At 38.5% G+C, this 115,343-nt stretch carries 106 protein-coding genes and 3 tRNA genes (1 of these 109 running past the window's edge); 41 read left to right on the forward strand and 68 right to left on the reverse strand.

Translation table 11 applies throughout. The features are described from left to right. The 3 genes from AABB81_RS14150 to AABB81_RS14160 form a co-directional block, all read left to right on the forward strand. Window positions 1–1,115: RagB/SusD family nutrient uptake outer membrane protein (locus tag AABB81_RS14150; protein WP_342161208.1), on the forward strand; the 1,115-nt coding region annotated here is incomplete at its 5' end. Window positions 1,116–1,135: 20 nt separating this feature from the next. Beyond that, window positions 1,136–2,455, forward strand: coding sequence for a SusE domain-containing protein (locus tag AABB81_RS14155; RefSeq protein WP_342161209.1), 1,320 nt, complete (start codon window positions 1,136–1,138; stop codon window positions 2,453–2,455). Window positions 2,456–2,529: 74 nt separating this feature from the next. Continuing rightward, entirely contained in the window at window positions 2,530–5,079 is a 2,550-nt protein-coding gene (locus AABB81_RS14160) for an alpha-amylase family glycosyl hydrolase (protein ID WP_342161210.1), read from the forward strand. 104 nt (window positions 5,080–5,183) lie between these two features. Here the strand turns inward: AABB81_RS14160 and AABB81_RS14165 are convergent, their stop codons facing one another. Next, window positions 5,184–6,086: a pseudouridine synthase gene (locus AABB81_RS14165; protein ID WP_342161211.1), complete on the reverse strand. Its 903-nt coding sequence runs from the start codon at window positions 6,084–6,086 to the stop codon at window positions 5,184–5,186. Window positions 6,087–6,201: 115 nt separating this feature from the next. On the opposite strand from AABB81_RS14165, the gene AABB81_RS14170 reads away from it, so the two are divergent. Then, window positions 6,202–6,879 (forward strand): hypothetical protein, encoded by a 678-nt coding sequence (locus tag AABB81_RS14170; protein ID WP_342161212.1) that lies wholly within the window; start codon window positions 6,202–6,204, stop codon window positions 6,877–6,879. A 1-nt stretch (window position 6,880) separates the two neighbouring features. Here the strand turns inward: AABB81_RS14170 and AABB81_RS14175 are convergent, their stop codons facing one another. From AABB81_RS14175 to AABB81_RS14195, 5 genes are all read right to left on the reverse strand, one after another. Beyond that, window positions 6,881–7,825: a geranylgeranylglycerol-phosphate geranylgeranyltransferase gene (locus AABB81_RS14175; RefSeq protein WP_342161213.1), complete on the reverse strand. Its 945-nt coding sequence runs from the start codon at window positions 7,823–7,825 to the stop codon at window positions 6,881–6,883. A gap of 12 nt (window positions 7,826–7,837) precedes the next feature. Continuing rightward, complete coding sequence (locus tag AABB81_RS14180) at window positions 7,838–8,764, reverse strand: mevalonate kinase family protein (protein WP_342161214.1); 927 nt, start codon at window positions 8,762–8,764, stop codon at window positions 7,838–7,840. Between the two features lie 108 nt (window positions 8,765–8,872). Beyond that, complete coding sequence (locus tag AABB81_RS14185) at window positions 8,873–9,976, reverse strand: diphosphomevalonate decarboxylase (RefSeq protein ID WP_342161215.1); 1,104 nt, start codon at window positions 9,974–9,976, stop codon at window positions 8,873–8,875. 35 nt (window positions 9,977–10,011) lie between these two features. After that, window positions 10,012–10,728: a LytR/AlgR family response regulator transcription factor gene (locus tag AABB81_RS14190; protein WP_342161216.1), complete on the reverse strand. Its 717-nt coding sequence runs from the start codon at window positions 10,726–10,728 to the stop codon at window positions 10,012–10,014. Window position 10,729: 1 nt separating this feature from the next. Then, on the reverse strand, window positions 10,730–11,806 hold the full coding sequence (locus AABB81_RS14195) for a sensor histidine kinase (protein WP_342161217.1): 1,077 nt from the start codon (window positions 11,804–11,806) through the stop codon (window positions 10,730–10,732). A gap of 193 nt (window positions 11,807–11,999) precedes the next feature. Here AABB81_RS14195 and AABB81_RS14200 point away from each other — a divergent pair, with 193 nt between their 5' ends. The 7 genes from AABB81_RS14200 (at window position 12,000) to AABB81_RS14230 (ending at window position 15,679) form a co-directional block, all read left to right on the forward strand. Next, on the forward strand, window positions 12,000–12,350 hold the full coding sequence (locus tag AABB81_RS14200) for a MotA/TolQ/ExbB proton channel family protein (RefSeq protein WP_342161218.1): 351 nt from the start codon (window positions 12,000–12,002) through the stop codon (window positions 12,348–12,350). 82 nt (window positions 12,351–12,432) lie between these two features. Further along, on the forward strand, window positions 12,433–12,669 hold the full coding sequence (locus AABB81_RS14205; RefSeq protein WP_342161219.1) for a hypothetical protein: 237 nt from the start codon (window positions 12,433–12,435) through the stop codon (window positions 12,667–12,669). 63 nt (window positions 12,670–12,732) lie between these two features. Continuing rightward, window positions 12,733–13,065, forward strand: a complete 333-nt coding sequence (locus tag AABB81_RS14210) for an ArsR/SmtB family transcription factor (RefSeq protein WP_342161220.1) — start codon at window positions 12,733–12,735, stop codon at window positions 13,063–13,065. Window position 13,066: 1 nt separating this feature from the next. Continuing rightward, window positions 13,067–13,570 carry a GNAT family N-acetyltransferase gene (locus AABB81_RS14215; RefSeq protein WP_342161221.1) on the forward strand — a complete coding sequence of 168 codons (504 nt, stop codon included), beginning with the start codon at window positions 13,067–13,069 and terminating at the stop codon, window positions 13,568–13,570. Window positions 13,571–13,639: 69 nt separating this feature from the next. Next, a complete protein-coding gene (locus AABB81_RS14220) occupies window positions 13,640–14,122 on the forward strand; it encodes a DUF6428 family protein (protein WP_342161222.1) in 483 nt (160 codons plus the stop codon). 52 nt (window positions 14,123–14,174) lie between these two features. Continuing rightward, on the forward strand, window positions 14,175–15,212 hold the full coding sequence (arsB, locus tag AABB81_RS14225) for an ACR3 family arsenite efflux transporter (protein ID WP_342161223.1): 1,038 nt from the start codon (window positions 14,175–14,177) through the stop codon (window positions 15,210–15,212). Window positions 15,213–15,253: 41 nt separating this feature from the next. Further along, the gene (locus AABB81_RS14230) at window positions 15,254–15,679 is read left to right on the forward strand and encodes an arsenate reductase ArsC (RefSeq protein WP_342161224.1); all 426 of its coding nucleotides are present in this window, start codon (window positions 15,254–15,256) and stop codon (window positions 15,677–15,679) included. 5 nt (window positions 15,680–15,684) lie between these two features. Here AABB81_RS14230 and AABB81_RS14235 read toward each other — a convergent pair whose 3' ends face one another. From AABB81_RS14235 to panC, 6 genes are read right to left on the reverse strand one after another with little or no spacing between them, the layout of a single operon-like run. Further along, entirely contained in the window at window positions 15,685–17,256 is a 1,572-nt protein-coding gene (locus AABB81_RS14235; protein ID WP_342161225.1) for a M20/M25/M40 family metallo-hydrolase, read from the reverse strand. Between the two features lie 49 nt (window positions 17,257–17,305). Then, window positions 17,306–18,526 carry a BaiN/RdsA family NAD(P)/FAD-dependent oxidoreductase gene (locus AABB81_RS14240; RefSeq protein ID WP_342161226.1) on the reverse strand — a complete coding sequence of 407 codons (1,221 nt, stop codon included), beginning with the start codon at window positions 18,524–18,526 and terminating at the stop codon, window positions 17,306–17,308. After that, on the reverse strand, window positions 18,519–19,436 hold the full coding sequence (locus AABB81_RS14245; RefSeq protein WP_342161227.1) for a GYDIA family GHMP kinase: 918 nt from the start codon (window positions 19,434–19,436) through the stop codon (window positions 18,519–18,521). The genes AABB81_RS14240 and AABB81_RS14245 overlap by 8 nt, the downstream gene beginning before the upstream one ends. Before the next feature lie 36 nt (window positions 19,437–19,472). Continuing rightward, on the reverse strand, window positions 19,473–20,444 hold the full coding sequence (locus AABB81_RS14250) for a lysylphosphatidylglycerol synthase transmembrane domain-containing protein (protein WP_342161228.1): 972 nt from the start codon (window positions 20,442–20,444) through the stop codon (window positions 19,473–19,475). 3 nt (window positions 20,445–20,447) lie between these two features. After that, on the reverse strand, window positions 20,448–20,798 hold the full coding sequence (gene panD / locus AABB81_RS14255; protein WP_342161229.1) for an aspartate 1-decarboxylase: 351 nt from the start codon (window positions 20,796–20,798) through the stop codon (window positions 20,448–20,450). Between the two features lie 33 nt (window positions 20,799–20,831). After that, window positions 20,832–21,707: a pantoate--beta-alanine ligase gene (gene panC / locus AABB81_RS14260; RefSeq protein ID WP_342161230.1), complete on the reverse strand. Its 876-nt coding sequence runs from the start codon at window positions 21,705–21,707 to the stop codon at window positions 20,832–20,834. A 69-nt stretch (window positions 21,708–21,776) separates the two neighbouring features. On the opposite strand from panC, the gene AABB81_RS14265 reads away from it, so the two are divergent. From AABB81_RS14265 to glmS, 3 genes are all read left to right on the forward strand, one after another. Next, window positions 21,777–22,586 carry a glycogen/starch synthase gene (locus AABB81_RS14265; RefSeq protein ID WP_342161231.1) on the forward strand — a complete coding sequence of 270 codons (810 nt, stop codon included), beginning with the start codon at window positions 21,777–21,779 and terminating at the stop codon, window positions 22,584–22,586. A gap of 30 nt (window positions 22,587–22,616) precedes the next feature. Next, window positions 22,617–24,233, forward strand: coding sequence for a DUF4270 domain-containing protein (locus AABB81_RS14270; protein ID WP_342161232.1), 1,617 nt, complete (start codon window positions 22,617–22,619; stop codon window positions 24,231–24,233). Between the two features lie 110 nt (window positions 24,234–24,343). Then, on the forward strand, window positions 24,344–26,197 hold the full coding sequence (gene glmS / locus AABB81_RS14275) for a glutamine--fructose-6-phosphate transaminase (isomerizing) (RefSeq protein WP_342161233.1): 1,854 nt from the start codon (window positions 24,344–24,346) through the stop codon (window positions 26,195–26,197). Window positions 26,198–26,261: 64 nt separating this feature from the next. Here glmS and AABB81_RS14280 read toward each other — a convergent pair whose 3' ends face one another. The 6 genes from AABB81_RS14280 to AABB81_RS14305 all read right to left on the reverse strand — a co-directional run bounded on the left by AABB81_RS14280 (window position 26,262) and on the right by AABB81_RS14305 (window position 33,066). Further along, on the reverse strand, window positions 26,262–28,595 hold the full coding sequence (locus tag AABB81_RS14280; protein ID WP_342161234.1) for a TonB-dependent receptor: 2,334 nt from the start codon (window positions 28,593–28,595) through the stop codon (window positions 26,262–26,264). 181 nt (window positions 28,596–28,776) lie between these two features. Next, the gene (locus AABB81_RS14285; protein ID WP_342161235.1) at window positions 28,777–29,832 is read right to left on the reverse strand and encodes a VOC family protein; all 1,056 of its coding nucleotides are present in this window, start codon (window positions 29,830–29,832) and stop codon (window positions 28,777–28,779) included. A gap of 24 nt (window positions 29,833–29,856) precedes the next feature. Further along, a complete protein-coding gene (locus AABB81_RS14290) occupies window positions 29,857–30,651 on the reverse strand; it encodes an SDR family NAD(P)-dependent oxidoreductase (RefSeq protein WP_342161236.1) in 795 nt (264 codons plus the stop codon). Window positions 30,652–30,747: 96 nt separating this feature from the next. Continuing rightward, window positions 30,748–31,314, reverse strand: coding sequence for an aminoacyl-tRNA hydrolase (gene pth / locus AABB81_RS14295; RefSeq protein WP_342161237.1), 567 nt, complete (start codon window positions 31,312–31,314; stop codon window positions 30,748–30,750). Between the two features lie 126 nt (window positions 31,315–31,440). After that, window positions 31,441–32,106: a 50S ribosomal protein L25/general stress protein Ctc gene (locus tag AABB81_RS14300; protein WP_342161238.1), complete on the reverse strand. Its 666-nt coding sequence runs from the start codon at window positions 32,104–32,106 to the stop codon at window positions 31,441–31,443. 18 nt (window positions 32,107–32,124) lie between these two features. Then, on the reverse strand, window positions 32,125–33,066 hold the full coding sequence (locus tag AABB81_RS14305) for a ribose-phosphate pyrophosphokinase (protein WP_342161239.1): 942 nt from the start codon (window positions 33,064–33,066) through the stop codon (window positions 32,125–32,127). Between the two features lie 225 nt (window positions 33,067–33,291). Here AABB81_RS14305 and AABB81_RS14310 point away from each other — a divergent pair. The 3 genes from AABB81_RS14310 (at window position 33,292) to AABB81_RS14320 (ending at window position 35,651) form a co-directional block, all read left to right on the forward strand. Then, window positions 33,292–33,375: transfer RNA gene (locus AABB81_RS14310), tRNA-Leu, on the forward strand. Window positions 33,376–33,390: 15 nt separating this feature from the next. After that, complete coding sequence (locus AABB81_RS14315) at window positions 33,391–33,654, forward strand: hypothetical protein (RefSeq protein ID WP_342161240.1); 264 nt, start codon at window positions 33,391–33,393, stop codon at window positions 33,652–33,654. A 164-nt stretch (window positions 33,655–33,818) separates the two neighbouring features. Beyond that, window positions 33,819–35,651 carry a pyruvate kinase gene (locus AABB81_RS14320; RefSeq protein ID WP_342161241.1) on the forward strand — a complete coding sequence of 611 codons (1,833 nt, stop codon included), beginning with the start codon at window positions 33,819–33,821 and terminating at the stop codon, window positions 35,649–35,651. An 89-nt stretch (window positions 35,652–35,740) separates the two neighbouring features. Here AABB81_RS14320 and rlmF read toward each other — a convergent pair whose 3' ends face one another. The 12 genes from rlmF to AABB81_RS14380 form a co-directional block, all read right to left on the reverse strand. Next, the gene (gene rlmF / locus AABB81_RS14325; protein WP_342161242.1) at window positions 35,741–36,712 is read right to left on the reverse strand and encodes a 23S rRNA (adenine(1618)-N(6))-methyltransferase RlmF; all 972 of its coding nucleotides are present in this window, start codon (window positions 36,710–36,712) and stop codon (window positions 35,741–35,743) included. A gap of 168 nt (window positions 36,713–36,880) precedes the next feature. Beyond that, entirely contained in the window at window positions 36,881–37,405 is a 525-nt protein-coding gene (locus AABB81_RS14330) for a lipocalin family protein (RefSeq protein WP_342161243.1), read from the reverse strand. 77 nt (window positions 37,406–37,482) lie between these two features. Further along, a complete protein-coding gene (locus AABB81_RS14335; protein WP_342161244.1) occupies window positions 37,483–38,502 on the reverse strand; it encodes an SMP-30/gluconolactonase/LRE family protein in 1,020 nt (339 codons plus the stop codon). A gap of 119 nt (window positions 38,503–38,621) precedes the next feature. Next, on the reverse strand, window positions 38,622–39,311 hold the full coding sequence (locus AABB81_RS14340; protein ID WP_342161245.1) for an HAD family hydrolase: 690 nt from the start codon (window positions 39,309–39,311) through the stop codon (window positions 38,622–38,624). Between the two features lie 99 nt (window positions 39,312–39,410). Next, window positions 39,411–40,166 carry a PIG-L deacetylase family protein gene (locus tag AABB81_RS14345; protein WP_342161246.1) on the reverse strand — a complete coding sequence of 252 codons (756 nt, stop codon included), beginning with the start codon at window positions 40,164–40,166 and terminating at the stop codon, window positions 39,411–39,413. Window positions 40,167–40,246: 80 nt separating this feature from the next. After that, window positions 40,247–40,900, reverse strand: a complete 654-nt coding sequence (locus AABB81_RS14350) for an SGNH/GDSL hydrolase family protein (protein WP_342161247.1) — start codon at window positions 40,898–40,900, stop codon at window positions 40,247–40,249. A gap of 275 nt (window positions 40,901–41,175) precedes the next feature. Next, on the reverse strand, window positions 41,176–42,513 hold the full coding sequence (locus AABB81_RS14355; RefSeq protein ID WP_342161248.1) for a Gfo/Idh/MocA family protein: 1,338 nt from the start codon (window positions 42,511–42,513) through the stop codon (window positions 41,176–41,178). Window positions 42,514–42,523: 10 nt separating this feature from the next. Further along, a complete protein-coding gene (locus AABB81_RS14360; RefSeq protein WP_342161249.1) occupies window positions 42,524–43,327 on the reverse strand; it encodes a 3-keto-disaccharide hydrolase in 804 nt (267 codons plus the stop codon). 357 nt (window positions 43,328–43,684) lie between these two features. Beyond that, window positions 43,685–43,882, reverse strand: a complete 198-nt coding sequence (locus AABB81_RS14365; protein WP_342161250.1) for a hypothetical protein — start codon at window positions 43,880–43,882, stop codon at window positions 43,685–43,687. Window positions 43,883–43,940: 58 nt separating this feature from the next. Beyond that, window positions 43,941–44,396, reverse strand: a complete 456-nt coding sequence (locus tag AABB81_RS14370; RefSeq protein ID WP_342161251.1) for a GNAT family N-acetyltransferase — start codon at window positions 44,394–44,396, stop codon at window positions 43,941–43,943. A 31-nt stretch (window positions 44,397–44,427) separates the two neighbouring features. After that, complete coding sequence (locus tag AABB81_RS14375; RefSeq protein WP_342161252.1) at window positions 44,428–45,090, reverse strand: SdpI family protein; 663 nt, start codon at window positions 45,088–45,090, stop codon at window positions 44,428–44,430. A 2-nt stretch (window positions 45,091–45,092) separates the two neighbouring features. Further along, window positions 45,093–45,347: an autorepressor SdpR family transcription factor gene (locus tag AABB81_RS14380; RefSeq protein ID WP_342161583.1), complete on the reverse strand. Its 255-nt coding sequence runs from the start codon at window positions 45,345–45,347 to the stop codon at window positions 45,093–45,095. Window positions 45,348–45,559: 212 nt separating this feature from the next. Here AABB81_RS14380 and AABB81_RS14385 point away from each other — a divergent pair, with 212 nt between their 5' ends. The 6 genes from AABB81_RS14385 (at window position 45,560) to AABB81_RS14410 (ending at window position 52,342) form a co-directional block, all read left to right on the forward strand. Beyond that, entirely contained in the window at window positions 45,560–46,087 is a 528-nt protein-coding gene (locus tag AABB81_RS14385; protein WP_342161253.1) for an inorganic diphosphatase, read from the forward strand. A 130-nt stretch (window positions 46,088–46,217) separates the two neighbouring features. Continuing rightward, window positions 46,218–48,551, forward strand: coding sequence for a sodium-translocating pyrophosphatase (locus AABB81_RS14390; RefSeq protein ID WP_342161254.1), 2,334 nt, complete (start codon window positions 46,218–46,220; stop codon window positions 48,549–48,551). A gap of 147 nt (window positions 48,552–48,698) precedes the next feature. After that, window positions 48,699–49,313: a flavin reductase gene (locus AABB81_RS14395; RefSeq protein ID WP_342161255.1), complete on the forward strand. Its 615-nt coding sequence runs from the start codon at window positions 48,699–48,701 to the stop codon at window positions 49,311–49,313. A gap of 20 nt (window positions 49,314–49,333) precedes the next feature. After that, entirely contained in the window at window positions 49,334–50,503 is a 1,170-nt protein-coding gene (locus AABB81_RS14400) for a M20 family metallopeptidase (protein ID WP_342161256.1), read from the forward strand. A 25-nt stretch (window positions 50,504–50,528) separates the two neighbouring features. Further along, the gene (locus tag AABB81_RS14405; RefSeq protein ID WP_342161257.1) at window positions 50,529–51,578 is read left to right on the forward strand and encodes a hypothetical protein; all 1,050 of its coding nucleotides are present in this window, start codon (window positions 50,529–50,531) and stop codon (window positions 51,576–51,578) included. A 107-nt stretch (window positions 51,579–51,685) separates the two neighbouring features. Continuing rightward, window positions 51,686–52,342 carry a porin family protein gene (locus tag AABB81_RS14410; RefSeq protein WP_342161258.1) on the forward strand — a complete coding sequence of 219 codons (657 nt, stop codon included), beginning with the start codon at window positions 51,686–51,688 and terminating at the stop codon, window positions 52,340–52,342. On the opposite strand, the gene AABB81_RS14415 is transcribed toward AABB81_RS14410, so the two are convergent. From AABB81_RS14415 to polA, 12 genes are all read right to left on the reverse strand, one after another. Next, window positions 52,330–52,938 carry a hypothetical protein gene (locus AABB81_RS14415; protein ID WP_342161259.1) on the reverse strand — a complete coding sequence of 203 codons (609 nt, stop codon included), beginning with the start codon at window positions 52,936–52,938 and terminating at the stop codon, window positions 52,330–52,332. The two genes, AABB81_RS14410 and AABB81_RS14415, sit on opposite strands and share 13 nt — an antisense overlap. A 3-nt stretch (window positions 52,939–52,941) precedes the next feature. Next, window positions 52,942–54,396 carry an RNA polymerase factor sigma-54 gene (gene rpoN / locus AABB81_RS14420; protein WP_342161260.1) on the reverse strand — a complete coding sequence of 485 codons (1,455 nt, stop codon included), beginning with the start codon at window positions 54,394–54,396 and terminating at the stop codon, window positions 52,942–52,944. A gap of 76 nt (window positions 54,397–54,472) precedes the next feature. After that, window positions 54,473–55,906 (reverse strand): asparagine--tRNA ligase, encoded by a 1,434-nt coding sequence (gene asnS, locus AABB81_RS14425; protein ID WP_342161261.1) that lies wholly within the window; start codon window positions 55,904–55,906, stop codon window positions 54,473–54,475. A gap of 55 nt (window positions 55,907–55,961) precedes the next feature. Further along, window positions 55,962–56,822, reverse strand: a complete 861-nt coding sequence (gene rfbA, locus AABB81_RS14430) for a glucose-1-phosphate thymidylyltransferase RfbA (protein WP_342161262.1) — start codon at window positions 56,820–56,822, stop codon at window positions 55,962–55,964. Window positions 56,823–56,828: 6 nt separating this feature from the next. After that, the gene (locus AABB81_RS14435) at window positions 56,829–59,207 is read right to left on the reverse strand and encodes an efflux RND transporter permease subunit (RefSeq protein ID WP_342161263.1); all 2,379 of its coding nucleotides are present in this window, start codon (window positions 59,205–59,207) and stop codon (window positions 56,829–56,831) included. A gap of 106 nt (window positions 59,208–59,313) precedes the next feature. After that, window positions 59,314–59,868, reverse strand: coding sequence for a ribosome recycling factor (gene frr / locus AABB81_RS14440; RefSeq protein WP_342161264.1), 555 nt, complete (start codon window positions 59,866–59,868; stop codon window positions 59,314–59,316). Window positions 59,869–59,880: 12 nt separating this feature from the next. Then, window positions 59,881–60,588 (reverse strand): UMP kinase, encoded by a 708-nt coding sequence (gene pyrH, locus AABB81_RS14445; RefSeq protein WP_342161265.1) that lies wholly within the window; start codon window positions 60,586–60,588, stop codon window positions 59,881–59,883. Window positions 60,589–60,735: 147 nt separating this feature from the next. Then, window positions 60,736–61,554 carry a translation elongation factor Ts gene (tsf, locus tag AABB81_RS14450; protein ID WP_342161266.1) on the reverse strand — a complete coding sequence of 273 codons (819 nt, stop codon included), beginning with the start codon at window positions 61,552–61,554 and terminating at the stop codon, window positions 60,736–60,738. Window positions 61,555–61,599: 45 nt separating this feature from the next. Further along, the gene (gene rpsB, locus AABB81_RS14455; protein ID WP_342161267.1) at window positions 61,600–62,457 is read right to left on the reverse strand and encodes a 30S ribosomal protein S2; all 858 of its coding nucleotides are present in this window, start codon (window positions 62,455–62,457) and stop codon (window positions 61,600–61,602) included. A 156-nt stretch (window positions 62,458–62,613) separates the two neighbouring features. Continuing rightward, a complete protein-coding gene (gene rpsI, locus AABB81_RS14460; RefSeq protein ID WP_342161268.1) occupies window positions 62,614–63,000 on the reverse strand; it encodes a 30S ribosomal protein S9 in 387 nt (128 codons plus the stop codon). Between the two features lies 1 nt (window position 63,001). Further along, window positions 63,002–63,457, reverse strand: a complete 456-nt coding sequence (gene rplM / locus AABB81_RS14465; RefSeq protein ID WP_342161269.1) for a 50S ribosomal protein L13 — start codon at window positions 63,455–63,457, stop codon at window positions 63,002–63,004. A gap of 321 nt (window positions 63,458–63,778) precedes the next feature. Further along, window positions 63,779–66,613, reverse strand: coding sequence for a DNA polymerase I (polA, locus tag AABB81_RS14470; protein WP_342161270.1), 2,835 nt, complete (start codon window positions 66,611–66,613; stop codon window positions 63,779–63,781). 152 nt (window positions 66,614–66,765) lie between these two features. On the opposite strand from polA, the gene AABB81_RS14475 reads away from it, so the two are divergent. Then, on the forward strand, window positions 66,766–67,062 hold the full coding sequence (locus AABB81_RS14475) for a thioredoxin family protein (RefSeq protein ID WP_342161271.1): 297 nt from the start codon (window positions 66,766–66,768) through the stop codon (window positions 67,060–67,062). 630 nt (window positions 67,063–67,692) lie between these two features. On the opposite strand, the gene AABB81_RS14480 is transcribed toward AABB81_RS14475, so the two are convergent. Further along, a complete protein-coding gene (locus tag AABB81_RS14480) occupies window positions 67,693–68,331 on the reverse strand; it encodes a polysaccharide deacetylase family protein (RefSeq protein WP_342161272.1) in 639 nt (212 codons plus the stop codon). Between the two features lie 69 nt (window positions 68,332–68,400). After that, complete coding sequence (locus tag AABB81_RS14485) at window positions 68,401–71,481, reverse strand: protein O-mannosyl-transferase family (protein ID WP_342161273.1); 3,081 nt, start codon at window positions 71,479–71,481, stop codon at window positions 68,401–68,403. A 157-nt stretch (window positions 71,482–71,638) separates the two neighbouring features. Between AABB81_RS14485 and AABB81_RS14490 the strand changes: the two genes are divergently transcribed. After that, window positions 71,639–71,709 (forward strand) — tRNA-Gln (locus tag AABB81_RS14490). A gap of 150 nt (window positions 71,710–71,859) precedes the next feature. Further along, on the forward strand, window positions 71,860–73,008 hold the full coding sequence (locus tag AABB81_RS14495; protein WP_342161274.1) for an acyloxyacyl hydrolase: 1,149 nt from the start codon (window positions 71,860–71,862) through the stop codon (window positions 73,006–73,008). Between the two features lie 15 nt (window positions 73,009–73,023). Here the strand turns inward: AABB81_RS14495 and AABB81_RS14500 are convergent, their stop codons facing one another. After that, window positions 73,024–73,854 (reverse strand): universal stress protein, encoded by an 831-nt coding sequence (locus AABB81_RS14500; protein WP_342161275.1) that lies wholly within the window; start codon window positions 73,852–73,854, stop codon window positions 73,024–73,026. A gap of 156 nt (window positions 73,855–74,010) precedes the next feature. On the opposite strand from AABB81_RS14500, the gene rimP reads away from it, so the two are divergent. The 3 genes from rimP to infB are packed head-to-tail and all read left to right on the forward strand — an operon-like array spanning window position 74,011 to window position 78,550. Then, a complete protein-coding gene (gene rimP / locus AABB81_RS14505) occupies window positions 74,011–74,472 on the forward strand; it encodes a ribosome assembly cofactor RimP (RefSeq protein ID WP_342161276.1) in 462 nt (153 codons plus the stop codon). A gap of 10 nt (window positions 74,473–74,482) precedes the next feature. Further along, on the forward strand, window positions 74,483–75,727 hold the full coding sequence (nusA, locus tag AABB81_RS14510) for a transcription termination factor NusA (protein WP_342161277.1): 1,245 nt from the start codon (window positions 74,483–74,485) through the stop codon (window positions 75,725–75,727). A gap of 48 nt (window positions 75,728–75,775) precedes the next feature. After that, window positions 75,776–78,550 (forward strand): translation initiation factor IF-2, encoded by a 2,775-nt coding sequence (gene infB / locus AABB81_RS14515; RefSeq protein WP_342161278.1) that lies wholly within the window; start codon window positions 75,776–75,778, stop codon window positions 78,548–78,550. Window positions 78,551–78,613: 63 nt separating this feature from the next. Here the strand turns inward: infB and AABB81_RS14520 are convergent, their stop codons facing one another. The 9 genes from AABB81_RS14520 to fbp form a co-directional block, all read right to left on the reverse strand. Continuing rightward, complete coding sequence (locus tag AABB81_RS14520) at window positions 78,614–80,449, reverse strand: M1 family metallopeptidase (RefSeq protein WP_342161279.1); 1,836 nt, start codon at window positions 80,447–80,449, stop codon at window positions 78,614–78,616. A 75-nt stretch (window positions 80,450–80,524) separates the two neighbouring features. Further along, window positions 80,525–82,183 carry a S8 family peptidase gene (locus tag AABB81_RS14525; RefSeq protein ID WP_342161280.1) on the reverse strand — a complete coding sequence of 553 codons (1,659 nt, stop codon included), beginning with the start codon at window positions 82,181–82,183 and terminating at the stop codon, window positions 80,525–80,527. A gap of 21 nt (window positions 82,184–82,204) precedes the next feature. After that, window positions 82,205–83,065, reverse strand: a complete 861-nt coding sequence (locus AABB81_RS14530; protein ID WP_342161281.1) for an MBL fold metallo-hydrolase — start codon at window positions 83,063–83,065, stop codon at window positions 82,205–82,207. A gap of 104 nt (window positions 83,066–83,169) precedes the next feature. Continuing rightward, a tRNA-Cys gene (locus tag AABB81_RS14535) sits at window positions 83,170–83,240 on the reverse strand. Window positions 83,241–83,297: 57 nt separating this feature from the next. After that, on the reverse strand, window positions 83,298–84,911 hold the full coding sequence (locus AABB81_RS14540; RefSeq protein WP_342161282.1) for an ArnT family glycosyltransferase: 1,614 nt from the start codon (window positions 84,909–84,911) through the stop codon (window positions 83,298–83,300). Then, entirely contained in the window at window positions 84,904–85,530 is a 627-nt protein-coding gene (locus tag AABB81_RS14545) for a lipid-A-disaccharide synthase N-terminal domain-containing protein (protein ID WP_342161283.1), read from the reverse strand. Before AABB81_RS14545 ends, AABB81_RS14540 begins: the two co-directional genes overlap by 8 nt. Next, window positions 85,527–86,261: a glycosyltransferase family 2 protein gene (locus AABB81_RS14550; protein WP_342161284.1), complete on the reverse strand. Its 735-nt coding sequence runs from the start codon at window positions 86,259–86,261 to the stop codon at window positions 85,527–85,529. The genes AABB81_RS14545 and AABB81_RS14550 overlap by 4 nt, the downstream gene beginning before the upstream one ends. An 11-nt stretch (window positions 86,262–86,272) precedes the next feature. Next, on the reverse strand, window positions 86,273–86,629 hold the full coding sequence (gene folB, locus AABB81_RS14555) for a dihydroneopterin aldolase (RefSeq protein ID WP_342161285.1): 357 nt from the start codon (window positions 86,627–86,629) through the stop codon (window positions 86,273–86,275). A gap of 248 nt (window positions 86,630–86,877) precedes the next feature. Then, the gene (fbp, locus tag AABB81_RS14560; RefSeq protein ID WP_342161286.1) at window positions 86,878–87,897 is read right to left on the reverse strand and encodes a class 1 fructose-bisphosphatase; all 1,020 of its coding nucleotides are present in this window, start codon (window positions 87,895–87,897) and stop codon (window positions 86,878–86,880) included. 64 nt (window positions 87,898–87,961) lie between these two features. Here fbp and AABB81_RS14565 point away from each other — a divergent pair, with 64 nt between their 5' ends. From AABB81_RS14565 to AABB81_RS14575, 3 genes are read left to right on the forward strand one after another with little or no spacing between them, the layout of a single operon-like run. Continuing rightward, window positions 87,962–88,441, forward strand: a complete 480-nt coding sequence (locus tag AABB81_RS14565; RefSeq protein ID WP_342161287.1) for a GNAT family N-acetyltransferase — start codon at window positions 87,962–87,964, stop codon at window positions 88,439–88,441. 27 nt (window positions 88,442–88,468) lie between these two features. After that, a complete protein-coding gene (locus AABB81_RS14570) occupies window positions 88,469–89,722 on the forward strand; it encodes an aspartate kinase (protein ID WP_342161288.1) in 1,254 nt (417 codons plus the stop codon). 7 nt (window positions 89,723–89,729) lie between these two features. After that, window positions 89,730–91,538 (forward strand): GNAT family N-acyltransferase, encoded by a 1,809-nt coding sequence (locus AABB81_RS14575; RefSeq protein ID WP_342161289.1) that lies wholly within the window; start codon window positions 89,730–89,732, stop codon window positions 91,536–91,538. Here the strand turns inward: AABB81_RS14575 and AABB81_RS14580 are convergent. Further along, complete coding sequence (locus tag AABB81_RS14580; RefSeq protein ID WP_342161290.1) at window positions 91,535–91,819, reverse strand: TM2 domain-containing protein; 285 nt, start codon at window positions 91,817–91,819, stop codon at window positions 91,535–91,537. The genes AABB81_RS14575 and AABB81_RS14580 overlap by 4 nt on opposite strands. Continuing rightward, a complete protein-coding gene (locus AABB81_RS14585) occupies window positions 91,820–92,266 on the reverse strand; it encodes a TM2 domain-containing protein (protein ID WP_342161291.1) in 447 nt (148 codons plus the stop codon). 113 nt (window positions 92,267–92,379) lie between these two features. On the opposite strand from AABB81_RS14585, the gene AABB81_RS14590 reads away from it, so the two are divergent. Beyond that, a complete protein-coding gene (locus tag AABB81_RS14590) occupies window positions 92,380–93,375 on the forward strand; it encodes an NAD(P)H-dependent glycerol-3-phosphate dehydrogenase (RefSeq protein WP_342161292.1) in 996 nt (331 codons plus the stop codon). Between the two features lie 329 nt (window positions 93,376–93,704). Here AABB81_RS14590 and AABB81_RS14595 read toward each other — a convergent pair whose 3' ends face one another. The 9 genes from AABB81_RS14595 to AABB81_RS14635 all read right to left on the reverse strand — a co-directional run bounded on the left by AABB81_RS14595 (window position 93,705) and on the right by AABB81_RS14635 (window position 103,062). Then, the gene (locus tag AABB81_RS14595; protein ID WP_342161293.1) at window positions 93,705–95,357 is read right to left on the reverse strand and encodes a glycerol-3-phosphate dehydrogenase/oxidase; all 1,653 of its coding nucleotides are present in this window, start codon (window positions 95,355–95,357) and stop codon (window positions 93,705–93,707) included. 1 nt (window position 95,358) lies between these two features. Further along, entirely contained in the window at window positions 95,359–95,907 is a 549-nt protein-coding gene (locus tag AABB81_RS14600) for a pyridoxamine 5'-phosphate oxidase family protein (RefSeq protein ID WP_342161294.1), read from the reverse strand. A gap of 5 nt (window positions 95,908–95,912) precedes the next feature. Next, window positions 95,913–96,308 (reverse strand): hypothetical protein, encoded by a 396-nt coding sequence (locus tag AABB81_RS14605; protein WP_342161295.1) that lies wholly within the window; start codon window positions 96,306–96,308, stop codon window positions 95,913–95,915. A gap of 16 nt (window positions 96,309–96,324) precedes the next feature. Beyond that, window positions 96,325–97,812 (reverse strand): glycerol kinase GlpK, encoded by a 1,488-nt coding sequence (gene glpK / locus AABB81_RS14610; RefSeq protein WP_342161296.1) that lies wholly within the window; start codon window positions 97,810–97,812, stop codon window positions 96,325–96,327. After that, complete coding sequence (locus tag AABB81_RS14615; RefSeq protein WP_342161297.1) at window positions 97,805–98,617, reverse strand: MIP/aquaporin family protein; 813 nt, start codon at window positions 98,615–98,617, stop codon at window positions 97,805–97,807. Before AABB81_RS14615 ends, glpK begins: the two co-directional genes overlap by 8 nt. A 240-nt stretch (window positions 98,618–98,857) precedes the next feature. After that, window positions 98,858–99,841 (reverse strand): SDR family NAD(P)-dependent oxidoreductase, encoded by a 984-nt coding sequence (locus tag AABB81_RS14620; RefSeq protein ID WP_342161298.1) that lies wholly within the window; start codon window positions 99,839–99,841, stop codon window positions 98,858–98,860. A 1-nt stretch (window position 99,842) separates the two neighbouring features. Then, entirely contained in the window at window positions 99,843–101,096 is a 1,254-nt protein-coding gene (locus AABB81_RS14625; RefSeq protein WP_342161299.1) for a sulfotransferase family protein, read from the reverse strand. Next, window positions 101,093–102,280, reverse strand: coding sequence for a DUF1214 domain-containing protein (locus AABB81_RS14630; protein WP_342161300.1), 1,188 nt, complete (start codon window positions 102,278–102,280; stop codon window positions 101,093–101,095). Before AABB81_RS14630 ends, AABB81_RS14625 begins: the two co-directional genes overlap by 4 nt. 110 nt (window positions 102,281–102,390) lie before the next feature. Continuing rightward, entirely contained in the window at window positions 102,391–103,062 is a 672-nt protein-coding gene (locus tag AABB81_RS14635; RefSeq protein ID WP_342161301.1) for a hypothetical protein, read from the reverse strand. A gap of 74 nt (window positions 103,063–103,136) precedes the next feature. Between AABB81_RS14635 and AABB81_RS14640 the strand changes: the two genes are divergently transcribed. Continuing rightward, window positions 103,137–104,174 carry an NAD-dependent epimerase/dehydratase family protein gene (locus tag AABB81_RS14640; RefSeq protein WP_342161302.1) on the forward strand — a complete coding sequence of 346 codons (1,038 nt, stop codon included), beginning with the start codon at window positions 103,137–103,139 and terminating at the stop codon, window positions 104,172–104,174. Between the two features lie 186 nt (window positions 104,175–104,360). On the opposite strand, the gene AABB81_RS14645 is transcribed toward AABB81_RS14640, so the two are convergent. From AABB81_RS14645 to fabD, 3 genes are all read right to left on the reverse strand, one after another. Beyond that, window positions 104,361–104,540 carry a hypothetical protein gene (locus tag AABB81_RS14645; RefSeq protein ID WP_342161303.1) on the reverse strand — a complete coding sequence of 60 codons (180 nt, stop codon included), beginning with the start codon at window positions 104,538–104,540 and terminating at the stop codon, window positions 104,361–104,363. Between the two features lie 3 nt (window positions 104,541–104,543). Continuing rightward, window positions 104,544–105,296 (reverse strand): enoyl-CoA hydratase/isomerase family protein, encoded by a 753-nt coding sequence (locus AABB81_RS14650; protein ID WP_342161304.1) that lies wholly within the window; start codon window positions 105,294–105,296, stop codon window positions 104,544–104,546. 428 nt (window positions 105,297–105,724) lie between these two features. Further along, entirely contained in the window at window positions 105,725–106,603 is an 879-nt protein-coding gene (gene fabD, locus AABB81_RS14655) for an ACP S-malonyltransferase (RefSeq protein WP_342161305.1), read from the reverse strand. Between the two features lie 594 nt (window positions 106,604–107,197). Here fabD and AABB81_RS14660 point away from each other — a divergent pair. From AABB81_RS14660 to nadE, 7 genes are all read left to right on the forward strand, one after another. Then, the gene (locus AABB81_RS14660) at window positions 107,198–107,899 is read left to right on the forward strand and encodes a queuosine precursor transporter (protein ID WP_342161306.1); all 702 of its coding nucleotides are present in this window, start codon (window positions 107,198–107,200) and stop codon (window positions 107,897–107,899) included. Between the two features lie 924 nt (window positions 107,900–108,823). Beyond that, window positions 108,824–109,564, forward strand: coding sequence for a response regulator transcription factor (locus tag AABB81_RS14665; protein WP_342161307.1), 741 nt, complete (start codon window positions 108,824–108,826; stop codon window positions 109,562–109,564). Between the two features lie 2 nt (window positions 109,565–109,566). Further along, window positions 109,567–110,307 carry a LuxR C-terminal-related transcriptional regulator gene (locus AABB81_RS14670; protein ID WP_342161308.1) on the forward strand — a complete coding sequence of 247 codons (741 nt, stop codon included), beginning with the start codon at window positions 109,567–109,569 and terminating at the stop codon, window positions 110,305–110,307. Between the two features lie 662 nt (window positions 110,308–110,969). Continuing rightward, window positions 110,970–112,169: an MraY family glycosyltransferase gene (locus tag AABB81_RS14675; RefSeq protein ID WP_342161309.1), complete on the forward strand. Its 1,200-nt coding sequence runs from the start codon at window positions 110,970–110,972 to the stop codon at window positions 112,167–112,169. 251 nt (window positions 112,170–112,420) lie between these two features. Then, window positions 112,421–112,696: an acyl carrier protein gene (locus tag AABB81_RS14680; RefSeq protein ID WP_342161310.1), complete on the forward strand. Its 276-nt coding sequence runs from the start codon at window positions 112,421–112,423 to the stop codon at window positions 112,694–112,696. A gap of 58 nt (window positions 112,697–112,754) precedes the next feature. Further along, window positions 112,755–114,728 carry an asparagine synthase (glutamine-hydrolyzing) gene (gene asnB, locus AABB81_RS14685; RefSeq protein ID WP_342161311.1) on the forward strand — a complete coding sequence of 658 codons (1,974 nt, stop codon included), beginning with the start codon at window positions 112,755–112,757 and terminating at the stop codon, window positions 114,726–114,728. A gap of 14 nt (window positions 114,729–114,742) precedes the next feature. Next, window positions 114,743–115,343: the 5' portion of an NAD(+) synthase gene (gene nadE, locus AABB81_RS14690; protein ID WP_342161312.1), read on the forward strand. The gene runs 380 nt beyond the window's last position; 601 of the gene's 981 nt are visible here — the first part of the coding sequence; it begins with the start codon at window positions 114,743–114,745; its stop codon lies off the right edge, out of view.

A 115,343-nucleotide genomic window follows, 5' to 3' on the forward strand; every position in this document is an offset into this window, starting at 1 on the left:
AGGTGATCGGTGCAGGTTATTTCCTGACTGATAATTACGGAGATCTCTTTCTGGCTGATAATGACATCAATGGTTCTGAGAATGAGATCATCTTCCCGATTCGTTTTGACGGATTAAATACAACCGGATATGGAGGAACAACTTTCCTTGTACATGCTCCCATAGGTGGTAAAATGGTTGCCTCTGATTACGGTGTAAGCAGCGGTTGGGGCGGACTCAGGACCACCAAGAATTTTGTACAGCAGTTTGATGCCGGTGTTGACCTTGATGCTTTGAATACAGGTATTGGATCCACTTCAAAATGGGGCCTTGTAGGGAGTTCCACTACAAATGGATGGGATGGTCCTGATATGGTCATGTATAAATCAAGTGCTGATCAATATGGTATTTATGCCCAACTGGTTGCCGGTGAGTTCAAGTTTCGTTTTGACTGGGAAGAAAGTGGATGGAATGTAAATTTAGGTGATAATAACGGTGATGGCAATCTTCAGGATGGTGGATCAAATATTTCCATTCCTGCTGACGGAGCCTACTATATTGCGTTAAACAAAGCGAGTAACACCTACACCGTGACTCCTGTAGGAGATGGAAGGGCAAATTTCTTTACAGAAGACCAGACGCTCGAAATCGAAGACCCTTTCAATTTCTCTAATGGATATGCGATAGAAAAATTCATAAATCTGGATGTCAATGGAAACCAGGGCTCGGATGGGTCAGGTGAATTTGTTGATGTTGATTTCCCGATGTTCAGATTAGGGGATGCCTACCTCATGTATGCTGAAGCCTTTCTAAGAGGCGGTGGTGGAAGCGCAAGCGAAGCTGCGGGCTATATCAACAAGTTGAGAGAAAGAGCCTATGGCAGTCCGGCAGGAAATATTGATGCTACTGATTTAACCCTGGATTTTATTCTTGATGAGAGGTCCAGAGAACTGCATTGGGAAGGACACAGGAGAACCGACCTGATACGTTTTAACCAGTTTACCGAGAATGGCGTATGGCCATGGAAAGGTGGGGTAATGGAAGGAAAACCTACAGAAAAATTTAGAGATCTTTACCCGATCCCCTCTTCAGATATTATTGCAAACCCTGATTTGGAACAAAACCCGGGTTATTAATTTAAAAACATAGATATATCATGAAAAAATATATAAATAGAATTTTGTTCTTAATGATCTTCACAACTTTGATTTTTGGTTGTGAGGATGATGATGTTGTTGCGATCAATCAAAATTTTACAACGACCGTTGGCCTTGACCAGTCAGATGTTAACCTTGAAGATTCAAAGGCTGACGACAAGGCTCTTGAAGTTACATGGACCCAGCCCGATTTTGGTTATAATGCGGCTGCTGAGTATAACATACTTTTTGACATTAGCGAGGAATTTTCTTCGCCACAGGTCATACCTGGAGGCAAAGACATGGTAGATGGCACTTTTAAGAAGACATTTACACATGAGCAACTGAATAAGATCGTGTTAAATTTAGGCATTGAGCCGGGCACATCTACAGCTGTTTATGTCAAGGTCGACATCTTATTGTCAAAACAGTATGATAAGGCCTCGGCAGCAGAAATGTTTAAGGCAACTGCCTATTCTGGAGTACTAGACCTTGAAACTCCTTGGGGAGTGGTGGGAAGTGCCACTCCGAATGGATGGGACGGACCGGATGTACCCTTCTATCAATCTGGAGAGACTGGTATTTATGTAGCCTATATCACCATGATCGAGGGGGAATGGAAGATCAGAAAAGACAATGACTGGACTGTAAATTACGGTTCTGATGATGGTGTCAACCTAAAACAGGATGGAGCCAATCACAAGACTGTTGAGGGTACTTATAAGATCACTTTTGATGAAGCAAACCTTACCTATACCATTGAAACATATAGCTGGGGCTTGGTTGGTGACGCTACAGAATTCGGATGGGACAAACCTGATGTACCATTAATGTATGATTCTTGTTCAGATACCTGGAGAACTGATGTATACCTCAAAGAAGGCAAAGTTAAAATACGTCAGAATGAGGATTGGGCAGTGAATTATGGATCAGATGCGGCTGACGGAACTTTACAGCAGAACGGAGCCGATATAGCAGTTACACAGGGATATTACCATGTGACTGTCGACTTCAATAATCTTACTTACAGCATTGAAAAGACAAGCGTATATGGTGTTGTTGGTTCAGGATATAATGACTGGGGTGGAGCTGGGCCAGACTTCGCGTTCACACCTGATTTTTGTAATGAAGGCCTATACTATGCCAACGGAGTAACCTTGCTGGATGGCGAGATCAAGTTCAGGGTGAACCAGGACTGGGCCGTCAACTACGGTGATGATGGTTTAGATGGTATTTTAGAATTAGATGGGGCCAATATTCCTAGTACGGCAGGGACGTATGATATTGTACTTGATTTTACAAATCCAAGCGTACCTACCTATACAATTACACCAAAATAGAATTGATTGTAAACATGAAAAAGGGCTGTGTGAATAATACAGCCCTTTTTTTCCTTTAATTAAAACCGGAACATATGCATAAAATTTTACTTTTTATCTTTGTCTTTACTACATCTTTAGTTGCTCAGCAACAAACCGTTACTTTTGATATCGATCCGTCCTCATTTGCTGAAGATGAAATGATCACCATCACTGCCTCTGGTTTTAACCCTGCTGTTTGGGGTGTCACCGATGTGTATTTATGGGCATGGTCCACGGCAAGCGGCGTAGAACAAGATGCTCCTAATAATGGAGAGTGGACAAATTCGGATGAGGCACAAAAAATGACCAATAACGGCAATGGCAGTTATTCTATTTCTTTTGTTCCCAAAGATTTTTATGGAAGAACTGGTCTTGAAAGCATTGGATTTTTGGTAAAGGCCAAAAATGGTGACGGCGATAAAAAATCACAGGATAATGTCGTTACTATTGGAGCAATTGTGATACCTCCTGTAACAGAAGCACCTGTCCCAAACGGGATGCTCGACGGGATTAACCTCAATCCAAACGACAACACCAAAGCGACCCTGGTACTTTATGCACCCTTAAAGACGTTCGTCTATGTACTTGGTGATTTTAACAATTGGGAAAAGAACGATAATTACCTCTTAAAAAAAGACAGTGCCAAAAACAGGTTTTGGATAGAACTCACGGGCTTAACGCCAAAGTTTGACCATATGTATCAGTATTTGGTAGACGGGGCCATACGAGTTGCAGACCCTTATTCAACAACGATTCTTGATGATTTTAATGATCAGTTTATCGATGATGTAACCTATCCCGATTTACCGGATTATCCAAGCGGGAGCACCAGCCATGCCGTTACTTTATTAAGAACAGGAGATGATGATTTTATTTGGCAGACAAATAGCTATGATCTTCCTGAAAAAACGGATCTGGTCATCTATGAACTCTTATTGAGAGATTTTGATGGTTTGCACAGTTTTGATGCATTAAAGGCAAGATTGGATTATCTGGAAGAACTGGGAGTGAATGCCATTGAGTTGATGCCAGTAAGTGAATTTGACGGGAATGAATCCTGGGGTTATAACCCGTCTTTTCATATGGCCTTAGACAAGTATTACGGTACGCCAAAGGCGTTTAAACAACTGATCGATGAATGCCATAAACGAAATATCGCGGTTATCTTAGATGTGGTCTATAACCATGCTACCGGCCAAAACCCGTATTACAGGATGTGGAATGACAGCAATGGCGGATACGGAGGACAGGCCAGTGCAGACAGCCCTTTCTTTAACCGGGTGGCTACACATTCGTACAGCGTATTCAATGATTTTAACCATAGCAAACAAGCGACCAGGGATTATGTAAAAAGGACGACTCAATACTGGATAGATGAGTACAGAATTGATGGATTCAGATGGGATTTGACAAAAGGCTTTACTCAAAACTGCACTCCTTCTGATGAAGGGTGTACGGGTTCGTATCAAGCTGACCGGGTGGCGGTTTTAAAAACTTATGCTGATTACCAATGGGACGTAGACACTGATTTCTATATTATATTTGAGCACCTGGGTACCAATACCGAAGAAACCGAATGGGTCAATTACAGGCTCAATGAAGGAAAAGGAATCATGATGTGGAGTAATCTTTCAGGTGCGTATAATGAAAGCACCATGGGCTATCACGACAGTAGTGGTAAATCTGATTTCTCATGGATTGATTACAAAAACAGGAACTGGACAGTACCTTCCAATGTAGCTTATATGGAAAGTCATGATGAGGAACGTTTGATGTATAAAAACCTGGAATTTGGCAATTCGAATGGAGGGTACAATGTTAAAGATGTTTCCACTGCATTGACAAGGGAGAAAATAGCAGGAGCCTTTTACTTTACCGTTCCCGGACCGAGAATGATCTGGCAATTTGGTGAACTGGGCTATGATTATAGCATCAATTATTGCCCAAATGGATCGATCAACAACAATTGCCGGGTGAGTAATAAACCCATTCGCTGGGATTATCTTGATGATCCTGAAAGAAAGGCCATTTACGATGTCTGGGCCAAACTGATCAAGTTGAGGTTACAAGAACAGATTTTTCAAACAGGGAATTTTACTGTTGACGCCGGTGCAAGCACAGGGTTGAAAAAAATTCAACTTACAGATGATGACGGTAATGCTGTTTTAAAACATATAACTATTATAGGCAATTTTGGGCTTACCCCACAAAGTATCAATCCTGAATTTCAAAAGACAGGAACCTGGTTTGACCTCTTAAATGATAATGTTGAACTGAACGTTTCTAATGTCAACCAGCCAATCTCCCTTCAACCCGGTGAATTCAGGATATATGGCAGCAGTATGGTTGTTTTACCTGTGCAGGAATACGACCCTTTGGGAGGATTAAATATTTATCCCAACCCGGCGACGAATACTTTCAGAATCAATAAAAATGTAAAAAAGGTTGAAATATTCGACCATACGGGGAGATTGATCACAAAGTATTCAGGGGATTTTTACCCTGACAAGGAGTATGACACCTCCTTTTTAAAACCTTCTATCTATTTCTTAAGAATTAGTTCTGAAGTAGGAACCAGCTCCAAAAGACTGATTATTGAGTAATGTATATTCGGTAATGAACAATAAAAAAGACTGCTGTATACAGCAGTCTTTTTTATGTATGATCAATGATTTTACACAGAAGGTCATCAAGGCCTCATGTGTAATCAGATCATTTTTAAATTATTTACTTCCTGCTCGGTTAAGTGGCGCCATACTCCCCTGCCAAGATTTCTTTTGGTAAGCCCTGCAAAAATGACCCTGTCAAGTTTGAGCACGTTATAACCAAAATGTTCGAAGATTCTTCTCACAATTCTATTTCGTCCTGAATGTATCTCTATACCTACTTCAAATTTTGGTTTGTTTTCTATGTAGGAGATTTTGTCGACGAATACCATTTTACCGTCAAGCACAAAGTTCTCGGAGATCTTTTTCAGATCCTCCATTGACAATTTTTTGTCGAGGGTAACATGATAAAGTTTTTTCACATTGTGTTTGGGGTGCGTTAGTTTCTTTGCCATTTCACCATCATTGGTAAAGAGCAGTAAACCAGTAGTTTGTCTGTCGAGCCTTCCAACCGGGTAAATTCTTTCCTTGGTCGACCTGTGGATCAATTCCATCACAGTTTTTCTGCTTTTTTCATCGTCCATGGTGGTAATATAGTTCTTAGGCTTATTGAGCAAAACATATCGTTTTGCCTCCGGGGAGATCAACACATCGTCAAACCGAACTTCATCGCCAGGCTTCACTTTATAACCCATTTCGGTAATGATCTTTCCATTAACAGTGGCACTGCCTGCGCTGATATAAGTATCTGCTTCTCTTCGTGAGCAGATACCCGAATTAGCGATATACTTATTCAGCCTTATCTCCTCAGAATCTGTGGTTTTCTTTAATTTGGATGGCCCCTTTTTAAAAGATTTGATTTTTTCAGGATGTGGCCTGAAGTTTTTGTCTTTTGATTTTCCTTTAAAAGATCCTGAAGTTGATGCATTTGATTCCTTGCCTTTAGCACTGCTGCCGGCTCCTCGCTCCTGTCGTCCTCTCGACGAGTTGTTTTTTGCGGTCATTTGTAAAAATTTTTGCAAAAGTACGAAATCATTTCAATAAGTACTTGATATTCTGTCTTTAGCTTTGCCAAAAAATATTAATTTTATAATGTCTTATATATTTAATTGCATTGGAATGAAAAAATTTCAAATGAAAAACTATAATTGGGGAAAATTGGGATTGGAATTACTGGTTGTGTTTTTAGGGGTCTCGTCAGGTTTTATCTTGAACAACTGGAGAGAAGAAAGTCAGCAGTTGGAGCTCGAACAAAAATACATTTCGGGTTTTATCGCAGATGTTGAAGATACTATTGATGAATTGAGTAAATTAAACAAAAACGATAGTTTATGGATATTGGCTGCCAATAGAAATATTTCAAATTTGAGAGCCAGGACATTGAGCACAGATTCTGCAGATGCTTTGTTGAAAAGGATCATCCAGATCAATAAAATTGAAATAAAGAAAGGTACCTATGAGGATATCATTAATAGTGGAAACCTCAACCTGATTAGAAATTTTGATTTGAAAGGTGAAATAGTAGACTATGGATTAGCTGTACAAGGCGTTACTTTTGTGGATGATTATTTTCATCAGTTTTTTAATGCATATGTGATGACTTTTGTTTTTAAAGAGTTTGATGTCATTAATGGTAAAATCATTGATGAGAAAATCTATAATACCGTTGCATTTTCAAATATATTTGGGGGGTATTATTCTATGGTATTGCAAAGAAACAATGCTTATAAAGACCTTTTGCAGAAAAGTTTAGAATTCAGGAAACATCTGCTAAAGGAGAAAGAAAAATTCAATTAAGCTATACAGTAAGGATGCGCTTAATGATCACTGAAGTGTCTATCAGCATTAAGCTCAAGACTCCGATAAAGATGATCAGCTTGATGGTATTATGAAGAATGAGGTAGTCTTTTTTTGTTTTTGCTTTCCACAAATACACAAGAACGAACAAAAAGACAATCCCTACAAAATAAAAATAATATTTCATCATGCCTATTTCGGGATATTCCCATAAAAAATAGACCGGATTCATAGTCAACAGTATCAGCAGCGTGATTAAAATTTTAGTAAAATGCTCCCCGTAGGTTACAGGGATTGTTCGATAATTTTGAACGATATCACCTTTAATATTCTCTAAATCTTTTAATAATTCCCTGATCATCAATACAAAAAACAGAAAAGCGGCATGGGTAAATATGATGGTTGAGAAATTTTTGTAATAAATAAAAATTGCGAAAAAAGGAAGGATCGATAAGATAGAAGCAGAGAACAATCCGGTAAGCGGGTATTTTTTAAGCTTATGAGAATAGAGCCAAATTAAAAACACATATATCGCAAAAAACAGTGCGGCACGCCATGATACTAAAAAGCCAAATACGACCCCGATAAAATTGAGCAAGAAATAGATTTTTAATTTGATTTGCTGACTAACAATACTGTCGATCTTTGATTTTATGGGTTTATTGATCTTATCTTTTTTACTGTCGTAAAAGTTATTGATGATATATCCTGCTGCAATTACACAAATTGTGGCCAGTACCAGAAAGTAAAGGTCCAGGTTAAAAATAATATCGCGCAGAGGAAGATCAGGGGAAAAGATAAAAATGGCAGCTAAATATTGTGCCAGAACGATAATGGCAATATTGTATCCCCTCACTACAGAAAGTAAGCTTAGGAACTTGAAGAACAGTGAATATTTTTTTCGGGTCTTAGGCTTCTTTTTAAGCCCGTTATTAGAGGCATCCATAAGGCAAGGATGTTAAAACCTGTAAACGAGTTCCAATTTATAGTCTTGAAGCAATTTTTTGGCTTTCTCATAATCTTCGGTAAATCCTAATATATAACCTCCACCTCCTGAGCCGCAAAGTTTTAAATAGTAATCATTACTCTCAATTCCATGTTGCCATAACTGATGAAAAGAATCGGGGATCATAGGCTTGAAATGTTTCAAAACCACTTTGGACAACTTTTTTACGTTCCCAAATAAAGATGTAACGTTCCCGTGTAAAAAGTCATCAATACAATTATCCGTATAACGGGCAAAATCACGATCAATCATTTTTCTGAACCCTTCATTCTTCATCTTGTTCATAAAAATGTTAACCATTGGCTGGGTTTCACCGATCATTTCAGAATCCAAAAGGAATACTGCTCCCTTGCCTTCTTTTTGAGACGGAATCCCGGTGGCTTCAAGGTTATCTTTGGAATTGATGAGAATAGGCAGGCTCAAATAGGAGTTTAAAGGATCTAAACCCGAACTTTTTCCATGGAAAAATGATTCCATTTTTGAAAAGATCGCTTTAAGTTTTAACAACTTATCTCTTGTCAGGTTTTCGAGTACCGTTATCTTGTTATCGGCGTATTTGTCGTAGATGGCTGCAACCACCGCACCTGAACTTCCGACCCCGTAACCTTGCGGGATACTGGAATCAAAATGCATATTATTGTCAATATCAGCTTTAAGATCATCCAGTCTTAAATTGATTGAAGGATCTTTTAAGGCTTTTAAATATTGAAAGAATGCTTTTAATTTTCGGTTTGAATCTATTGCCTTTTCAGAGTTGTCCTCAGATATGATCAAGGCTCCCTGATACGAATTATATGGAATCGCCAAACCCTTTGAGTCTTTTATAATGCCGTATTCTCCAAATAGCAGGATCTTAGCGTAAAAAAGTGGGCCGTTCATTTCGTCCATTTAATAAATTCGGTACAAATATAAGAGAAAAATACTTTAAATCTATGTGCTTGATAATAAACGCATAAATTCTTTAAAACTTGTATACGTTTTAATTATTTAATTCTTTTCTTCATGTGATAGGAGTTGAGCTCCAAATCCTACATGGTCACTGATAAATTGATTGTTTTCGCAAAAGCCGATCAATTCCTTGTTTATAAAACTGCTGACCAGGTCTTTATCTTTTTCTGGGAAAAGAATATGTACGTTAGCTCCGGCATCGAGTGTAAAACAAATATGGGAACCGGAAGTCTTTCTAAAATCCCAGATTCTTTCTATGATTTCCAAAGTATTCGGCTTCATTAGAATGAAATAGGGATCTGAAGTCATCATCATGGCATGAAGCGACAAAGCTTCTTTTTCTACAATTTCAATAAATGTATCGAGATCACCATTTTTTAAAATTGGGATCAGCCTGCTCATTGAATCCTGTGCCTGATTAAATCTGGCCTTTGCAAAAGGATGCCCCAGCATTAGGTTGTGGCCAACTGTAGAGGACACCTGTTTCACCCCCTTGTCAACAAGTAGTATCGTATCTTGGAAAGTGTTAAAAACCTTATGGATGTCTCCTGGAAATCTTATTCCGTATTGATCATTGCTTCCTTGGATACGCGGATGTTTCCCCCAAACTACCAAAGGGCCTTCGATGCTTCTTGCGGCACTCCCGGAGCCGAGCCTTGCCAGAAAAGAAGCTTTTTCTTTGAAATGATTTTCTGTGATCCGGGGATCAATAATTTTCTGGAGGCTCATCAAACAAAGAGCAAGTGCACTAAGTCCACTGGCACTTGAAGCTATTCCGCTGCTGTGAGGGAAAGAATTTTGTGTATGAATTTCGAAACTAAACTGTTCTATAAAAGGAACGTACGAAGCGATTCTAGCAAAGAATTTTTCGATTTTGGGTCTAAAGCCCGGTTTTTCTTCACCTTCAAAAAAGACTTTAAAATCAAATGATCCGGAAGGGCTTGGTTTAGGCGAATAACTCAAGGTTGTGTGGGTATGGCAATTTGACAAGGTAAAACTGATGGAGGCATTTTTAGGAATTTGAGGCTCAGTTTTCCCCCAGTATTTTACCAATGCGATATTGCTGGGACTCTCCCACGACACACTTCCTTTTTGCGTGTATGGCAGATCATTATTATTAAAAACAAAGTGATTTTCTGTCAAAATAAGGGTTGTTTCAGCAAAGATAATTTATTTAATTAAATAGTATCCAATCTTTGTTTGACATCATTCTTATAACTGCGACTTATAGGAATGGCCTTATTTTTTATTTCAATAAATTCCGGGGTAAATGACTGAATTTTATTGATAGAAACAATATAGGATCTGTGCACCCTCATAAAATCCTGTTTCGGCAATTTGGCTTCAATACTCGAAATAGTTTCACGTGTGATGATCACTTTGTTGTTTACATGAATTTTAAGGTAATCAGATAAACTTTCAATATAGTCAAGTTCGTCAAAATTGATTTTGACCATTTTTCTGTCTGCTCTGACAAAAATAAAATCTGATTTTTCATAGCTGATCTCTCTCTCTTCTTCCTGTTGATAAGGGGAATTTTCATTTTTATATTTATTGATCGATTGAATTAACCTTCCAAAAGAGATAGGCTTGAGCAAATAATCAACCGCTTTTAAGTCAAATCCGTCTACGGCATATTCCCGATAGGCTGTGGTAAAGATGATCTTGATCTTTTTATTAATTGATTTGGCAAAAGACAATCCCGAAACTTCAGGCATATTGATGTCAAGAAAAATGAGGTCAATTGATTGTAAATTGATAATGTTAAATGCTTCGACGGCATTCTTACAAGAACCCACAATATCTATTGCTTCTATTCTTTTCAGATGATTTTCTAAAATTTCCCGAGCCATGGGTTCGTCATCGACGATGATACATTTTATAGGGTTATTCATCTCAAATGTTATTTATATTTTTGATAAGGAGATCAACCAAAAACCAATCATTATTGATATTGACCTCAAGTTTGTAACTGTTGGGATAGATAAGATCTAATCTCTTTTTTATGTTTTGAAGACCGATCCCGGATGTTTTATGGCTTTGATTTTCCTGTTTAACAGAATTTTTTATTTCAAAATGAAGCACATGATCTTCAAGTTTTATTTTTATATGGACTTGTAAATACCCGTCTATCAAGTTGCCATGCTTAAAGGCATTTTCAACGAAGGGTATAAGTAGCATTGGAGGGATCATTTTATGTTTAAAGGAACCTTCGGTTTGAAAGGAGACTTTAAGCGTGTCTTGGAACCTGATTCTTTCCAACTCAATGTATTCCTTTAAATGCATGACCTCTTCTTCAAGGCTCACTTTGGGCTTGTTGACCTGATACAGTATATAATCAAGAAGGTTGGAAAGTTTAAGAATAATGTCGGATGTGTTCCTGGAGCGCTTTAGAGCAAAGCCATAAATAGTATTCAGGGTATTGAATAAAAAATGAGGGTGAATTTGTTTTTTAAGGTATTGTAATTCCTGGTCCTTGAGCTGTAACTGGGTTTCAAGTATTTTATTTTCGAGTTCTTTGTTTTTGGATTCCGTTCTAAAATTATGATTCAATAGGTTTACAAAACTCACCACCATGACAATGAGATAGACCAAAATAAGCACAAAGACATAATTCTTGCTCATTGGGGGCATTTTTTCAATATTCAGATTGGATAAGAATACCAGGCTGGCGAATATCGTCATAAGTATAAGCCAGGTGGAAAGAATAACCGTATAGATACTGTACAGTATAAAAAGGGCGTATTTTTTTTCAAGCAGGTACCTGGGAATGAGATAATACACAACAAAGTACGTTGTAATCATGGTCACCGGAATCAGAAAGGTGGAAAACCATGTAACATAATTGGCATCAGTTGAATTATAGCTAAAAAAATAGACATAAAAGAACCAGACGCCAATCCAAAAGAGGAAATGCGAAAGGATAAATCGCGAATTGATTAATTTCCTGAGATCCATTGCTGCAAGTTGCATATTTTATTTTAATTGGACATTTTTAAAAGGTGAATGACTAAATTTGAGATGGATTCAACCAAATTTGATTGATAAAATAAAAATCAGGTATAATGGTCAAATCCGTTGCTATTTGGTTCATTCGTCGCAAAAAACAATAAGCAGGAGTTCATTTTTCTATTTTTGAACCTATTAATCTTAAAACTACATTATTATGTTATTTGATCGTTTGAATGAAGGTGGACCATTTTTTATGTACCCCCTGTTTTTTATTTTAATTTTGTTGATTATTCTAATTGTTAAAGCGTTTTTGCAAAAAGGGTTAGCAGACAAAAATATCAGTCTAATCAGCTCCATTGCCTTATTTGCTATAGTTTGGGGTTTTCTTGGCCAAATCATTGGTTTAATAGGTGCTTTTGACGCAATTGAATCCTATGGGGAGGTATCGGCAGAGATGTTGGCCGGGGGCTTGAAGGTTGCCTCTCTTGCCCCGGTTTTTGGAATGTTCATTTTTCTTGTCGGAAGACTGGGAATTATCATTCTCACCTGGATAAAAAAGGACTGACTTCTAAATAAATTAATAGGATTGAGCAAGAAGATATCCATTTCCTGATGTGAAATGGATATCTTTGCCGTAAAAATCAGAATTGAATAGAAAAATCAAATTAATATGGGACTTCAGAGGGCCGGAAGCACTTGAAATAGCAAGGCATCATGTTGTTCATCTCGAAGAATTTGCAGTAAAAGAGAAGTTATACTTTTATGAAACGGGTACAAGTCCGATTTCAGATATGTATTGTATCGCCTATATTACAGTTAATGAGAGTGATATGATTGTTTACAGAGATGCTCTGGTTCCTCATAGAGGAGAAGTTGCCCAATAAATTAAACAAAAACTTTTTTTTATAAATATTAATCGTATATTTGCGATGAACAATTAACTACATATGAAAAGATCCGCTAAAGATTTTGACTATTCGGGAGAGACCGAACAACTTGCCAAGTTTGCCAAAGCACTTGGGCACCCGGCCAGAATTATTATACTCAAGCATTTGAGCAATCAGAGTTGCTGTTTTACAGGTGACCTCCTGGATGTTTTGCCACTTGCCCAATCTACAGTCTCTCAACACCTGAAGGAATTAAAAGAAGCAGGCCTCATTATTGGCGAAGTAAACCCTCCGAAAGTAAAATATTGTATCAATACAAAGAATTGGGGCATTGCTCAGCAATTATTTTCTACACTTTTCAAAGAGGATTTTTCGAAGATCAATTGTTGCTGACATGAAAACTCAACTTATAGAGATCATACCTATGATATCAGCTCACTGGGCAGAAGTTGCCAATATTTATAAGGAAGGTATAGAGACTGGAATGGCAACCTTTGAGAAGGAGGTGCCTTCGTGGGAATACTGGGATAGCCAGCATATTAAAACATGCCGGCTTGTGGCAACAATGCAGGGCTCTGTTGTTGGCTGGGCAGGCCTTTCACCGGTTTCCTCCCGATGTGTTTATGGTGGGGTAGCGGAGGTAAGCGTATATGTGTCCCCTGATGCCCGTGGAAAAGGCGTTGGAGAGCAATTGATGAAGAGTCTCATATCGGAAAGTGAATTGAGAGGGTACTGGACTTTACAATCCGGAATTTTTCCTGAAAATAAAGCCAGTATAAAATTACATGAAAAATCAGGGTTTAGATGTATTGGATTTAGGGAAAGAATCGGTCAGTTAAACGGGATTTGGAAAAATAATATTTTGATGGAAAGAAGAAGCAAAACAGCAGGTTTGTAAAAACGGACCCTGTTTTTTTGAAACAATTGAATACAAGTTGAACAATTAATTATAAAAAAAAGAAATACGATGAAAGTAAAGGAATTTGTAAAAGTCTTAGAACAGCATCAAGATAAGGAGTTGTTGTTTTCATTTGCTCAGGACAAATTTGCGGGGGCAAATTATCATTTAACCGAGGTGAAAAATGTACAGTTTGATACAACAGACTGCGGAGGAAAGACCAATTTCTGGGAAGAAACACAATTCCAGCTCTGGGAAAGTCCTGATGAGTTGGAAAAAACGGATTTTATGACAACAGACAAGATCAGGGCTATTATTAGCAGGGTAAATGGCATTAAACCTATAAAATGGGAGACTGAATTAAAACTGGAATACGGAAATGATAATTTCCCCACATCTGTCATGCCGATCGATAAGATTAGCCATGATGAAAACCGTGTCTATGTTTATTTGTTTTCTGAGGCGACCAGATGTAAAGCCCATGATCAATGCAGTATAGCTATAGAACCTGAAAAGGAGGAGGCCTGCTGCGCAGGGTCAAATTGTTGTTAAATACGAAGGAAGATCTGAATTAAATAATTTACTTTAGCGCAAATTTAATGGGATGAAAACAAGGTTAAAGCTTTTAGACAGATATCTGACATTATGGATTTTTTTAGCCATGGCCCTTGGGGTTTCACTGGGAGTGATTTTTCCGGATATCTCCACTATGAATGAAAAGTTATCTGTTGGAACTACGAATCTTCCATTAGCCCTTGGTTTGATCCTGATGATGTATCCTCCTTTGGCTAAGGTTGATTATAAATTGATTCCGTCTATTTTTAAGGATACTAAATTAATGAGGCTGTCGCTCTTTTTGAACTGGATCGTTGGCCCGATCCTGATGTTCCTTCTGGCTATTATTTTTCTCAGGGATTATCCGGGGTATATGACAGGCCTGATATTGATCGGATTGGCAAGGTGTATTGCCATGGTGATTGTTTGGAACGATTTGGCAGGAGGCAGCAGAGAGTATGGAGCCACTTTAATTGCATTGAATAGTGTTTTCCAGGTCTTTACCTATAGTTTTTATGCCTGGTTGTTTATTACGGTCTTGCCGCCTTATTTTGGGATACAGGGTTATGATGTAAATATTTCTATTTGGGAAGTTTCAAAAAGCGTCCTGATCTATCTGGGAATTCCCTTTGCTGCTGGATTCCTGTCGAGGCATTATTTAGTAAAGATCAAAGGTATTGACTGGTACAACAGAAAGTTTATTCCATTTATTTCTCCCATAACACTCATCGCGCTTTTAGCAACTATTGTGCTGATGTTCAGTTTAAAGGGTGATATGATCATGGAATTGCCACTGGATGTTCTTAGAATAGCTGTTCCACTTATTTTGTATTTTGCGATCATGTTCTTTATAAGTTTCTTTATAGCGCATAAAAGAGGGGTAGACTATAAACGAAATGCTTCTGTGGCTTTTACAGCTACAGGAAATAATTTTGAGTTAGCCATTGCTGTTGCCATAGCGATATTCGGAATTAATTCGCCTCAGGCATTTACAGGCGTCATAGGGCCTTTGATTGAAGTTCCCGTGTTGATTTTACTGGTAAACGTTTCACTGAAACTTAAAAGTAAGTATTATGCTAAAAGCTAAAATTTCAACTCATCAAAAACAAATGATTTAATAAAATTAACATGAAGAAAAGAATTCTTATTCTATGCACAGGCAACTCCTGTCGTAGTCAAATGGCTGAAGGGTTTTTAAAAGAATTTGACAAAGATCTTGAAGTTTTTTCCGCCGGAACTCATCCTTCTCATGAGGTACACCCTGTGGCAATTCAGGTGATGAAGGAGGTCGGGATAGATCTTAGCAGTCATGTTCCCGAACAGGTTGATCAGTACTTGGGGCAGCCTTTTGATTATGTCATAACGGTTTGCGGAAGTGCGAAAGAAACCTGTCCTGCTTTTATTGGTGAGGTCAAACATCATTTGCACATTGGTTTTGAAGACCCTGCAGATGCTACCGGAACTATTGAAGAGGTTTTAACTGAATTCAGAACCATCAGAGACCAGATCAAAAGAGATTTTTTTGAGTTCTATAAGCAAAAAATCAAATCGTAAGATCCCTATTTCTTTCTGGGTAATTTTTCAGGGCGTTGTGCAATCTGATATACCAATCCCGCCAAAACTGTTGCATTGACCATAAGGTCTTTCTCAGGCACATATTCCAAAACATCCATATTCGTATGATGTGTCACCGATTGATAATTCAAAGGATCCTGTATGATTTGAAAGGCCGGAATATTGTAATGATTAAAGACATCATGATCGGTAAAGTTGGTATTTTGAATGGTTAAATGATCAACACCCAATCTGGCATAAGGCCTAAGAAGATCTTCAAAAACAGGTCTTGCGGCTTCATTTCCCTGAAGATAAATACCCTTCATCATTCCGGCTCCGTTATCCATATTGAGATATACCGAAACCTGCTCCGATTCTTTTTTAAATTTTTCATCCATCAATTTGCCAAAATGTTTTTCGGCATAGGCCAAAGAACCGATATAGCCTTGTTCTTCCCCTCCCCACAAGCCAATTCTGATCGTTCTTTTTGGTTTTACTCCGGAGGCTTTTAATATTCTCATTACTTCCATCATCACTGCGCTTCCGGCGCCATTGTCAGTAGCTCCTGAAGATGCATGCCATGAATCGAAATGTGCGCCAATCATGACAATTTCATTTTTCAATTTGGGATCTGAGCCGGTAATTTCGGCAATAATATTTACATTGTTTTCAGGCTCAAGGTATATTTCAGAATCCAAATGAAACCTTACTTTTGGATTGACACCTTTTTTGATTAACCTTTTTATCCTTCCAAAATCGTCTGCAGAAATGGCAAAGTAGGGGATACCTTGTTTTTGGCCATCTCTATTGTTGTATGTTCCACTGGGATGAAGGATACCCGGATGAAGGTTAGTTGTTCCTAAGGCAGCAAGTGCGCCTTCTTTCTCAATAAATTCAAACAAGGGTCTCTCAGCTGCCAAATATTTATCAAAAAAACTAAGCATCTGGGGCAATGACGCGTTGCCCATCGAGGGGCCTAATGGATTATCAGGGTTCGATACTAAGCTACTTTCAGCTTCCATCAGTTTCGCTTCTGTATGCCTTGTACTAAGCGGATCCAGCAATATATCATTACCAGATTTTGCACCTTTGAGTTTTGGAATATTTGTTCCCAAAATCACCGTTTTTCCCTTTAGTTTTCCTCCCCAGTCATTTTTGATCTGTTCAAGGTCATTCACATTCTCTATAAATACGATCTCAGTCTCCTGAACGCCTTGTGAACCTTTAGTCCAGGCATAAGGATATGCCTCTATTTTGATATATTTAGGACTGATCACTTCAACATTGAAGCTTTTAAGGTCCCATCCAAGGCAATCTTCGCAATAGGGCTCGAGGATGACTTTGTCTAACCCCCAGCCTGTTAATTTTTTTTGAGCCCACTGCGCAGCGCTGTAATACTGACGAGAACCCGTAAGCCTGGGCCCGTATTGGTCAGACAAGTCTTCAACAAGATCAAATACCTGAGAATTTTGAAAGCCTTCGGTATCGATTTTAGCGAGATCATTTTGTTGAGCAATAAGGATGGAGCTAAAAAATATATTTACAAAAATGAAAAATGTGAACTTTAATCGCATCATATGGGTTTTAGAAGGTTCCAAGTTACTAAAAAAAGTCACAATTACTCTTCTAACTTTCAGCGATAGCTTTTGCCGCAATAAAACCTCCGGTCCAGGCATTCTGAAAATTAAATCCACCGGTCAAACCGTCAATATTGAGAACTTCTCCTGCAAAAAACAAGTTTGGGTGCAGTTTGCTCTCAAACTTTTTAAAATTAATTTCTTTGAGGTCGACCCCGCCGGCGGTTACAAATTCTTCCTTAAAAGTAGTTTTCCCATGTGAGGATAGCTTCGTATTAGTTATTTTTTCACTTAGCCGTTCAAGCTGCTCATGGGACACATCTGACCAGTTTTGATTTGGATTGATTTTGGCAGCTGCTACAATTTTCGCCCATAACCTTTTAGGTATGTCTTCAAAAGGAGATCTAAGGAGTATATTCTTTTTTGGGGCACTTTTTTTTAGTTGTTTAAGAAGTTCCAAAATTTCTGGAAAGGAAGCGCTCAGCCAATTAATGTTTACCGAAAAATTATAATTCAGATCAGCGAGTTGGATTGCTGCAAGTGAAGATAATTTTAACACGGCCGGACCACTTATTCCCCAATGGGTTATGAGCAAAGGCCCTGAACTTTCAAAACTTCTGTCTTGAATGCTGACTAAGGCATTTGGTACTGAGATCCCTGGAATATCTTTGAGTATTTCATCATCAATGTTAAAAGTAAAAAGTGAAGGTACAGGTGCAATGATTCGATGGCCCAAAGATTCTATTAGCTCCCAAATTTTTGAGTTTCCTCCTGCTGCAATTAATAATTTATCGGCTCGAAATTGACCATTTTTAGTTTCAACATAATACTGTTCATTTGTTTTTTCAATCTTTTTCACATTTTGGTTGAGTAAAACATGTACCCCGGCTTTCTCGGCACTTGAAAGAAAACAATCGATAATGGTCTGAGAGCTGTTTGTTTCGGGGAACATTCTCAGATCATCTTCTATTTTAAGCGGGATGCCTCTCTGCTCAAACCATTCTATCGTATCTCCTGTCATAAATCTGTGAAACGGCCCCAAAAGCTCTTTGTGGCCCCTTGGATAGAATCCGACAAGTTCTTTAGGATCAAAACAGGCATGTGTAACATTGCACCTGCCTCCTCCCGACACCTTTACTTTTTGAAGAACCTTACTGCTTTTTTCAAGTATCGTTACGTTCAACTCAGGATTTGATTCGGCAATATTAATTGCCGCAAAGTATCCGGCTGCACCGCCTCCAATGATAATCACTTCGGTTTTTTTACTCATGGCTTTTGATCATTGATGTATAGGGAATAACTGTTTCAAAGCCTTTTCGTTTGAAGTATGCTTTTACAGATTCATCTCCGGTGGCGAGAATAAAGTCACCCCCCCAGGCCCCCAGGCTTTTGATTTGCCCGATAAAATCTGAGAAAAGTGTTTTTTGCACGGGTTCAATGCCGAGTATTCCTGAAATGATGGCTTCGTGTTCTTTTAGTAACTCGTTGAAATCATCAAGGTTGGTTGATGTAAGGAGTTTTTTTGATATGCCCGAAATAGCCTGTAGCATTTTAGGTTCCACTTTCTTTTTTCTGTACTTCGCAATACTTTTGCTGCTTATTTGTTTTTTGTTAAGATGCACAAAATAAAGCTGCTCCTTAAACAAAGGATCAAAATCAACCATTTCTATATGAGGCACCTTGTTGTCGAGTTTATACAATATGGCCCCGTTGTGTTGTGCACAGGCAATGTCATAGCCACTGCCTCCAAAACCCTTAAATAACAAATCATAGGCGTTGGTATTGGCCCATTGAGCAATATTGTTGATCATGGTGGAAGAGCTGCCCAGGCCCCAATCTCTGGGAAATTCTAGCTTGGTGGAAACACGGATTCCCTGATCAGATGGTAAGAACCCGGGATTTTTCATTTTGGCCTCAATGAGGATGCGCTGTAGCGTTTTGGCCACCTGCCTGTCTCCTTTACAGGCGATCAGTTTGAATTCAGGCAGCTTAAAGCTGCCCTCAAACCAGATATGATCCAAATGATCGCGACTTTCCCAAAACAGAATTCCTGCTGATTTGTGGGTATTGACCAACATTTCCTGTCCTTGCTTTGTAGGCAGGGCCAATCCGGTTGCTCCGTCAAGGATGAGGTATTCACCGCTCAACAATAATTTTCCGTTGCTATAGAATCTTTGCATGTTATAAGCTCAGCTTATTGAAGTGTTCAATAAGTATTATTCTTCATCTTTATTGTAAATCGGCAAGATTACGAACGAAAGCCCGCCAAAAACAAGTACCATTGCAGTTTGGGCAGTCCACATGATCCATCCGAAAGCAAGTGCCGGATTCTCATCAATACCATAAAGCGTAAGTGCGCTGGCTACAAAAACAGGATAGGTACCCAAACCTCCATTTGTTACAGCCATACTCAATCCCCCCACGACAAATCCAACGATGATCGCTCCAAATGCCAAATGAGTTGTTTCAGGCAAGGCAAAAGTGACCACATAAAACATCAGCACATACATTGTCCAGATAAAAACCGTATGAAAGATAAATGCCCATTTCTTTTTCATCCTAAAAATACTGACCACTCCTTGAATAAGGCCCTGAATAAATGCTTGAATTTTTATAACCAAAGGATTCTCTGATTTTCTGATAAGCCATATGAATAAAATTCCCAGAATTGCCAAAGCACCGAGGATATAAGAGGTATATCCCGAACCAGAATCTTCTTCTTTAAAGAGATAAGATGATAAAAGTTCAGTTTGATAAATAAAGGCCAAAGCCATAATACCCAGAAGCATAATCACATCCGCTACTCTTTCAGAAACTATGGTACCAAAAGCTTTTTCAAAAGGGATGTGCTCATATTTTGTAATGGTCGTTGCCCTGGCTATCTCACCTGCCCTTGGCACAATCAAATTCACAAGGTATGCCACTAAGACAGCCATTACATTATTGGCAAATTTAGGCCGGTAGCCCAGTGGTTCCAACATGAATTGCCATCTGTAAGCACGTGATAAGTGACTCAGAATACCCAGCAAGAGTGAACAGGCCACCCACCAGTAATTAGCAGTCTTAAAAGAGTTTTTGATGGATTCAATATCATTTGGTTTCAACTTTGACAGCGAATACCAAATCAATAACACCCCTAAGGCGATAGGAAGAATGGTAAAAATGATCTTTTTAAGATTGATTTTCAAAAACTATGTCAATGAATTATCTTTTTCATTTGGGAAAACAATAGCCGGTTTGAACAATTTAGCCTCTTCAAATTCCAGCGTGGCATAAGCTATTATAATGATGATATCATCTTTTGCCACTTTTCTGGCAGCAGGTCCGTTCAGCACTATATCGCCACTTTTTCTTTCCCCTCGAATGGCATACGTTATAAATCTTTCTCCATTGTTAATATTAACAATATGAACTTTCTCTCCTTCAATAATATTAGCAGCATCCATAAGATCTTCATCGATTGTAATGCTTCCAATATAGTTCAAATCAGACCCCGTAATCCTTACGCGATGTATTTTTGATTTTACTACTTCAATATTCATTAGTTGCTTTAAATTTTAACGGTGCAAAGTTAATTAATTTAGAGCTATGTTGTCTATTAATCTAATCTGGCCGGCAAAAACGGCGATAAAGGCCCTGTATTTAGATTCGGGTAATATTTCTGAAGCAGGATTAAGCGTCTCACTATCAGCAATTTCAAAATACTCCAATGCTAATTCTTTGTTTTGAACAAACTCATTTTTAACAAAATTTTTAACTTTTTTCAAGTCATTGTTTTCAAAAAGCATTTTGCTTTTTAGCAAAGTTTGGTAAATTTCAGGAGCTGCAAGACGCTGTTCTGCAGTAAGTCTGATGTTTCTGGAACTCATCGCTAAACCATCTTTTTCCCTAAAGATGCCAACGGGAACTATTTCAACAGGAATAGATTCCATTTCGACCATTTTTTTGATGATCATAAGTTGCTGGTAATCTTTTTCACCGAAATAGGCTTTATTTGGCCTGGTGATTAAAAACAGCTTTTTTACGATCGTAGCGACGCCGTCAAAATGGTCGAGTCTGAACTTGCCTTCCATAACCTTATCCAATCCACCAAAATCAAATGAATCTGCGCTTAGATTACCTTGATAAACTTCTTCTGCGCTGGGAACGAAAACAAAATCACAGCCTGTTGCTTCAAGAGCTTCAAGGTCGGCTTGCATCGTACTGGGATAATTGACAAAGTCTTCCTTTTTATCAAATTGGGTAGGATTTACAAATATACTTACGATCACAAGATCGTTTTCTTCTTTTGCTCTTTTGACGATCGAAAGATGACCTTCATGAAGTGCCCCCATCGTGGGTACAAGACCCAGGGTGGATTTTCCAACTTTATGAGATAAAGTTTGCTGAAGAGATTTTATGGTTTTAAAAACCTCCATTTTGCTGTTAAATAATGTTAATTGAACCGTCAAACTTAAGATTTTAAATTGAATTTCATATATATTTTTGTAATTTTGCAGCAATCCAAAAATGAATGATAAATGAAAGATAAGAGAATCCTGTATATTTCGTCTGAATTAACCCCCTATTTACCTGAAACTGAAGTGTCAAAAATGGCGTTCGAAGTCCCGAAGGAAATGCATCACCAAGGTGCTCAAATAAGGATGTTCATGCCGAGATTTGGAGTGATCAATGAAAGAAGGCATCAGTTGCATGAAGTAATCAGGTTGTCGGGGATGAATTTAATTATTAACGATATGGACATGCCTTTGATCATCAAGGTAGCTTCTCTTCCCAAAGAGCGAATGCAGGTTTATTTTATCGATAACGATGAATATTTCAGAAGGAAATCCGTTTTTACTGATGAAGAAGGAAATCTGTTTGCAGACAATGATGAAAGAGCCATATTTTTTGCTAAAGGAGTGGTGGAAACAGTCAAGAAATTGAACTGGGCACCAGACATCATTCATATCCATGGATGGATGGCTTCCCTGCTGCCTCTTTACCTAAAGGAATATTATAAAAATGATCCCTTATTTGCTGAAAGTAAGATTGTAACTTCTGCTTTTGATTATAAAACATTGGGTGTGCTTTGCGGCCAGGAAATGATCAATAAGATTAAATTCGATCAAATTGCTGAAGAGAAGTTGGAATCTTTCGTCAACGGAAATGTAGACAGTTTTGTTAAAATTGCAATGGAAAATTCAGATGCAGTTATCAGGGGGAGTGAAGACTTAAGCGAGGAAATCTCAAAATTTATCGATAAACTTGATGTTCCTGTACTCGACTACCAACCGATAGAAGGCTTTACCGAAGCGTATGCCGACTTTTATCTCAATAAAGTTTTATAAAAAAATTGCCGTAACATTCAAGAACAATTTATGTCGTCTAAATTATTAGCCATTTTTAGAAATTTTGGTATAGGATTCATATTTTTATTTGGAATCGCTTCGTGTGAAAAGGATTTGGAGGATATTGGGGTTGATCTTACCGGTCAACGGCCCTTTGACGTTGGAGACACTATCTTTGAAGTGGTAGCCTACAATCGAAATATTGATTCTTCAAGAGTTGATAATAACAATGCGGCCAAAGTGCCGCTTTACCTTTTAGGAGTTAATTATAACAGTAACTTCGGTAGTTTAAAAAGTGATCTGATATCGCAATTAGCCTTGCCTGCTTCAGGTGCTGACTTTGGGGATAATGCTATTATTGACAGGGTGGTTCTCGATATTCCGTATTATTCTACAAGAGATGGTGATCAGGATGCAATAGACCCGATTACAGGTCTTCCTATAGAAGGCGAGGCAGGTGATACCATTCAAGTACCTAATTTTAAATTGGATTCTATTTATGGTAATTCAGATCTTGCTTATAAAATATCGGTTTTTGAACTGGGTACCTTTCTAAATTCTCTCGATCCGGATGACCCGACCAAATCCAATTCTTATTATTCAGACAAAGAGTATGTGTTGAACGACAAATTGTATGAAGGGGACTTTATGCCTGACAGAAATGACACTGTGTTATATGTGGAAAGAAGGTTTCTTGATGATGATCCCAATACGGTAGATGATATTGACACCATCGTTGGTGAGAATTCTGCTCCCTCGATGAAATTTGATCTGGACCAGCAATTCTTTAAAGAGCGTTTTGTAGACCATAACAATCCATTTGATTTTGAGAACAATGGAAATTTTACCCGTTACTTCAGAGGCTTGTATATTGATGCAGAGGGTTTTGAGGGCTCACTGGCAAATCTTCGGGCTGCCAATGCAGGAATGACTATTTATTACACCAATGAAGAAATAGGCGATGAGCCTGAAGGGGAAGACCTCAATTATAACGGTGTAACCGGTGAATCTGATGTGTTAATTAAAACAAAACAATCCCAAAGGTACGGATTTGCCGGAGTGGCAACCGGACGCTATGAAAGGTCTTATGCCGGATCAAAATCGGAAGAAGCTTTAATGAACCCTGACAAGGTAAATGGGGAATCCAAACTATATGTACAGGGAGCCGCAGGTTCAGAAGTCATTATTGACGTTTTTGATCAGGAGACCGTAGATTTTTTAAGGCAACAAAATTTACTGATCAATGAGGCAAATCTAATCGTTTATGTTGATGGTGAACAGGATGAGGTTCCCAATCAGCTCTTTCTTTATAAATCAGATTTTAACTCTTTGATAAGTGATTATTATAACATAAGGTTTGGCCCGGGAATTTTTGGTGGGCTTCTTGAATATGATGATGAGGGGAAACCTGAATTGTATAAGTTCAGAATCACCAACTATATTACAGATTTGGTCAGATCGAACGAATTGGAGTCAATTTCAAAGTTTGCCATTAAGAATTTTGTAAGCACTGACCAGTACGAAGCTACTTCTGTTGATACCATTGTGCAAGATTGGAACTGGATTCCAAAAGGCGTTGTGTTATACGGAAACAAACCACTGGATAATGATAAAAGGATAAAATTGCAACTGTTTTATTCAAAATAATTACCTATTTTCGTTAAAATTAATATCCTGACAATTGAAAGGAATTCTCAACCTTTGCAATACATTGTCGGGTTTTTCGTTTTTTAGTTAAAATTTAATACTCAAATAAAATGTGTGGAATAACTGGTTATATAGGTTATCGCGAAGCTTATCCGATAATTATTAACGGATTGAAAAGATTGGAATACAGAGGCTATGACAGCGCCGGAGTGATGCTGTTTGACGGTGAACAGATCAACCTGTCAAAAACCAAGGGAAAAGTTTCCAGTTTGGAGGAAAAAGTTGCTTTGGAGATATCAGAGAAGGGCTTTATTGGAGTAGGACACACACGATGGGCTACTCACGGTATTCCGAATGATGTAAATTCTCATCCCCATACTTCTCAATCAGGTAACCTGGTGATTGTCCATAACGGAATCATTGAAAATTACGACACGATAAAGCAAGAATTGATAAGCCGGGGTTATCAGTTTCATTCTGACACCGATACTGAAGTGCTGATCAATTTAATAGAAGAAATTAAAACCACAGAAGGGGTTAAGCTTGGAAAAGCTGTTCAAATTGCACTTAATCAGGTGATTGGGGCTTATGCGATAGCAGTCTTTGACAAGTCTAAACCAGACGAAATCGTGGTCGCCAAGTTAGGAAGCCCCATAGCCATAGGAGTAGGGAAAGACTTTCAGGAGTTCTTTATCGCCTCTGATGCTTCTCCGTTTATTGAATATACCAAAAACGCCATATACCTTGAAGATGAAGAAATGGCCATTATCAAAAAAGGAAGAGAAGTTCGGGTAAGAAAGATCAAAGGTGATGCAGTGATTGATGTCAACATCCAGCAGCTAAAAATGAACCTGGAGCAAATTGAGAAAGGTGGTTACGATCATTTTATGCTTAAAGAAATTCATGAGCAACCCCGGGCAATTACCGATACTTTAAGAGGAAGGTTGCTCGTTGATGAGGCGATTATCAAGCTTTCGGGTTTAGAGAATAACATGAAGAGATTCCTTAACGCAGAGCGAATCATTATTGTAGCCTGTGGCACCTCCTGGCATGCCGGCCTTGTGGGTGAATATATTTTTGAAGATTTCGTAAGAATACCTGTTGAGGTCGAATACGCTTCTGAATTCAGGTATAGGAACCCTGTGATTACAGAACGAGATGTAGTTATTGCCATCTCGCAATCGGGGGAAACTGCCGATACATTGGCAGCCATTAAATTGGCAAGATCAAAAGGAGCATTTGTTTTTGGTATTTGTAATGTGGTTGGATCCTCCATTACAAGAGAAAATGACTCCGGTGCTTATACCCATGCCGGTCCTGAAATAGGAGTTGCTTCGACCAAAGCTTTTACCACACAGATCACGGTACTGTTGATGATGGCCCTGAGGTTGGCCAGAGCCAAGGGAACCATGTCAAGCGCAGATTACAGGATGAATTTACAGGAGTTACAATTAATTCCAAGTAAGATGGAACAGCTTTTGAGCATTGATGAAAATATAAAGGAAATAGCCAGAGAATACATGCTGTCAACGAACTGCCTGTATTTAGGGAGAGGATATAATTTTCCGGTAGCTTTAGAAGGGGCATTGAAATTAAAGGAAATTTCCTATATCCACGCTGAAGGCTATCCGGCTGCCGAAATGAAACACGGTCCAATTGCATTAATTGATGATAGAATGCCTGTAATTGTTATTGCAACAAGCAAAGGACATTACGAAAAAGTGGTGAGTAATATTCAGGAAATCAAATCGAGAAAAGGTAAAATCATTGCTATCGTAACCGAAGGAGATACTACAGTTAAAGACATCGCCGACCACACTATAGAGATACCTGAAGTATCAGAGGCATTTACGCCACTGTTAACCACAATTCCGCTGCAATTATTATCTTACCATATCGCGGTAATGAGAAATTGTAACGTGGATCAGCCAAGAAATTTGGCGAAATCAGTTACGGTGGAATAACTTTGCCAGTGGGTATTTGTTTATTGGGATAGAAGACATGTTTGAAGTATGTTTTAATACTAATTTATCTTCTTGATCCCGAATAGGTCATAGCCTCTCCCTTGCCAAATCCATAACTTAGGCCAAGGGTAAAAAACCTGCCTCTTGTATTCCATGTGTACAGATAATATTCAGGCTGGTCTATCACTGATTCTGAAATTCTGCTTTTAAAAACATCCCTGATAGCAAAGTTGATGACCAATTTACCCTTTGCTATTTTTTTTCTTACACCTAAATCAGCAAAAGTCAGCGCGGAAACTTCACTTTGAACCGTTTGAAAACCCGATTGGTGGTTTCCGGTAAGTTCCAGCTCAAAGTCGGCCGGAAGATTGAATTTTCCTGTCAGCCTGGCCGACCATTTGTCGCCATTAAAATCAAAGGATTGATCCTCGAATTCTCCGTTTCGTATAAAGTAGCTGTAATTGAAATCGCCGTTAAAAGTAAGCCATTTCGAAGGCCTGTATTTGAAATTGACTTCCATGCCCGTTGTATTGCTTGTTCCTATGTTTTCAGGGGTCGTGATACTTACATTGTCTTCAAAATAGGTAATCCTCTCCACTACATCAGTCGTGTACAGATGATAGACGCCCGTATTGAACGAGATTTTATTAAAGGCAAAAATACTGGTTATTTCATAAGAATCGGTGTATTCGGGTTCAAGGTTTGGGTTTCCCGTACGTATATTATAGTTGTTTCTGAAGTTAAAAAAAGGATTCAAATCCCAAAGCCTGGGTCTGAAAATGCGCCTGGAATAGCCACCTGCAAGAGAAATAGCCTTATCAAATTTATACGAAATGTGCGCACTGGGGAAATAGTCTGTATAGTTTTGATTGTTTTTTTCATTAGTGTTGGTAAGTTCTGTTTTAAGATCGGTCATTTCAATCCTCAGGCCAGCCTTTATACCCCATGCTTCACCTTCGTAGGAGCCGGTCCCGTAAATACCGAAGACTTTTTGATTGTATTCAAAATTATTGGTCAGATCGGGGTTGGTAATCCACTCACCATCAATGAGATCGCGAACAGTATAGTCATTCCCGACATCATTGATCACATACTGGGAACCGAGCTCCATGTTTACTTTTTCAGAAAAGGGTTTATTATAGTCTAATTTGAAAGTATAATCTGCCTGCTGAAACTGGGTTTCTGTTTGCTGGTCGTTAAAATCATCATCACCAAAAACAGGGGTGATCACAAATTCTGATTCCTGGTCCTTACCAAAAAACCTGCCCTGAGTACTGAATAAAAGGGTATGGTCCTCATTATCCTTGAATTCTCTTTTGTACTGTAATTCGTATTGCCATTTTGGATTTGTCGCTTCGGTGCTTTCTTTTCTCTGCCATTGGGAAACCAGGACACTTGAAGGTTCAAAAGAACTAAAATCAGTTGTTGACGGCTGGTCTTCTATCTCGTAGGCAAAATTACCCGAAAGGGTGATCACATTCAATGGGTTGATATAATAATCTGTCCCGAGGATGATATTGTAGAAATTTTCATTTCGGTAAGCTGTCCCTTCGCTGTTTACAGTTGTATTGTTGATCCTGTCCTGATTGCTGTTTTTTGAATCACGTGGCAGGGAACGATACCCTACACCTAACTGGGCGAACAGGTTAAAATGCTCTGTACGCCGGTTTAAACTGACCCCAACGCTATGGTTATCGGGTATTCCGGTATTTAATGATATCGACCCGTTCAGTCCTTTTTTCTCATCCTTCTTAAGGACGATATTCAGGATTCCGGCAGTGCCTTCGGCATCGTATTTTGCGGATGGATTCGTAATCACCTCAATTTTTTCGATCATTTCGGCCGTGATCGTACCCAGTGTATTACTCGGGTCATCAGCCAATATGGACGGTTTTCCGTCGATGAGTATCTGAACCCCGGATTTACCACGAAGGCTCACCTCACCTTCAATACTTACAGTTACCGATGGAACATTGTTTAAAACTTCCAGGGCCCCCATGCCTGTGGAGCTGATGTCTTTACCTACATTAAAAACACGTTTGTCAAGTCTGAACTCGACATTTGATTTTTCAGCTCTTATCTCCACTTCATCCAAAGCCTCGGTAACTTGAATCAGATATAAGGCTCCAAGATCTAATTGATTTTTTTCAATATTAAACGTAGTCAGCTTTAGGGTCTCAAAGCCAATAAAGCTAATTTCAATATAAAAATTCAAGGCATCTGTTGTTATATTGAACTTACCGCCCTCGTCAGTGGTTGTACCAGTGACACTTTGATTCGTGTCTGTGTCAAAAACAATAACAGTGGCGAACGGAATAGGATTTTTATTGACTTCTTCCATTACGGTTCCTGATATGTTCAAAGGCTGTTTTTGAGCCGTTGCATTATATGATATCATAAATGATATGCATAGAAAAAGTATAGGGGGAAACTTAAAATTCATATGGATTTGGGAAATAATATGCTTAAAGCAAGAATATTGCAAATATAATGAAAATAAGATATAATGTTTAAACGAAAGAAATGGCGCTATGCAAATTCTTGATTAAGTGACAGGAAAGAAATGGGTTCGTATAAAACTATCTAACCCTTTTAAATCTGAACAAGCTTAAGATCCAATTTGGCAAGGGATGATTTCCTCTTTTTCTGAAATCAATATACCATCCCAATTTTTTAATTAACGGGATTTTATGGGTTTCAACAAATTCTATTAAAGTCCCTTCAGGGGCCTGGATATAAGCGAAGTTTCCTGCTGCATCCCCCATGTCAAAAGTGTCCATTGCTCTTGCACTGTCAACTGTAAAAGGGAACCCACAATCTTTGGCTTTTTCTCGCAATTCGTCCATGCCGTTTATGTCATAACACAAATGAATAAATCCAGGGTCACCCCATATTCTGCCTTCATAGATACTTTTAGGGGTTCTGTCTTTAACCTCTACCAATTCGATTTCAGATTTCCCAAAGAGTCTGCTAAATGCCCCATTTTTAATGTCTGTATGACGCAATAATACCCTTCTAAATAAATGATTGCCTCCTGGAATTCCTGAAAAATCATCAAATACTCTAGTCTCATCATAAACCGTTTCGTCAAATCCTAAAATATCTCTATAAACCACCAGGCTTTCTTCTATGTTTTTTACGCCAATAATGGTTCCTAAAACACCTCCATTTACTCCTGATTCTTTTTTGAATACTTCAGCATGCTCTTTGACTTCCCAAAGATTTTTATAAGGGTCTTTTAAAAAGAAATGCTTACGCTGAGATGGGCTGCTGGTAATTTCTGTTACTAAATTCAAGTTAGCATCTTTATATCTCTGATACGCAGCTTCAATATTATCGCTTTTTAAAACGCCAATATTTATACCTAAATCCCCCAAGAGAATTTCCGATGAAATTGGAGTCGGTTCCTTCTCAGTGTGTTGCCAGATTTCGAATCCCCCGCCACCTTCCATGTTCAATGCCAGAATTGCATGTCTTGCTCTTGGCTTTCCATCGGTATGTGGCAACATCAATTCTGCAACAGCTTCTTCGTCAAACATTAAAATATCCATAGAAAAGTGTTCGCGATACCATTTCCACGCTTCATGTACATCCACCACTCCTACCCCTAATTGCTGAATTCCATTAATCTTCATGACAAATCAATTTTTTTAGATCAACTACAATGGTTGAACTTTAGTTGACAAATAGTAATATAATCTCGGGAAAAACCTACGAATGTGAACCATCATTAATTCATTTCCCCCTACTAATATTTCCTTTTTTTCTTTTTCTAATTTTTTTACAATAATACGTGCTGTTTTCTCTACAGACAGGCCCTTATCCTGTCCTTCATCCATTTTATTACGAGCATTCCCATCTTTGTCTAAAGCATTCATCGAAATATTCGTTTTAATTCGACCGGGAATTATCATAGAAACTTTTATATTATTTGAGGCATTTTCGGCCCTTAAGCTTTCAAAAAAACCATGCAATGCATGTTTTGTAGCAGCATAGGAGGATCGATAAGGAAAACCAAATTTTCCAACAATACTGGATGTTACTCCAATTTGCCCCCCTCTATTCGCTATCAGATTTGGCAACACTTTTTTAGTAAGTTCCACTGTGCCGAAAAAATTAGTATCAAATATTTTTCGATCAACGTTTATAGGGGTATCATTTGCATAAGAACGTTGACTAATGCCCCCAAAATGATATAAACCATCAATAGTCTTTTCTATTTCCAAAACTTCGTTTACAGCCTTGGTTATGGAATCTGTATGGCCCAAATCAAATGGCATGACAGAAGCAGTACTCCCGTTATTGGTGCAAATTGCAGCTACTTCTTCCAGGGCTTCCTTTTGTCTTGCCGAAAGAATTAAATGACATTTTTTTAAAGATAATTCAATGGCAACCGCTCTACCTATTCCTGAAGAGGCTCCTGTGATCCATAAAGTTTTCCCTGTAAATTTCATTTAGACTTGTGTTCAGAAAGGAGCGAAGATAATAGATATATTTTGCTTTGAAAGTTTTTTTAAAAAAGTCTGTACTATATGAATATGGAACAATTCTTATTTTCCGTTAAAAGTATTCATGGTATTTGACAAGCCAGCCAAGGCAAAAGAAGTCACGGCTTTAGTGCATTTTTCTATTCTTTCATCAAGTAATTCGAGTTCTTTGGCATCCCAGTTGCCTAAAACGTAATCGATTTGCCTGCCCTTGCCATATTCGCCACCGATGCCAAATCGAAGACGGGCATAATTCTGGGTTTGCAAAACCTCGTTTATATTGGTTAATCCATTATGGCCACCGGCACTGCCCTTGGCTTTTATGCGTATAGTGCCAAAGGGAAGGTTTAAATCGTCTGTGATCACCAGGATGTTTTCCAAAGGGATATTTTCAATTTTTTGCCAATAGCTAACCGCTTTGCCACTTAAATTCATAAAGGTATTGGGTTTGAGTAAGATAAACGTTCTGCCTTTATACTTAAAACGGGCTATATCACCTAGCTTTTTGGTTTCAAAGGTAATCTGTTCCCTTTCTGCCAAAGCGTCGAGAATACTAAAGCCGATGTTATGTCTTGTATGATGGTATTTATCACCAATGTTTCCAAGACCAACAATAAGAAATTTTTTCATGTCAGGTTCAATATTACTTTTTGTCTGGAAAACAGACTTGAGTTTTTTCAAAAAATCCATGTTATAAATATAAAAAAAAGCTTTCCGAATTTCGAAAAGCTTTTTTTATGACCATTTAAGCCGAAATTATTCCGAAGCAGGTGTTCCTTCAGCAGCTGCAGCAGCTTCTCCGCCTTCTGCACCTTCTGCGCCTTCTGTTCCTTCTTCTTCATCTTCCTCATCTTCTCCTTCTGCGGAAACCGCCAAACGAGAAACTCTAACCTGAGCCACAATTGTATTCTCTGGATGAAGAATTGAAAAGTCCCCTAAGGCCACTAATTCAGCGACACTTAATTTATCACCGATATTCAATGTAGAAATATCTGCATTGATAAAATCAGGTAAATTAGAAGGAATTGCTCTTACTCTTAATGTTCTGTATGGATTTCGTAAGTTACCACCTAACATTACACCCGGAGAATTTCCAATAATTCTTACTGGGATATCCATAGTAACTTCCTTGTCTTCTGACAACTCATAAAAATCTACATGCAGAATTTTATCGGTTACAGGATGGAATTGAATGTCTTTTAATATAGCTTTAAACTTGTCTCCATTTTCAAGTTCAATCGATGCGGTATATACATTTGGAGTGTATACCAATTTGCTAAATGACAGTTCGTCTGCTGAAAAGTGCATAGCCTGGTCTCCTCCGTATAAAACGCAAGGAACCTTTCCAGCATTACGTAAGGCTTTGGTAGCTACCTTGCCCACGCTTTCTCTTTTAGATCCTTTGATCGTAATTGATTTCATTTTTCTCTATTAATTAATTTACATTATAAATTGTCCGCTGATGGATGTATTGGTCTGAACCTTCCTCATCACGTCAGCGAATAAGGGCGCGCAAGATACAACTTTTATTTTAGAACTTTGCTTTTTCAGTGGTATAGTATCTGTAACGATAAGTTCCTTTAAATCAGACTTTTCTATCCTTTCATAAGCCGGTCCTGATAAAATTGCGTGCGTTGTTAATGCCCTAACGCTTAAAGCGCCTCTTTCCATCATGACATCTGCTGCTTTTGTTAAGGTTCCGGCAGTGTCTACCATGTCATCAACAAGGATTATATTACGGCCTTCAACATTACCGATCACTTCCATGGTATCAATAACATTGGCTTTTTTTCGCTGCTTATAACAGATGACAACTTCACACTTAAGATATTTAGAATAGGCATAGGCTCTTTTTGAACCACCCATATCGGGAGAAGCAATCGTTATATTATCGAGTTTTAAATCTTCAACGTGAGGTAATAATATGGTTGATGCAAATAAGTGATCTACCGGAACTTCAAAAAAGCCCTGGATCTGATCTGCGTGAAGGTCCATGGTCATGATCCTGGTAGCACCAGCCGCTTGTAATATCTTGGCCACCAGTTTGGCGGCAATTGGCACCCTTGGTTGGTCTTTCCTGTCTTGTCTTGCCCAACCAAAATATGGCATAACAGCAGTAATATGCCTTGCCGATGCCCTTTTGGCGGCATCAATCATCAACAGCATTTCCATTAAATTATCATTGGGAGGATTCGTAGATCCTATCAAAAAGATTCTCCTGCCTCTGATAGATTCTTCAAAACAGACCTGATACTCGCCATCACTAAAAAGGTTTTTTCTGACTTTTCCCAACTCCATTCCATAACACTCGGCAATTTTCTCTGCAAGGACAACACTCTGGGAAGAAGCAAATATTTTTGGTGATAAATTTTCAGATTGCATAAGGTTTTGTTTTTTAGGATTTTGAATGGATTTATTGCGTTTGCAAAATTAATTAAATATTTCCATTGGCAAATACTAATTGTAAAGAATTTAGGCGATCATTTTGAAGATATGTTAAATGCTAATTAGCTTAAAAAAAGATTATATTTTTCAACAAAAAGATTATATTTGCATCCCCAAAAAAGAAGTATTTGTTACTTTTATTTCTGGACTACTCAAAAAGAGGCCTTGGTGGCGGAATTGGTAGACGCGCTGGATTCAAAATCCAGTGATTGCAAGATCGTGTGGGTTCGATTCCCACCCAAGGTACAACAAACCGAAAAAATGGTAAATCGTGAGCGAGCTTCAAAAAGAAAGCTCGCTTTCTTTTTGGAGCGAAGCGAAACGATTATTTTTTTGGTTTTCAAGCGAAGCTTGAAGGGAACATTGGCGGAGCCAATGAATCCCCTCCAAAAAAATGGATATTATATTTTAGTAGAAAGCTCGCTTTCTTTTTGGAGCGAAGCGATCAATTCCTTTTTTTGTTTTTCACAGTTTACCAGCCTTTGGCTGGCGCAGCTTGAAGGGAACATTGACGCCAGTCAATGAATCCCACTAGTAATCATCCAAAACTTTTGTAGTAAACTAAGAAGCTCGCTTTCTTTTTGAAACCAGTCGCCTAAAGGTTCCTTAAACGAGAGAAAAAAATCAAGGAAAACCCAGTAGTTTTAAAAAAAAGCATAGTAAATTTATTAGGAATTAAATTTCAACTCATGCTTTTTCAAAGGGATAAATTACAGGAAATCCTTGTTGCACTGGATTTGATAATTGACAAAATTTACGAATTTGAGCATGAGTATGCTTTTCAACTCAATAAGGTACATCCAAATTATTCCCATAGTGCTAAAAATTTAGTGCATTATCTGGCCATGCGTTCTTTTAACATGAATATTTTTCAGGATAAGCTGGAGGATATTGGATTGCCTATTGCCCTGGAATCTCAAAATAATGTTTTATACGGTATATTGAATTTCAGAGCGGTGATTAACAGTTTAATTCATAATGAAGTTTCTGATGAAGAACATGATTATATAACAAATAAGGAGGTTAAAAAGATTCTTAAAAAAAATCACAAAGCACTTTTTGGAAAGATAAAAAATAAAAGAAAGACGGCTATTATGGTTACCCAACCCGTGGAAGCAGCAAGTGATAAGGAACTTGTCAAATCACTTTTAAAACAGGGTATGGACTGCGCAAGAATAAACTGTGCGCATGATGATGAAACTGTTTGGAAACAAATAATTGATAACATTAGGGCATGCAGAAAGAAATGCAAAATCATGATGGATCTGGGAGGCCCCAAGATTAGAACAGGCAAGATGAAACCCGGCCCTAAAGTCATTCATATTAAGCCAAAAAAAAACGCATTGGGCCAGGTAACCGAACCAGCCAAAATTTGGTTGGCTCCTTACGGCACCAATCCTCCTGCAGATAAAAATGCAGATGTTGTTATTCCGGTAAACAAAAAATGGCTTAGAAAAACGAAAAAGGGTTCCTATATTATTTTCAGAGATTCACGTGATAAAAAGTGCAAAATATTTATCGATGCGAAAGAGGACAGGGGACGTTGGGGATCATGCAGTGATTCAGCTTTTGTAACGACTGGCACCTTACTAAACGTGTTTTTGGAAAAGAAATCAACTTCTGAAATCCATTCTGTTCATGAATTGCTGCCACTGGAAGAAGTGATCTTTTTATTTGAAGGTGATTTGTTGAGGTTGGATAAAAAAGAAATTCCGGGCGAGCCTGCAGTTTATGATGGAGAAGGAAACCTAAAAGAACCGGCCCATATCTCCTGTACCTTACCAGAGATTTTTGACACTGTAAAATCAGAAGAGGAGGTATATTTTAACGATGGTAAAATTGAAGGAATCGTCAAAGAAGTCAATACGGATCATTTAATGATTGAAATTTCCAATGCCAAAAAAAAAGGGGGAAAATTGAAAGCCGATAAGGGCATAAATTTCCCAAATAGTGTTTTAGGCGTAAGCGGATTGACTCAAAAGGATAAAAAGGATTTGAAATTTGTAGTCAGGCATGCAGATGCAGTTAATTTTTCCTTTGTTAATAATAAACAGGATGTTGAGGAATTACTACAGGAGTTAAAAAAATTAAAAGCGAACATAGGGATCATATTAAAAATTGAAACTAAGGAAGGCTATAGAAATTTACCCGGTATTTTGTTAAAGGCAATGGAAAATTATCCAGTTGGTGTTATGATTGCGAGGGGAGATTTGGCCATAGAAGCCGGTTGGAAAAACTTTGCTGTTATTCAGGAAGAAATATTACAGCTTTGTGATGCAGCGCATTTACCTGATATATGGGCAACACAGGTATTAGAGAATCTGGCTAAAAAAGGAATACCAACAAGAGCTGAAATTACTGATGCGGCAATGGCACAGCGAGCAGACTGTGTTATGTTGAATAAAGGGCCTTATATAGAAAAGACAGTTAGAATGCTTGATAAGGTACTTCGAAGGATGGAGCGGATTCAGAGAAAAAAATTAACCATATTACCTAAACTGGAGTTTAACGAAAACCTCTGATAAAAATTTGACAAGCCTAAAAGACCCTTTATGAGTTGGTTATAAACAGAGAAAAAAACATCAATTTCAAGGTGCTTTTATGAAATGGATCATTGGTTTTTCCACCTTGCTTTTACCCAATTTTTTTCTTCCTTCAGGTTCAAGAAGGTCCAGGCCACTATTCTACTGGTTTTATTTCCCTGGCCCATGGGGATTGTTTTGTATTCTTCAACTTCAAACCTGTCAAATGCTTCATACATATATTTGAGATTAGACTGTTTTGACACCAGCGTAGAAAACCAGCAACAGGATTTCCCGTATGTCACACTCTGTTTGATCATATCGAGGATAAACTTTTTTTCGCCACCCTCGGTCCACAGCTCCTTATCTTTTCCACCAAAATTCAAATCAGGTTTGCTGATTTTTTTATTTTTAAGATTGCTTAGTTTTCGAATCGTCCCTGCTTGTGATTCAGCAAGTGAAGCATGAAAAGGGGGATTGCAAACCGATACATCAATGCGTTCATCTTTTTTAAGAATTCCTGCAAAAATTTTGGAGTCATTCTTTTGCAATCGGCATTCAACCTGCCCTTTTAGGTTTGGGTTTGATTCAATTATAGCATTGGCTGAGGCGATGGCTATCGGATCAATATCAGAGCCTATAAAGGACCAGCCATATTCGCTGTTACCTATGATAGGATAGACACAATTTGCGCCAACGCCGATATCCAGGCATTTAATTTGATTACCGGTTGGCATTTTTCCAAAATTACTGCTGCATAAAACATCGGCGATATGATGGATATAATCTGCTCTTCCAGGTATGGGAGGGCAGAGATAATCTTTGGGGATATCCCAATGGGTCAAACCGTAATAATGCATAAGTAAAGCCTTGTTGAGCATCTTCACGGCTTCTGCATTAAAGAAGTCGATGGTTTCATCCCCGTATTTATTTTCAGTAACGAATGGCTGCAATTCAGGGCAGCTGTCGGTCAGCAATTTAAAATCATAGCGCTCCCGGTGTTTATTTCGTTTGTGCAGTCTGGTTTTTTGGGCTGGATGTTTTTTCTTTTTGTCGGGCATGAAAATAAAAAAGTTGGTTTTGAGGTGCCAAGATAAGACAATATACAGGCATAGGCAGGTCTAAAGTCTGGAATCCTCTTTAGGCCCAAAAATAATTCATGGCCAAGAATTAGTACTGCGCTCTGTATAATTAAATGGTCAAATGGGCTTACGATATAGTCTGTGTCTTCAATCCACAGCTATTTGAACAGTCTTTTGAAGCTTACTGATGTCAAATTTCTTTTCTTTAATTCTACCTAAAATTTCTTCATAGGTATTTTTATCCATTTTTGGTGTTCTTGAAAGGATCCATAGATATTTTCTGTTGGGATGACCAACCACTGCATAGCTGTAGTCATCGGCCAGATCTATAATCCAGTATTTGCCTTTAAAAGGCCAGAAAAACTGAACCTTAAGTTTGGCATTACCCGTTCCCGGGTCAATAAATGCCTTTCCTTTAATATATGACTCCTTGCCGTCTATACTATCTTTACGACACCTGTTTTCGACGATGATATAGTCTTTGTCAGATTGGGTATAGGTGGCCGTTGTACAGTGGCAGCCTTTTTGAAACCGCTGGGGAAAAGAGGCGATCTCATACCAGGTGCCTGCATATTTTTCCAGATCAACTGCTGCCACGGTTTCCAAATCTTGCGAGGTACATTGTGTAAATATTGTCATGATCAATACAGATAATATAAGGGGGTTTTTCATTGCATGAAAGTTTGGTTTTGCACACCTTTAAAGGTAATCATTCGTAAGGAGTGATTCAAGAATTAAATGTTTGTTTTTTACCTGAGATGTAGCTTCAAAACATAACTGTCAGCAGTCATAAACAAAACCGATTGATCAGAGTTAAAAGCTACGTTGGAGGTGGCCCGACCTGTTTTGATCGTTCCCAGATGCCTTCCGGAAGGGTTAAAGATCAATACGCCTCCGGGTCCGGTTGCAAATAAATATCCGGCATCATTCACTTTTAAGCCATCAGGTAAACCTTTTTCCGAGGAGGTCAACTCGGTAACATCATAGAATACTTTTTTTGAAAGGATCCCGGATTCCTTGTCAATATCATATGCCATCCAAATGGCACGTTCAGGATCAGAATTAGCTACATATAATATTTTTTCATCAGGCGAAAAAGCGATACCGTTAGGGCGGCTCAATTCTGCATCCAGGATATGAAGGTCTCCCAAAGGGTCATACCTGTAAACCCCTTGAAATTCTAATTCTTTTTCAGGATCTTCCATTCGTTTTGCCAATCCATAAGGCGGATCCGTAAAGTACAGGTTCCCGTTGGAATCGAATACAGCATCATTTGGGCTGTTCAGTTTTTTTCCGTCAAAATTGCTCACCAATGTTATAAATTCCGGCTTTGGATCATCGACAGCAGAGATCATTTTGGCCATTTGCCTGTTACCATGCTGACATAGGACCAGAGACCCTTCAGGATCTAAAAGTAAACCATTGGCGCCGGGTTCTGAACCCTCAAAATGCTCACCTGTAAAACCTGAAGGGTTGAGGTATTCTTTGACTCCGTTTTCTTCGGTCCAGCTATACACTGTATTTCTGGGAATGTCGGAGAAGAGAAGCATTTTCTGCTCATCCAGCCATAAAGGCCCTTCTGTCCAGTCGTGATTCCGGGATAGGATTTCCATTTTATTTTCAGGATTCAGTACCTTTTTCAGTTCCTGGTCTATCTCCTCAATATATCCTTGTTCAAGAACCTCAGTCTGAGTTTTTGTCTCCTTCTTTTTTTCTGTACATGCAAAGAGTAAGATTCCTATGATGGCAAGCATTGCAAAATGTTTCATTCTGATTGTTTTTTTAATATGGTTCTAAGCTAAGATCCTGATATAATGATTGAAAGAAAAATTCATTTCAATTTCATAAAAAAAAGGATTTGATTTGGCTCAAGTGTGTTTATACATATTTAGGATATAAAATCAATGATACGCTCTATACTCTCAGCCTCAAAAAATCTCGGATCATCAATTTTGATGTCTACTTTTTCATAGGCCCAGGTGGTGTGATAAGGTACATGAATGGCAAACCCACCCAATTCAAGAACCGGAATGATATCTGATTTAACAGAATTACCTATCATCAAAAAGTGCTCCGGTTTACAATCGAGGTGTTTTAATAATTTTGCATAGTCTGACACCTTCTTATCACTCATGATTTCAATATGGTGAAAGTGTTTTTCCAATCCTGATTTGATCAGTTTGCGCTCCTGATCGAGCAAATCGCCTTTTGTAGCCATTACCAAACGATACCCTCCGTTCAACGCTGCAAGAACCTTTTCGACACCATCAAGAATTTCAACCGGTTTATTGAGCAATTCCCTTCCTAAATTTACCGCTTTGTTCACTAATTTAATATCTGCCTTTTCATCGGTAATCCTTCCTATGGTTTCGACCATGCTCAGCATAAAACTCTTGACCCCATAACCGTACAAGGCGAGATTATCCATTTCGGTTTTAAACAATTCCTTCTGAACACTGTGATGCGGAAGGAAGTCTTCCAAAAGATTGCTGAACTTTTCTTCAGCTTCCCTAAAATAAGGTTCGTTTACCCACAGTGTATCGTCTGCATCAAAAGCGATTACTTTAATATCTTTCATTTTTTGTTATTCTTTTGTTCTATAATTGATTTTTAAATAAAAATGAGTGACCATTCATTTAACCAAATCAGGTTGGCAGTCTATGACTTACATATCAGGCTAAGGAATAATTCCATAGGGACTCAACCGATGATGAACAAAAGCTTCTCCGTAATCTGCACCTGATTCAATACCCCTGAATAATTCCATTTTCGCATGGTCGTCAGGATAATATTCTTTTATCTTTTGACTTTTATGGATAAAACAGGCCTTCCATTTTGTTTCTATAACAGATGAGATATCCACAAATGTGTCTGGTTGAAAATTCTGTGTTTGTCCTCCGGCAACAACTTCGTAATAATAGAATGCTGCTTTTCTTCCGGTACTATTCCAGGCGTCAAAAGTGAGATTTGAGCAGATTCGATGATCCCTGTGGGTATCAATTGGCCAATGTGTAAAAACCATATCTGGTTTTTCTTTGTTTAGAAGTTCATACATTTTATGATACCACTTTGAAGTAATTTCTGTACTGCCATCAATTTGACCCAGAAAAACTGGTCGGGCTTTTAAGATTTCACAAGCCTTCATGGCTTCTTCCTTTCTGATTTGAGCGGCTTTGTCGTGAGTAAGCCCTGGGATCCCTGCTTCTCCGGTGGTTAAGTATACGCAGACTACTTCATGACCTAAAGAAGTGAATTTATTTATGGTACCGCCCATTCCTGTTTCAGGGTCATCCGGATGAGCACCGGTTACCAGGATCTTAAGTCTTTGTTCAGATTCAATATGGTTGTGTGAAGCTCCAAAAGTTTTGGTCGAGACCAGGGCAGCTCCCGAAGTAAGTGCCGCTTTAGTAATAAATTTTCGCCGGCTTGTCATAAACGAGGATTTATTTTTTTGAATTTTGCTTTAAAGTTAGCTTATTGCAGGCAATTTCCAAAAGTAAAAATTGACCTTATTCAGTTCAAAAGAGAGGATACAATTATATCAGCAGCTACCTGGCTTCCTTTTAAAGAAGGGTGAAAACCATCGGGTCCGTAATAGTCAAAATTTGCGGTCTCATCGAAATGGGATTTCCAGGCTTCCCCAACCGGACATAAAACGGCGCCGTTTTCTAAAGCAGCTTCACGGTAGTTCCTGATAACTCCGTCAAATGTATGATAATATTGCCTGGAAGGCCAAACCATAAAAAAAGCTAATTGAGCTTTACTGGTTTCACAAATCTTTGCGATCTCCTTTCCATAACTCAATAGCAAGGCTCTTCCTTCTGCCTGTGAAGACGGGCCCTGCTGAACGACAACATAGTCAAAATCACCCTTTTGTATTTTTGTTTGAATTAGCCCGTCATTCCAATGATCGACAAGGGCATAATTGGGTTTTGCCAAAATTTCTGTTGTGATTTTTATGCCTTTTTCTTTTCCTCTTTCCTGAACAAGCCCCGGAAGGTTGTTGTAATACGTAAGGCTGTTGCCAACAAAAAGAATTCGCAATTCTTTAGCCTGTTGAAAGGATGGATCTGTTTTTATCCCATCTTTTATTTCAAAGTGTATACCTGTAAACTGAAATAATAACAGAAAACTGATAAAAAAGAATGCAGAAATGGATTTCATCATATCGTATACATTGAGAAGTGAAAAGAATGCCTTTCCAAGCCTGCCTATCCTTTTTTCTTAATTTCATGATGACTTAACATACATAGCGATAAGTCATTTTTAGCATAAAAAATACACGCCTGCTTTGACAATTTACCCATCATTCCAAATCTGGAAATGAGTGAGGACATAAAACACACCAAAATGCGTTTTATGCCTCTCTTAATTATCCCGGTAAAATTCCCTTCAATCTGTTGTAAGGTAAAAATTACAGCCCAAATGATTTAAAGTATCATTTAAAATTCCCTGTAAGGTGCATCCAAAAAAGCATTTGCCTCTTCTTCAGAAAAACGAGCCTTTTTATTGTCCCAGTGTAAAGTCTTATTCGGAAAACGGCCTGCAATTACCCCCAGCAAAATTGTTTCAGTTAATCTTGAAGCATACGAAAAAGGCGCAGTGGTTTTGGCATTACCCAAACAGGCATCTACAAACTGATGATAATGTTTGTTGCTTTCCATATTATAATCCCCTGTAGGGGGGCCTAAAGCTTCTTTATCCTTGACAAGGGAGAGGTCAAGATCTATGTACTTACCATCCACAATATGTTTTGGAAGCTGCATAAAATGGGGCAGAAGCAAGCGTCCTTTTTCTCCAATAAACATAGCTCCCTGATCAGGAAGTTCTTCATTGTTAGGTAATTTAAGATCCTCGTGAGCCTGTGGAGCTCCGGGACCGTCATTCCAGATCCAGGTCAATGTGTCTGCCGTATAAGGTGTGCCGGGGAATTCATAGGTAACGGTATTGTTTTCCGGAAAACCAAACCCATTGGGAGGCCTGCAATCGTTTTTAATGGTTCTGGGAACATCCAGCTGCAAGGCATTGTAGGGTGTGTCGAAAATATGCACCCCCATGTCTCCAAGGGTTCCGCATCCATAGTCAAGTATTTTTCTCCAGTTGCTTGTATGGTAATATCCTTCTTTATAGGGTCGGTCAGGTGCCGTACCTAACCACAGGTTCCAGTCGAGATGATCGGGAACAGGGTCTGACCCTTGGGGTGCTGGGCCATCATAGCCCCAGTTTTTAGGCGACCAGGCACGAACTCGTTCAACTTTTCCTATGATACCACTTTGGATCAGGGTTGTAGCCAGTTTATAATCATAGAAAGAGTGAACCTGTATACCCATTTGTGTGACCAGTTTTTTTTGTTCAGCCATTTTCCTCATGGCCCTGGCTTCAGTTACGTGATGGGTTAGTGGTTTTTGACAATAAACGGGTTTATTCATTTCCATAGCCATCATTGAAGCAGGGGCATGGGTGTGATCAGGAGTAGACACAATGACGGCGTCAATATCTTTCTCCATTTCCTTTAACATGATTCTGTAATCTGCATAAGTTGTTGCCCCCGGATGCATTTTTTTAGCACTTGCGAGCAATTTAGAATCTACATCGCACAGCGCTACAACTTCTACGGCGCTATGGGCAGCGATGGCTTTAAGGTCTTCAACTCCCATCATACCTAATCCAATATGGGCAGTTCTTAACTTTTTGTTCTTTGACAAGGCCCAGATCGGGGACGGAATGAATACTCCCATTGTCAGGGCAGCTGTGCTTTTTAGAAAGTCTCTTTTTTTCATGTGCTGGGTTTTATAATTTTCTGATCTTGATATTTCTGAACCAAATAGGGCTTGAATGGTCTTGCAATCCTATATATCCCTTTTTAAAGGAACCATAAAGATTGGCATCCTTCCATTTTCCGGCATTCTTTCTTTTTTCCCAGTCTTCAGACCAGGGAACAAAAGATACCAGTTTTTTACCGTTGAGCCAGTATTCCGCTTTTTCCGGGGTGAATATAATTCGGGTTGAATTCCATTCACCAACAGGGTTAAGTATTTTCTGAGATGCATCTGCGGGATACATGGCATAGTCGGACCCGGTTTTTTGCCAATCCTGTAAATCCTGAAGATTCTCAGTGACTCCCATATCAGTATTGTATTGCGTTAAATCATGAATGGAAGCATAGTTTTCATCATCAATAAGCTGGTATTCGGGTGAGATATCAGGAGGTAAAGCATCAGGTATTCCTTCTTTTAGGTGATAGTATATCCCGCTGTTGCCTCCTTTTGGAATTTTCCATTCCAGATAGAGTTCAAAATTATCAAACTCTTCCAGGCCATAAATGATATCCGTACCTCCGGTATAATCCTGTTCCATTCCAAGTTCTGTATCAAAAGTAAGAACACTGTCTTTTGCAATCCAGCCCGGAGGAAGCGTTTCACCGTTGTAGGCACGCCACCCATTGGTTGTAGTACCGTCAAAAAGATAGATCCAGTCATTTGACTGAACTTTGTCAGGTTGAGGTGTAATTGTTTCATTTACCTCTTTATTGGTCTTTTTTTCACAGGCCATAAAAACGGTACAAATCACCATCGTGGCAAGCAACTTTTTCATAAATTTTGAATTTATTTTGATACAATATTTTCATTCTATTGGTAAATGTACAAATCAAATTGAAAAGATGCATACTAGCTTGGATAGAATCCTCTTCTTCCGGGGCAGACGAAAGCAGATAAGGGTTGAATGACATATTTGGAGAACAAAGGAGCGGTATCGCGTTCACATTGTGTCAGATGAAATGACCCTGTAACATGTTTATAAACTTTATTCAGGAATGACGAAACTTTAACAAAAGGAGTGAGATAATACCCCCAGGGCAGAGGCGAAGATGTCTTTAGCATCCAACATTTGATTTCCGGCTTGCATAAACTCGTGCAAAATTGAACCTGCTGTAATAATTAGAATGACCAGTCAGGGATACCTGTAGCTTTTTATAAGCATCAATTGCGAAAACCCGAGTACATAGAACAAACTAGTGGCCCGGTCTGACAAACCGAGATCAGACAGTTTGTTATGGTAAGCGTAATACCTGTAAAAAGCTTTTGAAATAAATCCTAGAATTACAGATAGCAAACCGATAAGGCCATTTGTCAGATGAAGACGACTCATAAGGGTGTTTTGAAGTAAAAAAACAATTTCTAAATTACTATTTTAATGTAAAGAGCATTTAAGGTTGACTGGATAAAGTGAAAGATATTTTTTCGATACCAACCTCCGTCATCCAGACCTTATTTTTCTTAAACCCAAAATTCAGATAAAAATTGACGGCTGGAAAATTATCATGTCCCGTTTCAACCGAGAGGAGATCAACTTTAAACGTATCCCGGACAAAACACAATAGTCGATACCCTATGCCTTTTCTAAAAAATTCGGGAGCAACGGTCAGACTGCGAATATGGATATGATTCTCATTGATTTCCAATTCCATGATTGCGCACAATTCCTCTTCATGGCGGTAGCCGTAGAATGTAGTCTTGCTTTGCTGAATTTCAGATGCCGTTCTTTTTAGGGGAGGAAAATCGTCATGATTCAACAGGAGGGCTTCAACGGCATAGGATTTTTGAAATATGTTATAAATCAATTTGCTCGTTTTCAAAGACGAATGGTCAATTTTTTCAATCATGATACAGACAAATTACTGGCAGGGCAATCGCTTAATGGTTTGCATTCGTTTGAGATATACTTTGGTATTTTATATATGAATATACCACGGGGATCACTGTTATAAAAACCGTGATAACGGCAAATAGCGTGAAGTTTGTTTTTTTGTCAAGAAGTATACTTGTCAATACAATGAGAAGCCCCCCGGCAAACCACAATTTACCGGCCAACTTATGAGTTGCCTTCCAAACTGTTTCATTTTCGAGTGTCCATGGAGTTTTGATGCCGATAAAATAATTAGCTCTTAAGGTCTTGAAATAGTTTCCTAAAAGAGCGAATAAAATACCTATCAACAATACGATATAGTTTGGATTATACAGGGTTTCATTCAAGGCGGCATAGATGATGATCATGGCCAGGGCCGACATAAACAGGGTCATAATCGATTTTAAAATGGTGTATTTGTTTCCCATGTTTTTAATTTTCCTTTTTGGGTCAATCTTGGGAATAATAGTGAATAAAACATAGATTAAAAGGGGTAGTAGCACAGGAATTAAAATCAGTTCCGATTTTTCGCCGTAGCGGTCAATTTCTCCTTCCATGTTCCAATGCAGCGGTACTTTTTCAGGAAGGCTGTTCCAGACATAAGCCAAATATACAAAGGGGATAAGAACGATAATAATAAGGGGTAACTCTTTTTGCAGATTAGTTTTCATAATTATTTTTTTAAAGTGAGCACCCATGAAAGTAGATCTTCAAGGATACTGGTGTTTAAAGAATATTGAATGAACTGGCCTTTTTTCTCACTTGTAATCAGGTCAGCTCTTTTGAGTATATCCAAATGGTGTGATATACTGGGCTTTGAGATTTGAAACCTGTCAGCTATTTCTCCAGCATTCATATCCTTGTCTTTGAGCAATTCAATAATCTGTCTTCTGGTTTCGTCATTAAGGGCCTTGAACAGTGAGTTCATCATTTATTTAGTTATTTAGACAAATATCTAAATAATATCTGAAATACACAAAAAAATTACACTAAAATTTCTTAATGATAATTTAACCTGGCATTGAATTCCGGTCAAAATCAACTGATTTGAAGAGGTAATCTTTCAAAAGTCCTTGAAATTCACAGGTTTTCATGAGTCTAAATCAGCTAATGTTGTATTTTTGCAAAAAAAAATAAAATATGAGTGCCAAAAAACCTCTAACATTTGATGTGTTAATTGAAATACCAAAAGGAAGTAGAAACAAATACGAGTATGATTTTACGTTACATAAAATTCGCTTTGACAGGATGTTGTTCTCATCCATGATGTATCCTGGAGATTATGGATTTATTCCTGAAACGCTTGCACTGGATAAGGATCCCCTGGATGTGCTGGTTTTAGGTGCCGAGCCTACATATCCAATGGTTGTTATGGAAGTAAGGCCGATTGGGGTGTTTCACATGACTGATGAAAAAGGACCTGATGAAAAAATTATTTGTGTGCCGGTAAACGATCCTATCTACAGCAAGAGAATGGATATAGCAGATCTAAATCCGCACAGGTTGAAGGAAATTGAACATTTTTTCCAGGTATATAAAGATTTGGAAGAGAAAAAAGTTGATACCGGAGGATGGGGAAATTCGGCAGAAGCGATTAAAATATATCACGAATGTGTGCAACGTTATGACCAAAGTGATCACAAGAAAAAAAGAACCTTTACTATTTAGTAAAAGAACTTAAAATATAGCAATGAAAGCAAACCGCCATTTATCTGAATGGCGGTTTTTTTTATCACACAATAATGTTTACTTTTAGCCCCTCAATAATTCAAATCACTAAAAAAACATATTACTTGAAATGGAATTAATCGTACATTATTTATGGTTGTTTGGCGTACTTGCACTGGCATTTGTATTTATTAAAAATGCATGGGTAGCTAAACAAGACGCAGGAAATGAAAAAATGGTAAAAATCGCAAAACACATAGCAGATGGGGCCATGTCGTTTTTAAAAGCCGAATACAGAATATTAGCGATTTTTGTGGTTGCCGTTGCTATCTTACTTTATTTTAAGGGTGAAAATGAGGAAGGATCTCATTGGATGGTTGCTCTTTCATTTATAGTTGGAGCAATTTGCTCGGCACTTGCCGGATTTATCGGAATGAAAGCAGCAACAAAAGCCAATGTGAGAACCACACAGGCAGCGAGAACCTCTTTGGGTAAAGCACTTGAAGTAGCATTTGCGGGAGGTGCCGTAATGGGCCTTGGTGTTGTAGGCCTTGGCGTTTTGGGCCTTAGCGGTTTATTTATGATCTATCAGGGAATGTGGCCATCAACAGGCTTATCAACAGAATTAAAGGCAGATAATATAGCAATGGTATTAAATGTACTCTCCGGGTTTTCTTTGGGAGCATCTTCAATTGCATTATTTGCTCGTGTAGGGGGAGGTATATATACCAAAGCTGCTGATGTTGGAGCGGACCTTGTGGGCAAGGTAGAAGCGGGAATTCCTGAAGATCATCCTTTGAACCCTGCAACAATAGCAGATAATGTGGGTGATAACGTGGGAGACGTTGCCGGTATGGGTGCCGATTTATTTGAATCATATGTTGGTTCAATTATCGGAACAATGGTCTTGGGAGCATTCATCATTACACCGAATTTTGATGGCTTGGGCGCTGTTTATTTACCTTTGGTACTTGCTGCAGTTGGAATTTTGATGTCGATCGTGGGAACCTTCTTTGTAAGGGTTAAAGATGGCGGCAGCCCTCATAAGGCATTAAACATGGGAGAATTCGGATCAGGATTTCTAATGATCATTGCTTCTTATTTCATCATAAATCAAATGATCCCTGAAACCATTGATGGATTACCTTTTGGTGCCATGGGTGTTTTTTATGCGACACTTGCAGGTTTGATTGCAGGATTCTGTGTGGGAAAAATAACAGAATATTATACAGGAACCGGAGGAAAACCGGTTTTGTCAATCGTGAAGCAGTCTGAAACAGGTTCTGCCACGAATATAATTGCAGGTTTGGGTGTGGGTATGATGTCAACAGCAATTCCAATTTTATTGATTGCAGCTGCTATTATTGTTTCTCATCATTTTGCCGGACTTTATGGGATCGCAATTGCGGCTGTAGGAATGCTTGCTAACACAGGAATTCAATTGGCGGTAGATGCTTACGGTCCGATTTCGGATAATGCCGGGGGTATTGCTGAAATGGCCGAATTACCTAAAGAAGTCAGAGAAAGAACAGATAAATTGGATGCGGTAGGAAATACAACAGCTGCCATTGGTAAGGGATTTGCCATTGCTTCAGCAGCACTTACGGCTTTGGCATTGTTTGCTGCTTTTATGAAAACGGCTAATGTAACGGCTATTGATGTTTCTCAGCCGAAGATTATGGCCGGGTTATTGGTTGGAGGGATGCTTCCATTCGTATTTTCGGCCTTATCGATGAATGCCGTGGGTAGAGCGGCCATGGCAATGATTGAAGAGGTAAGAAGGCAGTTTAGGGATATTCCTCAATTAAAAGCCGCCCTGGAAGTAATGAGAAAGCATGATTCAGATATGTCTAAGGCTTCGAAAGAAGAGCGTGAAGTATTTGATGCAGCAGATGGCTATGCCGAATATGAAAAATGTGTGGAAATATCTACAACAGCTTCGATTAAGGAAATGGTTTTTCCTGGATTATTAGCCTTAGCTGTTCCGGTTGCCATCGGATTTATTGGTGGCGCTGAAATGTTGGGAGGCCTGTTGGCCGGAGTAACCACATGTGGCGTACTTATGGCTATCTTTCAATCGAACGCGGGAGGAGCCTGGGATAATGCAAAAAAAATGATAGAAGAGCAGGGCAGAAAAGGAACTGAGGCACATAAGGCAGCAGTTGTTGGTGATACTGTTGGAGATCCTTTTAAGGATACTTCAGGACCATCTTTGAACATCCTGTTAAAACTGATGTCTGTAGTAGCCTTGGTAATCGCTCCAAGTATCGCTTTGGATACAGATGAAATAACAGCATACAATACGGAATCTATCAAACTTACCGAAGAGGTAATGGTTACAGAAACTGCTGAAGGAACAATAGTCACAGATGAGACTACCCTTACAATAGAAAGTGAGCAGCTTATTGATGAAACCATAAAGGCGGAGGAAACATCGGCCGAAGAAATAAAGGAGCAAGAGTAAGGATTGATTTTCAGAATTCATAACAAAAAAATACGAGTTTCAGCTCGTATTTTTTTTTTGCTCTGATATTTATGCCTGAAAAGATTGCTTTTAGGGTCTTTTTTACTAACTTTATAGATAGGGTTTTGATTTAAATGAGGCTGTGTTATGCAAGTAAAAGAACCTTTTAAAGACTTTGTTTCTTTAAACGTCAAAGAGTCCATTTGGGAACATTTTTATACCGTCGCTCCACTTGTAGTGATTGGCTCAAAGGAAGGTAATGGCTTTGATCTGGCCCCTAAACACATGGTCACCCCTTTAGGTTTTTCTGATTTTTTCGGTTTTGTTTGTACCCCACGTCATAATACTTATCAAAACATTAACAGGCATTTGAGGTTTTCGGTGAGTTTTGTGAAACCCGATCAGATACTTTTATCCTCTCTGGCCGCCATACCAAGATGTGCCGTAAATAATTTTTCTAAAGACATTACTGATCAGATCCCCACTGTTATGAATCAGGAACAAACGGCTATTTTTATTGAAGATTCTTATGTGATGCTGGATTGCAGTTTACATAAGATTATTGACGGGTTTGATGATTACAGCCTGATTACCGGAAAGGTAGAAAACGCATTGGTTCATAAGGACTATAAGATTATTTCAGACAAAGGCCAACAAAAACAAATATATGATCATCCGCTTCTGGCTTATATCGCACAAGGCAGATTTGCCAGTATCAAAGAGACTTTGAGTTATCCCTATCCTAAGGATTTTCAGCGATAACAATTTAATAATAGTTTGGCATGAAAATTTCTGCTGCTAGACATATTGAAGCATTTTTAAAAGATCATCAGGAAGATATGATCGTCTTTTTAAAGAATCTTGTAAGCCATGAAAGCCCTTCTCATGATGCTGATTCTCAAAAATATTTAATGAAAATTTTAACAGATGAATTTCAGTCCCTGGGTTATTACACTAATCATTTTCCTGGTGTAAAAACAGGTGGGTTTTTCTATGCCAGACCCAAAGACCATCCAAAGGGAGGAAACATCCAGTTATTGATAGGCCACTGCGATACCGTCTGGAAAAAATACACCTTGGAAAACATGCCTGTTAAAGAAACAGAAGACAAGATATCGGGTCCCGGGGTATTTGATATGAAGGCCGGGATTACCCAAATAATCTTCTCCATTAAAGCCCTGATGGAATTGAATTTAACATGTCAGCTAAGCCCTGTGATCCTTATCAATTCTGATGAAGAAATTGGAAGTTATGAATCGACCAATGCCATAAAAAGAATTTCTAAAATTGCAAGGCGTGCTTACATTTTAGAACCGCCTCTTGGTTTGGAAGGCAAATTGAAAACAGCGCGTAAAGGAATTGGTAAATTCATCATTACTGTTACCGGCAAGCCTGCTCATGCAGGCCTGAACCCTGAAAAAGGTGTGAGCGCAATAGTAGAATTGTCTTATCATATTCAGCATCTGTATGCCCTAAATGATTTTGAAAAAGGAATCACGGTGAATGTCGGGATGATACAAGGTGGGTCATCTGCAAATGTGATTGCCGAAGAAAGTAAAGCAGTGGTTGATGTAAGGGTCTATAATATGAAAGACGCTGCCTATATCCAAAGGGAAATAAGCAATTTAAAGCCCAAGCACCAAGGCACATCTCTTCAAATTGAAGGCGGATTTGGAAGGCCGCCAATGGAAAAAACCGAAAGAAATCGAAAACTGTGGAAAATTGCTAAAGATATTGGTAAAAGTATACAACTGGAGCTGAAAGAATCAACAGCGGGAGGAGGTTCAGATGGCAACACAACCAGTTTATTTACAGCCACACTTGACGGGCTGGGGACCGTAGGTGACGGCGCACATGCCAGGCATGAGTTCATATATAAAACAAAGCTTATTGAAAGAACGACCCTTCTCTCCTTGCTGTTATTAGCCAAGGATATTAAAGATGAAAAATGAAGTATAATCCCTAAATTAAAAAAAAATGAATTCCAGATATATATTTTCCTCGATGCTTAGAATCAGTGATTTGGAAAAGGTATCGTTCGAAGTTAAAAAGTTTGAAAAAATCAAGTGGAAAACAGGTGATTATGTGATTGGAGAAATAACCAACACCGGTAATGATCAGATGCAAATTGAGTTGACCAATGGAAGAATGCGGAGTTTTATGAAAGGAGATTTGGTAGCCGGGGCCTTGGGAGAACGCTATGCAACACTCGAAGCAACCGGATCATGGCGTGAAGTTGAAGAAGATGGCATCATGCATTTACTCACCGGTGGAGGTTTGATGGGAAAGTGTACTTCAAAATCGGTTTACCTGCCAAATTTGATAGAAATAAAATACATGGGACATATGATTCGGGAAGGAAGTATATCTAAAATGGATGATTTCGTCAAGACAGTTCCCTTCCAAAAATTCAATCTTCCCGTAATTCTTTTGGTAGGTACTTCAATGTCGGCCGGGAAAACCACAGTGGCCAAAATCATCGTTAATCAGCTAAAAAGAGCGGGATTAGAGATAGTTGCCGGAAAATTAACCGGGGCTTGCAGGTACAGGGATACGCTGTCTTTAAAGGATGTAGGTGCCGGTCATATTTTTGATTTCGTCGATATTGGTTTACCATCGACCATCTATCCAAGGGAGAGGTTCAGAAAAAAGCTGGGACAGTTATTAAGCCGGATTCAAGAGATAAAGGCCGATGTGGCTGTTATTGAATTAGGAGCTTCACCCCTGGAACCCTATAACGGGGATATCGCCTTTGAGGAGCTTAAAAACAGCGTTAAATGTACGGTGTTATGCGCATCCGATCCTTATGCAGTATATGGGGTAATGAAGAGTTTTAACCTGAAGCCGGATATTGTGAGTGGTATTGCAACCAATACTTTTGCGGGTGCCGAATTGATAGAAAAGCTTTGTGGTGTAAAGGCACTTAATTTAATTAATCCGGGTACGGCGGCAGAATTGAGAAGTATCTTATCAAAGAAACTAAATATTCCTTTGTTAAATAATCAGGTGGAATATGAGAATAATTAGGCAGTGATGAACTCATATGCAGGATCAGGAAATAGTTTAGTGAGGTTAAAATCACTTTTGGGAATTCTTCCTTAAAAAAGTTACCTTTGATTTTTCAAAAAAGTACTATGCGCAGGATCGCTATATTATTGCTTCTTTTTTCGGGTTTTCTACAAGCACAAAATGATGGTACTTTTGTTGACGATAAATACTTAGAAGACCAGCTTTATTTTAATTTAACGTATATATACTTACTGGACTTACCGGATAGAGTGTCCCAGTCGGGATTCTCCTTTGGATTGGGAGGAGGATTCATCAAGGATTTTCCATTGAATAAGCAGCGCAATATTGGTTTGGGAGCCGGCCTGGGATACGGTTTCAATAATTATTATTTTAATGTTCAGTTAGACGCTGTAAATCCGGTGGATGGAGAGATCAGCCTCAAGAATAATAAGATCATACTGCACACTGTTGAGTTACCTTTAGAGTTAAGATTCAGGGGTTCCACAGCATCCAAATACAGGTTTTGGCGATTTTATCCCGGATTTAAAGTTGCCTATATTTTTGCTAAAAACACAAGTTTTAGTAAAACGGCCGATTTTGATGTCAGTGATATCATTCAGGTTAATAAATGGTTATACGGGCTTACTTTTTCAGCCGGTTATAATAAATGGAACCTACACTTGTATTATGGCTTAAATAACCTTTTTGAGGAAACAAAAACAAATGACTACGCGATAAACATCGGTGACCTGAGAGTCGGCCTTATCTTTTATATATTCTGATAGATTTGAAAGCTTATAAACTGAGAGACAAGGCCTAAAAGAAATCCTATATATATTTCTTTAGGGCGATGCGCATTTAATGCAAGTCTGGAAACGCCGATTAATCCTGCAATTATAAACAAGCCTGCAATGATGGAATTGAAATTCAACTGATATTCATAACTCATCACCATCACAAATCCAATGACACCTCCAATACCCAGGGTGTGTAAACTTGTTTTGACTTTGATGTTAAAGAGCAAATACGTAAAACTAAGTGCAAAGGCTATCCCGAAGAATGAAAATGCAAGCAGGTCTGCTATTTGTATGCTTGTCATGGCCCTGCCGATAAGAAATGAAAGCATAATAAAGAAAAGTACCGGAAACTTCCGCTCATCAATACTTCTCAGGTGATAATTATTGATCAGGTTTATTCTTTTTAAAAAGGCCAGGAGCAATATTGGGATGATATATGTGCTGATAAAAACAATCAGTAAAATAATGTACTCCTGTTGTTTTACAATATGTTTGGGTGTGAGATATAAATACAGGAAACTGCCCATAAAAGAAAAGAGAAGTGGGTGCAACACGTAGGAAATCAATTTATACACAAACATAATCTAAAGAATCTTTTTTCTTAACCTGGCTACCGGAATGTCTAATTGCTCACGATATTTGGCTACAGTTCTTCTTGCAATCAGATAGCCGCTTTCTTTAAGGAGATTACTCAGTTTTTCATCAGTAAGCGGTTTCCTTTTGTCTTCATTGTTTATTTCGGTTTGCAGAATTTTCTTGATCTCTCTCGTCGATATATCTTCACCTTGTTCATTTTTCATAGACTCTGAGAAAAAACTCTTAACCAGCTTGGTTCCATAAGGGGTGTCGACGTATTTGCTGTTGGCAACCCTCGAAACGGTCGATACATCCATATTGATCTGATCAGCGATATCTTTTAAGACCATCGGCCTCAACTTGCGTTCATCACCCGTAAGAAGATATTCCTTTTGATAATGCATGATCGCATTCATGGTGATCATTAAGGTTTGTTGACGCTGTTTAATCGCATCTATAAACCATTTGGCGGCATCCAGTTTTTGTTTGATAAACATGACAGCATCCTTTTGAGATTTTGATTTATCCTTTGATTCCGAATAACCCTTCAGCATGTTGTCATATTCCCTTGATATATGTAGATCAGGAGCATTTCTGGCGTTTAGACTCAACTCCAGTTCTCCCTCGTTGATCCGAATGGTAAAATCGGGCACTATGTGTTCAATCATGGTTAAATTCCCTGAGAAGGCTCCGCCGGGCTTTGGATTTAACTTTTCTATTTCTTTAATTCCTTCATTGAGTTCTTCCAGGGAAATCGAAAACTTTTGAGCAAGTTTAACGTAATGCTTTTTGACAAACTGGTCAAAAGATGTCCTCAGTATTTCTTTGGCCAAAGACCTTTCTTTTGTTGCTTCTTTTCTGTCGAGCTGGAGCAAGAGACATTCCTTAAGTGACCTGGCTCCCACACCTGCAGGATCCAGTTGTTGGATAATATGGAGAATTTCTTCAACATCCTCCTTGGTTGTGTAAATATTTTCTGAAAATGCCAGATCATCAATAATGTCTTCAATAGTGCGTCTGATATAACCGTTATCATCTATACAACCCACCATAAATTCCGCTATCTGTTCTTGTTCGGGATCAAGGCTGAAAGTGTGAAGCTGGTTGATCAGATGCTGATTAAAGGTAATTCCACCTGAGTACGGAATCCTGTTATCTTCATCATCACTGCTGTAATTGTTGGCCTGAAGTCTATAACTTGGAATTTCATCATCGCTCAGGTAATCATCTATGTTGATATCAGTTTCAATCGATTCTGTTCCTGTATCGTCATATTGCTCTTCATTGGAATCCTGGAATTCATCAGTAGATTCCTTGCCGCTTTCCAATGCAGGATTCTCTTCGATCTCTTGAGACAGTTTCTGTTCAAAGGCCTGGGTAGGCAGCTGAATCAACTTCATCAATTGTATCTGCTGAGGAGATAACTTTTGTTGTAGTTTTTGATATAAACTTTGTTTTAACATATGAAATAATACTTCAAGTTAAAGTTACAAAAAAAGGAACTTCCAAAAAGTTTAGGCCAATTGTGGCAAACATACATTAGAACTCAGCACTTTGAGGTGTTCTGGGAAAAGGAATGACGTCTCGAATATTACTCATTCCGGTAGCAAATTGCACCATTCTTTCAAACCCCAGCCCAAAACCTGAGTGAACTGCCGTTCCGAACTTTCTCAGGTCCAGGTACCACCAAAGTTCCTTTTCATCTATTCCAAGTTCTTGGATCTTTTCTTTTAAGACTTCAAGTCTTTCCTCTCTTTGACTGCCGCCAATTATTTCGCCGATGCCCGGAAACAAGACGTCCATGGCCCTTACAGTTTTGCCATCGTCGTTTAAACGCATATAGAAGGCTTTTATATTGGCAGGGTAATCAAACAGGATCACAGGAGATTTAAAGTGTTTTTCCACGAGGTAACGCTCGTGTTCACTTTGGAGATCTGCTCCCCATTCATTGATAGGAAACTTAAACTTCTTCTTTTTGTTGGGTTTGGAATTTTTAAGGATTTCTATGGCTTCGGTATAGCTTACCCTTTTAAAATTGTTATCAATAACAAATTTTAATTTGTCACGAAGCGCCAACTCACTTCTTTCAGCAGCAGGTTTGCTTTTTTCTTCGTCCAGCAATCTTTTTTCCAGAAATTCAAGATCATCCTTACAGTGTTCAAGTATATAAGTCAAAATATATTTGATAAAATCTTCACTGAGGTCCATATTCGCATCAAGGTCATTAAAGGCCACTTCAGGCTCGATCATCCAGAATTCTGCCAAATGCCTTGAAGTATTTGAATTCTCGGCCCTGAAAGTAGGGCCAAAAGTATATACTTTGCCTAATGCCATGGCATAAGTTTCGGCCTCAAGTTGCCCTGAAACCGTGAGATTTGTTTCCTTTCCAAAGAAATCTTCCTTAAAATCAATTTCACCCGATTCTGTCAACGGAGGATTCTTTTTATTCAAGGTAGACACACTGAACATTTCACCTGCGCCTTCTGCATCTGAACCGGTAATGATAGGGGCATGAAAATAGTAAAAGCCATTATTGATAAAATATTGGTGAACGGCAAAAGACAGTACTGACCTGATTCGCATCACAGCGCTGAACGTATTGGTTCTAATTCTCAGATGGGCGTTTTCTCTTAGGAATTCCATACTGTGCTTCTTTGGCTGAATGGGATATTCCTCAGGATTTGAAGCACCTAAAACAACAATTTCCGAAACCTGAATTTCGACGTTCTGGCCCTTTCCCTGGCTTTCAACCAATACACCTTTTACCTCAATCGCGGCACCTGTTGTGATCAGTTTCAACACTTCTTCAGGAGTGCTGTCAAAATCAATAACGCATTGAATGTTTTTGATGGTGGAGCCATCGTTTAAAGCAATAAACCTATTACTTCGAAAAGTTTTTACCCAGCCCTTGATTTGGATCTCTTGCAGTATATTTTTCGCCTCTAGCAATTCGGCTACGCTATAGTTTTGCATCCTCAGAAATTTAGGTGGCAAAGATACGCAAAGCGTTAAAATTGGGAAAGTATAATTATTTTAAAATTTCCATCAAATACTCGCCATAACCACTTTTCATCAAGGGTTCGGCTATTTTCCGGAGTTGATCGGCATCTATAAACCCTTTTCTGTAGGCAATCTCTTCTATACATCCTATTTTAAGGCCCTGTCGTTCTTCGATAACCTGAACAAATTGCTGGGCCTGAATTAGTGAAGCAAAGGTTCCGGTATCGAGCCATGCGGTACCTCGGCCCAGTTTGGCAACCTTTAATTTTCCCTTATCCAGGTAGGCTTTGTTGATATCCGTAATTTCGTATTCTCCTCTGGGCGAAGGTTTGATGTTTTTGGCAATTTCGACAACGCTGTTGTCATAAAAATAAACGCCGGGAACTGCATAATTTGATTTTGGCATTTCAGGCTTTTCTTCAATGGAGATCACGTTGTTCTCCTTGTCAAATTCCACAACCCCGTATCTTTCGGGATCTTTTACATGGTAAGCGAAAATAATTCCCCCATCAGGATTCACCGCATTTTTTAAGCGCCTTTCCAAGTCAGTTCCATAAAAAATATTGTCTCCCAGGATCAGGGCCACATCGTCATCACCTATAAAATCTGCTCCAATAACAAAAGCCTGTGCCAGTCCGTTAGGCACTTCCTGTACAGCATATTCAAACCTGCAGCCGAGGTTTTTCCCGTCTCCAAGGAGTCTTTCAAACAAGGGGAGGTCATTGGGTGTTGAAATGATCAGTACTTCTTTAATCCCTGCCAGCATCAGTGCCGACAACGGATAATAAATCATGGGTTTGTCGTAAATAGGCATTAACTGCTTGCTTACTGCAAGCGTTAGCGGGTGTAATCTCGTACCGCTGCCACCTGCCAAAATGATTCCTTTCATAGTTAATTATTCTTTATAGCTATCCTCATCTTCTTTAGGGATGATGGAAATAGCCGGTTTTTTGAATGTTTTTTTGTTGGCAATTTTCGATTCCAGAGACAATAGAAGGGATGGTAACAACAATAAATTTGATACCATTGCAAATAACAAGGTTACCGATACCAATCCACCCAATGCGATGGTTCCTCCAAAACTCGACACTGTGAATACCAGGAAACCGAAAAACAACACAATTGAAGTGTAGAACATACTTACGCCCGTTTCTCTCAAAGCAGCATAAACTGATTTCCTGACGTTCCATTTATGGGCGATAAGTTCCTGCCGGTATTTGGCAAGGAAATGAATGGTATCATCTACTGAAATACCGAAAGCAATACTAAAGACCAATACCGTGGAGGGTTTTATCGGAACCCCAAGGTATCCCATGAGTCCCGCTGTGATCAAAAGAGGAAGGATATTCGGGATCAGCGAAATAATGATCATTTTATACGATCTGAACATCCAGGCCATAAACAGTGAAATCAGGAAAATGGCCAAGGACAAAGAGATAACAAGGTTTTTGACCAGATAATTTGTTCCTTTTAAAAATACGAGGGCCTTACCGGTCAAGGAAACGTCAAACCTTTCGCTCGGAAAGACCTGCTCGATTTTTTCCTTGATACGCAGTTCAATGCTTTCCATTTTATCGGTGCCTATATCTTTCATAAAAGTAGTGATCCTGGCATATTGCCCCGTTGAATCAACGAAATTATTAAGCTGGTCGGAGGTGGCATCTGAATTTTTTGTATAAGCCAGGATAAAATTCTTTTCCTGTTCGGTGGGCAACTGATAATATTTAGGATTGCCATTATAAAAAGCCTGTTTTGAATATTTCACCATATTCAGGATAGATATTGATTTTGAAAGTTCAGGAATCTCGTCGATCTCCTCGTCGAGTTTATTCATTCTTTTCAAGGTGGCAAGATTCATGACCCCTTTTTTGCGTTTTGTATCAATCAATATTTCGAGAGGCATAATACCTCCAAATTCTTGTTCAAAAAACAGGATGTCTTTATAAAACTGTTTTCCTTTGGGCATATCTTCAATCAGGCTTCCGGAAACCCGGATCATATATACCCCAATGATACTCACAACGATAATACAAACAGTGGAAATATAAATACCTATCCTGTGATGCCTTACAGTATTTTCCATCCAGTTGACAATGGCATCTATCCATTTCCTTTCCAGGTGTTCAAGGTGTTTATCCTTGGGCTTATGCATAAAGCTGTAAATAATCGGAATGATAAGTAAAGACAGGATAAATATGACCAGAATATTAATCGAGGCTATGATACCAAACTCATTGAGCAACTGACTGTTGGTAAATATAAAAGTGGCAAACCCTGATGCCGTTGTAATGTTGGTCATCAATGTGGCATTGCCAATCTTTGAGATTACCCTTTGCAGGGATTTCGCCTGATTGCCATGCTTTTTTACTTCCTGTTGGTATTTATTGATCAGAAAGATGGCATTTGGAACCCCGATCACAATGATCAGCGGAGGGATTAATGCCATTAATACAGATATCTCGTATTGAAACCAGCCGATAAAACCAAGTGCCCACACCACCCCGATGCTAACCACTGTCATTGTAATAAATGTAGCTCTGTACGAACGGAAGAACAACCAAAAAATAAGCGAGGTAATAAATAAGGCCAGGCCTACAAAAATTCCGATCTCATCTATGATATTCTGAGCGTTCATGGTTCTGATAAAAGGCATACCGGATACCCTTACATCCAAACCGGTTTCTTTTTCAAATGCTTTTATTGAAGGGTTGAGTACTTCAAAAACAAAGCGTTCCCTCTTTTTTGTATTAACGATCGCTTTATCCAGATAAATGGCAGTTTGAACCGTACCTGTTTTTTTATTAAAAAGGATATTGTCAAAAAAGGGCAGATTCTTAAACAATTCATCTCGGATATCGAGAACTTCCTGGTCGGTCGTCGGCTCATTCTCAAAGAGCGGTTCAACGAAGAATTTTTGATTTTTTTTATCCTTTTTTAGTTTCTGAATATCTCCTATTGATATGGAAAAATCAACTTCCGGAAAAGTGTCCAGGTGATGAGAAAATTCATTCCATTTGTTAAAATTATCAACCTCAAACAAAGTGGAATCCTGAACGGCAATAATAATCATGTTTCCTTCCTCTCCGAAGATCTCAAGAAAATGGTCGTATTTTATGTTTTCTTCATGATCCCTGGGTAAAAGATTGGCTTCTGTATGAGAAAACTGAATATGCTTAATTTTTGATCCGAGAAATACGGTTATAGCAGCTAAAACAATCAGAATAAAGATCCTTTGCTTTAGAATAAAACGTGAAACTACTTGCCAAAAATTCATAAATCAGATTATTTTGCACCAAGGGCCATCTTCATTAGCATACAACATTATCCTGATTTTTTTGACGGAGTTTGTAGATCAAAAAGCAGATAATAAAGGTCGCAGATCAAACGGTCATAATTTCTTTTTCTTTAATGACGTATAGATCATCAACTTTTGTGATGTATAAATCAGTAAGCGATTGCACATCTACTTCGGTGTTAGCGAGAAGATCTTCCGAAATGTCAAGTTTTTTTAATTCATGATTGGCATCTTTTCGGTCATTTCTAATACTCACCTTGGCAAGCTCAGCTTCGGCTTTGGCGTGTTTTGCCAATTCCCGTCTTCTTTCTTCTGTCAATATTGGAACATTGATGATAATGCTTTCACCGTTATTCATTGGGTTAAACCCCAAATTAGCAGCTAAAATACCCTTCTCTATTTCAGGAATCAGTTGTTTTTCCCATGGTTGAATTGTGATGGTATGAGCATCCATTGTATTCACATTAGCGACCTGGCTTAGGGGTGTAAGTGAACCGTAATACTCAACTTTTACACTGTTAAGCATAGAAGGTGTTGCCTTTCCGGCCCTGATATTAACAAATTCCGCTTCCAGATGATGGATAGCACTTTCCATCTGTTCCTTGGCTGAATCGACTATAAATTGAACTTCTTCATTCATGATAACAAAGATTTACGAATTAACTAAGGTTCCAACTTTTTCACCTGAAATAACTTTCATCAGGTTACCTTTTTTATTCATATCAAAAACAATGATCGGCAAGTCATTTTCCTCGCTCAGGGTAAAAGCAGTCATATCCATTACCTTGAGATCTTTATTCATGACTTCCTTAAAGGTAATATTTTCAAATTTAATAGCTGAAGCATCTTTTTCGGGATCTGAGGTGTAAATACCATCAACACGCGTTCCTTTTATGATCACGTCTGCATTGATCTCAATTGCCCTAAGTACGGCTGCAGTATCAGTGGTAAAATAAGGATTTCCTGTTCCTCCTCCGAAAATGACAACGCGCCCCTTTTCAAGATGTCTCACCGCCCTTCTTTTTATAAAAGGTTCGGCGATTTGTTTCATTTCAATAGAGGTGAGCAACCTGGTTTGTAATTCAGCCTCTTCTAAAGCACTTTGCAATGCAAGACCATTGATAATGGTTGCCAGCATGCCCATATAGTCTCCTTGTACCCTGTCCATGCCATTGCTTGCCCCGGCTAGGCCTCTAAAGATGTTTCCGCCTCCGATAACTATGGCTACTTCAATGCCTTTACCAATAATGTTCTTAATTTCCTCGGCATAGTCGGCAAGCCTTTTAGGATCAATACCATAATTTCTATCCCCCATCAGGGCCTCACCACTTAGCTTTAAAAGAATTCTTTTATATTTCATAGATCATAATCTGAGATGTACAAATATAATAAATTATACCAATGATAAATTGAAGATGATAAGATAAAATAAGTATGCAGGCCTTGGTGTTAAAACAAAAAAACCCAGGATCGCTCCTGGGTTTATAATATGTACGTTTATAAAAGTTTAGCCAAGAGCTACTCTTTTAAAATCAACTACTTCAACATCGCCAATAGACTTCACATAATTGGCAACACTTAATTTGTTGTCTTTGATAAAGTCTTGGTTAACAAGTGTGTTGTCTTTAAAGAATCTTTTGATCTTTCCTTGAGCAATTTTGTCTAGCATCGCCTCTGGTTTTCCTTCCTGACGCAATTGATCTTTGGCAATTTCTATTTCCTTATCAATTATAGTCTGGTCAACACCTTGTTCGTTCAAAGCAATAGGATTCATAGCCGCAGCTTGCATGGCAACATCCTTGGCCACTTCTTCTGCACCTTCAACTTTGGCAGATAAACCAACGATGGTCGCGATCTTACCAGAGTGAATATAAGACCCTACATAAGGAGCAGAGATCTTTTCAAAAGCTGAAAGTTCAATTTTTTCTCCAATTACTCCTGTTTGTTCGATTAATTTTTCCTGAACCGTGATTCCTCCGAAGTCAGCATTCATCAGTTCCTCTTTGGTCGCACTGTTCAAAGCTTTTTCTGCCAACTCTTTTGCAAGATTCACAAACGATTCGTTTTTTCCAACAAAATCTGTTTCACAACCTAATACGATGACAGCACCTTCTGTGTGGTCTTCGTTCACAATAGCTATTGCAGCACCTTCAGTAGATGCTCTGTCGGCTCTTTTTGCAGCAACTTTTTGGCCTTTTTTGCGTAATATTTCAATAGCAAGGTCAAAATTACCTTCTGCTTCAACCAGGGCTTTTTTACAGTCCATCATTCCCGCACCAGTAGTTTTTCTCAAATTATTTACTTCAGCAGCTGTTATTTTAGTCATTTTATTTATGTTTAGTCGTTATTGCAACAATAACAAGTTCTACAATTATTTTTCTTCCTTCTTTTCTTCTGCAACAGGAGCAGCAACTGTTTCTTTAACAGCGGCTTTCTTCTCAGCAGGAGCTTTCTTCTCGGCAGTAACTGCTGCTTCTTTAGCAACTGTTTCTTTAACAGCGGCCTTTTTTTCAGCAGGAGCAGCTTCCTGTTCTTTCGTTTTCTTTCTGTCTGCTAATCCTTCACTGATTGAGTCAGTTAAATAAGAAAGAACTTTTTCGATAGATTTAGATGCATCATCATTTGATGGAATTACGTAATCAATTGGTCTTGGATCAGAATTCGTGTCTACCATGGCAAAAATTGGAATGTTTAATTTTTGTGCCTCGGCAACTGCGATATGCTCTCTCTTGATATCAACGATCAAGATTGCACCAGGTAAACGCGTCATGTCAACTATAGAACCTAAGTTCTTTTCTAGTTTTGCTCTTTGACGATTGATCTGTAATTTTTCTCTTTTAGATAAAGCTTCAAAAGACCCGTCTTTTTTCATCCTATCGATATATGCCATTTTTTTTACGGCTTTTCTGATTGTCACGAAGTTTGTCAACATACCACCTGGCCAGCGCTCAGTGATAAAAGGCATGTTTACGACTTTCGCCTTGTCAGATACGATGTCTTTTGCTTGTTTTTTGGTAGCTACAAATAGTATTTTTCTACCTGAAGCTGCAATTTTACTCAAAGCTGAACCGGCTTCGTCAATTTTTGCAGCGGTTTTATATAAATCTATAATATGGATCCCTTTCCTCTCGGTATAAATATACGGAGCCATGTTTGGGTTCCATTTTCTTGTTAGGTGTCCGAAGTGTACACCTGAATCAATTAAATCTTTTATTTCAATGTTTGCCATTTTGTTTTAGTTTACGTTCCGTTTGTTTTAGCAATAATTAAGTAGTTATCAATATTGAATAAGTCTTAACTATTTGGATGCTAACCTTGTACGACAACAGTTTTTTCAATTTTACTTTTCTCTTCTTATTCTTAAAAAGTTGGAATAAGATTCAAATTAACGTTTAGAGAATTGGAATTTCTTACGGGCTTTCTTCTGACCGAATTTCTTTCTTTCAACCATTCTCGGATCTCTCGTAAGTAACCCTTCTGGTTTTAAGACGCTTTTATTTTCCTCATCAATAGCTACCAATGCTCTTGTAATAGCCAGTCTGATAGCTTCTGCCTGACCTGTAATACCTCCACCAAATACTTTAGCTTTGATATCAAAGTTTTCAGCATTTTCAGTAAGGTTCAAAGGTTGTAATACCTTATATCTTAAGGTATCAGTTGTAAAGTAGCTGTCATAAGCTTTGTCATTTACCGTGATATTCCCTTTACCTTCAGAAAGATATATTCTAGCAACAGCGGTTTTTCTTCTACCAATTTTGTGAATCGTATCCATATTACTTGATATCATTTAGGTTAATAGTTCTTGGCTTTTGCGCTTCTTGTTGGTGCTCCCCTCCAGCATAAACATAAAGGTTTCTAAACAAGGCACTTCCAAGTTTATTTTTAGGCAACATCCCTTTTACGGCTTTTTCCACAACTCTACTTGGACTTTTCCCAAATAACTCATTTGCAGTAAGCGTTCTTTGTCCACCCGGATAACCAGTATGACGAACATAAGTTTTGTCATTCCATTTGTTTCCGGTTAATTTGATCTTCTCAGCGTTGATGATAACTACATTGTCACCGCAGTCAACGTGAGGTGTAAAGTTAGGCTTGTGCTTTCCTCTGATCAGTTTTGCAACTTTGGAGGCCAAACGTCCTAACACTTCTCCTTCAGCATCCACCACTAGCCATTCCTTGTTCACGGTAGCTTTATTGGCTGATACTGTTCTGTAACTTAATGTGTTCACACGTATTTATTAAAATTAAACATTCCTTCTCTTCAGTTCAAAGAGTTTGCAAAACTACAACTATTTATTCATTTGGCAAATAGCAGATAGCGATATTTTTTCTGACATGAGTCGCTGTCAATTAATTTAGAATTAGGACGATAGGAAGAATTTCTATTATTGTTTCATAATTATCCTGAAAGAGAAGAATGAATGACGATAATACCTGTTTCCAACTCACCCCCTCTGAGCTGAGGGTATGAGAACTGAGGTGATGGGAAGTGAGGGTATCGGAGGTGAGGGTCTCACCTCCGATACCCTCGGAAATTTAACCCTCAAAGTTTAATGGGCTTCCAGCCAGTTACTACCTTGCCCCATATCCACGGTGAGCGGTATTGACATGCTATAGGCATTCTCCATGGTTTCTTTAATAATGGGTTTTAAAATATCCAGTTCATCATGGTGCACGTCAAACACAAGTTCATCATGAACCTGTAAGAGCATTTTCGATCGGTACTTCCCGGAATCTAAAATATCTTGAATGTTGATCATGGCGATTTTAATAATGTCGGCTGCACTTCCCTGAATGGGCGCATTCACTGCATTTCTCTCATCGGCTGAACGAACGACCGCATTTCTCGAATTGATATTCTTGAGATAACGCCTTCTACCAAGAAGGGTCTCAACATATCCATTTTCCCTCGCAAAATCGATCTGCTTGGCAATAAATGATTTTAAGGTAGGGTAGGTTTCGTAATAAGTTTCAATTAATTCTTTTGCTTCAGACCGGCTTAGATCTGTTTGTTGGCTCAAACCAAAAGCTGAAACCCCGTAAATGATGCCAAAATTTACCGTTTTTGCATAGCTCCTTTGTTCGCGCGTCACCTCATCCAGAGGAACCTTAAACACATTTGCAGCGGTTGCTTTGTGAATATCTTCTCCTCTTATAAAGGACGATTTCATTTCTTCATCTCCGCTCATCTCGGCGATCAGCCTAAGTTCTATCTGAGAATAATCGGCCGCCAATAAGGTATAGTTTGAATCTCTCGGGACAAAAGCTTTTCTAATCTGTTGGCCTCTTTCTGTCCTGATAGGAATATTTTGAAGGTTAGGGTTATTGGAGCTTAGGCGCCCGGTGGCTGCAACTGTTTGGCTGTAAGTTGTGTGGATTCTTTGCGTAGTCTTATTGACTTCGTTTGGCAAGGCATCGACATAGGTGTTTTTCAATTTTACTAGCCCTCTCCATTCAAGAATACGTTTTACGATAGGGTGCTTAGGTGCCAGTTTAGACAATACTTCTTCACCGGTTGCATACTGGCCCGTCTTTGTCTTTTTAGGCTTGTCAATGAGATTTAATTTTTCAAAAAGAACAACGCCTAGTTGTTTTGGGGAAGCCAGGTTGAAATCTGTATCTGCTTCTTTATAAATGAGATGTTCCAAATGCTCTATATCTTTGGTAAGGTCACTTGAGAGTGATTGCAGGAATTTTTCATCCAGCCTGATGCCTTCCATTTCCATGGAGGCCAAAACTTTCACCAACGGGATCTCTATATCTTTAAATAATTTTGTGAGGCCATTTTTTTTAAGTTCCGGTTCAAAGACCTGTTTTAATTGCCAGGTAATATCTGCGTCTTCCACGGCATACTCTGTTAACAGGTCAAGACTAACATCTCTCATGGATGCCTGATTTTTCCCTTTCTTTCCAATAAGGGATTCGATTGGAATAGGGGTATAATGCAGATAGGTTTCTGAGAGGACCTCCATATTATGACGCATATCCGGATTAATGAGATAATGTGCGATCATGGTATCAAACAAGGGTCCTTTAACATCAATGTCATAATTTTTTAAAACCTTGATATCGTATTTTAGGTTTTGCCCTATCTTTTCAATTGATTCATCATTAAAAAAAGGCCTGAACCTGTCGAGTACCTGATTTGCTTCTTTGTCATTTTCGGGTAAAGGAACGTAATAGCCCTTCCCCTTCTCGTAAGAAAATGAGATGCCCACCAATTTGGCTTCCAGGGTATTCAGACTCGTGGTTTCGGTATCAAAACAAACAGATTCTTGTAAAAGCAATTTTTTTAACAATAGTTTCTGGGAAAATTCTGTATCGACACATTGATAAAAATGATCGGTTTGCTGAGCCGTTTTGTAACCCCTTAAAGATTCAGATGGTTTCGAACCATCATCTGTGGCCACTGAAAACATATCCAATTGCTGATTGCCTGAGGAAACCTCGTCAGTGGTTTTCTCGGGACTCACCGTTTGTGAATTAGCATCGTTGGCATCTGTTTTGAATATCCGATGTAAATTTTCCAGTGCTCTCCTGAATTCAAGATCCTGAAATATTTCAGTAACTTTTTCAATATCAGGAGTGTTTAATTCAAAATTTTCCTCATGAAATTCAACAGGGCAATCGAGCATGATGGTTGCAAGTTCTTTAGAAAGCATCCCTAAATCTTTATTTGCTTCGACCTTTTCTTTCATTTTTCCCTTGAGCTCATGGGTATTTGCCAAAAGCCCCTCTAAACTACCGTATTGCTTCAGAAATTTCTTAGCAGTTTTTTCACCTACTCCGGGTAAGCCAGGGATATTATCAACTGAATCGCCCATCATGCCCAAAAAGTCGATCACTTGTTTTGGATCCTCTACTTCAAATTTTTCCTTGACTTTTTCTACGTCCCAAATTTCAATTCCGTTACCCATTCGCGAGGGCTTATACATGACTACGTTGTCTGTAACCAGCTGGGCAAAATCCTTATCCGGGGTTACCATATAAGTTTTGTAACCGGCTTTTTCAGCCTGTACTGATAATGTCCCAATCAGGTCATCGGCTTCATAACCTTCCAACTCAACGATCGGGATATGCATGGCCTCAAGAATCTTGTGAATGTAAGGAATTGCAATCCTGATGGCTTCAGGGGTTTCCAGCCTGTTTGCCTTATAAGCAGGAAAAGCTTCACTTCTCATCTGTGACCCTCCATTATCAAAGGCTACAGCAAGGTGATCGGGTTTTTCGCGACGAATAACATCCAGTAGTGAATTGGTGAATCCCATTATGGCAGAAGTATCCATGCCTTTAGAATTTATCCGCGGATTTTTAATAAAAGCGTAATACCCACGAAAGATCAAAGCATAAGCATCCAGTAAAAAAAGTCTTTTTTGTTCAGCCATTGAGAATTAATTTGATGTATGTAAAAGTACAAATTTGTATTTCGGTCTTGAAAAAATAATTGAATAATTGCTAAAGAGTTAATTTTTCGGGCATTATAAATGTTATTGAGATAAAATACTATATTTGTAGGAATAGAATTAAAAACTTTAGTATGACTAAGTTTGGAGAATTAATTGGATCGAAAACCCCCACCCTAATTGATTTTTACGCAGACTGGGAAGGAGAAAATACAAATTTGCACTCTATATTGCGGGATGTTGCTGCGGCACTTGGTGACAAAGCTAAGGTTGTGAAGATAGATGTCTCCAAGAATGAGACACTTGCAGCGGCCCTAAGAATAAAAGGAAATCCAACATATATTATCTATAAAAACGGCGAAATGAAATGGCGCCAAACCGGTCAGCAGGATGCCAATACGCTTATTAGCCTGGTGGAACAGTATGTTTGAAGGAATAGCTTCTTGTATTTTGATTTGAAAATTAAGACATTCTTTTTTAGTACAAGACACATCTTAACTTCCTAATTAGCATTGACTTTTTTAAACAATAATTTTTAATTATATTTCTTAAATATTTAAGGGATAAAAGGAAATATAAATATTTTTATTTTGTCCTTTTGTCTTGATACAAAAGAACGAAAAGATCAAGGCTGATTTTATTTTTCTGTGCATCTCTCTAATAATTTTTACTCCACCATAGCCCAAGCCGCTGCGCTTCGGGGGCTATTGCTTCTCCATTACTAAAATTATTAGGATACAAGACGAAAAATAAAATAGGCCACTTCGTCAAATGTCAAATTAATCTTCCAAACGAAAATGTTATTATGAGCGAATCTTTTACGTCAGTGTAGTTTGAAAAGTGCGTTAAGAATTTTTGAAGCCTTGGAAAAAATTTAGCGCTTTTTAAACGGTTTTTAGGCGTTCGATAGAAAAGCCTAAAAACCACCTCGTAAAAGTTACCTCCTTTTTTTTGGTTCGTTTTTTTTGGAGGAGCAAAAAAAATTGAACAAAGAGACATTAATTATAGGTTCGGTTCTTTTGCGTACCAGTACTTATTCAATATAGAAAATCCCACCTCACTTACAACGACTTAAACACATAGCCTTTTTGAGTAAAGTGCTCTAAAACCTTTGGAAGCACATAATCCAGGTTCTTAAACGATTTATGACTGTCGTGAAAAACAACAATGCTTCCATTGCTAATGTGTTTAATGGTGTATTCCAGGCATGATTTTTTACTGAGTTTTTGGTCAAAGTCACCACTAAGTACATCCCACATAATGATCTTATAGCCTTTTTTGCGCAGGATCTTAGCTTGAAGGGGCCTTATTCTTCCATGAGGTGGCCTAAAGAGTTTCTCACCATGTCGGCTTTTTGCGTCATAAAGATAAGACTCGGCTTTAAGGATGTTCTTTACATATTTATTCGTAGGCGTTTTCCAACCCTGTAAGTGATTGAAGGTGTGATTGCCAATACTGTGGTTATGATCTTTGATCTGTTGGTATATTTGGGGATGCTTTTTTATGTTTTCCCCAACGCAGAAAAAGGTGGCCTTTGCCTTATATTTTTCCAATGTTTCAAGTACCCAGGGTGTAAAATCAGGTACCGGTCCATCATCGAAGGTGAGATAGATCTCTTTATTATCCGTCTTGATACGCCAGGCATAATTACTGAAAAATTTTTGTACCAATCGAGGCGTTTTAACCAGGTAAGATCTCATTTAAGGGTATTTAATTTCGATACAATTGGGGTCTTACCCAAGATACAAAAATTTGATTAATTCTAAAGTTTACTCGTCAAGGACGTCTTCAAGCATCGTAACCGAAGTCATAAAATCTTCTTTAAGCTTCGCAGAGTATTCTTCGCTGTCAAATTCTACGCAAGTGGCAATGATATATTTGTAAAGGTCCAGTGTTCCTTCAAGATCGCTAAAATTTTGTGTCAGTTCATAAGAGCTCAGTCCGCTGTAATAGTAGATCTTTTCCTGGAAATTTGAAATGAGAAACTCTACGATCTTCCGCGCTTTTTCAGGCCTGTCAATATTGTAATAGGATTCAATGTGCCCGATAACCAATCTGAAATAACCATAAGATTCCATTGGCATTTTCTCAAGTGACATATCGAGTATCTCTTCGGCCCTGACAAAATCCTTTTCTTTGATCAATTCGTCAGCCAGCCTTCCCAGACTGTTTCTAAAAGAGATCCCATTTTTTCTGGTCTCCGGATCGTAATAGATATCTCCATTGGAGTTTTTCCAAGACCATTTTTTGACATTTTCATACATGATGTCAGTATTGATCCTGCCCATATCCATAAAACTCCTTTGAGAAATCGGGGTCCTGATAGGAACAAATTTATAGGCAAGTCCATCTAATTGCAGATAATCTTTCAGCCAAATATATTCCTCAGCTGCCTGCGCTCCCCCTGTAAAGTAAAGTGGTCTTTCCCAATTCATATTGGCCAGAACATCGAGCATCAGAATCCTGTTTTTAATAAGCGCAGATTCAGAAATCTGTATATCAATATAAGGGACGATCAAGGCGGAGTCCTTTTCGGCAACAATCCCGTTTTTAAGAACAGCTTCCTTATCGACCATGATTCTCAATTTAGTAGTAGGGTAAACCTTTTCAGGATGTCCGTTATCCTCAAAATCAATCATCGTACGACTGTCTTTACTCTGAATCCACTTCATAAAAAACTTGATGTCCATCACCGAGTCTTTGAATTGAGGAAAAGCATAGGGGTAATGATAAGCTACATCAAGCGAACCTTCTTTATAGTCATCATGGCTTAATTGAGAAGGAATAGGATCAGCCTCATAGGTCTTTCTTTTTTGCTGATCGATATACCAGTCTTTCGCGAATAAACTCGTATTTACGAGTTTGATATCAGTCCTGTAATCTTCAACTTCCTGCATATACCATAAAGGGAAGGTGTCATTGTCGCCAATGGTAAACATAATCGCGTTTTCCTGACAGGAATCCAAATACGATTTGGCATTGTTCCAGGTCGTATATTTTCCTGACCGGTCATGATCATCCCAGTTTTCTTTTGCCATCAGCACGGGCACTGCCAAAAGACAAATGGCTGTCAATGCAGTTGGCATAACGACAGAGGGGATCTTGTTTTTTAACTTTTCATATAAAGCCAAAACACCAAATCCTATCCATATCGCAAAGACATAAAAAGAACCCACAACAGCATAATCTCTTTCCCGAGGTTCAAAAGGCTTGGGGTTGGTATAAAAAATGATAGCAAGCCCGGTAAAAGCGAAGAAGAGGAGCAGGATATAAAAATTATTCAAATCTCTTTTCATATGAAACAAAACACCAATAATGCCCAGGATAAGCGGTAAGAAATAGTAGGTATTTCTTCCTTTATTTTCTGCTACTTCCGACGGAAGGTTTTTTTGAGAGCCCAGCCTTAATTCATCTACGGGGTCAATACCGCTTAGCCAGTTCCCGTGATTATCGAGATTTCCCTGAATATCATCTTGTCTGCCAGTAAAATTCCACATAAAATAGCGGCCATACATATATCCAAACTGATAAGTAATCATAAAACTGATATTCTCACCAAAAGTAGGGCGTCTCTTTGATCTTTGGGGTATGCCGGCAATTGCCTTGTAGTTTTGAACCACCGATGGCGTTGGATCAACCATCCTGGGAATGATACCCTTGTGTTTGCTGTTATAATTTGGTAAAGCGTCTTTGTAATTATTTACGATGACATATTTGCCTGCTTTTTCGTCTTTTTCATACTTGGGCTTTGCGTCCTGATAAGGATTTGCTTTATCCCTGTCTGCCGTTTGAGAGTAGTAGGAGCCGTAAAATACGTTGGCATCTCCATATTGCTCCCTGTTGTAATAAGCGAGCAGTTCCCTTGCACTGGAAGGATTATTTTCATTAATGGTCGTATTGGCATTTGCACGAATCGGTAACATTAACCAGGAAGAAAAGCCTATCATGATAAATAATACAGAAAGAACCAATAAGTTTGCTGTGAACATTTTCTTTTTACGTGTATACCTAAGCCCGAAATAAAACAGGGCCACCAGGAGGATTCCTGCAATAATACTTCCCGAATTAAAAGGCAGCCCGAGGGTATTGATAAAAAATAATTCAGACGCGCTAAAGAACCTGAGGGTAAAAGGGAACAATAGTTTAAATACAAAGGCCAGCACCAAAATGGAAACCAAGTTGGCCAGAATAAATTGTTTGACACTAAGTTCAGGATGTCTTTTATAGATATATATGAATACGATTGACGGAATAACAAGCAAGGATAGAATATGGACACCAAAAGACAAACCAACAATAAAGCTGATCAGCAATAGCCATTTGTTGCCACGGGGTTTATCCATTTCGGCCTCCCAATGGATGGCAAGCCAAAAGAGCAGGGCCATAAGAAAGGAGGACATGGCGTAAACTTCTGCCTCAACGGCACTAAACCAGAAACTGTCTGAAAAAGTGTATGCAAGAGCGCCAACAAGGCCACTGCCTAATATCGCAATAGAACTCCCTTTGCTCATTTCACCAGATGTTTTTTCAACGACTTTTTTTGCCAGGGCGGTTATGGTCCAAAAGAGGAACAGGATAGTAAAAGCACTGGCAAGGGCCGACATAAAATTCACCATCATGGCAATTTGAGAATTGTCAGAAGTAAACATCGCAAAAAATGCCCCCATCATTTGAAACAAAGGAGCTCCCGGAGGATGGCCTACTTCCAGTTTTACGGATGTAGCTATATATTCACCACAATCCCAATAACTAACTGTTGGTTCCAGTGTTAAGGTGTAGGTCAGCAGGGCAATGGCAAAAGTAAGCCAACCCAATATGGTATTGAATTTTTTGTAATCAAATGAAAGCATAGACACAATTTAAAACTGAGGCGAATTTAGTAAATTAAATGGAAACCGCTTGTAAATTGTAGTGTCGTAAAAAAAATCAAAAAAACTCTTTTGCCAAACAAAAACTTTGTTCTAAATTTGCGCCTGCTTAATCAGATATGATTTGGTATTGAAATATTGACCCATGGTGTAACGGTAGCACTTCGGTTTTTGGTACCGCCAGTCAAGGTTCGAATCCTTGTGGGTCAACACTTTAAAAGAAAAATCCATTATAGTTTTTATAATGGATTTTTTCTTTTTAGAATATAATCTTTACATTGGCTGTCTTTTGTTATGTATATGAATGCTACAAGGTTGAATTTGATTGACTCCTGCTTCTTAAAAATCGGGTTTTGCCTTATGATCATTTTCACGAGCGTCTCTTCGATGCAAGGCCAGAAAAAATCTATTTCATACGAAGAAGTAAAGGAGGTTAAGAACTTTGGCCGCTTCAGGTATCTGGAGGTTAAAGGACATACCGGTTATCATTTATATACTGGAGAGACCTTGGAAGGTTTGGTAAACGATGGTTATGGAGCTTTGGAATTCCGTTTTGGATGGCAGTTAAAGGATCCTGATCATTGGACCAGTCGCTATGGTTATGCCACTTTCGGTATTGGATATTATTGGGGCTTTATAGGAAACCCTGAAGTTTTGGGAAAGCCAAATGCAATTTTCGGTTTTATTAATTTTCCATTGACCAACAGGCTTCGCAGAAATGTACTGGAAATGGGTTTTGGATTAGGGCTCACTTTTAATTTAGAGCCTTATGATGTAAATAGGAATGCTGTAAACGATGCCATTGGGACTCCTTTAGCCCTTTATTTCAACCTGTATGCGGGAGGGGCTTACAAAATCGGCCGCGAAATGGATCTTCTTTACGGTATAGATTTTACCCATTTTTCCAATGGAAGGTTAACGACTCCCAATTACGGATTTAATATGTATGGTTTAAACCTGGGCTTGAGATACCATTATAATGCTGATCAAAAATTGGTTGACCGAGACGTTTACACGGATAAAGTCCTTCAAGCCAGATTTGAACCACCTGAAAATTCCAAAAGCCCGAGGTTGAGAGAAAGTTCAATTGAAATTTATGTTGCAGGAGGATCAGTACAAAATGAAAATGACAAAGGAACTGATAAAAGATATGGCATATTTTCAGGCGCATTGGATTATCGGTTTAAATTCAATACCATGCATGCAATAACTGCAGGATTCGATTGTTTTTGGGATGGCAGCCTGAAACCCGATTATCCCGAAACCAAGGATCAGATCCTTGCAGGAGCGCACCTTGGTTATGACTTTATGTTTGGAAAAATGGCTATTAGATTTCAGGCAGGTACATACATTACTGATGACAAGGGAAAAGCGCCTAATTATATCAGAGCCGGGTTTAGATATGACATTACAGATTGGCTGTTTGCTCAAATCTCTGTTAAAACAAGAAAAACTTCACGCGCAGACTGGGCAGAATTAGGTATTGGTTTACGACCTTTTAAATGGTAGTAAAATAAACTGCAATTAAATTTTAAAAGTAACCACTGGCCTCAATGCATGATTTGCCAATTCCTGGCCTATACTTCCGTTGAACAACTGTGATAAGCCACTTCTTCCATGCGTATTCAGGGCGATAAGATCTGCATCAATGTCACGAGCAAAACTCAAAATTCCTTTTTCAATGGAAATGTCATTATAAATATTCTTTGTATAGTTGTCAAAATCGAAATCAGCCATAAATTTAGCTATTCTTGATTCAATATTCTTTGTTGTATTGAAGTTGTGAATTGTATTCACATACAATAGATGTACTTTAGCTTCAAAGAGATTTGCAAAATCTATGACACGGTGAAATGTACTCTTGCTCTCCTTGTTAAAATCAGAAGCAAATAATATATCATTAACCTCAAATTCTTCGACGCTTTGCTTGATCACCAAAACAGGTATTTTTGACCGTCTGACGACTTTCTCGGTATTTGACCCAATAAACATCTCCTGTAAGCCTGAAGCTCCCTGAGAGCCCATAACAATAAGATCAATATTATTCTTTTCACTTTCGTCTATAATTCCTGAAAAAGCATGTTGAAACTGAATCGATTCCACAACTGTTAATCCTTCCAGAAATGGCAATTTTTTGAATTTATCGAATTTTTGATGAGCCAGTTTCATGAAATATATGATTTGAGGCTCACTGCTGATGGTATTCATCTCGGCGGGATCAATAGTAGTTACAGGTAATTCAAGCATGTGAACCAGAAAAATTTCACTTCCTGTTTTACGGGCAATACTCGCAGCAACCTTGGCAGCACTTTCGGCTTCTTTAGAAAAATCTACAGGGACTAATATTCGTTTCATAACATTTATATTTTATGTATTAGCTAAAGTTAATAAATTTTCATCGAATAGGCTCATGATTTTTGTCAGTATCAAAGGAATTCTTATATTTGCAGCGAAATTTAAGATGAGTTGAGTTGGAGGGGACAGATAGTCCCCTCTTTTTATACAAGCCAAATGGATCAGACTTTAGTAAAGAAATTGGTGGATGAAGCACTTTCCGAAAATAGTTCACTGTTTCTTATTGAATTGAATTTTGGAAGTGACGGAAGTATAAAAATCACTGTTGATGGTGATCAGGGTGTACCTTTAAGTGAATGCATCAGAATCAGCAGGCACGTGGAACACAACCTGGACAGGGAAAATGAAGATTTTTCTTTAGAGGTGACCACTCCTAATATAACTGACCCGATAACTGACAACAGGCAGTACAACAAGAACATTGAAAGAACGCTGCAGGTAAAGACGGCTGAGGAGAAGTTTGAAGGTAAATTAATAGCAGTGACTGATAAGGAGATCATACTATTTTGGAAAGCCAGGGAGCCTAAACCCATAGGAAAAGGAAAAATAACAGTGGAAAAGCGACAGTCGATTCCATTGAGTGAGATAAAAGAAGCAAAAGTGAAGATTATTTTTTAATAAGATTATAATGGAAAATATCGCATTGATTGAATCATTTTCGGAATTTAAAGACGAAAAGAGTATTGACAGGGTAACTTTGATGGCCATTTTGGAAGAAGTGTTCAGATCAGCCTTAAAAAGAAAGTTCGGGTCGGACGATAATTTTGATATAATTATCAATCCGGATAAAGGTGACCTTGAGATTTGGAGAAACCGAATCGTGGTTGAGAATGGTGCAGTTGAAGATGATAATGAGGAGATCTCGTTAGAAGAAGCACAGAAAATTGAGCCCGATTTTGAGGTGGGTGAAGAAGTGTCTGAAGAGGTGAAACTGATAGATCTTGGAAGAAGATCGATTTTGGCCCTTCGTCAGAACCTGATCTCCAAGATCCATGAGCATGACAATACAAATATATTTAAGCACTACAAGGAGCTTGAAGGAGAATTGTATTCGGCGGAAGTACATCATGTAAGACATAATGCCGTCATTTTGCTGGATGACAACGGTAATGAACTTGTGCTGCCGAAAAGCGAGCAAATACGTTCAGACTTTTTCAGAAAGGGAGAGTCAGTTAGAGGCATTATTAAAAATGTCGAACTTAGAGGTAATAAACCTTCTATTATTCTTTCAAGAACGGCACCTGAATTTTTGGTAAAGCTTTTTGAGCAGGAAATTCCTGAGGTTTTTGACGGTTTGATCACAATTGAAAGGGTTGCCAGAATACCAGGTGAAAAAGCAAAAATCGCGGTAGATTCTTATGATGACAGGATAGATCCGGTAGGTGCTTGTGTTGGGATGAAAGGATCCAGGATTCATGGAATTGTGAGAGAATTGGGTAATGAGAACATTGATGTTGTCAATTACACCAAAATCGATGAACAGTTTATTAAAAGGGCCTTAAGCCCTGCAAAAGTGGTTTCTCTTAAGATTCACGAGGCTGTGGGTGATGAAAAGCCAAGAGTAGATGTTTTTCTGAAACCGGAAGAAGTGTCCAAGGCTATTGGTAAAGGTGGTGTCAACATCCGATTGGCAAGCCAGTTGACCGGTTATGAAATTGATGTGCAGAGAGAAGGAGTTGAAGATGATGTTGAATTGACTGAGTTTTCTGATGAAATTGAAGAATGGGTGATCAATGAATTTAAAAACATTGGTCTTGATACTGCAAGAAGCGTTTTAGATCTGGATTTGGCCGAGTTGGTCAAGCGTACTGATCTTGAAGAAGAAACTATTCGTGAAGTACAAAGAATACTAAAAGAAGAATTCGAATCATAATATTTATTATTTTGCAATAGGAATTAGAGGTTCATTTTAACACAATTTATGACAGAATATAGGCCACAACGATTTAATAAAGTTTTAAGAGAACTGAATATTTCTCTAGACAGGGCTGTTGAGTTTCTTGCTAATAAGGGAATAGACATAGATCATAGACCAACAGCGAAGATCTCACATGAGGTTTATACAATCCTGTCTGATGAATTCCAGACTGACAAGAGTAAAAAAGTTGCCTCTAAGGAAATCGGAGAAGAGAAGAGAAAGGAAAAAGAGGAGATACGTTTGGCTTTAGAGAAAGAAGCTGAAAAGAAACGCCTTGAAGAGGAAGCCAAAAGGGCTGAGATATTTAAAACTGAATCTGAAAAGATCAGTGGCCCCAAAATGGTTGGTAAAATTGATATTGATGCCAAACCTGTTGAGCAGGTAGAGTCCCCTGAAGAAGAAGTTCCTGTCAAAAAGGAAAAGGTCGTTGAGGAAGTGATCAAAGGGTCCAAGAAATTAAAAGGACTTAAACAGGTCGGTAAGATTGATGTAGCGCCAAAAGAAAAGCCAAAAAAGGTTGAGGAAAAGGCTGTGAAAAAGGTTAGTCCTGAAACGCCTGTTGCCAAGGAGGTTGTATCTGATGAAGAAGAGGTTGTAACTGAAGAGACCGAAACGCTTAAGACTGAGTATCAAAAATTATCAGGTCCTAAGAAAACGGGAGAGACAATTGATCTTTCCAAGTTTAAAAGACCTAAGAAAAAGGTTGCTGAGTCTAAGAAAGAGAGTGAAAGTGATGCCAGTAAAACCAAAAAGAAGCGTAAAAGAATACATGTTCAACGCCCGGATTTTGGTCAATCAGGTAGAGGAGCCGGAGCCAGAGGAGGACAGAGAGGTGCTCAAACAGGGAGAAAACCTGTTATAAAAGAAGAACCATCAGCTGAAGAAGTTCAAAAGCAGGTAAGGGAAACCCTTGAAAAACTTCAGGGTAAATCCAAAAAAGGCAAAGGAGCCAAATACAGAAGAGAGAAAAGAGACCTTCACCGTCAACAGGCTGAGAAGGATCTTGAGCAACAGGAAGCGGAAAGCAAAGTAATCAAAGTAACTGAGTTTGTAACTGCAAACGAAGTAGCTACGATGATGGACGTTACCGTAACTGACGTGATTTCGGCATGTATGTCATTAGGTTTAATGATTTCTATGAATCAGCGTCTTGATGCGGAAACACTTACTATAGTTGCTGAAGAATTCGGATATAATGTTGAATTTGTAGATGCTGAAGTTGAAGAAACTGTAGAAGAGGAAGTTGATAAACCTGAGGACCTTGAATCAAGAGCTCCCATTGTAACCGTGATGGGCCATGTTGATCATGGTAAAACATCCTTGCTGGATTATATCAGAAACGCAAATGTAATTGCCGGAGAATCCGGAGGAATCACCCAGCACATTGGTGCCTATGCGGTTGAACTGGAAGATGGTCAAAAGATTACTTTCCTGGATACCCCGGGTCACGAAGCTTTTACCGCCATGCGTGCGCGTGGTACTCAGGTAACTGATATTGCAGTAATTGTAATCTCTGCAGATGATGCAATCATGCCTCAGACAAAAGAGGCTATTAGCCATGCACAGGCAGCAGGTGTTCCAATCGTATTTGCGATCAACAAGATTGATAAGCCGGATGCAAATCCCGATAAAGTTAAAGAAGAATTGGCTCAAATGGACCTCTTGGTTGAAGACTGGGGAGGAAAGATACAATCTCATGATGTATCTGCCTTAAAAGGGACCGGAGTCAAGGAATTACTTGAAAAGATATTACTTGAGGCTGAGATACTTGAACTTAAAGCGAACCCCAATAAATTTGCAAGCGGATCGGTTGTCGAAGCTTTCCTTGACAAAGGAAAAGGTTATGTGGCTACGGTGCTTGTTGATGGAGGAACGCTTAAGGTAGGGGATTATATTCTTGCCGGACATCATTCAGGTAAAGTGAAGGCTTTACAAGATGAAAGAGGAAGAAATGTTGAGGAAGCAGGCCCTTCGAGACCGGTATCGATCCTTGGACTTGATGGAGCGCCTCAGGCAGGTGATAAATTTAAAGTTTATGAAGATGAAAGAGAGGCCAAACAAATTGCTGCAAAACGCTCTCAACTGAGCCGTGAGCAGTCTGTAAGGACACAAAGACATATTACACTCGATGAAATAGGAAGAAGAATTGCATTGGGTGGCTTCAAGGAGTTAAACATCATCATTAAAGGTGACGTGGATGGTTCTGTGGAAGCCCTGACTGATTCTTTACAAAAATTATCAACTGAAGAGATTCAGGTGAATATTATCCATAAAGGCGTGGGTGCCATTACTGAATCTGATGTATTGCTTGCTTCTGCTTCAGAGGCGATTATCATAGGCTTTAACGTCAGGCCTTCGGTAAGTGCAAGACAACTCGCAGAGAAGGAAGAAATTGACATCAGGAATTACTCTATTATCTACAAGGTAATTGATGAAGTTAAAGATGCCATGGAAGGCATGTTGTCTCCGGATATTGTTGAGGAGATTACAGGTAGCGCAGAGGTTCGGGAAACCTACAAGATTTCTAAGGTGGGAACCATTGCAGGTTGTATGGTCCAGGAAGGTAAAATTTACAGAAGTTCCAAGATCAGGTTGATCAGGGATAATGTAGTCATCTTTACAGGTGAATTGACCTCGTTAAAGCGATTTAAAGATGATGTAAAAGAAGTTGCCAAAGGATATGATTGTGGTATTCAGATTAAGAACTACAATGAGGTTATGGTGGATGATGTCATCGAAGCCTACCAGGAAGTGGAAGTTAAGAAAAAGTTGAAGTAAAAATTAAAAACAACTTCAATAAAAAATCCCGATCAATTAATTGATCGGGATTTTTTATTGATCTTATTTTATCATTGTGTTATTGACCCTGTCAATATCAGCCATCAAATTTTTTGGATCGATCTGTACATGACTCACTTTTTTCTGAGTCTTAATGGTGTACAAAGGGTTTACCCACGACCAACAATCCAGAACCTTGGCTCCTGTAGGTTTATGGCCATACATCATTTGCAAAGGAATATTAAACCATTCACTGCTTCCATCCTGATAGGTCACCATCAGGTCTATGGGCATCGGCATAGCTCCTTTGCGTTCTAAAGTTATGGTTTGATCTTTTATGGAGCGAACAGCATAATCAATAACCTTAGTCGAATTGACCCAATAATTCATATACCAATTCAATTGGATGCCAGAGACTTTCTCGGCTGTTCTTTTGATATCATTTGGAGTTGGATGTGTAAATTTAAAGTCTTCAAAATATTTTAACAGGGTATTGTCCAGGTTTTCTTTTCCGATGACATAACCCAATTGTGACAGAAAGATACTTCCCTTGTTGTAGGAAGAAACTCCATAAGAAAAATTATATTCAAAATGATCAGCATAGGTGGTTAAAGGTTCTTCCTGTCCGGTATTTACAAGATAAAAATACCTGTTATAATCACTCTCGTTAGGTAATTCCTTTTTCTGATCCATTACCTCGTTCATGGCTGCATCCGAAATATACGAAGTGAAACCCTCATCCATCCATGAGTGTTTTGTCTCATTGCTTGCCAACAGGAACTGAAACCAGCTGTGTGCCAATTCATGGGCCGTAGTGCCGATCAAACTTCCCAGTTTTTCACCTCCTGTAATAAAGGTGCACATAGCGTATTCCATACCGCCGTCTCCTCCCTGTATCACAGAGTACTGTTTATAGGGATATTGCCCAATATGTTTGTTGAAGTAGGCTAGAAGTTTTTGGGTTTTTTCTGGTAATTGTTTCCAGTTTTCAACCACTTCGGGCTTATCATTTTTATAAAAGAAATGGAGCTCAACATCATTTTCGCCCATTACTTTATCGTGAATATAATCAGGATCGGCTGCCCAGGTAAAATCGTGCACATCCGGCGCTATAAAATGCCAGCTTAACTTATCACCCTTGGGGAGTTTTAATTTTTTATTGGTATCCTCATAACCATGTCCAACTTCCTGAGGATTTTGTAAATATCCTGTTCCTCCAATGGTATAGTCTTTGTCAATGTGTATGGTCACGTCAAAATCACCCCAAACCCCGTAGAATTCTCTTGCGATATAGTCATTGACTTGCCAGCCTTCATGATCATATTCGGCTAGTTTCGGATACCACTGGGCCATACTCAGGGCCACTCCATCCGCGTTATTTCTACCGGCTCTTCTGATAACTAACGGCACCTGTCCTTCAAAATCCATTTCAAAAGTTGTCTTCTGGCCAGGGCTTAATGGTTTGTTGAGGGATACCTTCATAATGGTTCCATAAATTTCATAAGTAACCGGATCTCCGTTCTGTTTTAGGGAAATTATCTTTTGATATCCTATTTCACCAGGCTGTAATGTCGCTATTCTGCTTACGAAATCCGGAGACTGAGTCGTGCCTTTATTGACCATCATTCTTGAGTCAGGATCGGGAATATTTTGTAACCTGATATCCATGTCACTTCCGGGTTGAAAGGCATTGAACTGCAGATGGTAAAAAACCTCTTTTAATTCATCAGGAGAATTGTTGGTGTAAATCAGTTTTTGCTTTCCTTTGAACTGATACTTTTCAACATCCATATCTATGTCCATCGTATAGTCTGCATGCTGCTGCCAATAGGTTTTTTGCTGAGCAAAAGACTGGAAAAACAGCATTGCAAAGGCAAGGAATGTAATATATTTATTCATTGATTTTTTATATGGTAAAAAGCCACAAAGAAGGACAGGTTCTTTGCAGCTTTTGTTATTACTTTTTTATGTTTGTTATCTGCCATTGACCATACTGTCAGCCATTTTCAAGGCATTATAAGCATTTAAAACACGTCCTGATCGCGACAGGTCACTAAAAGGCACTAACGCGCCGTCCCCGCCAGGCAGCAACACTTCAAGGTCCACTTTGATCCCTGAATTCATCAGGATGTGCTTTACCTGACTTGAGGATAACTCCGGATAATAAGAACGAATCAATGAAGCAACGCCTGCTACTTCAGGAGCAGCCATTGAAGTTCCCTGAATGCTTTTGTATTCATTTTTAGGGACAGTGGAATAGATTTCCAGTCCCGGAGCAAAAAGATCTACATTCAGTTTCCCGTAATTCGAAAATGAGGCGACAAGATCTTTGTCATAATGTCTCGTCATGGCCCCAATAGTGATTACATTGTCGGTAATCTCATCTACCTTGTTAGGGGCATCAGTGGGGAAATTATCGCTTTTGTCAATATTTTTATGATCGTTTCCCGCTGCATGAACCAGCAAAACATCTTTACTGGCAGCGTATTTGATAGCGTCATAGACCCATTCAGCATTAGGAGAATAGCTTTTGCCAAAACTCATATTGACGACTTTAGCTCCATTGTCTACCGCATAGCGAATCGCCAGTGCGATATCTTTGTCATATTCATCTCCTTCAGGGACTGCCCTCACAGAGAGGAGTTTTACGTTTTTAGCCACACCGTTCAATCCCTTGCCATTGTCTCTGGTTGCCATGGCAATTCCGGTAACATGCGTACCGTGCATTTCATCATCAACCGAACCTATGGTATTCCCGTTGCCATAAGGAACGTCGGTAATGTCATAAGGATCATCATTTGTAGCCGCCCTGCCGTTAAAATCCAGGTTGTACATTTTTTTAACGTTTCCGTAATGTTTGACAGCTTCGTTGATATGCTCACCTACCTCAGCATTTGTGCCTCCGGTGCCCATGACCCTCATCAGGTATGGATTTTGATCTGCTACATCAAGTGCGCTCAAATCAGTTAAGGTATAGTCTTCTTTCCCAAGCTTTTCCTTTGCTGCTCTGTCAACATCTTCAAAATAGATTTTAGTCTTTTGGTAAAGCTCATAGTTCTCGTTAGCCTCATTGATCCTTTTTTCATAATCCTTTTTGACTTTCTGGTAATAATTAAAACCATCCATTTCAGAAACACTCATGTCATCTCTGGTTTTCCCATCGTATTTGGCACGCAGCATTTTGTAAAGTCTGGTCACTTCAAGTTGTTCAGGAGTTGCCTCACCTTCACCGCCAAGAAAATTCCAGCCGTGAATATCATCGACATAACCATTTTGATCATCATCTTTTCCATTTCCGGCAATTTCATCTGTATTGGTCCAAATATTGTCTCTGAGATCTTCATGCTCATTGTCAATTCCGGAGTCAATTACTCCAAGGATTACCGTTGTCCCTTTTTTATCGGCTAAAAACTCATAGGCTTTATCAAGACTCATTCCCGGGATCGAATCCTTATAAATATCGGCATGTGGCCATTCTCTGATCTCCTCTACGGTCATATTTCCTTTCTTGGCCGGTATGTTCACTGCCGTTGCTGAACCTTCAGGCACAGCAATACTGTGGAGGTTCTTTGTTGAGCTACATGCAGAAAGGACAATGGCTAATCCAAGTCCCAAAATCAATCTTCTACTCATTGTTTTAAATTTATATTATAATCAATTAAATATCTCATCGAATCGGTAAGTCTGGTCAAGCCTGACCCCTTTTTCGGTATGCTTCAAGGTGCAAATCTCATTTTTGGCATCATGTTCAAGGAATAAATAATACCTTTTATCTGCTGCTCTGTTAAGGAATCTTGCTTTTTCATCCATGGTGATAAGGGGCCTTACATCATAACTCATTACATAGGGCAATGGAATGTGCCCTACCGTAGGTAGCAGGTCTGCCATAAAAACGAGTGTTTTCCCCTGATAATTCAAATGCGGGATCATTTGTTTTTCGGTATGACCATCGGCAAAGAGAATATCAAATCCAAGCGGGCTGCCTTTTAGCAATTCCTCTTTGGGAAGAGGAACATGATGGAGTTGCCCACTGGCTTCTATGGGATGAATATTTTCTGTTAAAAATGAAGCTTTTTCCCGGGGGTTTGGCTCGGTGGCCCAGGCCCAGTGGTTTTGATTCGACCAAAATTTGGCATTCTTAAAGGCCGGTTCATAACCTGTGCGCGATTTATTCCATTGTATACTTCCTCCGCAATGGTCAAAATGCAAATGCGTAAGAAAGACATCGGTGATGTCATCTCTGTGAAAGCCATGTTTTTTTAGGGAACTGTCAAGGTTTTCTTCTCCAAACGGAAAATAGTAGCCAAAGAATTTCTCACTTTGTTTATTTCCTGTACCGTTGTCAATTAGAATCAAACGCTTACCATCTTCAATGAGCATGCATCTTAAACTCATATCAATGAGGTTATTTGCATCAGCCGGATTGGTTTTTTGCCAAATCACTTTAGGTACAACACCAAACATTGCACCTCCATCTAGTTTAAAATTTCCGGTTTCGATAGGGTAAACCTTCATAAGCAATTTTTAACAGTTGCAAAGATGCAAAAAATAGGATAAAAGAGTGTTAAATAAATCAAAAAAACCTCATCTCCACTTAGGGTGGAAATGAGGTCTATAAGAGGCGTCAAGCGGATTCGAACCGCTGTACGAGCTTTTGCAGAGCCCTGCCTAGCCACTCGGCCATGACGCCAAAAACGGATGCAAATTTAAATAAAAATTTATTGATAACAACCAAAAATACTGCTTATTACTTTTTCTCCAGCTGATATAGCTTTAGAGTTTTCCTTTTCTTGTGGCCTCTTTTACCTTCTTTCAGGTTATTGATGTCAAACAAAGTGATAAATTCTGTTTTGAAATTCATCCTGACATCGGCTGGAATACTGTCGTTGACAAGCAGGGCAAACTGCCCATTTTGGGGCAGTTGATTGGCAAGTTTAACCCGTTTAATGGGTTCACCCAGATCATAAATTAATTCGGGTGATGGTATCAACCGGTCTGTGGAATACAGGTCGATATTTTCCATACCATCTATTGATCTTAAAGTTCTTAGGCTAAGAAATTTATCATTGTCGTACAGTAATTCGGCCATGGGAAATGCAAACAGAAGAATGCTGCAAATAAACAAAATGATCCCGTAAAAGCATTTTTCAAAGGCCCGTTTCCTCAACCAAATAAAGATCATGATACCCAAAGAAAACAGGGCGAGTGAACTGATAAAATAGGCAACCCAATGCGGGCTCATTTGACCTTCAAAAAAGAAATAGACCCCGAACGGAAAAATCAGCCCGATAAAGCCGATAAGGCCAAAACCAAAATTGGCAAGGTATACATCCAGTTTTGGTAATTCCTTTGATTTTTGAATGAGGTAATATATATAAAAACTTGTATTTAAAGCCATAGGTATCAGAACAGGCAGCAGGTATCTTTCTTTTTTTTCAGGAATCAAAGACAATAAAAACACTGTGGCCAATGTCCAGAACAGGCTGAATTGATACATTTTTTTGTTTTCAGTTCTCTTGATCATAAAAGGATATAACAAGGCCAGAAACGAGAAGTAGGTCCAGACACCCGACTGGGTGAAAAAACTCCAATAATGGTAAAAAGGCTTTACACTCCTGTTGGTCCAGGCCAAGGTCTCTTTATCTGCGATAAATTCTGCCGAGCCTGCGTCGGTAAGAAAGATATAGGCTCCCCAGGTCAGTCCGAAAATGACAAATAGGAGCAGGCTTACTAAAAGCGGTTGGATTTTTTGGCTAAAATTTTTGTATTTGTAAACGAATCCGTAAGCGATAAGAAAAGGAAGCAGCAAAGCAAATAATGAAACGGGCCCTTTGCTCATAAAAGAGAAGCCAAGAAATATACCTGCAAGTATCCATTGCTTCCATGATTTCTGATCTGTTTCAAAAGCTTTGAAAAGCTGAAAAATGGCATAGAGCATGAATGCATGGGCGAAGATGTCCCACTGACCGTTTCGACCCGAAAAAACAATATAAAATGAAGTGGATAAGATGAGGGTTCCAATAAATGCTTGTTTTTTGTCTTTTAGAACCTGAAGTCCCAAATAGTAAAAAGTAAAGACTAAAAATACTGCAGACAATACCGCAGGGAGCCTGAGGCCGAATAAGCTCTTTGTTCCAAAAACGGCTGCTGAAAAGGCCGTAAGCCAGGTAGGAAGCGGGGGTTTTTCATACCTGGGCTCCAGGTTCATAGTGGTATGGATCCAGTTTCCGTATTCGAGCATTTCACGGGCCGTAATAAAATTCCTGGCTTCCATGATATTCACTTCCACCACGCTGAGATGCGGAAAGAAAATAGCCAGGCAAACCAAAGCAATAGCCAGCAAATAAGATCTGTTATTCATGTTTGGAATTTTTGATCAAAAGGATATTACGAATGTAAACAATACTTCCGAAAATATGCCCGGTGAAAAGCACCGGGTCCTTTCTAAAGATCGCATAGATAATGATCAGGATGGAGCCTGTGGTACTCAGCACCCAAAATCCCATTGGAAGGATGGATTCTTTTTTCTTTTCAGAATAGAGCCATTGATAGATAAACCTCAATGTGAAAACAACCTGGGCAACGCTACCCAAAACAAGGAGCCAAACAGGGATATTCTCATTTCTAAAAACCCTGTCCATATCAAACTGGTTATTGTTGTAAGTATACCAGACAATAATCAGTGGGAATACATAAAGAAAAATTCTAAACAGCCGGTGCAATTTTTTCCAGAATCCCTGTATCTGTAAATTCCTGATATAAATAAAATAAGTGAGTACCTGACCCAGCATAATGGCAAAATCATCCCTTAACCAGCCATAGACAAAGAGTAAAAAAGAGGCCAGTAAACTCAGTTGCCAGAATAACAAAGGGGTGACGACTTTTTTCATTTTTTCCGATTGAATCCACTGGATCAGCAGGCGTGAAGAAAAAAGGAGCTGGGCCGAAAAGCCTATACTGTAAATGAGCCAGTCACTCATGATCGGTTTCTTAACTTGGCAGAACTATCCACTATTTGGTAGTTGATATATTTGCGCTTCATCCAAAGGTAGGCAAAACAATCTGCCAAAGGGCCAAAAAGCCTGTTCCACAGATGGTATTTGGCTTCCCCGGCTATTCGGGGGAAATGTTGAACCGGAACTTGTTTGATCTTGCCTTCCTGCAACAGGATCATGGCGGGCAGGAACCTGTGCAACCCTTTAAACATGGGTATTCTTTTGGCATAGGTTGTTTTGATGATTTTTAGCGGGCATCCGGTATCATCCATTCCGTCATGCGTAAAGGCTCTTCTTATCACATTGGCAATTGAAGATGACATGTTTTTTACAAAAGAATCCTGTCTGTCTGACCTGACGCCGGTCACCAGGTCAAAATTGTCGATTTCGGCAAGTAAAAGATTAAAATCTGAAGGCGAAGTTTGTAAATCAGAATCAATATAACCCACCAGATCACTTTCAGCATGGTCAAAACCAGCCTTAAGGGCTGCACTTAAGCCTTTGTTTTGTTTAAAACTTATATAGGTAAATCGTTTATCCCTTTGACAGATATCAGCGATCACTTCCTGACTTTTATCTGTTGAGCCGTCATTCACAAATAATACCTCAGCCTTTGAAACGCATATATCAAGGTAATTTGAAAGTTCTGTTTCAACACGCGAAAGATTGTCTACTTCGTTGTAAACCGGAACAATGATGGTTAGTGTATGTTTCATAAAAAGCTCGATTATCTCTCTCTTTCCATAATAATGGTGACCATCTCAACATTGCCACCTATCGGCGGATTGAGTTTGGAAACCTTTATTTTGACTTTATTTGCCAGCGGAATTTCAAGGAGTATTCGGTCAAGGATCAGATCAGCGACCGTTTCAAGTAATTTGGTACGAATGGCCATTTCTTCTCTTACAATCCTGTTCAGATGCACATAATCTACTGTATCAGCCAGTTGATCCGTTTTTGCCGAAGGCTTGAGGTTTGCTTTTACAGAAAGGTCGACCCGGTAATCAGAACCAATTTTACCCTCCTCAACCAAACAACCGTGGTAGGCATAGACTCTAATATTGCTGATTTTTATAGTACCCAAGGATCAAAAATTTCTGCAAATATAATTAATCCATGATGACAGAAGTAATTTTATACTTAAAAGAGGGAGAAATGATTTGAGATATAAGATTTCAGATTTCAGATTTGAGATTTCAGATTTGAGATTTTCGAAGTTTCCTTCCAAAGTCACATTTAATCATCAAAATGAATTTATTTACTTAGCTCTTAGCTCTTAGCTCTTAGCTCTTAGCTCTTAGCCCTTAAGCCTTAGTCCTTAGCACTTAAAACCTAATAATCCGCACTCTCCGGATACTTCGCCATAAATTCTTCCAGTTTATCCACCATTAATTTACTTCCTGCAAAAATAGGGACGCGCTGATGAAGTTCTGTAGGTTTGATTTCAAGGATCCTTTTGTACCCGTCTGTTGCCTTGCCACCTGCCTGTTCAGCCAGAAATGCAATAGGATTACATTCGTATAGAAGTCTTAGTTTTCCTTGTGGTGATTTTGAACTTGTTGGATACATATAGATACCGCCTTTGATCATATTTCGATGAAAATCGGAGACTAATGAGCCAATATAACGGGCAGAGTAAGGCCGGTTGCCTTCTTCTTCCTGACAGTATTTTAAATAGTCTTTTACTCCTTGCGGGAAATGCACATAATAACCCTCATTAATTGAATAAATGGTTCCGTCATCAGGGAATTGCATATGCGGATGCGACAGATAATAGGTCCCTGTTGCAGGATTAAGTGTGAATCCGTTTACCCCAAAACCAGTGGTATAAACCAGCATGGTTGAGGTACCATATACTACATAACCAGCTGCTACCTGAAGATTTCCCGGTTGAAGAAAATCATCCTTGGTCACCGGGTTTCCTATTGGGGTGACACGGCGGTATATCGAAAAAATGGTACCCACTGATACGTTCACATCAATATTTGAGGAGCCGTCAAGCGGATCGATCAAAACGATATATTTATTGTCATGTGATCGGTTTTTTCCTTCAATAATAACATAATCATCTTCCTCCTCACTTGCTATACCACAAACGATCTCCCGGTTGACGAGTGTTTTCATAAAAACATCGTTGGCATAAACATCAAGTTTTTGCTGATTTTCACCCTGAATATTGGTTTCTCCTGCGGCGCCAAGAATATCAACCAAGCCTGCTTTATTAACTTCGTGGTTGACAACCTTGCTGGCGAGCCTTATGGAGCTTAATAAACGGGAAAGTTCTCCTGATGAATACTGAAAATCTTTTTGATTTTCAATGATATATTCTCCCAGCGTGATATGCTTTTGCATTTTGTTTGAGTTTGGACGATTACTATACAAATATGGTTATTTTTGTATACTTTAAAACGTAAATATGGAGATATTATTGAGAGAGGGTAAAAAATCTGATATGGATTCTGTACTCATGTTAATCAAAGAATTGGCTACATTTGAAAAGGAAAGCGATGCAGTTGAGTTGACAGAGAGTGATTTGAAGAGAGATGGATTTGGAGAATCTCCGGCATTTAAGGTTTTTGTTGCAGAACTGCAGAAGGAAGTTATTGGAATGGCACTTTTTTACGAAAGATACTCCACCTGGAAAGGAAGGTCCATTCACCTTGAGGATCTTATCGTAAAACAGGAATACCGGGCGAAAGGGGTTGGGAAGGCACTTTATACCAAAGTACTGACCTATGCTCATGAACAAAAAATGCGAAGGGTGTCATGGGAGGTTTTAGACTGGAACAAAGTGGCCATAGATTTTTACACCTCGACAGGGGCAAAAATCATGGAAGGCTGGCAGGTGGTTCATATGAATGAAAAGTCATTGGAAGCTTTTGTGGGAAAAGTTTGACAGGCAATGTATTTTGATAATTAATCAATGGAAATATTTAAATTCGGAGGAGCTTCTGTAAAAGATGCCGATGGAGTCAGGAATTTTTTGGCAACGCTTCAAAAACTCGCCAAAAAGGATGTCTTGATCGTGATTTCGGCGATGGGAAAAATGACCAATGCTTTTGAACAAATTGTTAAAGGTTACTTTGACAAAGGTTCTGATCTGCATGAAAAACTCCTTAAAGCAAAACAATTTCATTTGGATATTGTTCAAAACCTGGGTTTCGATCGTTATTCACCCATCGTAAAGGAGATTGATGCTATTTTCGACGAGATATCAGTTTTTTTTGAAAAGAACACTTCTGATGACTATGATTATGTGTACGACCAGATCGTGAGTAAAGCTGAATTCCTGTCGACCAGAATTTGCAGCGCTTTTTTACTCAAAAACGGAATTGACAATCGATGGCTCGATGTACGTGATTGTATAAAGACCGACAGCGATTTTAGAAGAGCCAGGGTTGATTGGGAGGTCACTTCCAGGGAAATAAATAAAAGGATGAAAGTGAAGGGGGTCACCATTACCCAGGGCTTTATTGGCAGTGATAATTTTGGAAATACAACAACGCTTGGAAGAGAAGGTTCAGATTATACGGCAGGGATTTTTGCCTACTGCTTAAATGCTGAAGTGGTTTCTATTTTTAAGGATGTACCCGGTGTGCTTAATGCGGATCCCCGAGAATTTGAGCAAACTACCTTAATCGAACAAATTTCTTATAAGGAGGCTATTGAAATGGCATTTTACGGGGCTTCAGTGATACATCCAAAAACCTTGCAACCCCTGCAGAGAAAGGGAATTCCGCTAAGGGTCAGGTCATTTTTAAACCCTGATCTACAAGGAACCTATGTAGGTAGTGAACTGGATATAGTGCCTCATATTCCTTGTTTTATAGTGAAGAAACAGCAAATTTTGATCTCTGTTTCCGACAAGGAATTCAATTTTGTCATGGAGGAAGACATAAGCCATATTTTCAGCCTTTTACATGACTATAAAATCAAAGTAAACCTGATACAAAATTCTGCTATCAGTTTTTCTGTGTGTATTGAAGATAATTTTGATAATTTTAAGCCATTACTTGACAGCCTGATGCCAAGATACAAGGTGAAATATAATGAAAACCTTATCTTGTACACTATCAGGCACTTTAATGAAGAGGTTGTTGAAAAACTTGAAAGAGACAAAGAAGTACTTTTAAAACAAAGGAGCAGAGAAACTGTTCAAGTAATTGTAAAAGCCTAATTTACAAATGAGTCTGGTCAATTCCAAGGAAATAGCAAAAGTCATCAATCTGGACAAGTTCGGATGGTTGGGCACCTTTTTTGGTTGGGTACTCCTAAAGTCTTTAAGAATTTCGCAACTTAACCGAATCTATGAAAGGCACAAACACAAAGAAGACATAGAATTTCTTGACGGCATCCTTAGTGATTTACAGATTCATTTTCAAATACCTGAAGAAGATCTTGAGAGAATTCCCAAAGAGGGCGCGTTTATAACGGTTTCAAATCATCCATTGGGAGGAATTGACGGGATACTGTTGCTAAAATTGTTATTGGAACGAAGACCCGATTATAAGATCATTGCGAATTTTTTATTGCACCGTATCGTGCCCTTAAAGAATTATGTGATGCCTGTGAACCCCTTTGAGGAACACAAAGATGCCAAATCCAGTATTACAGGCATTAAAAATGCTTTGCTTCATCTGGGTGAAGGATATCCTTTGGGAATTTTTCCGGCTGGTGAGGTTTCTACATTTAAAGATGGTAAACTCGCGGTGGATAAACCCTGGGAGGAGGGAGCCATCAAAATTATCAGGAAAGCCAATGTTCCGGTGATACCTATCTATTTTCATGCTAAGAACAGTAAGTTGTTCTATTTCTTATCGAAGCTGAATCCAATATTGCGAACAGCTAAACTGCCCTCTGAATTACTTACTCAAAAAAACAGGTTGATCAAGGTAAGGATCGGAAAACCCATAAATGTCAAAGAGCAGAATGATTTTAACAGCCTTGAGGAGTTTCATCAGTTTTTAAGGAAAAAAACCTATATGCTCGCAAATCCGTTTGAAAAGGAAAGCTCCATTATCAACACCAGGAACTTTAAGTTCCCTAAGTCGGCTAAAACAATTATAGATGCTGTGGACCCTGAACTTATCAGAAATGAATTAAAAGTCCTTGACGAAAAGAACGCTTTACTCTTTACCAGTAAAAGCTACCGGATATATTTTGCTAAAAGCAAATTGATCCCCAATACACTTACAGAGATCGGGAGGTTGCGCGAATTGACCTTTAGGGAGGTAGGTGAGGGTACGAATAAGTCATTGGATCTTGACAAATTTGATAAGTTTTACAAACACCTCTTTCTTTGGGATGATGCGAACAATCAGTTGGTGGGTGCTTATAGAATGGGCTTCGGCAAAGAGATTTTTAAAAAATACGGTATAGAAGGTTTTTATGTGAACGAATTGTTTAAGATAGAAACTGAGCTTTATGACATGATGGAATCAACCATTGAAATGGGAAGGGCCTTTATTGTAAAATCATATCAGCTAAAACCAATGCCTTTATTTTTGCTTTGGAAAGGAATTGTTCATGTCACCCTCAGATATCCTGAATACAAATATTTGATGGGCGGGGTAAGCATAAGCAACAAGTTTTCCAATTTTTCCAAATCCCTGATGATCGAGTTTATGAAGTCACATTATTATGATCCTTTTATTGCGCAATACGTGCATCCCAAAAAGGAGTATAAAGTCAAATTGAGCGTAGCAGATAAAGATTTTGTTTTCGATACGACAAAGGCGGATATGAATAAATTTGACAAGATCATCGATGAGGTAGAACCCGGGAATCTAAGGCTGCCGGTTTTGATGAAAAAGTATGTCAAACAAAATGCCAGAGTTGTGGCTTTTAATGTAGATCCAAAATTCAATAATGCGGTCGACGGACTGATGTATATTCGTATTTCCGACATTCCGGAGACCACTGTAAAACCCGTTATGGAGGAGTTCCAGGCCGAGTTGGAACGAAAGTCAAACCACGAAAAAAACGGATCTTAGAACCAGGGTTTTTTGTTTTCCTGGTAGATAAAGTAAAATTCTTCATCCGATTTGCTGAGGTAAATAATACCTTCAATAAGACCGATCAACCCTGTAAAACCTGCTCCGATTCCACAAGTAAGCACGGTAACAAGCAACATAATCAACCCTTCATTCTGATAACCCAAAACGAATTTATGGATTCCAAAGGCACCGAGAAGAATACCTAATACCCCCGCAAGGATTCTTTTGTTTTCCGCCGGAGGGGGAAGTTTGTTTCCTAATTCATCAACTATTTCCATTTAAAACCAGGGTTTGCTACCAATCTGGTAGGTTTGAAAGAAGTCTTCATCAGATTTGCTGAGGTAGATAATGCCTTCAATAATACCTACCAAGCCAACCAAGGCTGCAAGAAATCCAAAACTAAGCAAACTGACCACTAACATGATAAGGCCTTCCTTTTGATAACCAAGAATGAATTTATGAATCCCCAGGGATCCGAACAAAATAGCTACAATACCGGCAACGATTCTTTTGCTGCCCACGTCTGAAGTGATTTCTTCATAAACCCCTTTGGCCCCTTCAGCAAATTCGGTGGCAGTCGACTTGGCCTCCTCCTGAAATTCCTGAGTATTTTCATCAATATCCCTTGCGATTTCTCTGGCCTTTTCCTTTATTTTTTTAGCGCCTTTTTTGAGTTCGTCCTTAAAATCCTTTTTGTCGTCTTTTTTTTTGTCAGTTTCACTCATTGCACAACTATTTATGGATGAATCACTAACAAATTTATAGAATTTAATAATCAAAACCTATCGTTACAGGTTCTTTAAATTTTACTACTTTTGAATCATACACCAGAGAATTTATGCCATCAAAAACGAAAATTGCAGTAATAGGAGGAGGAAGCTGGGCTACGGCTATTGTCAAAATGTTATGCGAAAATATGAATGAGGTTGGCTGGTATATGCGCAGCCACTATATTATAGAACACATTAAACTGAACAAACACAATCCCAATTATATCAGTTCGGCATATTTTGACCCAAATAAACTGTTCTTTTCAGAAGACATCAATCAGATGATCGACTATGCAGACTATCTTATTTTTGCAATTCCTTCGGCCTTTGTGCAGGCCGAGCTAAATAAGATCAAGGTGCCTTTGACAAACAAGGTCATTTTTTCGGCCATCAAAGGAATCGTACCTGAATCAGGGCTTATCGTAGGAGAGCATTTTAATAAAAAAATGAATGTTCCACTGGAGAACATAGGTGTGATCACCGGCCCTTGCCATGCTGAAGAGGTGGCCATGGAGCGACTTTCTTATCTTACCATTGCCTGTCAGGATGAAAAAAAGGCAGAGGTCCTGGCCGAAAAACTGGCCAGCAGGTATATTAAAACCAAAATTTCTGATGACATTATAGGCACAGAATACGCGGCTATGCTCAAGAATATTTTTGCGGTAGCGGCGGGTATCGCCCACGGTTTGGGTTATGGAGATAATTTCCAGGCGGTGTTGATGTCTAATGCGATCAGGGAAATGAAGCGATTTATCAAAAAGATCCATAAGATGAAGCGCAATATCAACAATTCGGCCTATCTGGGAGACCTTTTGGTAACCGGTTATTCTGTTTTCAGTCGCAACCGAATGTTTGGTAATATGATAGGTAAGGGATATACCGTAAAGTCGGCAATGTTTGAGATGAGCATGGTGGCTGAAGGGTATTACGCCACAAAAAGCGCCTATCTGATCAATCAGAAAAACAAGGCTGAAATACCGATCATCGATGCTGTTTATCGAATTCTTTATGAGAATAAAGATCCAAAACAGGAATTTAATCAGCTTACTGATATTTTGGATTAAGGTGTTGTTAAGGGAGATGTGAGATGTGAGAAGTTTTGTACTTCCCTGATTAAGGGTGATTAGAAAATTTAGTGTAGATATTTTATTTTGTTGCTTTTTTTGCTTCTCCAAAAAAAGAACCAAAAAAAGGAGCCTTTTACGAAGGTGTTTTTTAGGCTTTTCTGTCGAACGCATAAAAATCGTTTAAAAAGCGCTAAATTTTTTCCAAGGCTTCAAAAATTCTTAACGCGCTTTTCAAACTACACTGACGTAAAAGATTCGATCAAAACAACATTTTCCTTTGGAAGATTAATATGACATTTGTATCAAGACAAATGGACAAAGAAAAATCATTCAAATTCAGTAATTTCTTTAAAAGCTTTTTCAAGCCTCTTTTTTTCCTTGTCAAAAGTCTCTTTGTCCCAGTTAAAATACCTGGCGAATTCTTTTATAATGGGGTCTTTGAGTTGGTCAAGTTCAAAAGGATCAAAGTATAACCTGCCTGTTCGCCTCTCAAAAAAATCAAGGGGTTTTAAGATCATTTCAAAATGAATGCCATACCATAATTCGGCTTTGGCCAATCGCAACCCAGCAGCTTCTTGGGGTAATTCCCGAAATTTTTTCAATATATGATCAGTTGCTCTTCCGTAGCGATGCACCAAAGATTCGACACTGGTCTTGCTAAATCCAAAGGCCTGCCATTCGGGCAGTATATTTTTGATATAATTTTTTACCGCTTCGTAGTTTTTAAAAGGTTTTTCGGTGAGGGGGATATTTTCGGTCTGAACGGTTTTAAAACTGAGTTTCCTGTCTTTTGATGCTCTTTTTACAACCAGGTCAACAATGCGTTCTGACATTTTTCTATAGCCCGTTAGTTTACCGCCGGCAATGGATATAAGGCCCGAAGCGGATTCAAAAATTTCATCCTTTCTGGAGAGTTCACCGGCCGACTTTCCTTCCTCATAGATCAATGGCCTCAGCCCGGCCCAGCTGGAAATAATGTCATCTTGTGTTAGTTCAATATCAGGAAACATATTGTTTACAGCATGAATAAGGTATAAGGCATCAACAAGCTCAACTTTCACTGTTTCGGGTTCCTTTTCGAATTTAGTGTCAGTGGTTCCCACATAGGTAATTTGACCTCTGGGAATCGCAAAGATCATCCTGCCATCAGGCACGTCAAAATAAACCGACTGTTTGACCGGAAGTTTTTTATAAGGAAAAACCAAATGCACGCCTTTGGTGAGCTGCAATCTTTTTGATCTTTTAGAAGCCGGGTCCATGTGCTCCCGAACATCGTCCACCCAGGGTCCTGTGGCGTTGACTACATAACTGGCCTTTACGGGTATTTCCTTATGTAAAACATGATCATATACCATGGCCCCGTTGACCAGGTGGTTGGAATAATGCAGTGACTTAAGTTCTGCATAATTAAGGACCAGGGCCCCATGATGCTCAGCAGTTTTCAATACTTCTATGGTAAGCCGTGCGTCATCGGTTCGGTATTCGGCGTAAAAACCTGCTCCTTCGAGGATGTCTTCAGGGAGCAAAGGTTCTTTGAGCAAGGTGGTTTCCTTATCCAGCATCAGTCTTTTGTCATCACCCTCCACGTTAGCGAGAATATCGTAGATCTTTAGACCGATAGAAGTAAGCCAGGAGCCGTAGGTGCCGTTTTCGATAATGGGGAGGATCATTTTATCGGGCACTACCAGATGAGGTGCCAATTTGTGCAGGATGGCCCTTTCGGAACCCACTTCTTTTACCAGCCAGAAATCAAATTGCTTTAAATACCTCAGTCCGCCATGTATGAGTTTGGTGGATTTGGAGCTGGTTCCCGAAGCAAAATCATTTTGTTCCACCAGGGCAACCTTAAGACCCCTGCTGGCGGCGTCGAGAGCAATCCCTGCTCCGGTAATGCCTCCACCGATAACAAGGAGGTCGAAAGTTTTGGAAGCTAGTTTCTCGCTGAGTTTTTCTCTTTGTAAATTTGAAAATGACGACATCTTAATAGCCTTCCTGAATTTGCGTAGGGATACCGTCAATGCTCACTTCATTTTTTTCTTTCCAATAGTCTTTAATGCCTTCTTCTCCTTTTTGTTTTGCCCAGTCATCCAGTTGCCTCCGTTCATCCTTAAAGTCAAAATAAGGGATCGACATGCCACAGGAGGTCTGTACCATGTCAATGTCAATGGAGATGATTTGCCTTGTTCCTGCTAATCTCGGAAAGTGTGCGATACTTTTTGACCACTGCTTGTCATTAGGGTTGATCACTTTTCCTTTTCCGTAAAGCCTTAAGATCATAGGTGCCCCTTCAAAAGCACAGAACATAATTGTAATGCGACCGTCAACACCCAGATGTGCCGCCGTTTCATTACCACTTCCGGTAAGGTTTAACCAAAGCACTTTTTTCTCATCGATCACCCTAAAGCTGTCCATCCCTTTGGGAGAGAGGTTGATTCTGCTTTTATCTGTGGCAGTAGCCACAAAAAAGATCTTTTGTTCTGAGATGAATTTTTGAATGCGTTTATTGATATGATCGTATTGTTTCGCCATGGTTTTTATTTTAATAAGATGCCTCTTTGGTTTAATATGTCGATATGCCTTAATGAGCCTTCTTTAAGACTGTTTTTTTCGAGTATAAATTCTTTTTCAAACATGCGGTTCTCTTCAAAAAAAGTCACCTTAAAATGATTGTTTAACACAAGCAGGTCTTCAGGCATAAGTTCCACTTTCGCAAAGGACTGCGCAGGCAAGCGATCTATTTTATGCCTCATGACCGATGTTTCTTTTTCCTTGTCTGCCCCTTTGGAAACAATCAGCACCATTTCAAGGGGGACCTCTTTTTTATTGATCAAATAAGCATAGTGGTCATTTGACTTAAAGGCCTCATTGTATTCCTGGCTTACGGCCATATATACGTCTTTAACAGTTGGAATTTGTATGTCTTTTTTCATTTTTATGCTCTATGGGTCAATCTTCCCAGTCCATTGATCGGGATACAGCCTTTTTCCAGGTCGCGTAAAGTTTGTCTCTTTTTGCCTCTTCCATGACAGGGTGAAATTCCTTTTGAATCTTTCTGTTTTTAAGGATATCTTCTTTTTTCCATAAGCCGACCCCGATGCCGGCAAGATAAGCCGCGCCCAGTGCAGTGGATTCTATGATTTCGGCTCTTTCAACACGGGTTCCTAATATGCCGGCCTGAAACTGCATCAGGTAATTATTGGCACAGGCGCCCCCATCAACCTTTAAGGCTGCAAGTTTTACACCAGAATCTTCTTCCATGGCCAGGATGAGGTCTTTGCTGCGGTAAGCAAGTGATTCCAGGGTGGCTTTGATCAAATGATTTTTACCTGTATCACGGGTCAGTCCAAAAATGGAGCCTCTGGCATCCATATCCCAATAAGGTGCACCCAATCCTGCAAAGGCGGGAACCACATACACATTGCTATCTCCAATCACCTGTTCGGCAAAATATTCAGAATCCTTGGCATGGTCTATAAGCTGCAGCCCGTCCCTGAGCCATTGAATAGCTGCTCCTGCAATAAGCACACTTCCTTCAAGGGCATATTGAACCTCGCCGTCAAGGCCCCAGGCGATCGTGGTAAGCAAACCATTGGCCGAAAATTTGGGTTTTTTACCGGTATTCATCAGCAGAAAACAACCTGTTCCATAGGTGTTCTTGGTTTCGCCTTTTTTAAAACAGGCCTGGCCAAAAAGGGCAGCCTGCTGATCACCTGCCATGCCTGATAAGGGAATAACATGATCATCAAAAGTGAAATTCCCAAAGTGAAAACACGAGGGCTTTACCTCAGGCAACATCGATTCCGGAATACCGAGCCTGTCCAGCATATTTTTATCCCATTCAAGGTCTTTGATGTTGTAAATCATCGTTCGGGAAGCGTTTGAATAATCAGTGGCATGTACTTTTCCTTTGGTAAGGTTCCACAACAACCAGGTGTCTACGGTTCCAAAAAGCAAGGATCCTTTTTCATTCAGTGCTTTGGCTTTTGGTACATTGTCAAGGATCCATTTGATTTTAGTAGCCGAAAAATAGGAATCAATAACGAGCCCTGTATTGTCTCGTACATATGCATTGAGTGTTGCATCTGCTTTTAATTCTTTACATAACTTACTCGTTCTTACATCTTGCCAAACAATCGCATTATAAACGGGTTCACCCGTATTTTTATTCCAGAGAACAGTGGTTTCCCGTTGATTGGTGATGCCTATACCCAGTATATCAGCTGCATCCACATTATTTTCCCTTATCACATTGTGCAGGGTTTCGAGTTGCGACTGGTAAATTTCTACGGCATTTTGCTCTACCCAGCCGTGTTTGGGATAGATTTGCTCTGTCTCTTTTTGCGATATACCACAGATCTTTCCCGTATCATCAAATAATACGGTTCTTGAACTCGTGGTCCCCTGATCAAGGGCAATGATATATTTTTTACCCATGGTGCTGATTTTTTTGAGATTGGATATTACTGACCACAACCGAGATCAATATACCTGCGATTAAAGCCATTACGATACCATAGCGAATTTGAAAATCATTTTTATAGAGCAATTGATAACAGGAAGCCCCTAAAAAACTCCCAAGGATCGGCCCCAGAATCGGGACCCAGGCATAGCGCCAATCAGATCCTCCTTTGCCCATAATGGGAAGCAGGTAATGCGCCAGGCGAGGACCAAGATCCCTTGCCGGGTTAATGGCAAATCCGGTGGTGCCACCCAAAGCAAAACCGATTACCATGATCAAAGCACCAACTACCAAAGGATTCAGGCCTTCGGTAAAATTTGTTGTCCCGATAAACAGTAAACTAAAAATAAGTACGGCGGTACCGATGATCTCACTGATCAGGTTATGCACGTATGACCTGATGGCCGGAACCGTGGCAAAAGTTGCAAGTTTCGAAATCTTGTCATCGGTTTTTGACCATAGCGGGATATAAAAGATCCATACGATACCGGCACCGCAAAATGCTCCTGCGATCTGTGACAACACATATCCGGGCACCTTGGCCCAGGGGAATTCACCCACAAAGGCAAAACCCAAAGTCACCGCCGGGTTGATATGTGCCCCACTGATGCTTCCCACACCGTAAATGGCAAATGTCACCGCCAATCCCCAACTTACCACAATGGTGTTCCATCCCGAACCAAAAGCCTTAGAATCTTTTAAGACTACTCCGGCCACCACACCACCTCCGATAAGGATCAGGAAAAAGGTTCCTAAGAATTCTGCGAGGTATTGAGACATGGGTTTGATTTTGTTTATGACAATTTACAAATTATATTGAATAAATTTTTTTCTTCTTTTATCTTGATGCTACAATGCTACAATGCTACAATGCTACAATGCTACAATGCTACAATGCGTGAATGCTTGAATGTGGGTGTCTTGTCCTGAAACAGGTATACATAGAGAAGTAGACAATATTCAATGTTACAAACCTGATTTGATGTCTCCCATCTCAATTCTCCCTTAACACCTGGTTCATTATTTTATTTTTTCAAGCAATTTTTCTGTTTTTTCCCAAAGGTGTTTCCCATTTTCTGGAGCAGTAGCTTTTGGGTCTATTTCTTTTCTGCTCATCAAAAACAAATAGTCGGTTGGTTTCCCTTCCAGGTCTTTTGAAGCTGATAAATATACAACAGGCTCTGCGGCCTTTTCGGGGGAGCTAAAAAATAGTTTAAATACTAATTTCAGTAAAGGCTGCACCATTTTTGGAGCCTCACGGGCAATGTTGGAATTTACAGGACCCGGACACAAGGCAAAAACTGAGTGGGAAGTCTTTTCGCCAACATTGAGTCTTCTTGACAGTTCTTGAGAAAATGTTGTCATCAATAATTTATAATATCCATATCGTTCAACGGTTTTAGCCATCTTATGATCCTTAAATTCACCAAAAGTATCCCATTCAAATTCATCCGGATTCCTATGACTCTCAGACGACACAAAAATAATCCTTGGCAATTCATTTGAATCTGTGTTAAAACAATTTTCTTTTAACAACCCATTCACCAAGACAAACTTTGCAAGATAATTAACCATAAACATTTCATCTAATCCTTCTTTGGTTTTTCTTGCCTCACTTACCACTATGGCAGCATTGCAAATCAAGATATCTATTTGTCCAAACTTACTTTTTACCGCCTTCACCAGATGATGTATGGAATCAAAATCAGAAAGATCTACGGGCAACATATGAATGTTCGTTTTTCCCGATACTCTTTTAACTTCTTCTCCTTTTTCTGGAATACCACTTCGAACTGCCATAATGACCTCGGCATCTCTCGCAGCAAGCTGTTTGGCTACGGCTAAACCTAAGCCTGAACTTGAGCCGGTAATCAATACTTTTTTACCTTGTAAACTGTCAATTACTGACAATTCCCCTACTCTTTCCTGCTTTTTAAACAAGCCCAGGATTCCCGTAATCGTCGCCTGCAAAGGGCTGTCATATTTTTTTTCTTTCAAAGTCATTTTATTTCTTTAATGATGTTTGAAAATGTTCGTATGATGCCATATAATCTCTAATATAAGACTCATCGATCCCAAAGTCACTGAGCTCATATTGATGTATACCGTATTTTTCCTTAGGATTTCGACTATTTTCAGCTTCGAAAGACGCTAATAATTCGGCTGAAACAGGCTCTCCTCTGTCCCGATATATTTGTTTAACTGCATCGATGGTATCTTTTATCAAGTCTTCGTATAAAACATCGGTGAAAACCACATCACCTTTATCATTCTTGCGATATTCCAAAGCCTTGGATAACATAAAACCATTTTTTCTTACCCATTGTTTTGCCACTGTATGCTGGTCTACTTCCTCGCTAAATAATATCCTCGAATAGGATACCATACTCAAAAACGAAGGAATACATTCATTAATGTTTCGATGCGTCCAGATAAACTGAACGTTTCCAAAGTATTTTTTTACAAGCGGTAAAAACTCCAAATGATGCGGCGTTTTAAGTACCCACCTTTTGCCTGGTCTCTGCCATTGTAAAAGTTTCAACAACTTGACCATATATTCATACGCAGATGACTGATCGGCCTTTTCGAGCCAGGCAGCATAAGTTGGTACATTCATCGTAGCTTCAGTAGTGGTGCTTAAAAATGACACATCTAATAAGAGCACGTCTTCCTCAGGAGCCTCATATTCGATAGGATGAATCGCAAAAAAACCGGGTGACATATATTGCAAAGCCTTTACGCTTGTCTTGGCAATTTTTATACGCTCCTTTCCTGTTTTAATATCATTATTTATTGGTGCAGGATTCAAAGCTTCCCAACTTAATACACTTCGATTCTCAGGATCGGAAGCCAATAGGCGCTGTAATTTCGTAGTTCCTGTTCTTTGCAAGCCAACAATCACCATACATGGATAAAGTTCTTGTTCTAAAATTTCGGGATGCTTTTTAAAATAATACTCAGCCCTTAACCTCACAGACAGCAAATTAATGATCCTTTGTCGGGTAATGAATTGACCTATGGAGTGAAGTTGGGCCTCTTCCCTGATTGATTTTAACATTACCTCAAGAGGTTCTTCCCAAAAGTCGGTTCCAAAATCGTTTAGCCCGGTTGTTTTTTTTGCGGCATTCATTAAACTTTCCTTGGTGAGTACCGATTTGGTTCCCAAAGGGTAGGTTTTCCTCCAAAACTTATTGACTAAAGTAAACCACTTGGGTTGCTCCTTGTATTTACCTGATTTAATAATTTTTTTGTCTTTCATACAGCTTTCAAAGTATGAAATGGTACCACTTCGCAGTTTGGTTGAATCGCTTTGGCTCCGTTTTCCAATCTGTACCAGCGCCAACACATGGTTCCTTCAAAATGATCGCAGGTATCTAACCAGTTCTTATGGCCTGGATCTCTGTGGGCAACAACTATACGTACGCTGCCGTCAGCCTCATACTGTGCGGTTCCTTTACTAATGCAAATGGTATGATAACGGTAATCAAGAGATTCCATCCAATAATTGTTTAGCTGAAAGTTCCAGCTATCACAATCTGGAGGGTTAACAGTAATAATTAAAGCTTCCTCTTCTTTTAAATTCCAGTAGCTGTGGTAATAAATAATATTGGCATCTCCACCAGCTGCGTTTGATATTTTTGGGTCAAATTGAGGCAATTGATTGACGTGCTTCTTAAAACCTTTTGCCCATTTTGCAAATAACAAGGGTGCCCCTGCCACAAACATGGAAGCCATTTTTAATCCTTCATCGATCATTTTTGGCGTAATTGGATCAGGTGATTTTCGCCCATCCAAATTCTCAATATGAATTTCTGCCGCAACTTCTTTAAAGCGATCATAAAAAGTTTGGCGCACCATCACTAAACCGGTATCCGATTCAAGCTTTAACCAATTTTTACCTTTTTTTTCTTTGCTTAAAATGATTTCAAAACTGCCATCTTTCTCCAACTGCAAATCACTTCCTTCCAAAACTCCACAGGGGCTCAGGCCGCCGGTTGTGCCATAACTCCCATTTTGTGTAAAAAATCCTATATAATGAGCTGTGTTTCTTTTACCCCTGATTCGGTATTCAAATGCGCCACTTATCTGAGCATTGAAATAATAATTATCAGGATTATCGGCGCCCATTTTCACTGTTTTATGCACCATTCTTTTAAAAACCGGAAAACTTGGATCGGCATATTCCACAAAGGCCTCCAATGAAACTCTGGTTAAACGCGTCAAATATCTGATTCCCTCGGCTTGAGAAAATGCATCCTGAGGAGCTCCGGCATATTTTAAATTTGTTCCGGCAAGTTTTAACTTATCACAGTAGTCTTCCCATGATTTACCTGAAACAATGCGTTTATCATAAATATCATCTTCATTTAAGCCAAAAATGGAATATCTGATCTTTCTAAAAAAATTAGAAATGGCTAAAAAAACAAAAAGTAACTTCTGCATTTGACTAAAAAAATATCTTTTTTTAAATTAACATAAAACTATGATAAAAACAACAAACCCAATACTTGCATTGGATCTTCTTCAAGGAGCAAAACAAACTTCAAAACTCACTAGCTTTTTATATGATACTCCATAGCCAAATAAGGTTCTATGGATCCATAATCTAAAAAAGATTTCGTGTCGCGATATACGGCAATCATATTAGGAATTATATGATATGGTGTACCAAAAAATTTAAACGGATTCAACAATTCAGCTTTGGTTTTACAGTGCTCCTCTACAATCCCATCCCAACTTTCTGTATTATTTTTTCCCATGCCATCGACAACATTTCGGTTGTAATTCCATAAAGGATGTAATTTTAAGGACAGTGGGGTGTGGCTATTATGCCATCGGTCAATAAAGGTTTTATAGTCTATTGATTTTTTCTTGTTAAACAAAGTCAATAAACAAATGCCTGGACTTGCATTACCGTCTTCCCAGTTTTTAACATATGCCACTGGTAAAGCTTCAGTAACGTCAAAAGAACCTGCGAAACCTTCAATCGCATCAATTTCATCCATAATGGTTTCACCATGACAGACAACAGAAATCGAAGCAAGTTTCTTTTTTTTAAACGGAATAATCGAAATTGCGGGGGGTTTATTTTCGGTCAATACTACCTTAAGCTTTTCAGGATGCTGACGCAAAACAATATCATCGGCTAAGCTTAATATTCTATGCTTAAAACCTGAATAACTTTCTTGTTTAGCACCTCTGATCAGGTACATTATTTTTTTCATGTCAGAATCAATTCTAATTACTAAATTAGTCGTTCTTGTCTTGAAGCAAGATAGTAATTAATCAATACATTTTTATGAAAAATGAGAACCCCAACATTCTTGTCACAGGAGGTGCAGGGTTTCTGGGAAGTAGAATTGTCAAAGAATTATTATGCGATGACACGCCTCTGGAACCAGGCAGGATTATTGTTTTTGACTTACAAGAATACAAAGGACAAACAGATAATAAAATCGAAGTTATTAAAGGGGATATTCGGGATAAAAATGCTGTTGAAAAGGCTTGCCGGGGAATTGATATTGTAATCCATTGTGCTGCTATTATTGATTGGGGAACAAGAACTAAGGAGGAGGTTTTATCTGTGAATCTTGGTGGTACTAAAAATATTATTGCGTCATGTAAAAAAAACCGGGTTAATAACCTGGTCTTTACGAGTTCTTTGGATGCTGTATTTTCAGGAAAACCATTGGTAAATATTAATGAAGATCAACCTTACCCCGCTTCGTACCATACTGTATATTGTGAGTCAAAAGTCTTAGGCGAAAAGGCTGTTCTTGAAGCTGGTTCACCTCACTTAAAGACCTGTATTTTGAGGCCTTCAGATATTTATGGAGAAGCAGACCCCTATCATATGGATGCCTTAATTGATATGGCGAAAAGCGGCTTTTATGTTCGCCTGGGAAACGGCACTTCAAAATGTCAACAGGTGTATGTGGGCAATATGGCGCATGCCCATCTGTTAGCTGCGAAAGCACTGTGGACAGACAACAAAAAAGTTATACAGCAAATTTATTTTATCAGCGATGCCAATGGCGTTAATTTTTTCAAGTTTTTTGATCAAATAGTTTCTGGTGCCGGATATAAGATATTTCCTAAGAATGTATGGCTACCGTTCACATTAGCATATGCGATAGGTAGTATTTCAGAATTCATCGCAGTATTATGGCGACCCATAAAACATTACAATCCTAAGTTTAGCAGATTTGCGGTGTTATACACTTGTTTGGATTTTACTTTCTCAACTCAAAAAGCACTTGAAGATTTTAACTTCCAACCTAAATACAGTCATAATGAATCATTACAAAATACCATTGCTTATTATTTAAAAAAATAGAGCCATAATGAATGCATTATAGCATTGCATCATTTTTAAAAATAAATATCGAACAAGGAATTTTGAATGATGAAGGTGTGGAAAATATAATTTATTGGATACGTTTGCTTACAAGGAAGGGATTGAAGAATTTAACTTTCCCATTCGATATTCGATATTCCCTGTTCGATATTCGACATTCTTCCCCTAGTCCACATCCCCCCGATTCTTAAACCGGTTAAACATGAAATAAGCAATGATGACCAAAACAACAAATGGAAGATAGGTGCCAATCACAACCCCGATCTCATAACCTTTGTCCGGGGCGTTTTGCATTTTTTCTTCGATGTCGACTTGAAAAAGAAGTATCAGGATCAAATTCAGCATGGCTTAGGGTCTTAGTTTAGAAAGTGCGTTTTTAGTAAAATCAGACAGCACCAGTTTACCGCTGATTTCGGCTCTCTCGATCAATAATTCATCCCAGTGGTCTGTGCCTTCCCAAAATATTTTTTTCATGTTGAGCAGCGCTTCAGCATTGTATTGTGATAGCTGATGGGTCAATATGTCAATACCGTTATCCAGGTCTCTTTTATTTTCATAAACCGCGTTAAAGAGGCCTTTTTTTTCAGCCCAATAGGCGGTTTTCCAACTTTTGGCATCTAAGCTTAATTCACTTAAAGCTGAAATCCCCATTTTTCTTTCAAGGGCCGGAGCAATCACAAAAGGGCCAATGCCAATGCTCAGTTCTGATAATTTGATGTCTGATGCTTCTGTAGCAAAACAATAGTCGCAGGCTGCCGCAATACCCACGCCGCCGCCCACGGATTTCCCATGGACACGACCGATAATAAGTTTTGAACACTTTCTCATGGCATTGATCAGATTGGCAAAACCCGAAAAGAATTTTTCACCTTCTTCCAAAGTTGTTACCGTCAATAACTCGTCAAAAGAGGCTCCTGCACAAAAGGCCTTGGTTCCTTCACTCTGCAAAATGACCACTTTGACATTATCATCAACGCTGAGCCTGTCAAAAGTATCCACCAGTTTTTGCAGTAATTCACCAGGAAAGGAATTACTCTGAGGATGGGAAAAGGTTATTGTTGCGATGTAATGGTCGATGTGAGTGTAGATTGTACCTGACATAAAAATAAGATATATTATTATTTTCTGAATTGATAAATATAAGCAAGGATTAAAAAAATCTATTTTTGTTCGTTTTTGTCTTGACACAAAAAGAACCAAAAAAGTCAAGGCTGCACTAATTTTAGGCAAATTACTAATCCTCGCTGCCATCCGTTGCGAAACTCGTCCTGTCGTCCTCAAACATTGCAACTCAAAAATGTCAGCTTCCGGTTGTAATTATAACCTAAAATTACTGAGGCCAATATTTTACAATCTACAAAATTGACTTGACATTCAACATTCAAAACTAAAAAGTGATGGTTCAATCTCACTTCAATATTCCCTGTTCGTCATTCAATATTCCTTGTTCAAACATCTAAAATCTAAAATCTAAAATCTGAAATCTGAAATCTTCAATCTCAAATCTGAAATCTGAAATCTTCATTTTCCTAGTTCATCCCACTCACAGCAACATTTCTGTCAATCTTCCTCATGAGTCCTTGCAAGACTTTTCCAGGGCCGAGTTCTATAAATTCTGTTCCTCCGTCAGCGATCATTTGCTGTATGGTTTGGGTCCATTTTACAGGTGCCGTCAACTGAGCCATCAGGTTTTTTTTGATTGCTGAAGGATCATTTACTGCACTGGCAGTCACATTTTGATAGATCGGGCAAATAGGTTTGTTAAAACTTGTATTTTCTATGGCTGCTGCCAATTGTTCACGTGCAGGCTCCATCAAAGGAGAATGAAATGCACCACCAACCGGAAGTACCATGGCCATTCTGGCTCCTCTTTCTTTGGCTGTTTCACAGGCCTTATTGACTGCCTCGATTTCACCCGAAATAACCAATTGGCCGGGGCAATTGTAATTGGCCGCTACAACAATTCCCGGTGTTTGTTCGCATATTTCTTCAACAACTTTATCTTCAAGGCTTAGTATGGCTGCCATGGTCGATGGTTGTAATTCACAGGCTTTTTGCATGGCTTGTGCGCGCTGGGAAACAAGTTCCAGACCTGCATCAAAAGCCAAAGCCCCGTTTGCGACAAGGGCCGAAAATTCACCTAAGGAATGCCCGGCAACCATTTCAGGTTTAAAATCTTGACCAAGTGTTTTGGCCAGGATTACTGAATGTAAAAATATAGCGGGTTGGGTTACCTTGGTTTCCTTTAGATCATCTGACGATCCTTCGAACATGATGTCTGTTATCGAAAACCCTAAAATATCATTTGCCTGGTTAAAAAGTTCCTGTGCGAGAGGGGAGCTTTCAAAAAGAGGTAATCCCATACCTGGGAACTGGGCTCCCTGACCGGGGAATATGTATGCTTTCATATAAAGTTGATTTTTTTCTTTAGACAAAAGTACAGAATTGAATTTAATGGATAATATTTATTGTTCTTTTGTCTTGAAACAAAATTAATTACTCGCGTAAAAGATATTTATTACTTATTCATTTTTACTCATCCCTTTTTTATTGGTTTTAGTATTCGTGATGTGCTTCGCAGTTGACACAACAAAAAATGAAACCAATAATTAATTTCTCTTTGTTCAATTTTTTTTGCTCCTCCAAAAAAAACGAACCAAAAAAAAGGAGGTAACTTTTACGAGGTGTTTTTTAGGCTTTTCTATCGAACGCCTAAAAACCGTTTACAAAGCGCTAAATTTTTTCCAAGGCTTCAAAAATTCTTAACGCGCTTTTTAACTACACTGACGTAAAAGATTCAAAACAAATAAAAATTAATCTAACGAGAATACTTCAACATTCTAAAATCTTCAATCTGAAATCTCCAATCTTAAATCAACAGCCTTAGTATTATTGCTTCGTGCCGTGCTAAGATCGGATTAATAATTCGGCTTTAAGAATCACTTCGAAATTCGAAATTCCCTGTTCGATATTCTTTATTCGTTTTTATTTATTTTAGCGACATGAACGAAAAAACCTTGTCTTCAAAAGACAAAAATTTAGCTTTTAACATCTACCTTATCCTGGCTGCTATATTCATAGCTTCACTGGTGGTTTCTAATCTTATTTTTCAAAAGTTCTTTTCATGGGATTTTTTCGGTTGGTATAATTTTGAGATTTCCGTAGGGATTTTACCTTATCCAATTACGTTTTTAGTAACAGATCTGATCTCTGAAATCTATGGGAAAAAGAAAGCAAATCAAGTAGTGATCACCGGGATTTTTGCATCTGCCTTTTCATTATTGATCATCATGATGTCTGATCTGGCTCCCGCGACGGAATGGTCACCGGTGGGGGATGAGGTGTTTCACCAGGTGTTTGGTTTATCGGCTTTAGCCGTATTTGCCTCGGCCATGGCTTATTTGGTGGCACAGTTCGTGGATATCAGGATTTACCATTTCTGGAAAAAGAAAACCAAAGGAAGGCATTTGTGGTTAAGAAATAATTTTTCGACCATTACTTCCCAGTTTTTAGATACGTTTTCGGTCCTCTTTTTACTCTGTTCGTTTGGGGTGATTGACTGGAACCTTTTTGGGATTTTACTGCTGAATGGATTTTTATTCAAACTTCTGGTGGCCCTTTTGGATACGCCAATATTGTACATTTTTGTGTACTGGTTCAGGGGCAGGTTCAATTTGCAGGCTCATGAAGAGATTGAATTGTAAATGGCTTTCTAAACGAACTCTTATTTATTTTTAAATATACCCTGACAGGGGTATTGCCTTACCTTTAATATCTAACTACATTAGCCCTAACAATTTTCCCAAACTTAAGGTGTTCTTTGAATATCTTTATAGTGTAAGGATTTTTAGGGAGACCTCTTAGGAGGTCTCTATTTTCTAACTGAACTTGTTTAACATAGTTTGATATTTTGAATTAATTACTTTTCCCCTCGAGAATAGATTTATTTCTATCCGATATAATAGCCAATGAATTTGATGAAGGATTTATTGGCTGTTATTTTGTTTTTTTTTTCTTGATATACTATTTGCTTTTTAGCAAGAATGACTCGTGAAATTTCATTCTGTTCCTTTTTTTGCTTCTCCAAAAAAAGAACCAAAAAAAGGAGCCTTTTACGAAGGTGTTTTTTAGGCTTTTCTATCGAACGCCTAAAAACCGTTTAAAAAGCGCTAAATTTTTTCCAAGGCTTCAAAAATTCTTTACGCGCTTTTTAACTACACTGACGTAAAAGATTCGATCTAATCTATAATTAAAGTTTCTGAGAACAATTTAAAATTGAAAAATCTTCAATCTGAAATCTCCAATCTCAAATCAACAGCTTTAGTATTATTGCTGGGTGCAGTGCCTCAATCTAAAGGAACATTGTACTTAGCAGAACAATTCGAGATTCAAAATTCCTTGTTCGATATTCGATATTCAATTTCACCAATGCTACAATATTAATGCGTGAATGTATGAATCATTTATTCAAGTTTCTTAATTCTGTTTTCTTGAAACAAATATACCCTCTAGAGGGTATGGATAACCAATTTTATTCTGCCTAATTTAGGTCAGAGTTTGGATTTAGGTTTATTTGATGCGGAATCATTGAAATAGGCAGGGCCGGATGAATAAATTTATAAGCATTTATGAAATTGTTTTTAAAGGAAATTATGGGTCAGGTCAAGGATCGTAAAGGTAATACCCTTAATCTTGAATCTCTGCGAAAAATTCCTTTAAACAATTTGGAATGTCTTTATCTTTTTGATTTTACAAAAAATCAAATCTTATACCACAAAGGATTTGATAGTGTTTTTGGATACAAGGGCAAAGGGATTGATATGGATTTTATTTTTGATAAGTACCATCCTGATGATGCACCTTTTATCAAAAATATTGTAAGAGGTCTGGTTGCTCAGTTGGTTACGATCACTATCCCGGAATTTTCTAATATCCTTACCATGTCATATCGTTTTAAAAAAGCTGATGGAACCTACGCAAGGGTGGTGAGCAATACTGTCGTGTACCAGACAGATGACAGCGATAAAATGATGAACGTACTGATCAAGTATACTGATATTTCATTCACAAACAAATCAGAAGCTGTTGAGTGGGTGGTAGATTCAACTTATTTGGATATGGACAAGATCAAGACAGGAGTCTACGGGGAAGGGATGACCGTATTTACCGATCGGGAATTACAAGTGATCAGTGAGATTTTTGAAGGAAACCCCAATGTTGAAATAGCGGCTAAACTGAGCATAAGCGTACACACGGTTACGACGCATAGAAAAAACATTTTATTTAAATCTAATTGCAGAGACACCAAGCAACTTAAGGTGTTCTGTAAAAGGAATGGAATTACGACAAGTTCTGAAAATCAAGATTAATTATGGATACAGGCGGCTTAAGCATTTTGGAGTTTCTTGAGGAATTCGCTAAGAACTATACACGAATTTCATTTCGGAATGATTATTTGGAAATGCTGCTGGATCTGAATGTAAGCCAGACAGAATGCATCTATGTTATTGATTTTTCTAAGAATAAAATGACCTTTGCCAAGGGTTTTGAATCTTTTTTAGGTTATGATGAGCAGAAGCTGACTTTAGAAACCTATTTGCAGCATATTCACCCGGATGATATTGATTTAGTTGGTCGGATAGGTGCCGCAACGATAAATCACTCCCATAAAAACCCTTCCAACAATAAAGATAATGTCTTGTATATTTCATTCAGGCTTAGAAATTCGAATGGTGATTTTTTAAAGGTACTTAGTCAGTCTTCAGTGTTTGAGACAGATCAAAAAGGAAACATGATGAGCGCTCTTGTAAAGGTTAGTGACCTGTCTTTTATAGAGGACGGAGAAGTGGTTCGTTACAAGTTTGTGGCTAAGAATCTGGACGAGGAAGTATTTAAAAGGGAAGTGTTTGGCGATAAAATTGATCTGTTTACAGAAAGGGAATTGGAGATTATAAAGGAAATTGAGAAAGGAAGCACCAATCTTGAAATGGCTGATACACTTGAAATTTCAAAGCATACCGTGGCGACGCATAGGAAAAAAATCATGAAAAAGAGTGGCTGCAGTTCTGCCGGGGAATTGTTAAAGTTTTGCAGGAGGAATGGCGTGTTGTAATGATTCAGTAAAATTGCATCAACCAATATAATGGACTTACAAACATTCGATATTCGACATTCAATATTCGTTATTCGATGTTCTCCCGGTGTTCTTTGAAAACCAATCAAATATGCATCTACCCTGATAAGGGTATTGTTCATAATTTTTTATTTTGTATATTGCCCCTTAAATTGTTATGGAAAAATAAAGAATATTAAGATTTAAATTTGATCTTAATTTCCTTTCTTTATTATTTCCTTTTTATTAAATTACAGGCAGATTTTAAGCAAATTTATGTTGTTTGAAATCGATAAAATTTTTATCATAAAACCCCTCATTATGAAAAGAAAATTACTTCAAATTAATCTTAGACAACCCTTGTCTAAAACATCATTACCAAATTTCTTAAGGTAATGTATGAGAAAAGGTTTATCCTATAAGAATAAAATGAACAGCCTTAAAAGGTCTGGTTCCATTTTGTCATGCTCATTGTTGCAGCTTCTTAGATTTGATTTTCCTTCTTAAGATTTGATTTAATATGATTTTTGGGGTTTAGATTCATACTTAAAGTAATATATTTCCGTTACTTTGAAGTTGTTTGTCTATGCGCAATTGTTGTGACTTGGAAAGGCGAAGCCGTTAGAGACCTTAAAGTGATTTATAAAGAAATTAAATAAAGTTTGGATAATTTGTTTGCAAATATAAAAGTAGAAACAGTTGCTTTAGTTGTATTGCTCCTTGGGTTTTTGACGACTTTTATACTAATTCCTAAACTGATTGGTATCTCAAGGTATAAGAATTTAATGGATCATCCTGATGAGCGCAGTTCTCATGATGAAAAAACGCCAACCCTTGGTGGGGTAGCTTTTTATATTAGTTTGATCTTCGGGCTTTTTACCATTCATTTTTTTGATTTTAATGGCTCAAGTTTTAATGTTCTGGTTGGAATTAGCATTTTGTTTTTTGTGGGCCTCAAAGATGATTTAATGGTGCTCTCTGCTCAAACGAAATTGGGGGCAGAAATTATAGCTGCAAGTTTTGTTTTGGCGATGCCAGATTTATGGTTGACAAATTTCAATGGTTTCCTTGGAATTGGTCATATTCCTGTTTTTGTCGGGATATTATTGAGTTATTTCATTATTATATTTGTTATAAATGCCTATAATTTAATTGATGGTATTGATGGCCTTGCAGGTTCGTTGGGAATAAAGGCATTTGTAATTTTTGCAACCTTTTTTTATTTTTCCAATAACTTTTTTTATTTTTTACTTTCAATATTGTCCATTGGTTTTTTAATTGCTTTTTTACGATTCAATTTATCTAAAAAGAATAAAATATTTATGGGCGACACTGGTTCATTGATCATTGGCTTTTTAATTGCCATCATGATAATTCGCTTTATAGCAATGAGCGTAAGTGAATTGGATTTGATTCGCATTAATCCAACGAATAAATTTATTATTGCCACATCAATATTATTTTTCCCTTTTATGGATGTTTTTCGAGTTGTTATCATGAGGCTTTTAAACAGAAGAGGTCCGTTTGATCCGGATAGAAGTCATATGCATCATATTTTGGTAGATAAGAGTTTGAAACATACTAAGGCCAGTTTAACCATGAGTATTTGTTCCTTTATAATATTTTGTATTATTTATTTTTTAAATGCAAAATTATCTGCCTTAGGCTTATCCCTGGTTTTTTTATTTTTGACTATGATTACTTTTTCAGTTTTAATAGTCTTAGATTCTGACAAACACGCTTCTTTATATCGAAAAAAATTCAAAGCAATTTTTCCCAGGCCAATACAAGTAATTGAGTTTAGGATAAGGAAAAGGATTATTATAGTTATGAAAAAAATATTTTATAAGGATTTGTTGTAGAAACACCTAGAAAACATTAGATAGAATTTCAATAATAAACTCATGTCATTTAAAAATAAATATACTCACATACCCCAACGCTTGATAGGTGAAGCTTTAATGAATTCAGCGGATCATGACCCTGCAAAAATGCAATTATTATGAAAAATAGCATAATCTCATTTGTGCATATTTGATATTGAAACCTAAAAATGAATATTTACCTTTGAAAATAAAAAAGAATCTTAAAAGTAAAGTTTTAAAATAAATTTATGAATGCAATTGATATTACGAAATTAGAAGAAGAAATCAAAAACTACATTATCGAGGCATCTCTTGAAGATATAGATATAATTGATAAGATTACACCTATTTTTGAAACAGGGCTTTTAGACTCTATGGGGCTTCTTTTCCTTATTGAATTTCTCACTGAAAATTATCAGGTAGAGGTAAATGATGATGATATAATCCCGGAAAATTTTGAATCGATTCAGAGCATTGTAGTTTTTGTTGAAAGAAAACTTAATGTTAATAAAGCCGTTAGGTAGACCAGCCCAAAACAACAATCCGATACTAAACGCTTAAAACCAAAATGCATAATACTTAATGTGCGGAATAGCAGGATTTTATCCAAATAGGACTGATCGTATTTCTACAAAAGTATTAAGACGAATGCTTACCCGGATCAAGCATCGCGGACCTGATGAAAGTGGTATTTATGTTTCAGATCAGGTGGCCTTGGGAAGTGTACGATTAAGCATAATTGATCTTGTATCAGGTACCATGCCTATCTCAAATAAGGATAGATCTTTATGGATCGTTTTTAATGGTGAGATATTTAATTATATAGAACTAAAAGAGGGGCTGATCCGATTAGGACATACATTTGAAACAAATTCAGATACAGAGGTTGTTCTCCATCTCTATGAGGAGTATGGTAAGGATTTTTTAAACATGTTAAATGGTCAATTTGCCATTTCGATCTGGGATAAGAAAAAAGAAGAATTATTTTTGGCGAGGGATAGGGTTGGAATCAGGCCATTATATTATACAGAAGTGAATGATACCTTTGTTTTTGCTTCAGAGATAAAAGCCTTAATGGAATTCCCTGGAATACAGCCAAAGATGTCAGCAGAAGCACTTGCTGAATATTTTACGTTCTGGACCTCTTTAAGTCCGAAAACAATTTTTCAAGGTATTTATGAAGTCCCTCCTGGTACTTATATGCGCATTAATTCTAAAGAAAGAAAGATTATTAAATATTGGCAATTACCCATATATAAGCAAGACGATCATAAATATTCAAATGTTGAGGAAGCTGCCAAGGATTTTGAAAAGATCTTTTCTAAGGCCGTCAAGTTGAGGTTAAGAGCTGATGTTCCGGTTGCGGCCTATTTAAGCGGAGGTATTGATTCCAGCGTAACCACTTCTTTTATTAAAAAGATTTCTCCTGAGAATCTGAAAACTTTTTCCATTGGTTTTACAGAAAAGGATTATGATGAAACAACCTATCAAAATATAGCAGTTAAATATTTCGATACGGAACACGCTAGTATTACCTGTAGTCCGGAAGATATTGCACAGAATTTTAAAGATGTGGTCTGGCATACAGAAGCACCCTTACTACGTACAGCTCCGGTTCCGATGAGTTTGTTGGCAAAAAATGTTAAAGATCACAATATTAAAGTAGTGATCACAGGTGAAGGTGCAGATGAATTGTTAGGGGGTTATAATATTTTCAAGGAAACAAAAATTCGCAGATTTTGGGCAAAAGATCCAAATTCAAAATACCGACCACTTTTATTAAAGAAATTGTATCCCTATTTGCCTCAAATGACTAATGCCAGTAGTAACATGTTAAAAATGTTTTTTGGCTATAAATTGAACGAAACAGATTCTCCGGTATATTCACATTTGTTGCGATGGAATAATACTTCAAGGATCAATAAATATTTATCTGATTCTTATAAAGAAAAGATCAAAGGATATGACCCTATACGCTCATTTGAAAAAGAAATAGAAGGAAAACTTGAAGGGCTGGATTCTTTGGCACAAGCGCAATGGATTGAGTTGAATTTATTTATGTCGGGTTATTTATTGTCTTCACAAGGAGACAGAATGGCGATGGCAAACTCTGTTGAAGGCAGGTATCCTTTTTTAGACCATAAAGTGATAGAATTTTGCATGCATTTATCTCCTGATCTAAAACTAAATGGATTAAATGAAAAGTATTTGTTAAAGAAAATGATGAAGAACCGGATGCCAAATGAAATTTTGGAAAGGTCAAAACAAGCCTATAGGGCTCCTATCAAGAGCGCTTTTGATTTTGAAAAACTTCCGATTTATTTGAAAGAAATGCTTTCTGAGCATATGATTGAAAAGTCAGGAATTTTTAACACAGGCCATGTTACTCGTTTGATAAAAATAATGAATACTAATAAACAAGTTTCAGAAATTGATAATATGGCCTTAACCGGAATTTTATCAGTACAAATATTAAATGATCTTTTTGTTAATAGATCAACTCCTGAATTAAAAGAGGAAGATTTGTTACAATTTGATAAAATTGTGATTGATTAATCAAAGCTTAACATATGAAAACGAAAGAACGCAGACCATTTTCAAAAGACATTTTAAAGTTTAATAATATTGAATCAATATCTAATGAGATTATTGAAAAACTAAAAAGTGATGTTGCGAATAAGTTACAGCGAAGAGGAGCTGTAGTGGGTATAAGTGGGGGTATTGATTCTTCTGTAGTTTTGGCCCTTTCTGCAAAGGCTTTTGGCCCTAAAAGAGTTCTGGGAATTATGTTGCCTGAACAAGATTCAAGTGGAGACAGCGAAATGTTAGCAAGAAAACTTGCCTCGAAATTTGGGGTTGACACCTTAGTTGAAAATATAACTTTGGCATTAGATGGTTTTGGTTGTTACCACAGAAGGGATGAAGCTATATCAAACGTTATTCCGGATTTTGATCCTGAAAAGGATAAAGCTAAGATCGAAATCAAACAGGATATAAATCAAAATATGCCTGCAATCTCTTCTATTACGGTTGTAAAGCCTAATAATGAAGTTGCCAGCAAGTTGTTGCCGGCCAGAGAGTATTTGCAAATTGTAGCTGCGACAAATTTTAAACAAAGAAGCAGGATGAGCATGTTATATTATCATGCAGAGAGATTGTATTATGCAGTTA

The sequence above is a fragment of the Lutimonas vermicola genome (assembly GCF_038433205.1).
GTDB lineage: Bacteria > Bacteroidota > Bacteroidia > Flavobacteriales > Flavobacteriaceae > Lutimonas > Lutimonas vermicola.

Bases quoted from the DNA above. Each gene is read 5' to 3' on its own strand.
- AABB81_RS14155 (WP_342161209.1), top strand. From the start codon at position 1,136: ATGAAAAAATATATAAATAGAATTTTGTTCTTAATGATCTTCACAACT.
- AABB81_RS14160 (WP_342161210.1), top strand. From the start codon at position 2,530: ATGCATAAAATTTTACTTTTTATCTTTGTCTTTACTACATCTTTAGTT.
- AABB81_RS14165 (WP_342161211.1), bottom strand. From the start codon at position 6,086: ATGACCGCAAAAAACAACTCGTCGAGAGGACGACAGGAGCGAGGAGCC.
- AABB81_RS14170 (WP_342161212.1), top strand. From the start codon at position 6,202: ATGAAAAAATTTCAAATGAAAAACTATAATTGGGGAAAATTGGGATTG.
- AABB81_RS14175 (WP_342161213.1), bottom strand. From the start codon at position 7,825: ATGGATGCCTCTAATAACGGGCTTAAAAAGAAGCCTAAGACCCGAAAA.
- AABB81_RS14180 (WP_342161214.1), bottom strand. From the start codon at position 8,764: ATGAACGGCCCACTTTTTTACGCTAAGATCCTGCTATTTGGAGAATAC.
- AABB81_RS14190 (WP_342161216.1), bottom strand. From the start codon at position 10,728: ATGAATAACCCTATAAAATGTATCATCGTCGATGACGAACCCATGGCT.
- AABB81_RS14195 (WP_342161217.1), bottom strand. From the start codon at position 11,806: ATGCAACTTGCAGCAATGGATCTCAGGAAATTAATCAATTCGCGATTT.
- AABB81_RS14200 (WP_342161218.1), top strand. From the start codon at position 12,000: ATGTTATTTGATCGTTTGAATGAAGGTGGACCATTTTTTATGTACCCC.
- AABB81_RS14210 (WP_342161220.1), top strand. From the start codon at position 12,733: ATGAAAAGATCCGCTAAAGATTTTGACTATTCGGGAGAGACCGAACAA.
- AABB81_RS14215 (WP_342161221.1), top strand. From the start codon at position 13,067: ATGAAAACTCAACTTATAGAGATCATACCTATGATATCAGCTCACTGG.
- AABB81_RS14220 (WP_342161222.1), top strand. From the start codon at position 13,640: ATGAAAGTAAAGGAATTTGTAAAAGTCTTAGAACAGCATCAAGATAAG.
- arsB (WP_342161223.1), top strand. From the start codon at position 14,175: ATGAAAACAAGGTTAAAGCTTTTAGACAGATATCTGACATTATGGATT.
- AABB81_RS14230 (WP_342161224.1), top strand. From the start codon at position 15,254: ATGAAGAAAAGAATTCTTATTCTATGCACAGGCAACTCCTGTCGTAGT.
- AABB81_RS14235 (WP_342161225.1), bottom strand. From the start codon at position 17,256: ATGATGCGATTAAAGTTCACATTTTTCATTTTTGTAAATATATTTTTT.
- AABB81_RS14240 (WP_342161226.1), bottom strand. From the start codon at position 18,526: ATGAGTAAAAAAACCGAAGTGATTATCATTGGAGGCGGTGCAGCCGGA.
- AABB81_RS14245 (WP_342161227.1), bottom strand. From the start codon at position 19,436: ATGCAAAGATTCTATAGCAACGGAAAATTATTGTTGAGCGGTGAATAC.
- panD (WP_342161229.1), bottom strand. From the start codon at position 20,798: ATGAATATTGAAGTAGTAAAATCAAAAATACATCGCGTAAGGATTACG.
- AABB81_RS14265 (WP_342161231.1), top strand. From the start codon at position 21,777: ATGAAAGATAAGAGAATCCTGTATATTTCGTCTGAATTAACCCCCTAT.
- AABB81_RS14270 (WP_342161232.1), top strand. From the start codon at position 22,617: ATGTCGTCTAAATTATTAGCCATTTTTAGAAATTTTGGTATAGGATTC.
- glmS (WP_342161233.1), top strand. From the start codon at position 24,344: ATGTGTGGAATAACTGGTTATATAGGTTATCGCGAAGCTTATCCGATA.
- AABB81_RS14280 (WP_342161234.1), bottom strand. From the start codon at position 28,595: ATGATATCATATAATGCAACGGCTCAAAAACAGCCTTTGAACATATCA.
- AABB81_RS14285 (WP_342161235.1), bottom strand. From the start codon at position 29,832: ATGAAGATTAATGGAATTCAGCAATTAGGGGTAGGAGTGGTGGATGTA.
- AABB81_RS14290 (WP_342161236.1), bottom strand. From the start codon at position 30,651: ATGAAATTTACAGGGAAAACTTTATGGATCACAGGAGCCTCTTCAGGA.
- pth (WP_342161237.1), bottom strand. From the start codon at position 31,314: ATGAAAAAATTTCTTATTGTTGGTCTTGGAAACATTGGTGATAAATAC.
- AABB81_RS14300 (WP_342161238.1), bottom strand. From the start codon at position 32,106: ATGAAATCAATTACGATCAAAGGATCTAAAAGAGAAAGCGTGGGCAAG.
- AABB81_RS14305 (WP_342161239.1), bottom strand. From the start codon at position 33,066: ATGCAATCTGAAAATTTATCACCAAAAATATTTGCTTCTTCCCAGAGT.
- AABB81_RS14315 (WP_342161240.1), top strand. From the start codon at position 33,391: ATGGTAAATCGTGAGCGAGCTTCAAAAAGAAAGCTCGCTTTCTTTTTG.
- AABB81_RS14320 (WP_342161241.1), top strand. From the start codon at position 33,819: ATGCTTTTTCAAAGGGATAAATTACAGGAAATCCTTGTTGCACTGGAT.
- rlmF (WP_342161242.1), bottom strand. From the start codon at position 36,712: ATGCCCGACAAAAAGAAAAAACATCCAGCCCAAAAAACCAGACTGCAC.
- AABB81_RS14330 (WP_342161243.1), bottom strand. From the start codon at position 37,405: ATGAAAAACCCCCTTATATTATCTGTATTGATCATGACAATATTTACA.
- AABB81_RS14335 (WP_342161244.1), bottom strand. From the start codon at position 38,502: ATGAAACATTTTGCAATGCTTGCCATCATAGGAATCTTACTCTTTGCA.
- AABB81_RS14340 (WP_342161245.1), bottom strand. From the start codon at position 39,311: ATGAAAGATATTAAAGTAATCGCTTTTGATGCAGACGATACACTGTGG.
- AABB81_RS14345 (WP_342161246.1), bottom strand. From the start codon at position 40,166: ATGACAAGCCGGCGAAAATTTATTACTAAAGCGGCACTTACTTCGGGA.
- AABB81_RS14350 (WP_342161247.1), bottom strand. From the start codon at position 40,900: ATGATGAAATCCATTTCTGCATTCTTTTTTATCAGTTTTCTGTTATTA.
- AABB81_RS14355 (WP_342161248.1), bottom strand. From the start codon at position 42,513: ATGAAAAAAAGAGACTTTCTAAAAAGCACAGCTGCCCTGACAATGGGA.
- AABB81_RS14360 (WP_342161249.1), bottom strand. From the start codon at position 43,327: ATGAAAAAGTTGCTTGCCACGATGGTGATTTGTACCGTTTTTATGGCC.
- AABB81_RS14365 (WP_342161250.1), bottom strand. From the start codon at position 43,882: ATGAGTCGTCTTCATCTGACAAATGGCCTTATCGGTTTGCTATCTGTA.
- AABB81_RS14370 (WP_342161251.1), bottom strand. From the start codon at position 44,396: ATGATTGAAAAAATTGACCATTCGTCTTTGAAAACGAGCAAATTGATT.
- AABB81_RS14375 (WP_342161252.1), bottom strand. From the start codon at position 45,090: ATGAAAACTAATCTGCAAAAAGAGTTACCCCTTATTATTATCGTTCTT.
- AABB81_RS14380 (WP_342161583.1), bottom strand. From the start codon at position 45,347: ATGAACTCACTGTTCAAGGCCCTTAATGACGAAACCAGAAGACAGATT.
- AABB81_RS14385 (WP_342161253.1), top strand. From the start codon at position 45,560: ATGAGTGCCAAAAAACCTCTAACATTTGATGTGTTAATTGAAATACCA.
- AABB81_RS14390 (WP_342161254.1), top strand. From the start codon at position 46,218: ATGGAATTAATCGTACATTATTTATGGTTGTTTGGCGTACTTGCACTG.
- AABB81_RS14395 (WP_342161255.1), top strand. From the start codon at position 48,699: ATGCAAGTAAAAGAACCTTTTAAAGACTTTGTTTCTTTAAACGTCAAA.
- AABB81_RS14400 (WP_342161256.1), top strand. From the start codon at position 49,334: ATGAAAATTTCTGCTGCTAGACATATTGAAGCATTTTTAAAAGATCAT.
- AABB81_RS14405 (WP_342161257.1), top strand. From the start codon at position 50,529: ATGAATTCCAGATATATATTTTCCTCGATGCTTAGAATCAGTGATTTG.
- AABB81_RS14410 (WP_342161258.1), top strand. From the start codon at position 51,686: ATGCGCAGGATCGCTATATTATTGCTTCTTTTTTCGGGTTTTCTACAA.
- AABB81_RS14415 (WP_342161259.1), bottom strand. From the start codon at position 52,938: ATGTTTGTGTATAAATTGATTTCCTACGTGTTGCACCCACTTCTCTTT.
- rpoN (WP_342161260.1), bottom strand. From the start codon at position 54,396: ATGTTAAAACAAAGTTTATATCAAAAACTACAACAAAAGTTATCTCCT.
- asnS (WP_342161261.1), bottom strand. From the start codon at position 55,906: ATGCAAAACTATAGCGTAGCCGAATTGCTAGAGGCGAAAAATATACTG.
- rfbA (WP_342161262.1), bottom strand. From the start codon at position 56,822: ATGAAAGGAATCATTTTGGCAGGTGGCAGCGGTACGAGATTACACCCG.
- AABB81_RS14435 (WP_342161263.1), bottom strand. From the start codon at position 59,207: ATGAATTTTTGGCAAGTAGTTTCACGTTTTATTCTAAAGCAAAGGATC.
- frr (WP_342161264.1), bottom strand. From the start codon at position 59,868: ATGAATGAAGAAGTTCAATTTATAGTCGATTCAGCCAAGGAACAGATG.
- pyrH (WP_342161265.1), bottom strand. From the start codon at position 60,588: ATGAAATATAAAAGAATTCTTTTAAAGCTAAGTGGTGAGGCCCTGATG.
- tsf (WP_342161266.1), bottom strand. From the start codon at position 61,554: ATGACTAAAATAACAGCTGCTGAAGTAAATAATTTGAGAAAAACTACT.
- rpsB (WP_342161267.1), bottom strand. From the start codon at position 62,457: ATGGCAAACATTGAAATAAAAGATTTAATTGATTCAGGTGTACACTTC.
- rpsI (WP_342161268.1), bottom strand. From the start codon at position 63,000: ATGGATACGATTCACAAAATTGGTAGAAGAAAAACCGCTGTTGCTAGA.
- polA (WP_342161270.1), bottom strand. From the start codon at position 66,613: ATGGCTGAACAAAAAAGACTTTTTTTACTGGATGCTTATGCTTTGATC.
- AABB81_RS14475 (WP_342161271.1), top strand. From the start codon at position 66,766: ATGACTAAGTTTGGAGAATTAATTGGATCGAAAACCCCCACCCTAATT.
- AABB81_RS14480 (WP_342161272.1), bottom strand. From the start codon at position 68,331: ATGAGATCTTACCTGGTTAAAACGCCTCGATTGGTACAAAAATTTTTC.
- AABB81_RS14485 (WP_342161273.1), bottom strand. From the start codon at position 71,481: ATGCTTTCATTTGATTACAAAAAATTCAATACCATATTGGGTTGGCTT.
- AABB81_RS14495 (WP_342161274.1), top strand. From the start codon at position 71,860: ATGATCATTTTCACGAGCGTCTCTTCGATGCAAGGCCAGAAAAAATCT.
- AABB81_RS14500 (WP_342161275.1), bottom strand. From the start codon at position 73,854: ATGAAACGAATATTAGTCCCTGTAGATTTTTCTAAAGAAGCCGAAAGT.
- rimP (WP_342161276.1), top strand. From the start codon at position 74,011: ATGGATCAGACTTTAGTAAAGAAATTGGTGGATGAAGCACTTTCCGAA.
- nusA (WP_342161277.1), top strand. From the start codon at position 74,483: ATGGAAAATATCGCATTGATTGAATCATTTTCGGAATTTAAAGACGAA.
- infB (WP_342161278.1), top strand. From the start codon at position 75,776: ATGACAGAATATAGGCCACAACGATTTAATAAAGTTTTAAGAGAACTG.
- AABB81_RS14520 (WP_342161279.1), bottom strand. From the start codon at position 80,449: ATGAATAAATATATTACATTCCTTGCCTTTGCAATGCTGTTTTTCCAG.
- AABB81_RS14525 (WP_342161280.1), bottom strand. From the start codon at position 82,183: ATGAGTAGAAGATTGATTTTGGGACTTGGATTAGCCATTGTCCTTTCT.
- AABB81_RS14530 (WP_342161281.1), bottom strand. From the start codon at position 83,065: ATGAAGGTTTACCCTATCGAAACCGGAAATTTTAAACTAGATGGAGGT.
- AABB81_RS14540 (WP_342161282.1), bottom strand. From the start codon at position 84,911: ATGAATAACAGATCTTATTTGCTGGCTATTGCTTTGGTTTGCCTGGCT.
- AABB81_RS14545 (WP_342161283.1), bottom strand. From the start codon at position 85,530: ATGAGTGACTGGCTCATTTACAGTATAGGCTTTTCGGCCCAGCTCCTT.
- AABB81_RS14550 (WP_342161284.1), bottom strand. From the start codon at position 86,261: ATGAAACATACACTAACCATCATTGTTCCGGTTTACAACGAAGTAGAC.
- fbp (WP_342161286.1), bottom strand. From the start codon at position 87,897: ATGCAAAAGCATATCACGCTGGGAGAATATATCATTGAAAATCAAAAA.
- AABB81_RS14565 (WP_342161287.1), top strand. From the start codon at position 87,962: ATGGAGATATTATTGAGAGAGGGTAAAAAATCTGATATGGATTCTGTA.
- AABB81_RS14570 (WP_342161288.1), top strand. From the start codon at position 88,469: ATGGAAATATTTAAATTCGGAGGAGCTTCTGTAAAAGATGCCGATGGA.
- AABB81_RS14575 (WP_342161289.1), top strand. From the start codon at position 89,730: ATGAGTCTGGTCAATTCCAAGGAAATAGCAAAAGTCATCAATCTGGAC.
- AABB81_RS14580 (WP_342161290.1), bottom strand. From the start codon at position 91,819: ATGGAAATAGTTGATGAATTAGGAAACAAACTTCCCCCTCCGGCGGAA.
- AABB81_RS14585 (WP_342161291.1), bottom strand. From the start codon at position 92,266: ATGAGTGAAACTGACAAAAAAAAAGACGACAAAAAGGATTTTAAGGAC.
- AABB81_RS14590 (WP_342161292.1), top strand. From the start codon at position 92,380: ATGCCATCAAAAACGAAAATTGCAGTAATAGGAGGAGGAAGCTGGGCT.
- AABB81_RS14595 (WP_342161293.1), bottom strand. From the start codon at position 95,357: ATGTCGTCATTTTCAAATTTACAAAGAGAAAAACTCAGCGAGAAACTA.
- AABB81_RS14600 (WP_342161294.1), bottom strand. From the start codon at position 95,907: ATGGCGAAACAATACGATCATATCAATAAACGCATTCAAAAATTCATC.
- AABB81_RS14605 (WP_342161295.1), bottom strand. From the start codon at position 96,308: ATGAAAAAAGACATACAAATTCCAACTGTTAAAGACGTATATATGGCC.
- glpK (WP_342161296.1), bottom strand. From the start codon at position 97,812: ATGGGTAAAAAATATATCATTGCCCTTGATCAGGGGACCACGAGTTCA.
- AABB81_RS14615 (WP_342161297.1), bottom strand. From the start codon at position 98,617: ATGTCTCAATACCTCGCAGAATTCTTAGGAACCTTTTTCCTGATCCTT.
- AABB81_RS14620 (WP_342161298.1), bottom strand. From the start codon at position 99,841: ATGACTTTGAAAGAAAAAAAATATGACAGCCCTTTGCAGGCGACGATT.
- AABB81_RS14625 (WP_342161299.1), bottom strand. From the start codon at position 101,096: ATGAAAGACAAAAAAATTATTAAATCAGGTAAATACAAGGAGCAACCC.
- AABB81_RS14630 (WP_342161300.1), bottom strand. From the start codon at position 102,280: ATGCAGAAGTTACTTTTTGTTTTTTTAGCCATTTCTAATTTTTTTAGA.
- AABB81_RS14635 (WP_342161301.1), bottom strand. From the start codon at position 103,062: ATGAAAAAAATAATGTACCTGATCAGAGGTGCTAAACAAGAAAGTTAT.
- AABB81_RS14640 (WP_342161302.1), top strand. From the start codon at position 103,137: ATGAAAAATGAGAACCCCAACATTCTTGTCACAGGAGGTGCAGGGTTT.
- AABB81_RS14645 (WP_342161303.1), bottom strand. From the start codon at position 104,540: ATGCTGAATTTGATCCTGATACTTCTTTTTCAAGTCGACATCGAAGAA.
- AABB81_RS14650 (WP_342161304.1), bottom strand. From the start codon at position 105,296: ATGTCAGGTACAATCTACACTCACATCGACCATTACATCGCAACAATA.
- fabD (WP_342161305.1), bottom strand. From the start codon at position 106,603: ATGAAAGCATACATATTCCCCGGTCAGGGAGCCCAGTTCCCAGGTATG.
- AABB81_RS14660 (WP_342161306.1), top strand. From the start codon at position 107,198: ATGAACGAAAAAACCTTGTCTTCAAAAGACAAAAATTTAGCTTTTAAC.
- AABB81_RS14665 (WP_342161307.1), top strand. From the start codon at position 108,824: ATGAAATTGTTTTTAAAGGAAATTATGGGTCAGGTCAAGGATCGTAAA.
- AABB81_RS14670 (WP_342161308.1), top strand. From the start codon at position 109,567: ATGGATACAGGCGGCTTAAGCATTTTGGAGTTTCTTGAGGAATTCGCT.
- AABB81_RS14680 (WP_342161310.1), top strand. From the start codon at position 112,421: ATGAATGCAATTGATATTACGAAATTAGAAGAAGAAATCAAAAACTAC.
- asnB (WP_342161311.1), top strand. From the start codon at position 112,755: ATGTGCGGAATAGCAGGATTTTATCCAAATAGGACTGATCGTATTTCT.